Source organism: Chitinophaga ginsengisoli (assembly GCF_003014595.1).
GTDB classification, from domain to species: domain Bacteria; phylum Bacteroidota; class Bacteroidia; order Chitinophagales; family Chitinophagaceae; genus Chitinophaga; species Chitinophaga ginsengisoli.
Genome location: NZ_PYGK01000001.1, coordinates 115,344 through 230,686, shown reverse-complemented (window position 1 = coordinate 230,686; position 115,343 = coordinate 115,344). Strand labels below are relative to the sequence as shown.

Sequence of the window (115,343 nt, the reverse complement as noted above, 5' to 3'; positions counted from 1 at the left end):
TTTCCGCCTCCTTAAACTCCGTGAATGACTCAATCAGGTTAATACTAGCCATGTTTCGGTTATATTATTATATTTTAAAACACGATGCACACCTTCGTGTGCTTGATTTCATTTAAATTTATGTCAGTTGTTTTTTTCTCTTTTTTCTTCCCTACCAGCTCCTCAATCGTCACCTTCTCCTCTGTAATAGCCAACAGCGTACCTTCTTTTTCGGAATTATCCAATAAAGTAACAGCCACCTTGCGACCAATATTTTTAACGTATTGACGTTGAAGTTTCAGCGGTTCGTCCAATCCGGGAGAGGATACTTCCAGGGAAAAATCGTTGTCAGGGAACAAATTAGCACCTTCAAGCCGGGTGTACAGGTTCCGGTTAAATGCGACCAGTTTATCTACAGGTACGCCATTATCCCCGTCTACAAAGAGTTTTACATTATTTGTGGGCTTTATCCGCACATCTACTACGAAGTATTCCGGATAAGGTGCAAGCATTTCTGCTGCCATGTCACGGATGTTTGTTATCACTTGTTCATTTGCCATAAAAAAACGAGAAGGGGACCGCTCAGTCCCCTTCGTTAGTATCATTTTCCTATGCAAAATTAGGATTTTATTTTGATCCAAGAACATTTTCTTTAACTTGTATGAAATAATTTCATTAGAGAAAACGCCCTGTCCGCAAAGATTTCAAAAAATTATAATAACTGTACCCCTGATACGAAATATGCAGATTAAAGCATACATACAACGTGTTAATATAGAGTTGATCGTGTGGCCAACAGCTTTATTACTTTTATTTTTTATGGATCCCCATCAGGACAGTAAAGCAACTTTCTGCCTATTGAAAAGAATGGGAATACCCTGGTGTCCCGGATGTGGCCTGGGTCATTCCATTAGTTTTTTCTTACATGGAGAGTGGCGTGCCTCCCTGAAAAGTCATCCCCTGGGCCCATTTGCTATCTTAATATTACTGTATCGGACTTTTCAACTCGCCAGACTGCAATGGCAATCTTTCGCAGAACCTAAAAACCACTATACATGACAGATTTCGTAAGCTTACCCGGTATTGAACAGGAAGAGCTATTATGGCTACAGGAACTTACCCGCGACTACTCCATTGAAACCCGTCAGCGCTTCCTGGCTGTTTATGAAGGACGGAGAAAGGATCCCCAGCTTATTCTTATTCTTTGCCTCGTAGGACTAATCGGCCCGGCAGGTATTCACCGCTTCCTGATGAACCAGGTAGGTATGGGCGTTTTATATATTTTAACAGTTGGTTTGTGCTGGATCGGTACTATTGTTGATGCAGTCAATTATCGTAAATTGACCTGGGAGTACAACAAGAAGGCCGCTCTTCAGAGTGCCGCACTGTTAGGTCTATAATCAGGTTGATCTGCTTTCCTGGCTGTTAAAGAAAACTTAAAGGCCAATTTTTCTCTGCCCTGAAAGCAGATTAACTGCTACATTTGTTCCATGATACTGAAATACGCATTTTTAGCATTCGTGTTCTGGTTGCTGTACAAATTTGTATTTGACTTCATCGTGCCGGTATATCAGTCTACAAAACATGTACGCAGGCAGATGGGAGACATCCAGGAACATCTCCGTCGTCAATACCAGCAACAGGAACAGGCCCAGAGACAGGCTGCCCAGTCGCAGCAACCGCACACCGCTCCTAAAAAAGCGGAGAAGGGGGATTACCTGGATTTTGAGGAAATCAAATAGTCATCACTGTTATTTAAAAATATCTGCTATCGTCTTGGGCGGCAGGAGATGGATTGTTTGTAAGCCAACAGCTTGGGCACCTTCAATATTAGGAAGTGTGTCATCTATAAATAAGGTCTCGGCCGGATCCAGGCCATTCTCCTCCAACACAAATTGATATGTTTCCTTCTCAGGCTTACGTAACCCGATCAGGTGAGAATAATAAGCTTTATCAAAAAAGGATGCCAGCGAAGGAATACCCCTGCTGTCCTGTAATATCTTATTAAAGGCGGCCAGGTGGATGGCATTGGTATTACTCAACAGGTATAATCCGTAATGCTGCCTTAACTGCTGTAATATCTGCAACCTGCGTAGAGGAAAGTCCAACAGCATAGCATTCCACGCATCAATGATCTGCTGATGAGTAGTACCCGGTGCCGTATGTTGCTGCATCTCATTCAGGAACACTTCCGGTTCAACCTTGCCGGTTTCCAGGTCGTCAAACAGTGTGTTGAGCGTAAACTGGTTGTACAAACTTGTGAACTCTTTTACCCCAAGGTTCTCAAACGCCTTGTAAGTCAACTGGTAATCGAGATTAATAATAACTCCGCCCAGATCGAAGATGATGTGTTTAATACCTTTCATTGTATGAACTGCTGAATAAGAAAGTGCAAAGGTATATGGCAGGAATAAAAAAATCAGAAATGAATTGGATAATTGAATAAAAAATAATTAATTTTGCCCTCCCTGAAAAAGGGAACCCACGAGAAAGTTTCAAAATATTCGTTCTGCAAAGAACAGGTCCTATAGCTCAGTTGGTTAGAGCACCTGACTCATAATCAGGGGGTCCCAGGATCATGCCCTGGTGGGACCACGAAACAAAAAGGCTTTCAGCGTTTATTCGCTGGAAGCCTTTTTTCATTTCACAGGATTTGCAGAGCATGGGTTGCAAGGGGAATTAAAATCCCTGAGACAATCCGCAGTCACCCCCAATCTGTGAGATGTTCCGTAGATGCGTCGTGTATACGTCGTGTATGAAGCGTGTTTGGTACATCCATTCGCACGCTTCTTTATGGGTATGTATTCGGTGGAGATAGTGTACGGTCTATATCCTATAGGCTCATTACTATAGCATTATCGGCACTTCCTATAGCGATCGCTATAGAATAGTGCCTGTAATGTAGGACCAGAGAGCCTGTAGGTAGGAACCCGTAGTATAGTCGGAGCGAAACCGAAGTATAGCCATACCGGACTAAAAAGCCGTTGCGTTGCGTAAACCATTCGGAACTACTCCTGCCAGAAAACACAAGACAGCGCGCTATAAAATAAAAAAGTACCCCGCTTTTTAAACGAGGTACCTCTCCTATTCACAGTTCTCCGTATGCTGTTTATTTGCCGTATACCTGCTCCAGGAATGCTTCCACGCTTCCTCCTTTTCTGCCGGTCAGTTTTTCCAGATCAGTAGAGATGCTTGCGAACTCGCCTTCTTTGGTGGCTTCGCTAAATCCTGCAAATAATCCGATGTACTCTGCTGGTACACCTGCTTTTGTCAGTTCAGCAGTAAAAACTTCTGGTGTCGGTGATACATAAGAAACGTTCTTACCGGTAACAGCGGAAATTTTTGCCGCTATTTCCTCAAAAGATACCGCTGCCGGTCCGGTCAGTTCATAGCTGCGATTTTCATGCCCTTGGCCTGTCAGCACTGCCACGCCTGCTTCTGCCAGGTCGCTGCGCAGGATGAAGGCGGTTTTACCCTCCCCGGCCGGCTGGAAAATAACGCCGGTTTCCAGGACCCTGTCTCCTATGAATATCGGTATCATCTCGGTATAAATACCATGTTTAAGGATGGTGTATTTCAGCCCGGATGACTGCAGCAGCCTTTCCGTCAGCAGGTGGGTGGAGGCAACAAAGTAGATGGGAGATGTTTCAGTTTCGTTCTTACGCTGGAAACTGGTATACACCACATGGCCTACTTTCGCCTCTATAGCCGCACTTACCACATTTTCGTGTTGTTGACCGCGTTTGGCAGTATCGCTGCCGGATACGAAATACAGCTTGTCCACGTCTTTGAAGGCGTTTACGAGTGAAGTTTTATCATCATAGCTACCTATCGCTACTTCCACACCCAACTCCCTGAACGGAGCAGCTTTTGCTTCATCACGTACCAATACCTTTACATTGGAAGCTGGCACTTTGCTGAGCAATTTGTCTAATACGATACGGCCAAGAAGTCCGGTTACTCCTGTTACTAATATTTTTCCCATTTTCGTTAATTTTACTGTATTGGTTACTTAATTTCCTTTACTTACTTTTAGTAAGTCAAAAGTAAGGCGTCAGGAAATGCCTGACAAGAAGGCACCATTCAGTATGGTTGTTACTTGAGAGTAAGTATTGTTGATTATCAATGTATTAAAACAATGGATATTTTAAAAAAATATCGTGCCTCCGGAGGAGGCGCCTGTGCAGTGAGGAACGTATTGGACCGTTTGGGCGACAAATGGTCTATGCTGATCATTCTTGTCCTGGGGAAAGAAGGCACAATGCGCTTCAATCAACTGCATCATGGAATTGGGGACATCTCCCAGAAGATGCTGACCGTTACACTCAAGATCCTGGAGGCCGACGGATTGGTTACCCGTAAAGTATATGCGGAGATCCCTCCTAAAGTGGAATATAGCCTTACAGAACGGGGACACTCTCTGCTACCTCATTTGGAAGGGCTGGCTGAATGGGCAGAAACGCATATGCAGGGCATCTATACTTCCCGCGAAAAATATACTGCAGGTGTCTAGTCAGTGGTCGTACCCTGAATTAGTGATATCTTTGCAGATAGTTTTAACTGATTTTTAATGCAGCATAACAGCAGGTTTATTGCCATTGAAGGACTGGACGGGGCAGGCAAGTCTACCCAGATCGCTTTACTGACGGAATATTTTAATAAGCAGGGTATAGAAACAAGGTTCGTACACTTCCCTATTGTACAGGAAGGCGTGTTCGGAGAACTGGTCGCAAAATTCCTGCGGGGTGACTTCGGAGATGTAAAAAATGTACACCCGCAATTGGTGGCGCTGTTATTTGCCGAAGACAGAAGGGCATTTGCACACCATCTCAATGAATGGCTGGCCAGCGGATATGTGGTACTGGTAGACCGCTATGTGCTGTCCAATATTGCGTTCCAATGTGCAAAGCTGCATACAGAAAAAGAGAAAAAAGAGCTGCGTGAATGGATCAACATGTTTGAGTATGAATATAACCGTATTCCTCAGCCGGATCTTTCCGTTTATCTCGATGTACCGTTTTCTTTTACAGAGAAAGCATTGACAGAAAGACGTTCAGGAGAGGACAGGAAGTACCTGAATGGAAAAGACGATATCCATGAGAAGGACTTTTCCCTTCAGCTGGCGGTGAAGCAGGAGTACGAAGTATTAGCAGATACTGATCCTTCCGTCACAAAGATTATCTGTTATGACGGTGATGGGAAGATGAAGTCTGTTGAAGAGATCCACGCAGCCATTATACATAACATTACAAAATAATAAGGATCATGTCTATAACATCCAATGCAGACCTTTCAGGTATGCAGGCTGTGAGCGAGGCCGTTGGTATTGCATTAAGGAAAATGAGAGAATATGCCAGCCCGGGTATGTCAGCAAAAGAGCTGGATGAATACGGTGGCAGTTTACTGAATGAAATGGGTGCGAAGTCTGCACCGAAACTGACCTACGGGTTCCCTGGCTGGACCTGTATCAGCGTGAATAATGAAGTGGCGCATGGCATCCCTACGGGGAATAAAATACTGAAAGAGGGCGACCTGGTGAACATTGACGTTTCTGCAGAACTGAATGGCTACTGGGGTGATAACGGCGGATCATTTGTATTGGGAAATGATATTCACAATCATAACCCGCTGGTGAATGCTTCCAAGTTGATATTACAAAAAGCGATCAATGAGATCAGAGGTGGTGTGAAGATTGCGGATGTGGGACATCTCATTGAATCGACAGCAAAGAAAATGGGCTACCGGGTTATCAGGAACCTGGTGGGGCATGGTGTAGGTAGAAGCCTGCATGAAGAACCTAAAGAGATCCCCAACTATTATGACCGCACGAATAAGAACCGTTTCCGCAAGAATAGTGTGGTGGCCATTGAGACATTTATCTCTACAAGAGCTTCTTTCGCCTATGATATGGGCGATGGATGGACGCTGGTGACGAACGACGGCAGTTTTGTGGCACAACATGAACATACAATCATTGTAACTGATGGACAGCCGGTGATCCTGACCGCTTCCAACCAGATCTGGGACTAAGCGCATTATCAATAAAAAAAGAGAGGGCCTCGTTTTAAAACGAGGCCCTCTCTTTTTTTATTGGAAGGAACTGATCTTATGAACCGTAGCCTGTATTCTGAGGTCTCAGATTCGGGTTGTTACGCATTTCCTGGATTGGTAATGGGAACAGCAGGTGTTTTTCTGCCAGTGTCGCACCAGAGTTTTTGTTAACATGCCCTACAAAGTTATCGAAGCCGTTATTGCTTTCGTTGTATACTTTTCTCAGACGTACCATGTCGAACCAGGTGATACCTTCATAACAGAACTCATGCCAGCGCTCACGCCATACTGCTTCTTCGAAGGTGCCCTGTGCCAGTCCTGATAAAGGATCAAGGCCTGCTCTGCCGCGTACGCGGTTTAATGCGGTATAAGCGTCAGCATTAGGAGTACCATCCGCTCTGTTCTGTGCTTCTGCATAGATCAGCAATGTTTCAGCAAAGCGGATCTGAGGCATATTCAGGTTGCTTCTGCCGGTACCAGGGGCACCTGGTTTACCATGACCAGCTACGTCAAAGAATTTGAAGATGTAAGGTCTGTCTAACTGGAACGGGGCACCTTTGCCATCTACGTAATAAGAGGTAAAGAAGAACTGCTGTTCATCTGTGCGTTTATCCTTAGGTTCAAACTTCTTGTATGAATCGTAGAAGGAAGAGTTAGGGATAGAGCTACCTACACCACTACCGAAAGCCGAGATGTTCTTTAACAGGGAGTTGTTGGGAAGCATCAGTGACTGCATTGGATTACCCTCGATATCTGCCAGGTACTGTACTTCAAATAGGTGTTCTACCTTATTGTTGTTAGTTACATCACGCATCTGGCTGTAAGCGTCAAACAGATTGATCTGGCCTGTATTATTTTTGGCATAGTCAATTACCTCTTTTGCCTTATCAGCCGCCAGCCTGTAATATTCTGCACCTTTGTTCAGCGGATAGCCTGCCATGGTAAGATATACTTTTGCCAATTCTGTTTTGATGGCAGCGAGACCTACCCTGCCGGATGCATCCATCCATGGCAGACCAGCTTCTTCAGCCATTTTCAGATCCGCAATAATTTGGGCATATACGCTATCTGTACTTGTACGCGTAGGATAGAAATCAGGAGAAGTAGGTACCTGTGGTTTTGTTATTAAAGGAACATCACCCCAAAGCCTTACAATATAAAAGTAAGACCATGCCCGCATGAAAGCAGCTTCGCCCATCGTGGTTTTTCTCATTCCCTCATCCATATTGGGGATACCAGGAATCTTGTCGAGCGCCATGTTGGCCTGTGCAATAACTCTGTAGGCACCAGTCCAGAATTGTCTGACATGGAGATTATCTCCATCATATACAAGCCCCAACAGGTTGTTCAGGTCAGAGTTCTGAGCAGTTGATGTAGCCGCGGTACCTGTTGGCGCATCCAGCATCTGGAAGTTAGCAGAAAAGATACCTGCACCACTACCAATGAATCGGGCGCGTGCGTAAGCAGCATACACAGCTGCATCCGCATGTTCCGGTAAGGTATAATAGATGTCTGGCGACAGGTTGGAGGGATCCTGTTCTTCCAGGAATTTGTTACAACTGGTAGCAAATAAACTGCCACCGATCAATATGCTAAGTGCGGTTTTTTTTATGTAGTTCTTCATGAGCATCTCTTTTTCTGATAAATGTTAGATTGATTAGAAAGCAACGTTAGCGCCAAGTTGGAACGTAGTTGGTTTCGGATAATCAAAGAATGTTTGTCCCTGTGCAAATGGCTGTGAGTAAGTGCTTACCTCAGGATCGTTACCACTGAATTTAGTAGCGAGGAAGAAGTTCTGTACAGATGCATATACTCTCAGTTTGCTGAGATGCAGGCGTTTCAGTTTTTCAGTAGAGAAGTTATAGCCCAGTGCCAGGTTCTTACCACGGAGGAATGAGCCATCTTCTACCCAACGGGTGTCTACGTTAGTAACATAACCAGCACTTGGATTACGTGGAGCAGCAATGTCAGTATTCTGATGCTCTGGTGTCCAGTAATTCAATACAGATTTGAAGCTATTAGCCAGACCAGTACGGTCTTCGCCGGAGTGGTGTGTCATATTCAGTACGTCATTGCCATAAACGAACTGCAGTTCAACAGTCAGATCCAGATTTTTGTACTTGAAGGTATTGAAGAATCCACCCCATCCGTCAGGGTTACCATTACCGATGATCATACGGTCAGCATCGTTAATAGCGTGGTCGCCATTTACATCACGGTATTTGATATCGCCAGGCAGGATTGGTTTACCACCACGGTAGTCTTTAAACAGTGCAGCTTCTGCAGCATCTTTGGTTGACCAGGTGCCCTCACGTACCAGACCCCAGAAGGAACCTACAGGCTCGCCTACACGGATAATGTTTGTCTGGTTAGTGAAGTTAGGTCCACCTACACCAAATATGTCGGCAGGAGAAGCCAGCGCCAGTACTTTATTCTTGTTGAAGGAGATATTGAAAGTAGTAGACCAGGAGAAGTTTTTGGTTTCAATATTCACAGTATTCAGACCAATTTCCAAACCCTTGTTTTCCATCGCACCAACGTTTCTGCTGATTACCGTGTAACCACTGGTAGTAGGCACAGGAGCATCTAGCAGCATATCTGTGGTTTTCCTGTAGTAAAGGTCCGCTTCCAGGGAGATCCTGTTCTTTAACAGACCCAGTTCCACACCAAAATCGTACTGTGCAGTTTTTTCCCATTTCAGGTCCCTGTTAGGCAGCCTGTTAGTACCTACCCCCTGTACTTTCTGACCGTTCAGCGGGAACGCATAATCGTTGCTTGCGGTCAATGAATACAGGGAACTATAAGGCGCAATCTCAGAGTTACCAGTTAGACCGTAGCTGGTGCGCAGTTTCAATGTAGAGATGGTTGGATTGTCTTTCAGGAATGGTTCCTCAGATGCACGCCATGCCAACGCCGCGGAAGGGAAGAATGCATATTTGTTGTTAGGACCGAACTTGGAAGAACCATCCACACGACCTGTGAATGTAACCAGGTACTTATCTTTAAAGCCATAGTTCACACGGCCAAAGTAAGAGTTGAAGGCAAAACCGAGATTACGGGAGCCTGCGCCGGATGAAGGAATCAGACCAGCAGAACCGATGCTGTTGGTTTCAAGATAGTCGGTGGAAAAATTCTCACCACGTACATTGAAGCCAAAGAGGTTATCTTCCTGCCAACCCACACCCGCTAATGCGTTGATAGAGTGAACTTTGTTGAAGCGTTTGTTATAGGTTAGATAGTTTTCAAAAGACCAGTAAGTTTCCCTGTCGTTAGCCACGATCGCGATACCTTTCTGGGTGGCAGAGATATCTATCAGGGAACGCCCATTCCATTCATTCCTGCCACGGGTTACTACGTTAGCACCTACAACAGAGCGGAATTCCAGGCCTTTTGCCAGGGTAATAGTTGCATATGCGTTACCTAATACGTTCTGTGTCTGCAGGATATACTTACGGTCAGTCAGGATATGTACAGGATTAGCGCCGCCTTCAGCACCAGGATACAGCTTATTGTTGCTGAATGTGCCGTTTGGCATTTTAACCGGCAGGAAAGGCAGTGCTTCCGTGATCATACGAACAGAGTTCAGACCACCTGTACCGATATCTACCAGATTTTCGTTCTGGTTGGTGTATCCCAATGATCCACCTACTTTCAGCCATGTTTTCATCTGGCTGTCAAATGTGAAACGTGCAGAATATCTTTTCAGATAAGAATTCAACAGCAGACCTTCATCATCTCTGTAACCCAGAAACAGACCGAACTGGCTGTTTTCATCACCACCTGTAAAGCCTAACTGATGGCTGTGAGATACTTTGTGCTGTACGGATTCTTTAAACCAGTCTGTATCATATTTTGGATTGCCATTGGCATCAAACAAGTCAGGATTGGTCCTTTTTAACTTAGGATCTTTAGATACATAGGTTCCCTTAGCCCATTCAACCGGATCGTAGATCTCTGCATTTTTCCAAGCCAGGTCTTCTACCTGCATATATTCTTTTGCATTCAGCATGTGAACGCGTTTTGGACCGATGGTGTTGTAAGCCAGGCCTACATCGTAAGTAACGCGGCTACCGCTGGCATTACCTCTTTTAGTAGTCACCAGGATAACACCGTTCGCACCTCTCGCACCATAGATCGCTGTAGAGGATGCGTCTTTCAGTACCTCTACAGATGCTATTTCATTCGGGTTTAAGAAGTCGATTGCGTTACTGTTCTGTGTTTGCGCACCTACCGGAATTACCACTCCATCAATTACATAGAGCGGGTTGTTGGTAGTGTTGATAGAACTGAAACCACGGATACGCACATTGGTCTGACCACCCGGACGACCGGAGTTGGTGTTCACCTGTACACCCGGGATCCTGCCCGCCAGTGCCTGGTTTACAGAAGCTGCGGGCCTTTCTTCCAGTTGTGCGGTTTTTACAGAGGCTACAGCACCCGTCAGGTCAGAACGTCTTGTAGCACCATAACCTACTACTACTACGTCCTGTAGGGATTTTACGTCAGAGGACATGCTGACGTTAATGGTAGGAGCGCCATTAACCGCTTTTTCCTGGCTCAGGTAACCAACAAAAGAAAACACAAGGGTTCCACCAGCCGGCACATCAATGCTATAAGTACCATCTGGTTTAGTTTGTGTGCCGCTACTGGTACCTTTAATTTGTACAGATACCCCAGGGAGCGGGGAATTATCCCTGTTGTCAAGGACCCTACCGGTGATTTTCCGGCTTTGTGAGAATGCGTGCAGCGTCATCAGCAATGCTAATGTGCCTTGCACCGCGATCCTCATGAAACGTGTGAATTTAGACTTCATATTCTGGAGGTTTTAGATAATAGAGTTTTACGCCGCAATACATTCGATTGCAGCATGACAAGTACAGTGATTACTGTTACAGTTACATTTACATTACATCATTATTTTACGTGGCCTGTAATGAAAAAGAATAAAATAAATGCTGATAGTTATCCTATTCGGATAAGAAAAAGCTACAAGTAATAATTAATGATTAATGATTCGAATAACGCTACGGAATTTTAGTTCTGTTAATTTTAGTTCAATACTTCAGGTTTCTATAACGATTTCGGCTTTTTGAATAAATATGGTAACTCCGTGTTAAAAGTATAATATTTTTCAAGTAAAGTAAAACGTTTTTGCAAAAAAGTTTTGAACGGTGAAAAACTGCTATGGGAGAGGATAAGGGAGGAATTTCAGCAATTTGTATGTAAATCAGAAAAATGACATAAAATGACAAAACAGGAAAGTATTATTTTGACATACTTCCCTATTTTGTATGTTTTTTTGTGGCAAAATAGTATTCGTTATTGTTTAACTTCGAAAATATAAAACTGCGTTTCCTCTTTTCTATCAAAATTATTATCAACAACGAAAATGAGACTGCGGTGTCCGTTAGATAGAACAGGCCCGAAGGTCATTCCCTCTACATTATCAACAAACGTATCCAGTGTATCAAAGTTCAGGAGTAATGTCTTTTGTGCAGGCGTAAAACGAGTTGTTTCACGGAGTGAATTGACGGCCTTAATATCAGTAGCATGTTGAAGGTCTACCTTGAATACACGGATCGTATTGTTTTTTACCCCAGTTGAAAATGAACGTTCCATCACCAGTAGCTGCGTTTCAGAGAGTACCAGGATGTCAGAGATGCCGTTCACCCGAAAGGCTGAATCAGGGACTGAGGGGTGTGCAATAGGCGATAACTTATAAGCATACTGGGCTATAGGTTGGCGGGTATGCAGGTCATATTTGATAATGCGTATATAGGCGGTAGTATCTCTCAGGTCGGCACGTGGACCATCCTCGTACCGCGGCTCTTCCAGGCTCACAAACATATAACGGTCATCTGGAGTAAATCCAAGTCCCTCAAATACGCCATTGCGCCTTGGGCCATTTTCCGTGGCCCGCATGTGGAACTGCTCTGGCAGGGGATAGCTACCCAGATACCGCCCGCTGCTGTCTATATCATATATACCGGGATCATTGATAATATTACCTTGCCCCGAAATGATCCTCTCCCCTTCGCTGCTCCATACCAGGTGACCGGTATGCGGGTTATAACGCATTGCTTCCGGATCGGGCGCAAGGGTTTTCGCTGACGGATATACATTGCCATCAGGCATTCTTAAATAGGTAACATGAGTGAAACGAATGCTGTCCCTGTCGTAATTACTTTCCGGCACCTGAACGGTATAGAACCGGGCAGGCTGTTTTTCTGAACGATCATCGCAGATCAGGTAATATACCTTCCGGGCGCTGTCATAGTCTATACCCGAAAGCCCTCCTACTGTGGTGCCGTTGAATAGCATATTGTAGGGAAAGATGTATTTATGCAGTAATGTCAGTGAGTGAATAGGAAGTATTGTGGTGTCTTTAACGCTGGTTTTGGGAATGGTGGCACAAGCACTCAATAGTATAACCAGCAGCATATATTTTCTCATATAAATATTTCTCTTCACAAAAGTAGTGAATGAAAAATATCTCGGGGATTAAGTATAACTATGCTCATACAGTATATGAGAAAAGTAAGATGTGGGCACGTAGCAATGACATTATTGAAAGACCGGTTTGAGAAAAATAAGGTAATCAGATCGTAGCAGAATAGTTTATAGCTTCTGCTACGACTGATTACCTTTTTCACACAATGGAGCCTGGTTGCCTGGGCTTATACAGCCCGGCCGCGTATAATATTTACGAGAATAGCAATAACAGCTAATACCAACAGCACATGTATAAGACTGCCGGCGGAGTAAACAAACGCACCTAGTATCCATCCAATGATTAGGATCACTGCGATCAAATAAAGTAAGCCGCTCATGTCAATAAGATTTGGTTACAGTAATAAGTAGAAAATCTGTGCCAGATAGTGTTAATGGAAACAGACGCTGCTCTTCTTCAGTGTTTACAAGGCTTACAGCGTATTCTTCCCTTTTTTAAGCAGTAGATGCCGGCATTTTTAACAGACTGTTTTATGTGGAGTGGATTCCCCAGCAAGGGCAAAATGTCCGCCAAATAATGGGCTGAAATGGGCCACCACCCTTGGCTGACTACAAGCGCAGAAACTGGTAACATTTTTGAACCTCACACATACTAATCATCATTGCATTAATTTAAAATTGACTATCATGCAAATCAATGAAAAATTGCAGGAAGCCCTGAGTGATCTGGTTAGGATCAATCAAGATCGTGTGGAAGGATATAAAAAAGCGATAACATTAACAGACGATACCGACCTGAAGGCTTTGTTCCAGAGAATGGCAGATGAAAGCCACACATATATTGACCAGTTAAACAGCATATTGCTGGACGGAGGAGGAGATGTTGGAGGCTCTTCCGTATATGGAAAACTCTACAGAAAATGGATGGATGTAAAAGCCACCTTTTCAGGACGTGATCGTCAGTCATTATTGTCTTCCTGCGAGTATGCGGAAGACGCAGCACAAAGAGCATACGAAGATGTATTGCGCTCCAGTACTCCCATGCCCTACAGCGTAAGGGAACTGATCGCCAACCAAAAGAGCGCGCTCAGAGGATCGCATGAAACCGTGAGAACTTACAGGGATCTTGAAAAGATCCCTCATTAACCGCTACGTGTTCATTTTGATTGCCGCTGTTCTTTTTGTTCAAAATAGATGGTAACAATGGTTGTTCATTATGTACAGCTTACATTTGAAATAATGTAAGATTAAAGCGGCTACTTATCTCGATAAGTAACATTTTTCAGTAATGGATTTAGGTAAATTCACAGCCCCGTAGGATACGGGGCTGTTGTTTTTTATAATATGCTCCGGTCTTTTATCAATAGCCCTCATCCCAATCTTTCCATACAGGTTCATAACCCTGTGCCCGTAACATGCCACTGATGCTCGCCGGACTACGATCGTCCGATATCTCGAACTGTTCCAGAGAGGACAGATCTGTTGCATATCCGCCCGGATTGGTCTTTGAACCCGCACTAAGCGCCGTAATGCCCAGTTTGATCACATTATCCCTGAAACGGGGTGTTTCCCTGGTAGAAAGGCTTAATTCTATTTCCTGGTCCAGTAGGCGGTACGCGCAGATCAGCTGTACCAGCTCGCGGTCGTTCATTTCCACTTTGGGAGGCAAGCCGCCTGAACAGGGACGTAAACGAGGGAAAGATATACTGTATTTCGTCTGCCAGTAGGTTCTTTCCAGGTACCGCAGGTGGAGGGCCGTAAAAAAGCTGTCCGTACGCCAGTCTTCCAGCCCTATCAGTACGCCCAAACCTATTTTGTGGATACCAGCCCTACCCAGCCTGTCTGGTGTATCCAGGCGGTACTCAAAATTCGATTTACGGCCCTTGGGATGATGCAGTTTATAGTCCGCCTGATGATACGTTTCCTGGTAGACCAGTACCGCATGTAGCCCGTGAGGGATCAGTGCGGCGTAGTCTGCCTCGTCCATGGGTTGTACTTCCATGGAGATATTGGCAAAATGAGGCCGGATCACTTTCAGCGCTTCCTGGAAATAATCCACGCCCACCGTCTGATTAGCCTCCCCGGTGACCAGCAGTACATGTTCATACCCCATGGCCTTGATAACGGCCACTTCCCGGAGTATCTCTTCCTTGTTCAATGTCTTCCGGGCTATCTTGTTATCCAGGCTGAAACCACAGTAGGTACAGATATTCTGGCACTCATTGCTCAGATATAAGGGAATATACAACTGCATCGTATTGCCAAAGCGCTGTTGCGTAAGCCTGCGGCTCAGCTGGGCCATCTGTTCCAGGTAAGGAGCAGCAGCCGGTGAGATCAGTGCTTTAAAATCCTCCAGGGTGCGCCTGCTGCTATTGAGCGCAGCTTCCACGTCGCGGGCGGTCTTCGAATAAATGCCCGCCTTGACCTCATCCCAGTTATATTGATCGAAAATGTCTTTAAAACCTGACATGGTGTACTTGTTTAAACTTCATCAAGAAAGCCGATCAGGGGGCTGGAGGCTACTGCCTGCCGCTGTACGGAAGGTAAGCCTGCCTCATATGCCTGTCTGCCGGCTATTACAGCCTGTCTGAATGCCTGGGCCATCATTACCGGATCTTTTGCCACAGCGATGGCCGTATTTACCAATACGGCGTCTGCTCCTATTTCCATGGCTTTTGCCGCATCCGAAGGACTGCCGATACCTGCGTCCACTACTACCGGCACATTACTCTGCTCAATGATGATCTCGAGGAAATCTATCGTCTTTAAACCTTTGTTGCTGCCTATTGGAGCGCCTAATGGCATTACCGCGGCAGTACCTGCGTCCTCCAGTCTTTTGCACAGCACTGGGTCTGCATGCACATAAGGCAGTACAATAAAGCCCAGTTTTACCAGTTCTTCCGCTGCTTTCAGCGTCTCGATAGGATCGGGCAACAGGTAGCGTGGATCAGGATGTATTTCCAGTTTGAGCCAGTTTGTTTCAAGTGCCTCCCGCGCCAGCTGGGCCGCATATACGGCTTCTTTGGCGGTTCTTACACCCGAGGTGTTGGGTAGTAGTTTTAGCTGCGGATGATGTATGTGCTGCAACATATCATCCGATTCATTGTGGACATCTACCCTTTTCAGCGCCACTGTGACCAGTTCTGAACCGGAAGCCAGCAAGGCTTCCTCCATAACAGACAGTGAGGCGAATTTGCCTGTGCCGGTAAACAGGCGGGAAGAAAAAGAATGACCGGCTATTACGAGCGGCGTCATATTGTAAGAGATGATACAGTTTGAAATTTGTTTTCTGCATGTGTGATAAGGCCACTTACCGCAATACCATGAATGCCTGTTTGCATCAGAGCCGGCAGGTCTTCTGCCAGTATGCCGCCAATAGCGATAACGGGAATATGAATACCCATATTCCTGAGCGCCTGCATAATAGCAGCAATGCCTTCCAGCCCCAGAATGGGGCTGAGCTTCTCTTTGGTAGTAGTAAAGCGGTAAGGCCCCAGACCTACATAGTTGGCGCCATCCTTCACGTGAACAAGAATATCCTCCAATGTATTGGCAGTACCACCGATGATGAACTCATCTCCGGTGATGGCCCGGGCATTGGTTACCGTCATATCCTGTTTACCGACGTGTACACCATGGGCGCCGACAGTCTTGGCGATATGTGGATGGTCGTTAATGATCAGGGTAGCGTTGTACCGTGAGCAGATCGCCTTTGCCGCAAGTGCGCTGGCCAGGATCTTGTCTTCGGGTTCATGCTTGATACGAAGTTGTATCCATCTGCAACCGGCCTCACAGGCCGCCAGGATGTTATCCAGGTGAGTGGCAGTTGTTGTTTGTTGTGATATATAATGCAATGAGCTGATCATGTGATATGATATCCTAAAAGTGATGAATGACTGGCCAGGAACTTTTCTGTATAAAGTTTGGCCGTGATACAGGCGGTAGGCAAGGAACAACCCGTTGCCAGTTGTGCGGTAATGGCCGCGCTGAGCACACAGCCGGAGCCATGTTTTGGAAAGACAGTTATGCTGCTGGCCGGAATGTCAATCATATCGGTCCTGCCCATATACAGGGTGTCTACTCCCTGTCTGTCCTTCCGGTGTCCTCCCTTTAGCAGCACCGCACTATAGGCTGCCAGCGTGGTTGCGGCAACATGTCCGTCTTCCTTGCCGCTCAGCAGCAGCGCTTCATGATAGTTGGGCGTCAACAGGTAAACCTGCCTCAGGACTTCCCGCCATACTGATAGCTGCGTGGTATCGTGAAACGTAAATCCGGCGCTTGCTTTCAGCACAGGGTCCAGTATAAAACGTATATCCGGCTGTAGGGCCCTGATGGCCGTGATCACTTCCAGTATGGTATCTGCGTCCTGCATGATCCCGATCTTGCAGTACTCCACCGGAAATGTTTCCAGCAAGGGTATTGCCTGTGCAATGATCTGACCCGCAGACTGCCAGTCTACCGAGAGGAAGCGGGTGTCTGTCTGAACGGTGAGTGCTGTACAGACACCCAGGCCATAGGTGCCGAGTGTTTCAAACGTTTTAATATCTGCCAGCAGACCTGCTCCGGCGGATGGGTCCAGGCCGGCCAGGCTCAGGACATAAGGGCGTCTGGTCTCCATATATCCCTGATGCGGCGGAAGTTGCTGATAGCGGTAGCTGGTTCCTGCCAGATGGCGCCCAATAGGGCAATCCCGTCAAACTGCATGTCGCGGGCCTTTGCTGCTGTGGTATGATCGATTCCTCCCAACGCCAGTACCTGCCCGTTATAACCGTCTTTGGAAAGGCGGAAGCCTTCTCCGAATGCACTGGTATGCCCAGGTTTGGAGATGCTGTCAAACACGGGTGCCAGTAACAGCTGGTCCCAGTTATCACTGGCTATCTGCAAGGTTTCGGCGGCATGAATGCTGGTGCTGAGCCGCCATCCTTTCTGCCGGTAACCATTGATCTGATCTCCGTTAACAAGCCCCCTGCCGGCTTCACTGAAGTGTACGCCCTGCAGGCCGTACTTTTCACAAAGCGCAGGATGCCCGGTTATCATCAGTTTATGGTAACAGGACGGATCTGCGTCCAGCAACAGCTGTTCATAGTCTGCTTCCGGCCATCCTGGTTTGCGTACGAGAATGCTGTCTGCGCCTTCAGCGAGCAGTTGCTGCCAGTAGATGGTTTCTTCCGGCAGGAATGTACTGTGTGTGATGATCTGTATCATGCGTATCAGAAGTAAACTTCTCCTCCTTGTTCTTTAAATGCATGTGCCTGTTCCGCCATACCAGTCTCCAGTGCCAGTGTTTCATCTATCTGTTGGGTTGCCGCATAGTCCCGCACTTCCTGTGTGATCTTCATGGAGCAAAAATGAGGCCCGCACATAGAACAGAAATGTGCGACCTTGGCGCCTTCCGCAGGCAATGTCTCGTCATGATAGGAACGGGCTGTTTCCGGATCAAGAGACAGGTTGAACTGGTCTTCCCAACGGAACTCAAAACGGGCCTTGCTCAGGGCATTATCACGATGTTGTGCACCCGGATGACCTTTCGCGAGATCCGCAGCATGAGCGGCTATCTTATAAGTGATCACACCCTGTCTTACATCTTCCTTATCAGGTAATCCCAGGTGCTCTTTAGGCGTCACATAACACAGCATAGCGGTACCGAACCAGCCGATCATAGCAGCGCCGATAGCAGATGTGATATGATCATAACCAGGTGCAATATCCGTCGTTAATGGCCCGAGCGTATAGAAAGGTGCTTCTTTACAATGTTCCAGCTGCTTGTCCATATTGGCCTTGATCAGATGCATAGGCACGTGTCCCGGACCTTCTATCATGGTCTGCACATCATGTTTCCATGCATGATGGGTTAGTTCTCCCAGTGTTTCCAGTTCTGCAAACTGCGCGGCATCATTAGCATCAGCGATGCTGCCCGGACGAAGACCGTCTCCCAGTGAGAACGCAACGTCATATGCTTTCATGATCTCGCAGATCTCTTCAAAGTGTGTATACAGGAAGTTCTCTTTATGATGCGCCAGGCACCATTTGGCCATGATTGAACCTCCACGGGATACGATGCCGGTGGTACGTTTGGCCGTAAGCGGTACATAACGTAGCAGTACGCCGGCATGAATAGTGAAATAGTCCACACCCTGTTCTGCCTGTTCTATAAGCGTATCCCGGAAAATGTCCCAGGTCAGTTCTTCTGCCTTACCATTCACTTTTTCCAGCGCCTGGTAGATTGGAACAGTACCAATGGGAACAGGGGAATTACGGATGATCCATTCCCGGGTTTCATGAATGTTTTTACCGGTGCTGAGGTCCATAATGGTATCTGCTCCCCAGCGACATGCCCACACTGCTTTTTCCACTTCTTCCTCTATGCTGGAGCTAACGGCAGAGTTGCCGATATTGGCATTGATCTTCACCAGGAAGTTGCGGCCAATGATCATCGGCTCACTTTCCGGGTGGTTAATATTGTTGGGGATAATGGCACGTCCGGCTGCTACTTCCTGTCTTACAAATTCGGATGTAATGAATTTCAGGGGAATATTGGCGCCGAATGACTGGCCTTTATGCTGTTGCCAGAGATCGTTATTCTCCTGGAATAATTTGTCTACACATTGATTCTCGCGGGTGGCAATGTATTCCATCTCACGGGTAATGATACCTTTCTTTGCATAATACATCTGCGATACGTTATGTCCTGCCTTTGCTCTCATCGGAGAATGCTGGTAGGAGAAGCGGAGGCTATCAAGACGGTTATCCGCCATTCTTTCCCTGCCATAGGCAGAAGTAATGCCCGGCAGCTGTTCCACATCATTACGATCTTTGATCCAGCTTTCACGTAGCCTGGGGATGCCTTTGCGTACATCGATATCCACATTGGGGTCAGTGTACGGGCCGCTGGTATCGTAAACTACCACCGGGGAATTAGGTACTTCAGCTCCTTTGCTGCCATGAAGGCGTGTAGGAGTCAGCGTGATCTCTCGCATGGCAACGCCATCTACATAGATCTTTCTGGATGCCGGGAAGGGCGTACGGGAAATTGAATGCATAACTGATGATTAAATTAGGATGTAAGAATTGAGAAGATGACACACAGGGACACACCACGGCCTCACGGCTGTGCGCGTATCATGATTATTGTATACCGGTTATAAGCCCTTATCCGCCCTGCGTGGCGCGGATGATCGTGACCTTATCTGCTGTTTGCAGGATTTGTTCGGGCCAGGAGGTTTTCGGAATGACCTGGCTGTTAATGGCGATAGCGACGCCTTTTTCAGAAGAAAGTTGAATAAACTGTAAGAGGGCAGCAACAGTGGTTCCCGGCTGCACCGCATAAAGTTTATTGTTTACAAGCACTTCCATGTTTGCAAGGAATTAAGTGAACAATAAACTTTAAGGATGGAAAGATGAAGAAGAGTTCAGCTACTTTTCCCTACGGCAGTATGAGCTGCGTCAGGTACTGAGGGTTTCATCTCAGCTTCCCGGAAGTATTACTACCGGGAAACACCCCTAAAGTGGCTTAAAGGTAGTTAAATTTGTTAAACTACTATTGCTATCTTTGGAACTATGAAAAAATGTCTGGTCCTGTCAGTGATCTGTACTGTTATTACCGTAGCCTGTCAACAGCCGTCTCCGTCCTCGAAAACACATACGCCCGAAGACAGCAGCCTGATTGATGTGACGGATACAGTCACTCCTGAAACGATCACTGATTCCGTAACGCTGGTAAAAGCGGATACGATATCCTACACTGAAGACCAGCTGCTGGGCAAATGGCTGCAGCCTGTGCGGGGAATAGACAAGACTACACAGGGATTCCTGCTGAAGAAAAAAGGAACCATTACCTCGATCAATACATATTCAATGATATATGACAAGTGGAGTGTGTCGCATGATACGCTGTTGTTCTGGAGCCATGCAGAGGGCTCGCAGCAGAAAGATTCCGCCGCTGTCATAGATACTACGCTTATCAAGTCACTAACAGATACTTCGTTAGTATTATTCCCCATCAAAGCTGCAGAGGGATACCTCGAAGAATACAAAAAGGTCAAAAGTAAAAAGAGATAGTTCCGGCCCATAGTCTACAGGCAACAGACAATTGCGATATATTGCCTGCTGCCTGCATTGCAGACTATAGTTGTCATGAACTAACTAATGATACATTAACCACAAAGCTACTGCGCAGGCTACAACAGCCATGAAGATACCTGCTGTAGCTACCTGTGTGTCATCAATATTTTTGTGGGCTTTTAAAACAGAAAGTCCGCCCACTACAATTGCAGCAATACCAAATACCAATGAGGTACCTGGATTCCTTGACACGAAGGCATATACTGCAGCAAAGATGCCCGCAAACATCGAAACGAAGCAGGCAATTTTTGTGGGGGTGGACGTGGTGTGCTGTTGCATATAATTATGAATTAAAATGAAAATAAAAAGTTCATAACCTGTTTATTGCTTTCGTTCTTCCCAGGGTACTTTCAACAAGGTTCCTATTTGCTGATACTGGGATTCCTGGTATTCATCCAGTCCGTAGCGTAGCCGCGTTACATCATTTACCACCACAAATGTGCCGAACAGGCGGTCCCAGAACGAAAAGATATTTGCATAGTTGGAGTCAGTTTCCGGTTGATAATGGCTATGATGCACCTTATGCATGTCAGGCGACACAATGATCAAGCTAAGGGCATTATCCAGCCATTTAGGCAAGCGGATATTGGCGTGATTAAATTGCGACATAAAGGCCGAAATGGTCTGGTATAACATGACCATCCAGATAGGCACTCCCATGGAAATGATGGCCAGTAAAAGGGCTACCACGCGGAATACAGATTCTACCGGATGATGTCGGAGAGCGGTGGTCGTATCGACCGCGGTATCTATATGATGAATCTTGTGGAAATGCCACATCCAGGCAATTTTATGCTGGATAAGATGCACCAGGTAAGCGCCTATCAGGTCCATCATCATAATGGCCAGCAGGCAATGGAACCATACCGGTAATGCGAGAAGATACAGGAGGCCAAAATGTGCCTTTGCGGTCCATTCTGATGCCATCACGATCATGAATGCGAAGCCGAGATTAACAATGGCTGTTGTCAATGTGAAGAACAGATTGGTACCTGCATGCCGGTAGCGATTCACCTTGAGTGAAAGACGGGGTATGGCACCTTCTATCATCCACAGCAATAACAGTCCGCCTACAAGAAAGGCGGTTCGATACCAGGAAGGAATATTATTGAAAAATTCTTCCATATGGGAATTTAAATTTTACGGCATGAAGTACCATGCCCTGATTTTTTTCAACGTGAAATAGTGGTCATCAAACTGGGGTAATCAGTCGCTTACTGTCCTGTTTTAACGGTATTAATTTACGAACTTTTTAAATAATAATTCTTTTGAAAGTGGCCATGGGCAAAGAAAAAAGCAATCTCCTTGTGAGAGATTGCTTTACAAATAAACATAAGTTATTAGTTGTTGTAAAACCGATTAGTTATTCAACATGAGCGGCATTACTAACATCAGGAGGTCTTCGTTTTCTTCTTTTTCAGACGGCTTCAGAATACCTGCTTTTGTAGGAGTAGACAGCTCGATGGTGATCTCATCTCCTTCTGCGGCGTTCAGCATTTCAATGAGGAACTTCGCATTGAAAGCAATTTGCATATCATCGCCGGTGTACTGACAGCCCATACGTTCATTACCTTCAAAGGAGAAGTCCACGTCCTGTGCAGAAAGCTGGAGTTCGCTGCCGGTAATGCTCAGGGCTACCTGGTTGGTGCTCTTGTTGGCGAATACACTCACACGTTTCAGGGCGTTCTGGAAATCGCTTTTTGCCAGGGTAAGGCGGTAAGGATTATCTTTTGGGATCACCACTTTATAGTCAGGGAACCTTGCATCAATGAGGCGGCAAATCATCTGGGCGCCATCATGTGTTACGAAGAAATGGTTCTGGCTATAGGCGATCTTTATTTCGCTGTCGTTGTCAGGCAAGGCAGATTTCAGCAGGTTCAGCGGCTTTTTAGGCACGATGAAGGTTTCTGCTTTCGGGCATTCTACACCGGTCCTTACATACTTCACAAGACGGTGAGCGTCGGTAGCTACGAATGTGAGGCTGGAGGGGGTCAGTTCGAAGAACACACCTGTCATCGCCGGACGCAGGTCATCGTTGCTCACGGCAAACAGCGTTTTGTTGATGGCTGTTACCAGTGCGGTAGATGTCAGCGTGAAGGAAGTGGTATCATCTGCTGTAGGCTCTTTGGGGAAATTCTCAGGATTTTCGCCCATTACCTTATACTTACCGTTGTCGGAAGTGATCTCTACAGCATAAGAATTAAGATCTATATGAAAAGTCAGCGGCTGATCGGGCAGATTCTTGAGTGAATCCATCAGGATCTTCGCAGGTATACAGATACGGCCATTTTCTTTGGCTTCAACCTCCAGCTTTACCTTCATGACAGTCTCAAGGTCTGTAGCCACTACAGTCAACTCGTTCTTGTCGATCAGGAAAAGGAAATCTTCCAATATAGGCAACACCGTATTAGAGTTAATCACCCCGCTGATCTGCTGCAATTGTTTTAACAAAGTAGAGGAAGAAACGATAAACTTCATGTGATATATTGTTATTTACTTTTTGCTTTTTTATCAAAACCGGGTACTGTAAAGGATTCTGACGTTATTGTCCGCATTCCGGGTTTGTTAACCGCTCTAAAAATAAGGCTTTTTAAGAAAGCGGACAAAGATAGAAAGAATTGTCAAGTATCGTGCTATTTACAGATATTACCGGAAAATGCAATGTTAGACAAAGCGGTGATTATGTCTTGTTTTATTGAATTTAATTCAATGGATTGTTGTTTTATTATGATGTGGTGAAAAAATTTGCTGTTTCTTTTAAATGATGTTCATATCCTTTAGCTTTGCGGGCGCAAAAAAAATATTTTTAAAACTAAAAAAATCTTTGGGTTATGAAACTGTCTCATTTAGCCGAAACGTTGATCGGGTCTGAAATTATTAAGCTGGCCGGTGAGATAAAGGAGAAACAGGCCAAGGGTGAGAAGATCTACAATTTTACCATTGGGGATTTTGACCCTAAGGTATTCCCAATTCCGGCTGAATTTGAGGAAGAGATCATAAAGGCTTACAAGGAAGGGTTTACTAACTACCCTCCTGCTGACGGTATTCCCGAATTAAGGAAATCTGTGAGCGAATTTATCGCTGAGCACGAAAACCTGAATTACGATCCTGCCAAGGAAATTGTAATCTCCTGCGGTGGTCGTCCAATTATCTATGCAACTTTCAGAACTATTCTTGACAGGGGTGAAAAAGTAGTTTACGCTACCCCATCCTGGAACAATAACCACTATACCCACTTCCTGGAAGCAGAACACGTAGTACTGGAAACAAAACCAGAAAACGACTTCATGCCAACTGCTGCCGAACTGAAACCATTGCTGAAAGGAGCTACCCTCCTGGCACTGTGTTCTCCGCAGAACCCTACAGGTACCGCTTTCGGTAAGCAACAGCTGGAAGAGATCTGCGACCTGGTGATTGCTGAAAACAAGAGCCGTAGCGCTGACCAGAAACCGCTGTACATCCTGTTCGACCAGATGTACTGGGTACTGACCTTCGGCGAAACACACCACTACACACCTGTGTCTCTCCGTCCGGAACTGCGCGACTATACCGTTTTCATCGACGGTATGAGTAAGGCATTCGCTGCTACCGGTGTAAGGGTCGGTTGGGCTTTAGGACCTGCTCACGTAATCGGTAAAATGAAATCCATCCTTTCTCACGTAGGCGCCTGGAGCCCGATGGCAGAACAACATGCTGCTGCCCGCTATCTGCGTCGCAAGGATGAAGTGAATGTTTACCTGAAGAAATTCAAAGCAGAAGTAGAAGAACGCCTGCAGAAAATCTATGAAGGATTTGACGGCTTGAAAAAAGCGGGTCATCCTGTAGAGGCTATCGCACCACAGGCGGCAATCTATCTGACCCTGAAGATCGACCTGGCAGGTAAAAAGACTGCTGATGGCACCATACTGCAGGACCAGGCAGCTGTTACCTCTTACATCCTGAACGAGGCGAAACTGGGTCTGGTGCCTTTCTATGCTTTCGGTTCTTCTAAAAACTCTCCATGGTATCGCCTCAGCGTAGGTACCTGTAAGAAAGAAGAGATCCCGGCAATGATCGCCCAGCTGAAATCAGCGCTGGAAAAACTGCAATAATCAGATTATACTGGCAAGCTATAAGAAAAGAAGAAAGGCCGCCCCGTCTTGAACGGAGCGGCCTTCTTCATTGAATAGGTGTGTGTGGGGTTGTGGAAAGAAGGGATGTTAGTGTTTGTCGTGACCCCTGCCCTGTTTTCCGCGTCCATGCTTATCATTCTTCCACTGGCCGTGGCCGGGATGGTCCCTGTTCACAAAGTATTTCTGTTCCCTGCTGTCACGGATGGCTATCTGGTCGTGTTTGTTCCTGTAACCATAATACTCCTTACGATACTTGTCATGGTATAAATAAGGCCTGTTTACGCCATTAATCACGACTTTATGTGCATGGTATACATCGAAATGTTCGTACCTGGCGGGTAAGGTTACTGACCTGCGCCATTCATTGCCATTCCGGTAGATGTACACCCTGTCTGGTACATAATAGTATGTTTCGATATCAGGGAGATAATAGTAATCCACGTAATCGTACCCCACTGGTCCCCATACCGGTTGTTTGCCTATATTGATACTTACATTGATCTGCTGAGCCATGGTTGTCGCTGTAAAACCTGTTACAGCTAACAGAAGAAGCATTAACTTTTTCATAGCGTTTTGATTTTACCCATGTAAGGCAAAAGCAATGCCCTAAGTGTGCCAGCACCGTTTTTTTGAGATATAGGGTTAAAATTTGTCGGCTAAAATCATGAATGTTGAGACCAGCCGCTAACTAATCATTCTCCGAAAATGCCCTCGATTCTACTCCGACCAGTTAGTTGCGCTAAGCGCCATAATCCTCCCGCGACCTTTTAAATAACCCCGGAATGGCTTGAATGTTCACTTTTTCCCGGGGATTGTCTGTGGCGTTGCCAATGATCCCCCCTGGGTCTGTCTCCCAGAGTTAGTTGACTTTTGGGGATTGACCCTTTTTAACTTCGTCTTCATCAGGTACAAACAACGTTCGTTCTATGTCTATCTTACGTTCATGCTACGTTCAGGAACGTAAGTTTAACGTAAGATGAACATTGGAGGAACATTGTTTGTACGGTGTCAATACCTGCTCCAGTCGGAACTCAAAGCTGACTTTCTCATTTTAGAATGAAATGATAGATGTGTAATTAGTTAATTATCATGATTTAAAGAAAATGACTTTTTGACTTTTCAACCTTCTGACTTTTAGAGTCAAAAAGTTAATCTATTGTTAAATGGTCAACTTACTTCACTTTTATCTGAAATCTTCCTATTTTTGACCCGTAAACTAAAAAAGTCAAAAAGTTAATGCTTGCTGAGAACAAAGATGAAATGCGGGAGAAAATCCTGGAGGCGGCTTTGAAGCGGTTTATGCACTATGGTGCGTCCAAAACCACCATGAATGAGATAGCAGATGACCTGCGTTGCTCGAAGGCATCGTTGTACTATTACTTTTCCGATAAAAAGGCGTTGCATAATGCCGTATTGATGAAGATCGGGGAAACTTTCTTCGAGGAGCAGGAAATAGAAGCAGATAAGGATATTTCGTCTGAACAGATCTTTACCAATATTATCGCTATAAAAAAGCAGTTCGTTGAACGCTACAGTCGTCTGGAACTGTTTAAGATCCTTAATGATAAATCAGAAGAGATACAACAGATCATCCGGTCTGTTCATGAGCGGGAAGCAAAGATGCTCACCAAGATCATAGAAAAAGGCGTTGCCTCAGGAGAATTTGACGTCGATGATCCTGTAGCGATAGCACAATTATATAGGGATGCCATGGAAGGATTGCGGTTTGCCGGAATGAGCTGCCTTCCAGAAACGATCCCCGACTTAGATAAAGAAGCATTTGAAAAGATAGTAGCACAGCAGAAATTGTTGACGGAAATATTCGTCAGAGGAATCAAGAAACGATAAACAGGAATAATGCCAGTCAGAGCACGGATATTGGAAACAGCATCAAAGATGTTCAGGACGTACGGAATTAAGAGTGTAACAATGTTCGACATATCAAGGGAATGTGGAGTGTCAAAGAAAACGGTGTACGAACATTTCAAGGACAAGGAGGAACTGGTACAGGATGGGGTGCGCTTTTTGCTGAACAGGCATGAGCAGCATCTGGAAGATTTTCGTCAGCAATCTGCTAACGCTATTGAGGAGCTGCTGAAAGAGGTGGAGTACATAGAACAGATGGGAAATACAATCAATCCCGTGATGTTGTTTGAGATGGAGAAGTACCTCCCCGAAATCTGGAAGGACGTGGAAGTGTTCAAACAGGAGCGGCTGTTGCAAGCCATTACAGCCAATCTTGAACGAGGCATGCGGGAAGGCCTCTACCGCGAAGACCTTAAATTGAACATCATGGCACGTACGCGGCTACTACAGCTGGATATGGCTTTTGAGCCATCACAGTTTCCTGCTGCACAATTCAATATGCACGAGGTGATGAAAGAGATCACCATACACTTTATACTCGGAGTGACAACAATGAAAGGACGTAAGCTGGCCGCTGAATACCTACATATTAAAGAAGACTAATACTACCGCTTAAAACTATATCCGCCAACTAAAAAATCAAAGTAAAACATACGGATGAAAAGGATAATGTTAACGCTTATTCTCTTAATGGGAATAGGGGGATATACCTCCTATGCGCAATCGGAACTGTCGTTGCAGGAGTGCCTGAAGTATGCGCTCGCGAATAATCAGCAACTGGCACGTACCCGACTGGAAGAAGATATGGGCCGTTTTAAAACCAGTGAAGTAAGAGCCAGGGCTTTACCACAGGTAAATGGCCAGGGACAGTATACCAATAATATCAAAAAACAGGTACTAGCCGTTCCCGGTGAGATCACAGGGGGAGCACCCGGCACTACTACCCTGCTGCAAGCCGGTACCACACACAATGTTACCGCTTCCGGTACTATTACACAGGAGGTATACAACCAGTCCGTGTTTACCGGTCTGAAAGCGGCAAAAGCAGGTGAAGAGTACTATAAGATGCAGACAGTACAGAGTGAAGAGACAGTGATCTATAATGTAACACAGCTTTATTATAACACACTGGTGTCACGTGAGAAAATGGTAGTACTGGATGCCAATATCGAGAAGCTCACCAAACTGGTAGAGACCACTTCGTCTCAGGTGCAGAACGGACTGGCACGTAAGATAGACCTTGACCGTATGCGTGTGAACCTCACCAACTACAAAACGCAACGTACACAAGCGCAGAACCAGTTCCTGGTGCAGGCCAATCAGCTGAAGCAGCAAATGGGGATGTCTATGAGCACCACCCTGAACCTGCCTTCTGCCTCATTCAAGGAAATAGAAAGTAAAGCAACTGTAGCTGATTTTGGAGGGATGAATGTCGACAACAGGATCGAATACCGCCTGTTGCAAAAACAGGAAGAGCTGCAGCAGTTCCAGAAGAAAGCGTACCAGGCAGAGTATTATCCTTCCCTGGCATTGTCTGGCAACTACTCTTACAATGGCATCAGCAATAAGTTTGATATGCTGAAATCCAAGTCAAATGGTTCTACTGCCAGCTGGTATGATATGGCGGCTGTGAGCCTTACATTGAAGATCCCCATTTTTGATGGATGGGCGCGCCGCTCACGTGTAAGCCAGGCCAATGTGACGCTGAAACAGATAAGAAAAGATATGGAGGCTACTACCCTCTCACTGAATACGCAGTATGAAAACGCCAAACTGCAGGTACAGAATAACCTGGCCACTATTAAGGAACAAAAGGAGAACGTAGATCTGGCCAATGAGGTATACAACTCCACCCAGAATAACTATAACCTGGGCCTGGCCAACCTGACGGATCTGCTGGATGCTGAAACATCGCTCACTTCCGCGCAGAACAACTACAACGAAGCCTTACTACAATATAAACTGGCAGAACTGGATATCATCAAATCCAATGGTAATCTGAAAACCCTGCTGAACTAATTTAAACCGCTAAAACCGCATACCAAACTATATGAAAAAGATTCTTATCTGGGGCACAGTGACCATTGCAGCTGTTGTATTGATCATGTGGAAACTGGGCGCCAATAAAAAAGAAAATGAAGCCAAAACGGAATTTGTGAAGAAGAGCAATGCCGGTGATGTACCCGTACTGGTAGAAAAGGTGGCGAAATCAGATTTTTCACAGGGCTTCCAGTCCAACGGGAACTTTACCCCTGTACGTGAACTCACCTATCTGGCAGAAACTGCCGGCCGTATCACTAAACTGCAGGTAGATGAAGGCAGTGTGGTACGTGAGGGACAGATCATTGCACATGTAGATGGCGAAATAGTTGGTACAGACCTATCTGCCGCCAGAACCAACCTGGAACAGATGAGGGTAGATAAAGAAAGATATGAAGCTGCTTTTAAAACAGGTGGTGTAACTAAAAAACAGGTGGATGATGTAACTCTGCAATATGAGCTGCAAAAGACAAAAGTGGAAGCTGCCAGCCGTCGTGTAGGCGATACCTATATCAAAGCGCCTATCAGTGGTGTGATCAACAAAAAATATATCGAACAGGGTGCTTATCTCTCTGTAGGCAATAAAATGTTTGACATAGTAGATGTATCCCGCCTGAAACTGGCGGTATCTGTGCCGGAATTCCAGGTGGTAAACCTGAAAGAAGGCGATAAGGTGAAAGTAACATCCAACGTATTCCCTGAAATGAACTATGAAGGTCGTGTAACCTTCATCGCTGCAAAAGGTGATAATACGCTGAACTACCCTGTGGAAATGGAAGTGCTGAATAACACTGGCAAACAACTGAGAGCCGGTATGTATGGTACCGCTCATTTCGAAATGAAGGATGCATTGCCAACCATTCTGGTAGCACGTACCGCTTTTGTAGGTGGAGTGAACAGCAACCAGGTGTATGTGATGGAGAACAATACTGCTAAACTGCGTAAGGTAGTGGCTGGCCGTATTTATGGTGACAAAGTAGAGATCAGGGAAGGATTGAATGAAGGAGAAACTGTTATTACCAGCGGACAGATTAACCTGGTAGATGGTGTTAAGGTAACGGTGCAAAAATAATCAACTATGAAGATCACAGAAATATCCATAAAACGGCCCACAATAGTGGTGGTGATATTCACCATTCTTACATTGCTGGGTGTGATGAGCTACCAATCGCTCAACTATGAGCTGTTGCCAAAGTTCGAATCGCCGGTAGTGACCATTGCAACAGTATATCCGGGTGCATCCCCGAAAGAGGTGGAGAGCACCATTACAAAAAAGATAGAAGATGCGGTAGCATCAATGGAGAAGATCAAGAAGATCATGTCAAAATCTTCCGAGAGCTTGTCTACCGTTACCGTAGAACTGAATAACGACGCTAACGTTGATCTTGCCATGCAGGATGCGCAGCGTAAAGTGAATGCTATCCTGTCGGATCTGCCTTCAGATGCAAAGGCGCCATCACTCACAAAATTCTCCCTGTCTGATTTGCCAATTATGACCTTGTCTGCTACCGCCAATATGGACAGCAAGGAGTTCTATGACCTGGTGGATAAAAAGCTGCAGCCATTGTTGTCCCGTTTACCGGGCGTGGCGCAGATCTCCCTGATCGGTGGACAGGAACGTGAGATTCAGGTGAACATCGACCCCAACAAACTGGAAGCATATAAACTGTCTATTAACCAGGTAAGACAGACTGTTACCAACGCCAACCTGGACTTCCCTACCGGTAAAGTGAAAACAGCAGATCAACAGATACTGATCCGCCTGGCTGGTAAGTATAAAAATGTGGACCAGCTGCGTAACCTGGTGCTCACCACAACTGCAGACGGGACACAGATCCGCCTGAGCGATGTGGCCGATGTACAGGATGCGCAGAAAGACGTTGAGCGTATGGCCCGTGTGGATGGTACAAGCGCTATTGCTATGCAGGTGCAGAAACAGACAGACGCCAACGCCGTGACCGTGAGTGAGGAAATGAAAAAAGCGATTGTTCGTGTAGAAAAAGATTATGCTGCCAATAATCTGAAGATCTTCATCGCGAACGACTCCTCAGACTTTACGCTGGAATCTGCAGACTCTGTGATCCATGACCTGATCATTGCGGTAGCACTGGTGGCAGCAGTAATGCTCTTGTTCCTTCATAGTATCAGGAGTGCAATCTTCGTAATGATCTCTATTCCGGCGTCCCTGATAGCCACATTTATCGGTATGAAGCTATTCGGCTTCTCACTGAACCTGATGTCTCTGCTTGGTTTGTCCCTCGTGGTAGGTATCCTGGTGGATGATGCTATCGTGGTGCTTGAAAACATCTACCGACATATGGAGATGGGGAAGAACAGGGTGCGTGCAGCGTTTGATGGTGTGAAAGAGATCGGTTTTACTGTTACCTCTATCACCCTGGTAATTGTGGTGGTGTTCCTGCCAATCTCTTTAACGAATGAACTGGTATCAAAAATTCTGAGGGAGTTCTGTGTGGTGGTGATGATCTCCACGATGCTCAGTTTGTTGTCTTCCTTTATGATCGTACCGCTGCTATCCTCCCGTTTCGGAAAACTGGAGCATATCACCGACAAAAATATCTTCGGAAGATTCATTCTTTGGTTTGAGAGGCAGCTGCAGAAATTCACCGACTGGATGACAGGCATCCTGAAATGGGCACTGAGCCACAAGCTTATTACCCTGGTAGTGGCCATAGGTTTGCTGTTCCTGTCTTTTATGCTGCTGGGTAAAGGCTACATTGGTGGTGAGTTCATCCCGAGAGGTGACCGTGGCCAGTTCATCCTGGTATTGGAAATGCCGAAAGATGCCTCTGTGGAACAAACCAACCAGGCTACACGTAAAGCAGAACAATATCTTTCTAAGAAACCGGAAGTAACCCGTCTGATTACCACTGTTGGTCAGACCAGTGAAGACGGTATGGGTACATCTCAGTCTACCGCATATAAATCTGAGATCACGGTAATGCTGGTAGATCCTGAAAAACGAGCCGACGGTTCCGATATCTATGCTGCAAAAACGAAGGCAGAGATCAGGGATATACTGCCTGGTGTGAAAGTAAAAACCATGAACGTAAGTATCCTGGGTACGGCAGAGAATGCGCCTGTGGAACTGGTAGTGATGGGTACGGACCTGGACAGCGTAATGGCGTATGCAAAAGAAGCAAGGAACGTATTGGCGAAGATAGACGGTACGAGCGATGCAAAATTATCTGTAGAAGAAGGTAATCCTGAGATCAATGTGCAGGTAGACCGTGATAAAATGTCGGCACTGGGGCTGACATTGGAAAATGTAGGTGGTACTATGCAGACTGCGTTCAGTGGCACTGCTGACGACTCTAAAATCAAGTTCCGTCAGGGCGATTACGAATATGCCATCAACCTGCGTTTTGATGACTTTAACCGTAAGAGCCTGCAGGACGTATCTAATATACAGTTCCTCAACAATCAGGGGCAGCTGATCCGCCTGTCACAGTTTGCAACTGTAACGGAAGGTTCTGGTCCGAGCCGGCTGGAAAGAAGAGATAAGAACACATCTGTGTCTGTAAAATGTCTGGTAATAGGACGCCCAAGTGGTAGTGTGCAGACCGAATTTGCAGCAGCGATTGAGAAACTGCGCAAGCCTACCGGTATCTCTTATGTATGGGCAGGTGATGCGGAAAACCAGGGAGACTCATTTGGTGCACTGGGTGCAGCCTTGTTGATCTCGATCGTAATGGTGTACCTCATCATGGTGGCGCTGTACGATAACTATATTTATCCGTTTGTGGTTTTGTTCTCTATCCCATTGGCTATTATCGGTGCCCTGCTCGCGCTGGCACTTACCAACAACACCCTGAACATCTTCACCATTCTCGGTATCATCATGTTGATTGGTCTGGTGGCGAAAAACGCGATCATCCTGGTCGACTTTGCCAACCAGATGAAAGAGCAGGGACAGAGTACCAATGAGGCGTTGATACATGCAAACAATGCCCGTCTGCGTCCGATCCTGATGACGACCATCGCCATGGTGATCGGTATGTTACCTATCGCGCTGGCAACCGGTGGTGTGGCTTCGATCAAGAACGGTCTGGCCTGGGTGATTATCGGAGGTCTGATCAGCTCTATGTTCCTGACCCTGATCGTAGTACCGGTCGTGTACAGGATCGTGGATAGCATTATGAACCGTTTTGGATGGAACAAGCCTTCCGCAAAACGATTGATCCGCCAAAGATTGGTGGCTCCTTATGCGGCAGAAATTGAAGAAACATCATTGAATTAATCAATAAAGAACTTAGTTACTAATAGTGTAACAGTTGTAGGTTTAGGCAACGGGCCGGAGTAGTCTTACTCCGGCCTCTGTTTTTATTTTAGTTTTATTTCTTTGGCAGCTCTTTCTGCAGGGTTTCGATGGCGGCCTGCTGTGCGAGGTTCTCTTTCTTCAGCTCAATGATGTAAAGCGTCAGCTCTTCCAGCTTTTTCAATAATTGTTTATTGGTTTCAGCGAGATCGAGTCCATTGGCTTCAACTTCTTTTGCAGATGGAACTTCAGGTAAATGTTGATGTTCTTTTACAAACTTTTCGACATCCAGAATGGAGGGCAGTTTATAGTCAGCAGCAAATACATAGTCGGGCCAGTTGGCTGCTGCCGTAGTTACTTTTACTTTCTGGGCCAGGACAGTTCCTTTTACTGAAAGTTTTTCTGTAGGCGTACTGGTGCCAATGCCGACATTTCCCGTACTAACCTGGGCAACAAGGCCCCCACCTGCCAGTGAAGCATCACACTGGATTTTGAACAGGAACGGCACCTCGTATGCGGTGGCAGGTTCTGTTGTAACCGTCATAGATGGCGTCCATCCACCATCACCCTTTACGGTATAGTAACCGCTACCGATATAGGGAGAAACGTAAGCATATATGTCATATGCAGTGGCCGTAGCACCGGTATTGTTAGGTACGATTTTCATGCGGGTAAACAGATCTGGTGTGCCACCGTAACGGGTAGCATACGCTCCAAAGCCGTATCCGTTAGGTCCGACAGTTGCTCCATTGCTCGTTCTGATAAATAATTCAACGGAACCCATCTGGTTGTTATATCCATTATATCCTTGTCCCGCATATACGACTATTGTTGATGATACACCCCCCTGACTTGCGGTTAATGTACCCAGTTTTACCCAGGATGCAGTGGATATGTTCGCTCCCCATAAAGAGTATATTTTTTCAGGAGATTGTGCCTGGGCATAAACAATCAGAATGGTCAACACAAGGGTTAACAGCATTTTTTTCATGAGTAAGGGATTTTTAAGTTTTTTGTAGATCATTTCGGTGCAATGATAATGAAAAAAGCCGTCGCATAGGACGGCCGGTACGGGGGACAAATGATGGCGAGAAGTCAGATTGTTGCGTTCTTTCTTATCTGGTTAAAAGTGTACGTTGTTTTGATCTCACCATTTTCAAAAACTGTCAGCAGCTGGTCTTTCAGTTCCGGCGCCTCGTTTTGAGGAAGGGATCTATAAGTACCATTGTCCAGTACGAGTTTCTGTTTACCTGATTTGGACTTTTTGAAAGACACCCTGGTGTTACCATTGGCATCGAGCTCCAGAGGATTCTTCTGTACATTGATGGCTTTACCATTTACCTGTGCAAAGGAACATTTGAGGGCAAATTCCTGTGTGTCCCTGTTGACCCTTTGCAGTAAAGCGCCACCCATACCCAGTACCAGGTTTTCAGCACTGATGCCTGCCTGTTTTAATGCTTCAAAGATGGGAGGAATAGAAGAGTAACTGATGCCGTCGCCCTGTATTACTCTAACCTGTGGAGGCAGTACTTTATAACCTTTTTCATTCAGGGTATAACCGAAAGTTTCCATCAGGATCTCAAATATTTTGAGGAGTGTCTGTATCGCGTCACCGCTATCTGGGCGGATCACCAGTGTGCCCTGTCTGTTGAGGATCTGTTCTTTCAGTTCTGTGCCCCAGTATTCTTTACAGGCTCTGAAGATGTTGTAAGAGTCGGATACGCAGGCAATAGTACCTGTAGGGAATGTATTCAGGATGTGGCGGAAAATGTCTATCTCCCCTTCTTCACCCAGCATGGTCACGATAGAGTGTTCTGTAGCCGGAATAGACAATCCGGGAGCAACCGGCGCCTGGTAATATCTTTTGGCAAAAGTAGAACCGATCAGTGTATCACTACCTGAGAAATTGATCAGGTGAGCGCTGCCACCGATACCGGCGCTTTCTACGGAGCTAGCGCCACGGAAGCCGAAGTCGTTCAGTACAAAATCTATCCCTGCGAAAGCAACTTCGCTGGCTGTTTCTGTATAATACTTCTTCACTGTTTTTTTGATCTCCCTGGAAAGGGTGGCTACGGTACATGGGTACCACACCTGCATAAGTAAGGTTTCCAAAAAGTTGGTCAACCAATAGCATTCAGGATCTGTATTTTCAATGCTCATTAATACATTGCGCACGCCTGTTACAGTACCTTCTGGTACGGCTTTGATACGTACGGGGAGGCGTCCGCCATGTTTCTCAATAATATATTCGAAACGGCTGCGGTCAAATACGTCATTGCGGCCAAACACTTCCAGCAATGTTGCCTCCGCTTCGTCAATCTTTTCTTTGGTGATAACTGCGCCTTGCAGGTATTCCATCAGGAAGTACTGCAGACCATAGAAAACTGTTTCTTCGAATTTGCCTCCGCGGCTTTCAAAATAGGAGTAGATGTATTCTGTGCCTGGAATATAGAGTTTGTGGTGGGAGTATTTGTAGGCATCAGCTAATAGAATGAGGTTTTCCTTTGTCATGATTCTTCGTTTAGTCGTTAGTAGAATATTTTTCAGCTAATTTTTTCAGGAGTGGGATGTGTGTACTGACTATTTCGCCCTGCGCTATCAGTTCAGGGATCGCATTCACATTGATCCAGCGCATAGCGCTCAGGTCATCGTCGGCAGCAGGTTCACCAAACAAGAGGTCAGCACTGAACAGGGTGGTGATGATCTTGTCTACCTCGGAGCGATAGCGCCAGTCATCCATTTGCAGGGACATTTCATACTGCATAGGGCTTGTTTCTATCTGTCCGCATTCTTCCCGCAATTCTCTTGCGGCGGCAGCATCAAAGCTGACATCATCAGGATCGGCGAAGCCACCGGGCAGTCTCCAGGCATTTTCTGCCGGCTTGCGTCCCAGGAGCAGTTCCCGGCGGTTATTACGGAACAGTGCAATGTCCACTGTTGGGTATACCTTCGGATAAAGATTATAAGTGCTATAGATGATACCAGCCCGGAACTCTTCTGTATCAAATACCTTATCAGAAACAGCTTCTCTTTGTGCAGTAGCGTTAAAGTCCTGCACGGGCGGTAGTGCTACGGTAGGGAAACGGCCGGAATAGAAAGGGATAAAGCTGTCACGGCTGCCATACAGGATGAATGTTTCATTACCGAGATTGTTACCCAGTAGTTCATCCAGTTTACGGGACCATACTTTATCGGAAGCCTGGTCGCTGAGTGGGAGTACAATCACATCGGGGAAGAGCTGTTTCAGCATCCGCTCACGGGTGTAGTAATCCAGTGGGTTTTTACGGCCGCCTTTGATCGGGCTGACGCCAAGTATAATGATCAGGCGATTGTGTTTAGACCTTACTTCTTTGATCAGCTGTAAGTGCCCTTCGTGTAGGGAGGGTGTCTGGAACCTTGCGATGATTACCCCTGTCGGCTTTTGAGTTGTCATTGATAGTGAGCTTTTGTGTATCTTCTACACAAATATATATAGGTTTAAACATATAAACAAAATATTTTCCGTAATTATTACACAAATAATGTCATGATATACCGGAAGAAAGATGAATGAATTGATTCTGAATATATTATATACATTCCTGTTTACCTGCTTTCCTGGAAAAACGTTTCAATGAATCCCCCGTACAGACGAAAAATGAAGATACCATGTAAATGCAGTTCATCGGGAGCAAACATTGGCCGCTTTTATAAGGCGGAAGCGATGACAGGAGAATTGTTCGAGATCTTTGCTATTCTGGCGATCTTCATTTCCTGCCTGGGACTGTATGGCCTGGTGTCTTTTATGGCGGTAACATATCAATACCCGGCCCCGCCATCGGTGGGGCTTTTTTATGTGCAGTGTTGCAGCTTATCAGTCATCGGGTGGAAATACAAAGATCAGATCTCAAAAGAGATCCCTTCTTTTTTCAGCTGGAAATAGCGCTCCTCGTTAAAGCTATAGAGTTTAGCCGGTCTGCCGGCAGAAGGGTGTTTTTGTTTTTCATTGTGTCCCGCCAGAATACCCAGGTGATTGATCTTCTTCTGAAAGTTCCTGCGGTCAATGGGTCTGTCCAGGACTGTCTCATAGAGTTTCTCCAGGTCTGAGATTGGGAATTTCTGATCGAGCAGTTCAAACCCGATAGGTTCATACCTGATCTTGGCGCGTAAGCGCTTTATAGCAGTTTCCACGATAGCGGAATGATCAAATGCCAGGTCAGGCAGTTTTTTGATATCGAACCAGTTAGCGTCTTCAGCATCAGAACTGGCAGCCAGCTTGAAGTTAGTCGGGTTCACCAGGCCGAAATAAGCTATTGATATTATCCTGCCCCGGGGGTCACGTTCCGGCTGGCCAAAGGTGTAAAGTTGTTCCAGGTAGTTGATATGTACGCCTGCTTCAGTTTCCAGTTCGCGGGTCACGGCTTCTTCCAGTGTTTCACCGTCAATCACGAAACCTCCGGGTAATGCCCAGCGGTGCATGAAGGGGGGGATAGTTCGCTTAATGAGTAATACGGAAATGCTTTCTTTGGCGGTGTATCCGAAGACTACCGCGTCTACACAAAGTCTTATGTTTTGCTTAGGTTCCAAATCCAATTCTAAAGGTTATGGCCGGATATGGTAGATCCCGGCATATACTCACTATTTAATATACTGCTCCACCTGTGTAGTGTCTTTCTTCAGATTAATGAACAGGGGATTTTTCATCGGATCAAATGCAATGATCAGGTTGGCCTCCTGTGTGTTTGCAGGCGAAGGCAGTTCTATCACTACTTCCTGCCTGTTGTTCCGGCGAAATACAAGACTATCTTTGGTTGCCACGTGACGTACGAAGCCATGGCGCTCCAGGTAGCCTGTCAGTTCCTGTTTTCGTTGCAGTAGGGAGTCCACTTGCGGATCTCCGCTCACGGGTTTCACATTGCGTACCACATAACTCTTTTCTGTAATGATGTCATAATTGGAAGTATCCTCTCCCTCGTTACGTGCCTGATTACACGAAAAGCAAAAAAAGGTGGCGCTTAATATGAACAAAACCGGCTTCATACAACAATATTAAGGGCTGCAAGATATTATAAAACGGTCAGAATTGGACATCAAATACTTTTTCACTGTCTTCCCTCCTGACTTTCACCGTGGTTTTATCTCCTTTTTTGAAAGTTGAAAGCGCCTGCATATAGTCCTCCAGGTTCACGATGGTGTATGAGCCCAGTTCAACGATCACGTCATTAGCCAGGATGCCTGCTTTACTGGCCGGTTTGTTATCCGTTACACCGTCTACCCTCACCCCTGCTTTCTGCCAGGTATAATCAGGCATGATGCCCAGCGTTACCGTAAACCGGGGACTGCCCGTACTGGTGGTCTGTTTGTCGCGTGTGTGGGTGAAAACCAGTTTATCCATATTATTTGTCTTTTCCACCAGCGTATATACCAGCTTTATCACCGTCAATTCTCCCGGATAGTTGATTTTGGCAGCTTCGTCGGAAGGTTTGTGATAGTCGCTGTGCGTACCAGTGAAAAAGAACAGCACAGGCACATTTTTCAGATAGAAAGAGGTATGGTCTGAAGGCCCGATACCGGAGGAGTCATAGGTGGTATGAATATCCACCGGGATGGTTTGTTGCAGCAACGCTGGCCATACAGGTGAGGTGCCGATACCTCCTACCTGTAATCCCCTGGTTGGGTCCAGCCTTCCTACCATGTCCATATTGATCATATAGTTGAAGGAGCCGGGGGCCACAGAGCTATGTTCTGTAAAGTATTTGGAGCCGAACAGTCCCAGTTCTTCTCCAGAGAATGCGACAAACAGGTAGTTGTATTTCTGCAGGTGGGATGTTTTCAGCAGTCTGGCCAGTTCCAGGAGAGCGGCTGTTCCGCTGGCGTTGTCATCTGCGCCATGGTGGATGGTTTTGTCATTAGGTGCCAGTGAATTCTGGTCTTCCCCATGTCCCAGGTGGTCAAAATGTGCGCCTATCACAATAGTGCTGGCGGCTTTGTTATCTATATACCCCACCACGTTGGTACCCGTACGTCTGCCGGCGGTGAAGCTGACCTGCATGTTTATCCGGAGGTCTTCGGTTTCTGAGAGCAGCTTGCTGGTCTCACTGTTCACCCACATCACAGGAATGGTGAGCGGATCGACAGCGACGGAGAGCCATTTCTGGATTTCCTTTGGTGTCTCGTCACCATTGTAGAAGATCACGCCTGTAGCGCCGGCCTTGGCGGCCTCCCGGGCATTCTGACGGTATATTTCCAGGGGATCTGCATGTGGCTGCATTTCAAAGTCCTTTACGTTAAAGAGCCAGATATTCTCCGGTTCATTCACATCGCGCAGCACATCGCCTTTGGCGCTTTTCTGTGCGCTGAAAGGAAGGGGAATAAACTGTTCTCCCGGGGTGAGGGTGGTTTTATTGACAGTGAGGTGTGAGGCGGTAGCTATTAGTTTGCCTTCGCTTACAGGAAATGTTTGTAAGTAACCACTGTCTCCCTTGGGAGTAAGTCCTGCCAGTTTCATCTGGGTGGAAATATATTCCGCAGCCAGTTGTTCACCCGGAGTGCCTGTGCGACGGCCTTCGAGCTTGTCGCTGGCAAGGAAGGTAATATGGGCCTGAAGGTTACCCAGCGTCTTGCGATCGGCTTTTTTTTGGGCGTTCAGCTCATGAGTAAAGGGTAATAACAGCGCTAACAGCCATGTGGTATGCTTCACAGTTGTTGATTTTTAAAGAGTCTGTTGAAAGAGCCGGCAGACCAGGTCTTCGTTGCAAAGATACGTATCTAAGTGATTGATTAGCAGTGAATGTACTGATTGCTAATAACAGTTTCATGCTCAAAGTTCTTCATATACCGTTGCAGGTAAGGATGATTCGCTGGCGGTGCTCGTTGTTCCCAGAGGCAATTATTGAACCAAAATCACTATTTGGCCGCCGAATTTGGAAAATCAGCCTATTTTTGCCGGGCTTAAACAAAACTTAAACCTGAAATCATACCCAAAACAGAACTGATCATTAAATTTATGAAGAACACACCATTTACACACAAACACGTAGCGCTGGGCGCTAAGATGGCTGCTTTTGCAGGGTATAACATGCCGATTTCCTATACAGGTATTAACGATGAACACCTGGCTGTCAGGAATAATGCAGGGGTGTTTGATGTGAGCCATATGGGTGAATTCATTCTGAAGGGGGAAAATGCGCTGGACCTGATCCAGCGGGTTACCAGCAACGATGCATCCAAACTGACCGTGGGAAAGGCACAATACAGCTGTCTCCCTAACGATGAAGGTGGAATTGTAGACGATCTGCTGGTATACTGTATCGAAGAAAACAAGGTATATATGCTGGTGGTGAATGCCAGCAATATAGAGAAGGACTGGAACTGGATCAGCAAACACAATACTAAGGGGGTGGAAATGCACGACATTTCCGACAAGACCTGCCTGCTGGCTATTCAGGGACCTAATGCGGCCAGCATACTGCAGCCGCTGACCAGTATTGAACTGGTAAACCTGAAGTATTACACTTTCGCCAAGGGCGAATTTGCTGGTGTACCTAATGTACTGGTAAGCGCCACGGGGTATACCGGTGCTGGTGGTATTGAGATCTATTTTGAAGATAAAGATGGCGCAGCAGAAAAGATCTGGGATGCCATTTTCGAAGTAGGAGGCCCTAAAGGTCTGAAGCCGATTGGCCTGGGAGCACGTGATACCCTCCGCCTGGAAATGGGCTTCTGCCTCTACGGAAATGATATTGACGATACTACTTCCCCACTGGAAGCAGGTTTGGGCTGGATTACAAAATTTACTAAAGAATTCACTTCCCGCAGTAAATTTGAACAGCAGAAAGCGGCAGGCGTGACCAGTAAGCTGGTAGGTTTTGAAATGGTGGATAAGGGTATTCCCCGTCACGATTACGAGATCAAAGATGCCGCCGGTAAGGTGATAGGCAAAGTAACCTCTGGTACACAGTCGCCTTCCCTGCAGAAAGCAATTGGCCTGGGGTATGTAAACACTGCATTTGCGACCCAGGATTCAGAAATATTTATTGCAGTAAGGGACAAATTATTGAAAGCCAGAGTTGTAAAGGTGCCATTCTTAAGTTAAGTTAGCATATAATTGCAAAAACCATATCTATTCTATGCCTACAATTCATATCACAACCGTAATTCATGCTCCGCTGGAGCGGGTCTTTGACCTGAGCCGGAGCATTACGTTGCATAAGCGCAGTATGGCGCATATGCATGAGGAAGCGATCAGCGGCCGTACCAACGGACTGATAGATCTGGATGAAACGGTAACCTGGCGGGCCAAACACCTGGGTAAGGTGAGGCAGCTGACCACCCGCATTACAGAAATGCGTAAAACAGAGTATTTCTGCGATGAGATGGTGACAGGAGATTTTACCTATATGAAACATGAGCACCATTTTAAGGAAATAGGTAATGGTACTGTAGCAATTGATATCATGGAGTTTGGAACACCTTATGGCTGGCTGGGCAGATTGTTTGAGAAATTTTATCTGCACAAGTATATGACCAACCTGCTGACACTGAGAAACAAAGTGATTAAGGATTATGCGGAGACAGAGAAATGGAGAGTGATATTAGACTAATGATATAATCGGGATGAAGGACCAGGAATTGGGATTGACATGATATGACGATGTTCAGTTCCCGGACCTTCATCCTGTTTTTAAATATGGGCAATGGAACAGCAGAAACCGACTTTAGAAGTATGTTTATCACCGGCATTGTTACACTTGTATGATGTGAAGAACAGTATTGTGGTGATTATTGATGTGTTGAGGGCTACGTCTACGATTTGTACAGTATTATATAACGGCGCCTCCCGGGTGATACCCGTAGCTTCTGTACCTGAATGTGTCAGCATCGGCGAACAACTGGGGGACAGTGCCGTAACAGCCGGTGAAAGGGACGGACGGATTGCGGAAGGTTTGCTGCACGGGAACTCCCCGTTTGAATATCCCCGCGAATTTATACAGGACAAGACACTGGTACTAACCACTACAAATGGTACCAAACTGTTGCATATGGCCAAAGACGCCATCCAGATCATTACAGGCTCATTTCCAAACCTTTCTGCAGTGTGTGACTACCTGGTAGCACAGGGTAAACCGGTTATACTGGGATGTGCCGCCTGGAAAGACCGTGTTAATATGGAAGATACCCTGTTTGCAGGGGCTGTAGTAAGCAGGATCAGGGAGCATTTTACAGTAGACTGTGATTCTGCTATTGCTGCAGAGACATTGTACGAGGTATCAAAAGACAACATCCAAGAGATTATGAAGCAGGCGTCTCATTATAAACGCCTGGCGAAATATGGCCTGGAGAAAGATATTCAGTATTGTCTTACAGCAGATGGTGCCAACGTACTACCTGTTTATAGAAATGGAGAGCTAGTGGCTGCGGAATAACGGCAAGATAATTTCTTTTTATAAAGTGTTTGTTTCTGGAAGTGATACATTGTAGCACTAAGGCTCCTTATGCTCTAGCTTTTTAGGATTTTTCTGCGTACTTTTGTGAATTGCCTTTTCACCAGCTGCTAAATATTTTAGCTTTTAACCCGGTTGGTTTATAAAGCGGGCAATTTGAAACTATGTCGCTGCCCCAGCTACTGAAATATGTATATAATAACGGAACCGATGAGGTGATCCGTAGGGGGAAGCGCATCTTTGCGACCGGAGGTGTGGAGTTGTTAGAAGCTGATCCTATTCTCAAATCGGCCACTTTCAGGGTAAAGAGCGATACCCATGCAAATTATTATCGCGTTTCCATTAACAAATATCATGAGACAGGCATTATGTCTGTCCGTTGCCAGTGTCCCTACAACCTTGGCGATATCTGCCGGCATGAAGCTGCCGCTATGTTCCAGTTGCAGGAAATGCTGGATAAAAATCACTTTGAAAGCTATGATACCCAATATAACCAGCAGCATACGCTGGTAAAAATGAAGTTCATAGACCTGAAATCGCTCAAACTGCTCACTTCCAATGAGATATTTGCAGAAGCTGAGAAAATGGCAAAATCTGCAAAGAGCTTCAAGATCACTGCTGCGAAAGATGAAAAAGTAGAAGCGACCCTTAAATACGAAGGACAGGAATACCCATTGATCATTCAGCGGAACGAAGAGCGTTTCTTTGATACACATTGCACCTGCGATGAAACAGAACATGCTGTGTGTAAGCATAAGACCGCCCTGTTCCTGTACTTGCTGAATAGTCAGGGGCCCTATTATTTTGACACATTGCGTAACTGGGATAAGGAAAAGAACAAACTCCTCTCCTTATACGGTTATTCGCTCGATGATAACCTGGAAGGCAAGTTCACCTTCTCCTATATGGAGGGTAAGCCTTTCCTGCGGGTACTTGATCCAAGTATCAAAAGGGTTGACGGCGCTCTGGCCAGCAGGCAGCCTGCTCCTCCCCCGCCACCAGAGGTATCGGCAGCTATTACTCAGCGCATAGGTGTTGTGTTTAATGCCAATGAACCGCTATATCCATTCTTCCGGATAGACCTGGTAAGCGGTGATGTAAATGAGGAACAGGATGCTTTTGTCTCCCTGGTCAATAAACTGGATCTCTCCAAGTACGTAGACTTTTACCTTTATAAAGAAGCTGACCGTGATCTGATCACTCCTGTCCGCAAGGTGCAGGGCATGGAGGTCAGCAAATTTCTCAGCAAGAACTCTCCTTTTGCAGGCATCTGGGAAAACATTACCCATGATGATAATGAATCGGCCCTGCCTACAGAAACGAAGGAACTGATGCTGGAGTACCTGCATCCGAAACTGGCCAAGTTGTTCCCGCAGATAGCGGCACATGGCCTGTTGTTCCTGTTACCGAACCGGCAGCCATTCAAAACAAAGAACCTGCAGCCTGTTCACCTGGCCGGCGACAGGTTACAGCCTGTCTTCAAAACACACGCCGCTGCTGACGTTATCGAAGTAACCTGCCATGTTCTCATCGAAGGAGAAATGGTCAATGTATCTGATAATGAGTGGGACAGCTCTATACTGTTCCTGAAGAATAACGTGTTGTACCTGTTTGAAAATGCACAGGATGCACTGCATGTAGAATTATTCCGTGAGAATGGACGTATCCGTATTCCCGCTGACCAGTGGGGCACCTATTTGCAGGATTACCTGTTGCCATTGAGTAAGCAATACCAGATACAGTTTGATAACTCATTGCTGGCGGAAGTGGATGATATTCTGCCTGAATGCAGGGTGTTCCTGCGTGAAGTAGGTGAAACTTTCATTATTCAGCCAGGATTTGCTTATCACGGACAGGAAGTCGATTGGAATGATGACGGCAGAATAACGGTGCAGGAAGGGAATAAGGTACTGATCATCCACCGGAACAAAGAAGCAGAACAACAGTTTGTGGATAAACTGAGTACGCTGCATACCAATTTCTCCCAGCCTAATTCAAATAATTACTTCTTCCTGAAGGCCAAAGAGGCGCTGAAGAACAACTGGTTCTTCCTCTTCTTTGATACACTGAAGGAAATGAATGTACGGGTGTTCGGATTTGAGAACCTGAAGAACTTCAAGTTCAGCGCCCATAAGCCGGTTACCAATCTGCAGATCAGTTCTGGTATCGACTGGTTCGATGCACAGATCGAAGTGACCTATGGTGATCAGAAGGTGAGCATCAGGGATATTAAACAGGCGCTGGCAGGTAAACAGAACTATGTGCAACTGGCTGATGGCTCCCTGGGGTTGCTGCCTGAAGAATGGTTGAAAAAATACTCCCTGTTATTCAAGATCGGGGAGGAAAAAGATAAAGGCGCACTGAAGCTGAGTAAATACAATTTCAGTGTGATTGATGAACTGTTTGAGTTCATTGATGACGATGCGATATTACTGGAGCTGGAACAGAAGCGGCGTAAGCTGCTGCAGTTTGACGAGATTCGTAATATTGCCTTGCCGGGTAACCTGCGGGCAACGCTGCGTCCCTACCAGGAAAGCGGTTTCCAGTGGCTGAACTATCTGGATGAAGTGAAGTGGGGAGGTATCCTTGCAGATGATATGGGTCTTGGTAAGACGATCCAGGCACTGACATTTATCCAGCATTACAAGAATAAGAATGATGATAAATGCCTGGCGCTGGTGGTATGTCCTACTACACTGATCTATAACTGGGAAAATGAGATCAAGAAGTTCACGCCTACGATGACCTATCATATTCATCACGGCCCTACCCGTCTGAAAACTGTGGAAGAGCTGCTGAAGTTTGACATCCTGATCACTACCTACGGTACCCTGAGAAGTGATGTACAGACGCTGATGAAGATGGACCTGGACTATGTGGTACTGGATGAGTCCCAGGCAATCAAGAATCCGCAGAGTAAAGTGACCAAAGCGGCGCAGCTACTGAATACCAAAAACAAACTGGCATTGAGTGGTACGCCGATGCAGAATAATACATTTGACATTTATGCCCAGATGAACTTCCTGAATCCGGGTATGCTGGGAAGTGTGGATTTCTTCCGTAATGAATTTGCTACGCCGATAGATAAGTTCCAGGATGAGGAGCGAAAGGATCATCTGCGTAAGCTGATCTATCCGTTCATTCTGCGCCGTACCAAAGAGCAGGTTGCGAAAGAGCTGCCAGAGAAGATCGAAACGGTGATCTTCTGCGAGATGGATGCGGAGCAGCGGCATATCTATGATGCCTACCGGAACTCCTATCGTTCAAAAATATTGGGTGTAATCGAAGATCAGGGTATGGAACGCTCACAGCTGACCATCCTCCAGGGCCTGATGAAACTTCGCCAGATATGCGACTCTCCTGCTATCCTGAATGAGGCGGAACAGTATCCGAACCATTCCGTGAAACTGCATGAGCTGACCCGTGAAATGTCTGAGAACATCAGTAACCATAAGGTGCTGATCTTCTCCCAGTTCCTGGGTATGCTTGGGCTGATCAGGGAGAAGCTGCAGCACATGAAGATACCGTTCGAATACTTCGATGGTAGCACATCGGCATCAGAGCGTGAACGCGCAATACAGAACTTCCAGTCCAATGACGATTGCAGGGTATTCCTCATCTCTCTCAAAGCGGGTGGTGTGGGTCTTAACCTGACGGCGGCAGATTATGTGTATATCGTGGACCCATGGTGGAACCCGGCAGTGGAGCAACAGGCCATCGACCGTACTCACCGTATTGGTCAAACGAAGAATATCTTTGCTTACCGTATGATCTGTAAGGATACTGTGGAAGAGAAGATCCTGCAATTGCAGGAGCGTAAGAAATCGCTGGTGAAGGAGATCATTGCCGATGATTCCGGATTTGTGAAGAAGCTCACCAAAGAAGATGTGCTTTACCTGTTCAGTTAATACAAGCTTTATTGATAAAGAGAAGGACGTACCAATCAGCGGTACGTCCTTTTTATTTTAAGAGGATTATAGCAGCTGTGAAAAGAATTTAATGATCAGTATAGGCAATCCAAAGGCGACACCCATTCCGTAGACCAGGTCAAGCCATATCACTGAACCCATGGCCCCCGCATAGATCAAGCCTGTGATCGGAACAGTAATGATCTTCAACCATAGGGGGGTATCTTTCCCGTGCCAGATTGCATCCCACATCACTTTCGCATCTGTCGTACTTGGAAAGGCATGCATGGCGATGGAGAGTGCCAGGTATAATAACAGGAAATCAAAGGGTGAACCATCATTGAACATGAATACAGGTATGGCAGCCGGAAAGGCCAGTGCAAGCGCAAGTATATTGTTGACAATGAAAGGGCCTACGCTAATGAGTAGCTGGTGAATGGGTTTCTTTGCCGGTTCATGTTGTACATATCCTACGGGATCGGCCATCTGGAAGTATTTCACATCAAAGATCGCTACTCCGCAAAGGCGACAGAAGAGCTGATGGGCAAACTCGTGCACTATTACACCCGGAAAGGTGATAAGGGCCATATAAACGCCAGGTATCATCATCTTGTAAGTATTTTAATCCCTGTAGGGAGTTTTATCGGTAATATAATTCTGAAGATCTGACAGCCGGCTACTGTCTTTTTCCGGTAGCTGTTGAAGCCTCGTTAGCATCTGGTTGGATTGCTGTTGCTGATGATTAAAATGGTAAGCCAGGGAAAGCAGAGAAAGCACTTCCGGGGCATCCGGCGCCAGCCGGTATGCTTGTTGGGCGGCAATGAGCGCTTCTTTATCTTTTTTAAGCTTGAGCTGGAAGATCGTATAAGGAACAAGCGCACTTACTGATTCCTGGTTCTGTGCCAGCAGTTCCTCTGAAAGCGTCAATCCTTCTTTATATTTTTTCTGATCTTTCAGGGAGGCCAGTATCAGGTAATATGGCGGCCTGAATTGAGGCGCATCATGTATTGCTTTTTTGCAAAGGCTATCCACGCCACTATAATTATCATGACCAAGATAAATAGAAGCCAGTTCTACTACTGCAGCCAGGTCATAAGGCGCTTTCTGGAGATAGGCTTCCAGTATCGTGCGGCTGGCAGCAGTGTCATGCTCCAGGGCGCTTAGCTGGCTGATTATAGCACTATCCTGGATCTTATAATAGCGATTGTTATCTGTTACTACTGAAAGTTCATCCAGCAACTCGGGATCTTCGGTGTTAGCCTTGGTAGCTATTAACACAGACAGGAGGCTGTCAATCCGGGACAGGTCTTCATTGAAATAGGCAGCAGTGATGAGGTGTATGATAGAGCTGGTATGGCCCGGAAATCTTTGCAGAGTGCTTGTAAAAAGCTTGTTGGCGCTGACATATTTATGCTCTTTTGCAAATTGTACCCCCTTCATATAGCCGACTCCTGCCCTGAAATAAGTAGGTAAACGGAACAGGGCAAGCAATAATATAACGCTCACCCCTAATGCTCCCCAAATAACTTCTCTTTTAACTGGGTACCTGGATAATTCCCGCCGGCAGTCTTTGCAAAGCCGGACCTTATAACCACGTTCATATTTGGGATTGTGGCATTTAGCGCAGCCTGCTGCACGCAGGTTTATGCCATTACTAAATTCTTCCATAGGCTCTAACATATTATACAGTCGAAAGATATGTTTTTAGAACGGTATTAGGAAAGGGCAGCACAGAGATATAAATGGGACCTAATATTTTATAAATATTTTAACCCTTTGTTTTATTCCTATTCCATTAAATTTGCCTAATATTCTTTTTCAAGACTTTATACTTAAACATGAAGAAATTATTCTTTTCGCTGGGACTGATGGCCGCTTCTTTTGGCGTTTTTGCACAGGATGCCAAGAATGCAGTTGCTAATAAAGCTATGGGAGCAGCCTCACATTCCAAGGATTTCTTAGTGATTCAGTTGGGATATGTTGGATTGACTGGTACAGGAGCTGGAGCTATTAATACTGGTTTTAACCGCCAGCTCAATATTGCATTTATGTACGATATTCCTTTGCAGGCAACTAATTTCAGCCTTGCGGCGGGTTTAGGAATAGGGTCTGATCATTACCATCTGAGTAAAATGAGCCTGGACCTAAGAAATGCATCTACTGTTCCGGATTTCCAGAAAACGGATGCTTACAGCAAGTTCAAGCTGGCTGCTACTTACCTGGAATTACCATTGGAGCTGCGCTACCGTCAGGTGCCTGAAAATGCAAACAAAGGTTTTAAGGTAGGTGTGGGTCTGAAAATAGGTAACCTGCTGAATGCACATACCCGCTCAGTGGCTAATGTAAATGGCTCAAAACTGATTGAAAAAGAAGCCAGCAAACGCCTCTTCAATACATGGCGTTTTGCCGGTACTGCAAGAGTGGGTTATGGTAACTTCGCAGTATATGGCACTTATGCTTTGAATAGCATATTCAAGAGCAACGGTACTTATGATGTGAATCCTTACTCCTTCGGATTTATGCTCAGCGGCTTATAATCTGCGGATAAAAAATATTAAAAGCGAAAGGGCGTCTCGTTGAAGAGACGCCCTTTCGCTTTTATAGGTCTGTTATAGCTGTAGCGGCATACAGTGTTAATTACCTTTAAAAACAGGCTTCCGTTTTTCGAGGAAGGCTTGTATTCCCTCGGTATTGTCGGTAGTGTTCCCGGCAATTTCCTGGCAATAAACCTCATAGTCGAGCACTGCGTCCAGGTTTTCTGTCATACCTTTTGTCAGCATTTTTTTCAGCAGGGCAATTGCCTTGGTAGGTGCATCGGCGTAAAAAGAAGCTTCGGACCGTACAGTGGCTTCCAGTTCTTCCGGTTTCACCACCTTATAAACAAAACCGAGTTGCTGGGCTTCTGCTGCCGATAGTTTGGTAGCTTTGGTAGCCAGCTCAAAGGCCCTGTGATATCCTACAGTACGAGGCAGGAAATACGAGGATCCGGAGTCCAGTACCAGGGCTATATTAATGAATATCTCCACCATGGCGGCAGTTTCACTGGCTATAATCATATCGCAGGCCAGGGCGATGGAACAACCGGCTCCTGCCGCAATGCCGTTCAGTTGGCAGATAACGGGTTTGGGCATATTCCTGATAGCCCTGATGATAGGATTATAGCGTTTACGCAGCGATTCACCGAGATCGCGTTTCCCGCCATTCCCATTCAAAGCAGCTTTCAGATCCTGTCCGCTGCTGAAAGCTTTGTTACCGGCGCCGGTCAATACCACTACCCTGACGGAAGCATCTTTTTCTGCCTGTTTAAGGGCATCCTGTAATTCATAACTCAGTGGATCATCAAAAGCATTGTAAACATCAGGGCGATTGAGTGTGATAGTGGCAATGCCTTCACTGATATCTAATAAGAGAGAGGTGAACATAACGTTGGGGAATTTATAGTTGAATGTATTGATCCTGCATTAAGCACCGATACAGGTGCTTAATGCAGGACTATTTCTTATAGTGTTTCTTTCAGCCATTGGAAGAATTCACGTTGCCATACAAGGGCATTCTGCGCTTTCAACACCCAATGATTTTCTTCAGGGAAATACAGCAGTTTGCTTTTGATCCCTTTCAGTTGTGCGAGCTGGAAAGCCTGTAAGCCCTGTTCAATGCCTACACGGAAATCAATACCTCCCTGGATGATCAGGATAGGGGTATTCCATTTATTGGCGTATTCACTTGGATTGAATTCTTTGTGTGCCTTTGCATTAGCAGCATCCCAGTAAGCGCCGATATCCCAGTTGGCGAACCATAGTTCTTCGGTAGTACCATACCAGCTCTTCAGGTCAAAAAGACCATCATGTGCAATGAATGATTTGAAGCGGTTGTTGTGTACACCTGCCAGCATATATACGGAGTAACCACCGTAGCTGGCGCCTACTGCACCCAGGCGATTTTTGTCTACATAAGGTTCCTGGCTTACAGCATCAATAGCGCTGAGGTAATCGCGTATTGGCTGTCCTCCCCAGTCTTTACTGATAGACGCGTTCCATTCTACGCCATGTCCAGGCATACCGCGACGATTAGGCGCAACCACAATGTAACCTTGTGAAGCGATCAGCTGAAAGTTCCAGCGATAGGAATAGAACTGGGAAAGTGCTGCCTGCGGGCCTCCCTGGCAGTATAATAAGGTTGGATATTTTTTAGCAGGATCGAAATCTGGTGGGAATATAACCCAAGCCAGCATTTCTTTGTTGTCTGTAGTTTTGATCCAGCGTTTTTCCACTTTGCACATGCCGGTTTTGTCGTAGGTCTCTTTGTTTACCGTGGTGAGTGGCTGCACAGTACCTTTTGGCAGTTGCACGGTGAAGAGTTCTGCAGCATGGTTCATGTCAGTGCGGGATACTACAAGCGTATTCCCAACCTGTCCGATGATACCATTGATGTCAAAATCGCCTTCTGTTACCTGGCGTATATTCTTCGCGGTGGTAGCTGCGATATCTTTCTGAAAACTAATTTCCAGCAGCTGTTCAGTACCTTTTACGACCGCCAGGAAAAGCAGTTGTTTACCGTCTTTGTTCCAGTAGATGGAAGCAACAGTGCCATCCCAGTCTTTGGTAAGATTGGTACGTTTACCTGTAGCACGGTCCAGTATAATGATATCGTTTTTGTCAGCTTCAAAACCATCTTTCGCCATGCCCAGCCAGGCCAGGTATTTGCCATCAGGACTGAAAGAGGGCGCTACATCGTAGCCGGCAAGTCCTTCTGAAAGGTTTTTGGAAGCGTGTGTTTCCAGGTTGTATTCGTAGATGTCGGTGTTGGTGCTGACAGCATATTCCTTACCGAACTTCTTTTTAGTAACATAGATGATGCTCTTGCTATCAGGGCTCCAGATCATATCTTCCGTACCGCCGAAGGGCATCTGTGGACAGTCGTATAATTCCCCTTCCATAATATCTACAGGTGTACCTATCTGACCATTCTCATAGGTAGCATAAAATACATGCTGGAAGTTGCCGTCTTCCCAGGTATCCCAGTGGCGGTAATTGAGATTGTCGTATATCTGTACATTGGATTTAGGAAGGTCTGGATAATAATCGCTGCCAGCCACTTTTTTCAACTTCACTTCTTTGGAGAACAGGACATGTTTCCCGTCAGGGGAAACGCGGATATTCTGCAATCCACCATCAACATGGGTGATCTGGGTAGCACTGGTACCATCAGCATTGACTTCCCACAGCTGACCTTTATAGGAATACCTGATCTTTTGTCCGTCTACAGCACTGACATCTCCCTCTGCACCGGGTTCCGTGGTGATCTGCTTAGCAGCACCTCCTGCCAGGGGAATGGCGTAGAGGTTCTTTTCGCTTTTATTTTCTGCGATATTATATCGCGAAACGCCATAGATAACTGTTTTCCCGTCTGCTGTAATTGTTTCTCCGCTGACTCTGCCCAATTGCCAGAGCAGCTCAGGCGTCATTTTCTGCTGGGCCACTGCCATAGTTGATATTAAAAGTGATGTTAACAAAATTGATTTATGCATATTAGATTTTGTTTGGACGCTAAATGTAGGTAAAATAGTCAGTTGTAACGTAGGAGCCGGCGGATTACCAGCCATGCCCTGCTGTTTATGGGGCTATGGACTAATTCCATACCTTTGCAGTAAATTATTATAAACTTTGATTGAGAAGAAACAAGTTGTACAACAGGAAGAGAGAGCGGTTATCGTGGGATTGATTCATAAGGAGCAGTCGTCAGAGCGCCAGGTACAGGAATACCTGGATGAGCTGGTGTTCCTGGCGGAGACGGCTGGTGCTACTACTGTGAAGCGGTTTACCCAAAAATTATCCCACCCCGACAGGGCCACTTTTGTAGGAAAGGGCAAGCTGGAGGAGATTAAGGATTTTATTACAGGCAGAAATATCAATCTTGTCATATTTGACGATGAACTGACGGGCTCACAGATAGCCAACATAGAGAAGGTGTTGAATGTGAAGGTGATAGACCGTAGTGACCTGATCCTTGACATTTTCGCCCGCCGTGCCCGTACGGCTCAGGCAAAAGTGCAGGTGGAGCTGGCACAGTATCAGTACATCCTGCCCCGTCTGAAAGGGATGTGGAGTCACCTGGAAAGACAGGGAGGTGGTATCGGTAGCCGTGGTCCGGGTGAAACGGAAATTGAAACTGACCGTCGTATTATCAAGGATAAAATATCCCTGTTGAGGAAACGCCTGGCTGAGATTGACAAACAGTCGCTTACACAGCGTAAGGACCGCGGAGAATACATTCGTGTAGCCCTGGTAGGATATACGAACGTAGGCAAGAGCACCATCATGAACCTGCTGAGTAAGAGTGAAGTATTTGCTGAAAATAAGCTGTTCGCTACATTGGACACTACTACCCGTAAAGTAGTGTTTGACCAGACAGCTTTCCTGCTGAGCGATACGGTAGGGTTTATCCGCAAGTTGCCCCATCACCTGGTTGAGAGTTTCAAGTCCACGTTGGATGAGGTAAGGGAAAGTGATATCCTGCTGCACGTAGTAGACGTTTCCCATCCGCAGTATGAAGACCAGGTAGAAGTGGTAAACCGTACCCTGCAGGAACTGAAGGCATTCGACAAGCCCAGCATCATGATCTTTAACAAGATGGACCTGTATGAGCAGCAGACATTCGACAAATGGCTGGCTGATGATATCAAGCAGGACATCCTGAACCAGCTGAAAGAGAACTGGGAAACCAGGACTCAGGGTAACTGTGTGTTCATATCTGCTTTAGAGCGTAAGAATATTGATGAACTGCGCCAGACTATCATGGATAAAGTTATTACCCTGTACAGGGAGCGTTACCCATACAAGAGCGAGTATTTTTATTAGACATGGCAAAACAATACAACTGGCATCGTTTATCAGACCTGTATGCAAGGGAGGGTGAGATAGGTGTTTTGGAGGTTCAGGGCAAAAAGATCTGTTATACCCAATATGGGCAGCAGATCTATGCGTTTGCTTATAAATGTCCGCATGCTAGCGGTATCATGGCAGATGGTTTTATAGATGATGCCGGTAATGTTGTCTGTCCGCTGCACAGGTACCGGTTTAATATTAAGAATGGTTACAACAGCAGTGGTGAGGGCTTCTACCTGAAGACTTATCCGTTGGAACATCGCGAAGATGGTTTGTATATCGGATTTGAAAAATCCAGTTTGTTTGGTTGGTGACCCTGTTAATTTTCGATTAAACCCCCTCCCCGGTTTTGTGGAAATGGCTGTCATGCTGTAACTTTTGCGCATGTCACTATCTTCTGTCTCAGAGAAAAAAGTCAGCTTATGGATGATCGGTCTGCTGATATTTGTACATATCAGTGGTCTTCCGGTTACGATTATGGAGCCTGATGGCGCTTTATATGCTGGTATTGCCAAACATATGGTGCAGCACCACGATTACCTGAACCTGTTTGTAGATGGGCAGGATTGGCTGGATAAGCCTCATTTCCCTTTCTGGATGGCAGCACTCTCCTATCAGTTATTCGGGTTTACAACGTTTGCGTATAAGCTTCCCGCCTTCTTATTCCTGATGTTAGGAGTAGTGTATACCTACCGCTTCGCAAAGGACCTTTACGGAGAACAGGTAGCCCGCTGGTCAGTCTGCATCCTGCTGACGGCGGAGCATCTTGTTATATCCAGCACGGATGTTCGTGCGGAGCCCTACCTTACAGGGTTAATCATTGGAAGTGTATATCATCTGTATAAGCGACAATTGCTGCCAGGGGCATTACTGGCTGCCCTGGCTGTAATGACCAAGGGACCTTTCGCATTGGTGCCGATAGGGTTCGCGCTGATCGGGCAGTTCGTATTCACAAAACAATGGAAGGAATTGTTTCATGTACGCTGGCTGATTGTAGGCGTGCTGGTTTGTGTGTTTGTCACGCCAGAGCTATACGCATTATACCAGCAGTTTGATGCGCATCCGGAGAAAGTAGTTTTCGGACAAACAGGTGTATCAGGCATCCGCTTCTTTTTCTGGGATAGTCAGTTCGGGCGGTTTATGAACTCAGGGCCTATCAAGGGTAGTGGTGATCCGACATTTTTCCTGCATACCGTATTATGGGCTTTCCTGCCCTGGTCTATTTTCCTGTATGTGGCTGTGATCACCTTTATCAGGAAGGGACGCCAGGCCAGGGAATATTATTGCATCAGCGGGGCGCTTACTACTTTTCTGTTGTTCTCGTTGTCCAGGTTCCAGTTACCGCACTATCTGAATATTATTTTCCCTTTCTTTTCGATCCTGACAGCACAATATATCCTGTCGATTAAGAAAGAGAAAGCATTCCGTATTACACAGTATATCATCATCGGGATTATAGCTATCGCTATTCCTGGTTTATGGGCGCTTTACCGGCCTCAAATCAATTTTGTGGCTGTAGTGTTGATCGCGATCATAATAGGCGCTTTTATATGGTTGCCATTGAAAGGAATAGCGCGTGTGTTCTTTCGTACCTGCCTGGCGAGTGCAGCACTGAATCTTTTTCTAAACGGACTGTTCTATCCGGATGTACTGCGTTACCAGAGTGGAAGTGCTGTTGCCTTTTATGCGAATGAAAACCTCAAAGGAGGTGCTGTTGGGTTTTACAAGGCGCACTCTTATGCGTTGACATATTACCTGGATGCGCCTCAACTGTCGTATGACACTTTACCCCCGGGGCCGTCATTGATCTATACCACTCCACAGTGGAAGGATTCACTGGTTGCCAAGGGGCATCATTGCAAGGTATTGCATGCCTTCCCTCACTTCCCGGTGACGAAACTTGACGGGCAATTTGTAAATTTTTATACCCGGGATTCCGCTGTGGATAAGCGTTTGCTTGTGCTGGTGGATTCGTTTTGAAAAAATATTTGAAAAGAATTTTGCAGAAATGAAAAATTGTCTATTTTTGCAATCCCGAAACGGGAAACACACTCCTCCTTAGCTCAGTTGGTTAGAGCATCTGACTGTTAATCAGAGGGTCGCTGGTTCAAGTCCAGCAGGGGGAGCGGAAAAGAAAAGGCTTGCAGGAATGCAGGCCTTTTTTGTTTTAGTCCCAAATGATGGCCCTATGTTTAATCCTTCAAGAAGAAACAGAAATATTGGAACGGCGAAGCAAGGGCATGGCCAGCAGAATAAATTAAAAATACCACAAAGAACTTATGGATTAAGCCCTATTGAATCGCTTAGTCAATATCAAAGGCAAGACGTGGAGATCAATGGTTACAAGTTCATTTTTGTAGTAGAAAAAACGAGAGAAGGTTCATTGCATGCATGTTCTATTGATGATATTAAACAGGTCATCGAACACATTCCTATTATTGATTACGGTAGCCTTAGATTAATTGTATTACGCCAGCCCAAACGGAAGGAAGAGATATTATCACCTGTATGGGGGCGACTTATTTATTCCTTTGAATTTGAAAATGAATATTACCCTGCTATTATCCTTGAGGCAGGGGAATATCCGAGGAAAATGAAATGGGAGACCTCGCTTTCTATAGAAAGTCAGAAAGAGCTTGATAGGCTAAAAGAAGATGGACATAATTTCATTAACAAGGGCAAATATTTGATTGCGGATATCGAGCCGGAGAATGTACGGAATACCCAGTTATATAGGACTCTTCTGCATGAATTTGGGCATTACGTCCATTATATGACGATAGTTGAACGGCCGGGAAAGGAAGATGAAGATATTAAGTTTTGGGAGGAACGTTTTGAATATTATAACAACATACCACGAATCGAGAAAGAGAATTTCGCTCATCGGTATGCGAGTGATCTTAGACTCCGACTTAAGGAAAAGGGAATAATTCCATAAGCTAGTTATATCATCCCGTAAAAATCATTCAAAATTCCCTTCGTTAAATCTGTCAATTCTGGCAGTGTGCTAATCTTGAGGTCAACTATGTTTAGTCCCGCAATAGCAGCCGAATACCAGGCGGGATAAGTATCTGTATGTGGCGTTAAGGCCCAGATCAAAGGACTGTATGGACTTGTGCCCTCATCGGGAAGTTTATTTTGTAATTGCTCCCGGTAAGATGTACAATCTTGTAATGAAACATGATCTGATGTAAGTTGTTCTACAAGTTTAAGCACGCCTTTGCCAAGGTTATCCAAATCCTTCTCAACAAGTAAACAAAACTTATAAGCAATTATTCGCTGCTGCCTTTCACTGAGAGGCCGAACTTTAGTTTCAAAGATTTCCCAATATTGTTTTGATTCCTTTTGCTCCATTGAATGAGGATGACTTTATGGATTATTGATTACCACTTGTAACAGCAACAAGGAGTCGCGGAAAAGAAATGGATTGCAGTGACGTAGATTTTTTGTTTGCACATATTAAGCCTTAAAAGAAATGTCAGGAGAAACGTGCATCCCTTGTGAGTACACTTTCTTCTAAATCCAGGTCTTCCTTAAACAGCTCTTTCACTTTTTGAGTAATTTCTATCCGGTTTACGGTGGTGGGATTACGTCTTACCTTATTATAATGCTCTCTTGAAATCTTTTTTGCAAGTTGTCCAACAGTCTTTAGGTTAAACTCTTTGCCTAGCTTAGAATAGATTAGAATGCCTATAAAGGAAAGTACCATACATCCAAATCCGATTTGCTTGGAAAAGAACAGAGTAACGAAGGATGCCAGAAATGCTGATACAAGTAAAAGTAAGAGCCAACCTTTCATTTGAAGTATTTGGGTCTTAAACCCTAAAATGTGTTCAAATTTCTTTACCAGCTGACGCCGTTGTTGACGAGGGAACAATTCTTCCAGGCTCGTATCTGTTTTCAAAGCCTCCTTGTCGTAGTCTTGTGTATCGAGTATTGCTTTCCGGATTTTATAAAATGCCTGTTGTGTCGTACAGTCGTTTGTGTTGAATCCTTCAACCTTATTGGCAACCATGTCGCAAAGATCACCGAATGTCTGCACTTGTTTAAGTGCAGTATTGTCAAATTTAATATGGAAGGATACTTCCAATTTAGTCAGGAGATCGGCTATGTCCAGAGGGTCAATGTTTTCTAGTCCGATGTTCGCGTCTAAGAGATCGGTGTTTTTTAGCTCATCCATAGTTATAGGGGTATTGGTAGTAAATAACAACCTAAAAGTAAATAATTCGCATAAAATAACTTCCTATACGGAGATTCCCCGTAACTATTCAATCATTAGGGCATGCCTGTTATATCGCAACACTATACCCTACCTTCACCTTATCCATCACCACATGTGTATAAAAATGCTTCACATTCGAATTATCCATTAGCCATTTCTTAGAGAACTCCTCATAATGTTTCATATCCGTTGTATTCACAATAAGTACAAAATCATAGGCGCCGGTTACGTAATAACATTGCATTACCTCAGTACATTGTCGCATAGCGGTTTTGAATGCATCTATTGCCTTTGAATTCCCTTCCTGCAATATTACTTCCACTATACATGTAATAGAAATACCCGCAACAGCAGGTGAGATAATGGCAACATCAGCTTCTATGATCTTTTCATCGCGCAATCTTTTCAGCCTACGCTGGACAGCACTTGCGCTTAGATTCACGATATTGGCCAGTTCGTCGGCTGTTATTTTATTGTTGTGTTGCAGCTGTCGTAAAATCATTTTGTCGTAGTCATCCAGCACTTGCATTTTTTTCCTGTTTTTGGTCGATAATTAGTTAAAAAAAGCTCACGTTGGAGCTATTTGCAGAAAATCAGCAGGTAACCTCAAATACTTTTGCAAGTATAATTTAAAGTAAAGAACGGAAATATTTACACCAAAAGATACATCTCAAACAATGAATAGAATTTTCTCAGATAAAGAAATCATTGCTTTCCGAAAAGATACCGATGGATGCAGCCAGGTTATTCATCTTAACAATGCAGGCGCAGGGCTTATGCCCAATACTGTAACCCGGACAATTGTGGAACATATTAAGCTGGAATCTCAGATTGGTGGGTATGAGGCCTCGGCTTTACGCGCCAATGCAATCCAGCAGTTTTACGAGCAGGCCGCAATACTTATTAATTGTAAGCCATCAAACATTGCCTTTACCGCCAGTGCTACCGATTCATATACAAGGGCGCTATCATCCATTCCTTTTGCACAGGGCGATATTATCCTTACCGATAACGATGATTTTATTTCGAACCAGATACAGTTCCTGTCATGCAAAAAGCGATTTGGTATCGAAATCGTGAGAATAAAGAATGCGCCAGGTGGAGGCGTCGATCTGGATGATCTGGAAGAAAAGTTAATCAAGCTGCAACCCCGTTTACTGGCCATCACACATATTCCAACTAATTCAGGGCTTGTTCAGCCTGTTAAGCGGATTGCAGATGTTTATAAATCATACATCCGGCAACATGCAGGTAAAACATGGTATATCCTGGATGCTTGCCAGTCGATAGGACAAATGAAGATAGATGTACAGGAGCTGCAGTGTGATTTTCTCAGTGTAACCGGAAGGAAGTTTTTAAGAGGCCCACGGGGTACGGGTTTCTTATACATATCTGATAAGGCGCTTGAGCAAGGCCTTGAGCCGCTTTTCATTGACATGCGTGGGGCTGAATGGATTGAAAAGGACGAATACCAGCAACGATCCGACGCAATGCGTTATGAAGACTGGGAATTTGCCTATGCGCTGGTACTGGGTACGGCAAAGGCTATTGAATATTGTCTACAGATTGGTGAAGATAAAATATGGCAGGAGGTAAAAGGGCTGTCAGCTTATATGCGCAATCAGTTATCTGGTATTGATAAGATCAGGGTACTGGATAGCGGACCTGAAGTAGGCGGGTTAGTGACCTTTACCGTTGCTGGTTCGCAACCGAAAATAATTACCGGAGCACTGTCGCAGCGGAAAATAAACGTAGTACCTAGCTATCGCAATTTCGCGGTTATTGACTTTGACGAAAAACAAGCGCAGTGGGCCATTCGTGCATCGCCCCATTACTATAACACTATCAGTGAAATTGATCTGTTTTTAGATGCAATGCGGGAAATTGTTAACTCAAGTCTTAGATAGATAATTATTGGACTAGGGAATAAAAGAAAAAGGCGACCAGTCATGGTTGCCTTTTCCAGATAAAATATAACTCTGTATAATAGCTACTCCTCTGTCACAATAGCGCTCCATCCGCCTCCGGGTTGCATATGAACAGTCACCTCCTGCCCTTTTACCCATGCTGCATAGGCAATCCGATAATCTTCCGCAAACTTGTCAGCATTGATGCCATCAGAAAATATTTTTACTTTGTATTTCTTGCCCGCGTCCAGGAAGTCTAAATGCAGTGTCAGATCCCGAGGGCTCCAGTTTGTCATCGCACCTATAAACCACTGATTCCCTTTTTTCCTGGCGACAGCTACATACTCTTTTATTTTGCCCTGCAATGCTACTGTCGTATCCCACGTTGTAGGGAAAGCTGCGATATACCCGGTGCAGGCAGTATCACGCAGATAATTCGAAGGATTGTCTGCAAGCATTTGCCATGGACTTTCATAAACGGCATACATCGCAACCTGGTGCGCCCGCGTTCCCTGGCTCATCGGGGCGTCAAAATTAATATGAAAGTCCCTTTTGGTGGCATTACGCATTGCTCCCGGAGTAAAGTCCATGGCGCCCAACACCATCCTGGTAAATGGCAGGGTAACTTCATGTGGAGGCGTAGCCTCATCGTCACTCCATTTGTAGTTTTCCATACCCCTTACGCCTTCGTAAGACATGATATTGGGATACCGTCTGTTTAAACCGGTAGGCTTGTATGCGCCGTGCAGATCTACCATTAAATGATGGCTGGCTGCATTGGCAGACAAGCGTTCATAAAAATTAACCATATACTGGTCAGCGCGGGCCATGAAATCTACTTTAACACCTTTCACCCCCCACTGCGCATAGATTGACAGTACATTGTCCATGTCCTTATCCATAGGCTGCCAAAGCGTCCATAAGATAACGCCGACATTCTTCGCTTTACCATAAGCTACCAATTCGGGAACATTGATTGAATCTCTGGGGTGAATAACGTCCCAGGTGGATTTCGACCACCCTTCGTCCAGGATGATGTACTGTAGTCCGAATCGGGCTGCAAAGTCGATGTAATATTTGTAGGTCTGGTTGTTGATCCCTGAGCGGAAATCAACCCCGTAAATATTATTGTCATTCCACCAATCCCAGGACGCTTTCCCGGGAACTATCCAATCGGTACTTTTAAGCGTATTGGGAGATGCCAGTTGATAAACAAGGTTGTTTTCAAGCAGCTCCTTGTCCTCATTAGCTACCATGACCAAGCGCCATGGAAAAGACCGGGAGCCAGTAGTCCTGGCGATATAATCTGCATTCTCTTCTATTTTGGTACTTCTGTCCCTGACCAGGCTTTCTTTAAGGATCACTTTGGGAAAACCGCTGGTTATTTTATTGCTGTTGGTCCCAAAGAAGAACAGGTTGGAGTAATCCAGCAGATCGGCTTCAGTCAGCAGCATCCTGGTGCCCGCGGCAGAAGATACATAGAGTGGGAGGCCGCAGTGCTGCTCTTTTGAAAAGGAGGCAACAGTACTATCCTTGAATAACAACTCGAAATGTGAAAGAAACTGTTTGTTCTCCTCAATTCCCCACAATACCCGGTTATTGTCTGGAAATACATAATCGACAATTTCGTTTTCTACATTTACAGAATCTTTGAAATGGGTTACCCATCTGTAAGCAACGCCGTTATCATAAGCTCTGAAAATAATAGTATTGCCGCTCCTGAAATTTATTCGCAGTTCGTTATAGGCATCCCTGATTGCCTTCTGTCTTACAGCAACAACGGGGTATATCATCTCGTTTTTTGCAACCCTGTCTACAGATTTTACCTGTTCATTGAAACCTATATAAGGCTTATGTGCAATGTCGAGACCTGCTACCGCATGGCTTATCAGCGTCTCATGGCCTTTAATGAGTCTCCATGACAGGCTATCTTTTGTGTTAACTTCGATAGTCAAATTATTGCCCGGCGATTTAAGAAAAATGGGTGCCTGTGGGAATGCGTTAACAGAAAATAAACAGCATACCCATGCGAACAGTGCCTTTACAGGTTTATGTTGAATCATTGTGATAAAGATTATTATTGCTACTGCCTTTAGTATAAAAGTAGCATCCATTTATACGATTGTTTATGCGCATATTAACCGATGAAAAGCAGAAATTAACTCACTAATAATGTTAGTTATAAAAGAGTCAATATTCGATTATGTTTAGTTAAATAAAATGAAAAGTTAACTACTGATAGAAACTACCTTACATTAACTGAAACCATACTAATCTTTAACCCAACTCAAAATGACTAAATTGATCCTATGCCTGGCTGTAGCTGCCAGTACAAGTTTTTGTTCCTGTAATAAAAAAGAGAGTTTAGGAGCACCTGCTAAAGCACTTGTGGCCAGATCTGCTTCATTTGCCGTTGCCAAGAAGGTGTACATTCCGAATGTTATCTGGAACATTCCGAATAACAATGACTACAATAATGACGCTAGCCTTTACAGCAATATGCGAAGGGGCGAATCGGATGATTTTGTAGCATTCTGGGCGAAGGATTTTGGTGCTACTCCGGCCACCAATACTGATCCTAATAAACGGTTTGACATTCCCCGGATCCTTCAGGAGTGCGGCAGATTCTTCCAGTATTACCGGGACTCATTAAAGTTTGTTCAAAGTGGAAGGTCCGTGTCAGACACACTGAAAGCACTCATATACGTCACCAACTCTACTGATGGTACAGCTTATGGCGGTGGCGCTGAGAATAAGGTGGGTATACTCTGGGTGACTCCTCCCCGTATTAATACAGAACCTTTCGGCGCTGTAGCGCATGAGCTGGGGCATGTTTTCCAGTACTATGTACATGCCGATGGTGCCTGGGGCTATACTTCTTCTCCGCAAGGAAGTAATGGTCAAACCATATTTGAGATGACTTCCCAATATATGCTCTGGCAGGTATATCCTACCTGGATGACTTTTGAGAATTACCACCTGCAGTCATTTATGCAGTATACCAATTATGCTTTCCTGCATGAGATCAACCAGTATCACTCCCCTTATGTATTGGAGTATTGGTCTAACAAGCGTGGAAAAGATTTCGTTGGAAAGCTGTGGAGAGGGGCGCTCCGTGGGGAAGATCCGGTTATGACGTATAAGAGGATTACCCAGGTAGATCAAAAAACATTTAATGATGAGATGTTCGATGCTTACAGGAGGTTCGTAACCTGGGATATGCCAAGAATAGAGGCTGTGGCAAAACAGTATGCCAATAAACATATCTCTAAGGTGAATGCAGTTGCGGATGGATGGTATAGGATCAGTCCTGATGTATGTCCGCAGAACTATGGCTACAATGCTATCAGACTGGATGTGCCAACAGCCGGTACCAATGTCAGGCTACAGTTCAAAGGCATTGCCGGTCAGTCGGGATTCCGAAGTATCAAAGTCGACAAGGCTGGCTGGAGATACGGCTTCCTGGCTGTGAAGACAGATGGTTCCCGTGTGTATGGCGATACTTATAGCAGCTCCACCGGAGATGTAACCTTTGCTGTACCTGTCAACACGGCTTATCTGTGGCTGGTAGTGAGCGGTGCACCGACTGAACACTGGGAACACTTAAATGATAATAACGACAGCAACGATGAACAGTGGCCGTATGAGATTAAGCTGGAGGGTACAACAATTAATAAGTCCTTTATAAAATAATCAAATTTTTAAAAAGGAAGAGGCTTGCAGCAATGCAAGCCTCTTCCTTTTTGCTACTACTATCTTACTCCGCACTCACCTTAGCATATGTTGCAGGATACAATTTCCTGAACATCGCATAAGTCACTGTCACCATCACAAACGCTATCACCGCATCAATTGCAGCTGATGGTTCAAGCACACTTAACTTAGAGAAGAATGCAAAAATGATATCGAAGAATATTCCTGCAAATACCCACTCTTTTAACCTAAGCAACCTGTTTGGTGTTAACAGAACAATAATGCCTGAAAGCTTAGCTACGCCGAGAATATAAATGAAGTGCGGAGGATAGCCCAACTGTACTGTTATATCCCATACGATGGGGTTTTTTGTTAATTCAAAGAAGCCGCTTGCACCAAACCATAATGAAAGAAATACCGCGCCTATCCAATAAATTGTTTTTGTTGTTTTTGTGTTCATGATCTTTGGTTTTAAGTTGTTTTGTGATACAAAGATGTTTCAAAACCAATGGGGGCGGGAGTGGTTTCTCCGGAAGTAGACAAAATTGGGGGCCAACCAGCCAATTGCAGTCGCCACTCTTTTGACGCCGTCTTAATCTAGATTAAGATTTCGGTTTTCACGGCTGTTTTATTTGGAATGATCGTTCCTAATAGGATACCTTTGTATCGGAATGAGCATTCCAAATAACTGTCACACAAACTATTTAAATCATGAAAAAGTTACAAAATAAGACAGCCCTCGTTACGGGCGGAAATAGCGGAATCGGGTTTGCCACTGCAAAAGAATTCATCCAACAGGGCGCTAAAGTGATCATCACAGGCCGCAATGCTACTGCCCTGGAAGAGGCGAAACAGTCACTGGGAGAGAATGCATTTACATTACTTTCCGATGCTTCGAATATGGAAGACGTGTTTCAATTACAGCAGCAGGTAAAAGCTATTTTCCCAAGCCTGGACATACTGTTTATCAATGCAGGCGTTGCTAAGTTGGCACCTTTTGAAACCATGACCGAAGCGCAATACGACGAGACATTTAATATCAATGTAAAGAGCGCATACTTCACTATTCAGCAGTTGCTGCCATTGTTTAATGATGGCGGTTCCATTGTTCTCAATACCTCTATCAACAGCCATATAGGCATGGCCAACACTACGTTGTATGCAGCCAGTAAGGGCGCATTGATAACCATGGCCCGTACATTGTCTACGGAGCTATTGTCACGCAGGATAAGGGTGAATGCCATTAGCCCTGGTCCTGTAAAAACTCCTCTTTATGATAAATTTGGTTTTGATAAAGAACAGGCAGAGGCTGTTCAGGCAAGCATCGTAGGACAGGTTCCGATGGGTAGGTTTGGTACTCCTGAAGAAATTGCCCGCATAGTGACCTTCTTTGCTTCCGAAGACAGCAGCTTTGTAATAGGCGCAGAACTGATCGCTGATGGAGGCATGATCACATTATAATTAGTTGTTTAAGGCGCCATATGGAGAATGCGGGTTTCAGATCGGCATTCTCCATATGGCATTACTGTTGACTCTACCTGGATACGGTAAGCCATAAAAGTCATATTGAAAATATGCTTTGTAGAAATTATGGTAACTTTGGAACGATTATTCCAAATGATAGACGATGCCAAAAACAAAACAATTTGATGAAGCGGAAGTGCTGAAAAAGGCTGAGGAAGTGTTTAATGAGAAAGGATATAATGGCACTTCTATGGATGACCTGGTTCGTGCAACGGGATTAAGTCGCAGTAGTATTTACGATACATTCGGCGATAAGCACGGTTTATTTCTAAAAGCTCTTGGCAATTACCAGGATGGACAGAACCGGGCGATGCAGACCCTACAAGCTAAAACCGACAGTGCTAAAAAAAAGATCCGTAGCATATTTGATTACATGATAAACGATATTGTAACAGATAAGGCACGGAAAGGCTGTATGATGGTAAATGCCAATATGGAACTGAACTGCGTGGATAAGGATGTAGCACAAATGGCGTTGACCACTATGGAGGAAATGGAACAGCAGTTCACTATATGGATAAAAGAGGGGCAGGCCGCTGGTGAAATCTCGAAGAAATTTCCCGCCAAAACTTTAGCCAGGAACCTGTATAATAATCTGATGGGGCTTCGGGTGACCGGACGTAACCGTCCTGATTATGACACCCTCCGCGATATAACAAAAGTCACCTTGTCCTTGCTCGATCAATAATATCTTTTCTGAGGTATTTTCTGTATCAGCATATCACTCCGTTTCAGGTAAGTTGCATACAACCAGCATATGACCAGGATATTCCTCCGTTCTTCCTCCGTTTTTAACGGAGGAATATCCTGGTCATATGCTGGTTGTATGCTAGTTTAATACAGTGATGCATAATATAAAGAAACCGCCCCATGTATTAATGAGGCGGTTTCTTTATATTATGCTAGTTCTCAACAATATTTTTCACAGTAACACTTACCCCACTTCCAAAAAGAAATTTCTTGCCCGACAAATATTCCGGCTTTTCCTGTCCGGTCTGTCGTCTCAGCGAAGTTATCTACTACCAGAATCGTTTCCGTCAACTGGGTAACTTAACAGGTCCTATTCTTCGGGGGACCGTTGTTTTCAATCAGGTCGGGCGGTCAAAAAAGAAGGAGCACACCAGCCACAGCGCCGTTGTGCTCCTATCTGTTACACAGCTAAAACTCTCTCCTGTCGTTTCTTAAAATCTGTAAAATTATATCCTGTCTCTTTCTTAAATAACTTGCTGAAATAACAGATGTCTGTGAAACCCAGGTCCCACGCGACCTCTTTCATGCTGCTATCTGAATAAGCAGCATATCTCTTGGCTTCCAGTATGACGCGTTGCCGGATATGGTGACCAGCGGTATACCCAGTGGTCTTCTTTATAGCTTCATTCAGGTAACTGGGAGTAACGCACATAATATCTGCAAATTCAGAGACCTTCTTATATGCTTTGAAGTGCTGGTCGATTAATTGAATAAAGCGCTTTGCCTGCCTGATGTTATGCGTTTTCTGATTGTTGGCAGGCACGGTGCGCGACTGCCTGGACATGTGGATAAACAGGATGTTCAGGTACCGGCTTAATATATCTGAGCTGTAGATCTGCTTTTGTGAATATTCCTGGATCAGCTTGTCCATGATCGCCTTCATCTCATGACGGATCTCTTCGCTGTAACTGACATTTGCTGACTGGATCAATACCAGCAGTAGATCCGCATGATACACGGAGTTATACTCCTGCAGAAAAAGCTCATTGAAACGGATGATATATCCCTGCGCATTGCTATCTGCAGTAAACTGATGTCGTTGATGAGGCATGATACCAAATACCTGGTCACCTTTGGGAGAATAAGTTTGCATATCGACCTTCAGGGCACATTTGCCGGAAACTGCCCAGATGATCTCAATGAGGTCATGTGCATGCGGAGCAGGGTTGTTGAATTGGTGATTGTCTGCAACCTGGTCGAAAGTATAGATCTCAAAAAATGGTTTGGTGGTATTCATGACATCAATATTTTAAGCGTTAAGGAGGATAGTTTACTACTGAACAATTCCACCGGCGCCCAAGGCTCGTCCTGATAATGCTCCTGGGCTACGTTGAATATAGGTTGTAGCATAACTGGTGGATGTAGATTTTTCAGATTGATCTGTTATCGTTGCTTGCTGTTATAAAACTACCTTAATTGAAAGGCGACAAAAAGTACCGTTCGCCAAACGGGCAAAAACTGTCGCTAATGAGGGGATACTTCAGCAAAAAAAAAAGAGCAGTCAGTAACTGCTCTTTTTAAATGACCGGGTTAACATTATACCTGTGAGAAAAAGTCTTCCGCCTCCCGGAGGGCATTATCTGTAAATGATTTCAGCATATCAATATGTATGAGTAAGGGAGGAGCGATCGCCGTAGCTGATTCCAGTTCGTCCAGCGTGGGAAATAAGCGCTCCATCAATCCCATAATTGAAATAGTGGTTTTCATATTATGGGCCGTACTTCTCAATGTTTTAATGTCGTTGTTATAAAAAGCCGATTCGAGTAATGACATCTCCTCGGGCATCGCTTCAATGAACTGCCTGGTCACTTTTTTCTCATACACTTTATTGCCCCGGCTGATCTCCTTCATATAATCCAGGTTAATGTACTGGTACTCCGGTGTGGCTGCCTTTGCCTGCACATACTGTCGTTCCCTGATAGCAGAAATAGAGGCAAACCGGCTGATCAGCTGATATAATTCCCTTTCATTGATCGGCTTTGAAATGTATTCATTCATGCCATTACTAAGGCACTTTTCCCGCTCTCCTGCAAGGGCATGTGCTGTCATCGCTACTATAGGAACGTCCAGCTGTAATTCTCTCCTGATCAGACGGGTGGCGGTATATCCGTCCATTTCCGGCATCTGAATATCCATCAGAATGAGGTCATACCGGTCTTTTTTCAGATAATCGATAGCCTCTGTTCCGTTACTTGCCATCTCAAAAGAGAGGTCCCATTCCATCAGGAGATGTCGCATCAGGCTTCGGTTCATATCATTGTCATCTACGACTAATATTTTTACGGAACGGTTTGCTGTAATTTTAAACTGGCTGATGTCTACCGTCTCCGGTACGGGTACCTGTTTGGATGCAATGGTGTAAGGAATGAAGAATCTGAAAGTAGTGCCTTTCCCCGGTTGACTTTCAACGCTGATATCTCCGCCCTGCAGCATCACAAGGTCTTTCACAATGGAGAGTCCCAGCCCGGTGCCACCGTATTTACGAGTGATAGAATCTTCCGCCTGGTGAAAGCGGTCAAAGATGGAAGACAGCTTGGATGCTTCAATACCGATTCCTGTATCTGTAATGGTGAATTCCAGCTGTATCGTATTGTTGTCGCTTTGTTTATTATCTACAGAAATGATGATTCCTCCTTTCTCCGTAAACTTGAGCGCATTCCCTATCAGGTTCACAAGTATCTGCGTAAGACGGGTGGCATCCCCTATCAGGGTGTCTGGCACCGCCGGCGATATTTCTCCCTGTAAGACCAGTTTCTTTTCTTTGACCTTCTCACTGAACAGCGTCTGAATGGAATGGAGTAATCCTCTTACACTGAAAGGATTGGCCTCAATCCTCACCATACCGGCCTCGATCTTGGAAAGGTCAAGAATGTCATTGATGATAGTAAGCAGGTTCTCCCCTGCTTTCTGTATGGAATTGACGAACTCTGTAGAGGGTTCGTCCAGCTTTCTGACCTTCAGCAGATTGGTGAATCCCAGTATTGCGTTTAAGGGTGTCCTGATCTCATGACTCATATTGGTCATGAAATTCTCTTTGATCATGGCTATTTCCCGCACTTTCTTTTCGGACCTGTCCAGCTCCCGGATCAGTTGTTGCTGCCGACGTATCCTGGTCATAACGAACCACAATACCCCTCCTGCTGTCAGTAATATCAGGCAGATGAGGATGATACCCCAGTTTCTGGCCTTCCGGCTGTTCTCATTGATATTATCGCTGAGGGCTGTCATCACCGATTGGCGACTGTCATAGATCTTACGGGTGATGGTACTGATCTCATTTGAGATCTCCCGGGCGCGTGGATTCGCGATCAGGCTGGTGTCATCCATTTTTCCTGTCCGGAAGAACTCATGCATCAGCTGGTTCTTATTCTGCAGCTTTTGCCCGGCCAGGTACTGCAGTCTTTCGATATATATGACCGCACTATCGTTTGTATTGATTTGTTTCAGTGTATCGACGAAGGCTTGCACCTCGGCAATTTTGGCGTCCACCCCTTCTATGTGTGAGGTGTCGTCGGTGGCAATGGCGGCACGGATGCGGCTTTCTACCCAGATGATATCCCGCTCCAGCTCACGTAGCTTATTGCCGGTCTGTAGCTCCTTGAGTAGCTTTTGGTTGCCCTTGATCAATTGGTCAATGTTCCTGGAGGAATTGTATTGCACAAACGCCAGCACGAGGGTACCGGCAAGAAAGGCGATCAGGATCAGATATGTTAAGCGATTGTTATTCATTATCAATTAATGAAGGTCATTTGCTGCCGTCACATCCGTTGACCGCTTTCGCCAGACGGGCAAAAACGATAGCCGGGAGTCCCTTTAAAGGAGGAAGATCAGAGTACGTTCATCCGTTTGTTGAGTATTTTGCGGTAAGCATCTGCAACCGGAAGTGATTTATCCCCTATTAGTACAGCCCCGTCCTGCAGGGTGTCTATTTTGTCAATCGCTACCATATAAGACCGGTGTATCCTCAGAAAGCGGGCGGCAGGCAGACGTTCTTCGAGTACCCGCAGGGATACGTGAATGGCGAAAAACTTCTTTGCGGTAAATATCTTTACATAATCGCCCATCGCCTCGGCATAAAGGATCTCTTCCAGCTTCAGCCTTCTTACAATATTGGAGTCGCGGATAAATATGAATTCGTCATTTTCCCAGCGCATTTCCTCTTTACTACTGTCGATGATCTGGCGCACCTTTTCTATAGCCTGGATAAATCTGCCAGGAGTAATAGGCTTTACGAGATAATCTGCTACATTCAGCTCAAAGGCCTCTACAGCGTATTCTTTCTTGGAGGTGGTAAAAATGATGACAGGCTTTTTATTGCCGAGGTTCTTTATTAACTCAAGTCCGGACATGCCGGGCATTTCAATGTCCAGTAACAGAAGGTCTACAGGGTTATCCTGCAGATAATTATAAGCTTCAAGCGCATTTCCGCATTCACAGGCAACAACAACGCCTTTGATCTGGCTGGCCAACTCCTGGAGTGTACTACGTGCAATGGCATTGTCGTCAATAATAAGTGTGATCATATAGGTTGATATGCAAATTTTTGTGGTGGTATAAAGATCCTTAATTCTGTGCCAATTATTAATTCATTGATTATTAATTGGATGTGATATTTTGAATGAAATGGTTTAACGATATTTCGTTATTTCACCAACTAATAGCCTTTCTGCTGTTTGCAACCAGTTTAACTTTTACTTTCCTTTAGTAAGCAGAATTCTTCGGTAAGGGGTAAAAAAGACACGCTTAAATGTGTTACAATATAAGCTAAAGAAGGCATTCCTTTTTAAGGATATTGGTCGTCGGCAGGAAGAATCATCCACATTGTTCATTGCATTGAACAATGACTTCTAATCATCCCTTTCAAGCTCAGGCAAAGCCTTTACTCCTGCTACGATCGTCTCGCCAACATTATCAACAAGACATGCACCCCGGCACATTCTTGTTGCGACCATCACAGTTTCTTGAAAACCGGAGATGAGTGCTGTGTTGGTAATATTGTTGTCTCTTGTCAGTTCAATGGCCCGCAGGCTGTTTACATAAACCATACAATTAGATATTTTTAATGAACTATTTTATTTGCACAGGATGTACTTGCAAATGCGTGTGGCTTTGCCCTGAAGGTGAAGCCCATACCCATGATGTACCCCATTGCTTCTTTCAATGCATCATTACTCCTGAAGTTGGGATTGGTGTTGATGTCTGCATGCACTTCCATATCTACATTGTACCTGGTAAAGATGTTGCACAGTGAGTAGGCCACTTCAATACTCCTGCCCACTTCTTTAAGCATCCGTTCTTTGATACTCATTTTGCGTAGTGTGCTGTCAGCGTGTATGTACATGAAACCGCCCTTACCCTTCCGGATAAAAACAATCACGGTTGCGAATTCGGTTACCCTGCCCTTTACCTGGCTATCGGTACCGATACACACCTTCAGTTCATTACCTGCTTCTCTTTCTGCAGACAGCATGTTGCTGATTTCATCAGCTATTGGCATGTTGATCTTTTCACCATTTAACCGTCTCCATTTGTTGATCTGTTGCATTGCTATGTCATATTTATACTGATACCATTTATTTAAAATAGTTTGTGATGCCAGGGGGAATCGAACCCTCCAACTCCTGGTTTAACCCGGGCGTTTTACCATTGAACTAAAGCATCTTGTTTCCAGGCTCAGATTCGAACTGAGAACATCACAGTCAAAGTGTGATATGTTAACCATTACACTACCTGGAAAATTGTTGACCTGACCGGATTTGAACCGGTAACCTGCTGCGTATAAGGCAGTTGCTCTCACCATTGAGCTACAGGTCAGGGTTGGGTAACAAACAATAAAAAACCCGGTCGCGATAAACGACCGGGTTTATATGTAACTGATATGAGCGTACGCTACATCAGACTATAATTAGGTCGTTGAAAAACAGGGGGCAGCTCATTACCTGTATACATCCACGCATAGCTATGGCTGGTGCCTGATAATAATCCGGCACTGAGCTGTTTAAATCGTATGGGTGATTTTAGTATTTGCATCGTGTGATTTAAGGTAAAAGAAAAGCCCCGCAATTGCTTGCGGGGCCTGTGTTATATTGAATCAGTTATTATCAACTATTCTGTAGCATAACATGCCCCGCAAGTATCATAGCCCTCTGTCAGGCAAATGAAACTTTGTGGTTTTGAATGTAGCTGTATGCGTAACATGATATTGTTTGTATTTTTGTTTTGCGATGCAAAGATGAAACTATTTTTCCGATAATAACAAATCTGAAATAGTTTTTTTTATGAATTTTGTGTTACGTTGAATTATAACCCTATATACCATGAAGAATATTATCACTGAGAAATTGCTAACTCTAGAGGAGGAAAAGAATGTAAAGATACTCTATGCCTGTGAGTCCGGAAGCCGTTCCTGGGGCTTCGCATCGCCAGATAGTGATTATGATGTACGATTTATTTACGCGCAACCTGCCGATAATTATCTCAGTATTGAAGAGAGAAAAGACGTGATAGAATTGCCTGTAAACGAGGTGCTGGATATAAGTGGATGGGATATACGAAAAGTATTACAACTCTTCCTGAAATCAAATCCGCCTTTATACGAATGGCTGCAATCACCAATTGTATATAAAGAGCAGGGTAATTTCAAAAGTGAATTGTTGCAGCTGGCCGGGAAATATTTTTCCGGGCGTGCCGGTTGTCATCATTATATTTCCATGGCAAGGAATACCTTTGAACATGATTTGCAGGGAGAACAGGTGAGGATCAAAAAGTACTTCTATGCATTACGGCCTATATTAGCTGCCTTGTGGATCATTAAGAAGAAGGCTGTGCCACCTATTACATTTGATGAGTTGAGAACGCTGATTGAAGATAAGGAGTGGCATGCAGCTACGGATGATCTGCTGGAACGGAAAAAAGTATCTGATGAGAAAACGACCATCACACCGGTACCACTGCTGCAGGATTGGATTGAAAAGACGATCACTTACTGTAAGGAACAGGCATCACTCCTGCCGGCAGTACAACATAACACCACTGAACTGAATATCCTGTTCAGAAAATATATTAATGCCCAATGACTTTAGAAGAATTGCAATCCAGCACCCGACACCTGCTGCTGAAATGTATCAGCGGCAGCAGGGCGCAACACTTACACTCTCCTGCTTCTGATACAGATATTAAGGGGATCTTTGTGTTGCCGCCAAGGGAATTGTATGGATTGACCTATACCCCGCAGATTGCCAACAGTACGAATGATGAGGTCTATTTTGAAATAGGCAGATTTATAGATCTGTTGAGTAAGAATAATCCTAACATTATCGAACTCCTGAGCACTCCGGCCGATTGTGTATTGTTCCGCCATCCCCTAATGGAGCAGATCAAACCGGAAGACTTCCTGTCGAAATTATGTAAAGATACTTTCGCCGGTTACGCGGCTTCCCAGATAAAGAAAGCAAAAGGTCTGAATAAGAAAATACATCGTCCGGTAGATGAAAAGCGTAAATCTGTACTGGATTTCTGTTATATCATTGCCGGTAATGGCAGTGTTCCCCTTCAGCAATGGCTGGATAGCCAGGGCTATTCTCAGAAAGATTGCGGCCTGACGCAGGTACCTCATTTCAGGGATGTTTATTTGTTATTCCATCAACACCAGATAACAGATAATAGCTTCCTCAAAGGCATTGCATCCGGCGAAGCCGCCAACGATGTACAGCTAAGTTCAATTCCTACAGGTATTTCTCATCTCGCTGTTATGAATTTCAATAAGGATGGTTATTCTGTCTATTGCCGGGAATATCTTGAATACTGGGAATGGGTGGAAAAGCGTAACGATACCAGGTATCAGAACACTATGACCCATGGTAAGAACTACGATGCCAAGAATATGATGCATACTTTCCGCCTGTTAAGTATGGCAGAAGAAATAGCAGTGGAACGGAAAGTGATTGTACAAAGAAAGGATAGGGAGTTTCTGTTGAGGATCAAAAGCGGCGAGTTTGAATACGATGACCTTCTGAAAATGGTAGATGAAAAGCTGGAGAAAATGGATGATCTGTACGAACGTTCTGGCCTGCCGGAAACACCGGATGTCAATAAAGCGGAAGCTATTCTTGTAAACATACGGGAGCAGTTTTATAAACAGGATAGATGAGAGAGTGATGTTATTTTAGCAGTGAGGTAGTGCAGGTGTGGTGTTGTAGGGGAAAGATAGTGCTTTCTTAGTACTATACTGGGCTTTATGGTGCCTCTGGTATGGATTTAATGTGGACTTGAGGTGGACTTGATATTAAACAGGGTAGGTTAAAATTGTATGGGAAATGAGAGTGTCTGTAACTGATACGTTTATTTTCGTATGATTACCGGAAACACCCAATATTAATAGGGCAGAAACTATTCTCTTAAATATAAGAGAACGATTCTACAAATAGCATATATGAGCGGAAGTATGTACCAGCAGGAAATAGCTGCGAATGGATTTACAGTAATAGAGAATGTTTTTACTGACAGGGAAGTAGACTCACTGATTGCACTCATTCAGCAGGCAGACAGTTCTAAAGCAACCTTCCGAAAGACGAAAGATCTGTTTGCTATCAGGCAATTTCTAAGGGAATTACCTGATGCGGTTCCCGCTATCATTACACCTACGTTGATGGCAAAGCTCAATGAGCTTTTCGGTGAGGGCTACCAGGTGGTAAAATCCATCTATTTTGATAAGCCCGGTGATTCCAACTGGTTTGTATCCTATCACCAAGACCTTACCATCTCTGTAAAGGATAAAGCCGATGTTCCCGGATTTGGCCCCTGGACGGTAAAGCAACAGCAATATGCTGTACAGCCACCATTAAGAATATTAGAAAATAATTTCACCGTCCGCATCCACCTCGATGATACCGATGAGCATAACGGCGCTTTAAGAGTTATCCCTGGTTCTCATCGCAAGGGCATTTATCGTCCTGAGACAATTGATTGGTCTAAGGAAACGGAGGTATCATGTAATGTGAGTAAAGGGGGGATAATGATTATGCGCCCGCTATTGTTGCACGCATCCAGCAGAACAACCAACAATCATAAGCGGCGGGTGATTCACATAGAATTCAGTAACCAGGAATTGCCCGCATCATTGCAGTGGTCGGAATTATTGCATAATTAGTCCTTACTGAGGTTAGGCTGAGCTGGTGGGAAAGAGAAATGATTAGATATTTCTGATGCAACGAGCAGCCAGGGGGGGCTGCTAAAACTAGTAATTAATTACGCTCCAGGAACAATGCCTTTTCCTGGATCCTTATTTGCTTACGGAACGAAGATCTGTAAGCACCCGCTTCAATATCTCCCTTAATAGTCACCAGGTAGCGTTTTGTGTGTGTATGACTGGTATTGAAAGTGAAGGTAATATGTTGATCCTCGGTCAATGGCTGCAGCATTTTGGCCTTGCAGGGGAGTTCCTCGTAAGAGTGCGCGGCACATTGCCGTACATCATTCCTGACAGCGACAGGCATGAGCGGAGTGGCATTGGCAGGAGAAAGATTTATCTCAAGATTATGAAGGTAAACAGTATCCCTGATGTCTTCAAAGTTAAGTACCACATTAAGCTCGTTATCGCCCTTGATAAGAAACTCCGGTACTGCAGAAAGGTAAGGGGTAATTGATGTATAGGCTGCTGTACGATCATACAGCACGATAGTATCCAATTTGTAAGCAAATAGGAAATAACTGCATATGGCAGTGGCAATTACAATAAAGATGGTGATGCTGTATTTGAGCATGCGTTAAAAATAGCGCTGATCAGGAGATAATAGCATCCCTGAAAACAGGGGTTTTATAAATGAAGAAGGGATGACCTTTTATCATCCCTTCTTGGCTGGTACGAATATCTGCTTCAGCTGTCCGACGATGTCTCCACCACCGCTTAGCGTAATGTTGCTGATCTTGTCTGCTATCTTCTCTACATATTCCATCTCCTTCAGCTTGAACAGCATTTCATTTTCTTCCATCAACTTGGCTGTATTCAACAGGCTACGGGTACTTGCCGTTTCTTCTCTTCGCATGATGCTGTTGGCCTGTGCCTTCTTTTCAGCGATCAGCACCTGGTTCATGATCTCCTTCACATCGCCTGGCAATATGATGTCGCGGATACCGCAGTCCAGCAACTGCACCCCAAGGTGAAGTGCCTTTTCTGTCACTGTATTCATGACCAGTGGAGAGATCTCATCTCTTTTGTCCAGCAGTTCATCCAGTGTATACACTGCTACCTGTTCTCTCAGGGCCAGCTGTAGTAATACGTACAGTTGCTTATCATATTCCTTATTTTCCACCAGCTTGTAGATATCCGCTACATTGTAACGTACGGTGAAGTTGATACGGATGTTTGCCTTATCCTTTGTCAGGATCTCCTGTCCGTTGATCTCCATCTGGAGCTGCCGGATATCTGTTTTGTACACTGTCAGTGCAATAGGGTTCTTCCAGAAATAATGTATACCTGGTTCAAGCGCCTTGTTGAACTTTCCGTCTACATACAACAGTCCCTTTTCATAAGATTCCACGGTGTAGAACCTCACATAAGTCTGTAATTCTGGTCTTACCAGGATGGCACGTTCCACCTGCTCGGTGATCTCATACTTTGAAAGGTCTATATGAGTAACGCTGTACTCAACGATACCCTTCCAGTATGCATGCTTTCCCGGAGTCAATACAGACTTGAACAATCCGTTTTCATACAGCAGGGCAATTTCCTGCTGCTTTACAGTGATCACTTCCAGGGCTTCAGCGAGGTCTGTATGCTGTAATAGAATATTGAGATCAACAGCAGGTTGGAATGGCTTGGTCATATCATAAAGCATCACCTGTTCGGCAGACTTTACCCAGTGAGATCCTTCTTCCAGTGTCTTGATGTAGCGGTTGTTTCTGAACACCAGGGCCTTGTTATATGCTGCTACTTTTGTACGTGTTATCATAAATCTATCGTTTCGGTTTAGGGATTAGTAATTGTAATTATATATATAGACTCCCGGGGGAGTTATGTATCTGTAGGGTAGCTACCATTTCTGTGACCTGCGGAAGCGGGCTTGAGTTGTTGTCGGTGAAACATGTTCCCGGCCATAGTGTCCGGTGGGCTACGCAGGGTATAGGGATAAACCAGGCACCCGGCCAGAGAGCAGTTGCACGTTCAACAGCGGTATCTGCCTTTTTCAAGGCGGTTGCAGATGGAATGGAAAGCCTTTTGCTTTCCCACCGGGCTGCTACCCTGTTTTAGTTAGAGGCAATTGTTAAAGCAGTTTTGCCATCTGCTGGAGGGTTGGATTTTCAGTCCATGTTTGAACCTTGTAAGGGTTCTAAGCCTATTGCTCTACCACCTGAGCTATCCTTTTTTAGAGGAGTGGGAATCGAACCCACGACCCATAGATCCAAGTAGTAACAAACACTTGCAGCAGCAGCATATTGCCAGCGATTCGTGGCAATACTACGGGGCCATTCAGAAACCCTCATCCGGTCCGCCGCAGCCTTTTGTGACTGTGCCATCAACGATGACAAAACAAAGGTGAAAGTCATGTGCGCACTTTTTTTGCGCATTAGAATATTTTTTTTACTTTTTGAAAAAATATCCTGATGCCCGTTAATAAGAATGCCCTTATCCGTTACAGAACTATCGACTCATGTCTCCGGAACCGTTTACGGAAATGGACATTACAGGATCTTATTAACGCAGTGGGGGATGCTTTGTATGAATATGAGGGAGTTGAAAAGGGAATCAGCCGGCGGGCCATCCAGATGGACCTGCAGGCTATGCGGAGTGACAAACTGGGATATAGTGCGCCGATCATTGTCGTAGACAAGAAGTATTATACATATGAAGATCCGGACTATAGTATCACCCAAATTCCTTTGAATGATGTTGACCTGAGTCGTATGAATGAGGCAGTAGAAGTGCTTAAGCAATTCAAAGGCTTCTCTCATTTCAGTAGTCTGAATGAGGTAGTGCAGAAACTGGAAGATCATGTGTATGCCGCCTCCCACAATACACGGTCAGTGATTGACTTTGAAAAGAACGAACGGCTGAAAGGGCTTGAATACCTGGAGCTGTTGTACCAGTCTGTGATACAAAGAAAAGTGGTGAAGATTAGCTATCAGTCTTTCCGTGCAAAGAGTAGCAACTCTTTTGAATACCACGTCTGGTGGCTGAAGGAATTTAAGAACAGGTGGTTTGCAGTGGGGGTAAAGGGAAAGGGAATGGTAGTCACTCACCTGGCACTGGACAGGATCCAGGAACTGGAACTTTTAGACACAGCTTTATATATTGATAATGATGATCTGGATCCCGGCGCGTATTATCAGGATGTGGTAGGCGTAACTGTTTCTACCAATCTGCGGGCCCAGAATGTAAAAATACTTGTCAGTCATGAACATGCGCCATACATTCTTACAAAACCAATGCATCACTCCCAGGAACTGATAGAGACCAGGGAAGATGGCATTATTATTAACCTGAAGGTTCAACTGAATTTTGAGCTGGAAAGGGAGATCCTCGGATATGGAGATGGAATGATCGTTCTGTCGCCGGTAAACCTGGCTGGCAAAATGCAAAAGAAGATGCAACAAGGGGTGATCAACTACAGCGACCCGCTACTATTCCACAAAACTGAAAAATGAAATCGAAGCTTATTTGTTTGTTATTGTTAGTTGCATGTAAAATGTCATTCGCCGGTCCCGTCGGGGATAGTTTATTGGATAAGCTGAATCTGACAATAGAAAATGCACATATATATGACGCGGACAAACTGAAACAGATCAACAATCTGAGGCAGACATTTGCTGCAGCAAGGCATTTGCCTTTGCAGCAGCAGTTTGACATCTGTCAGCAGTTATATGAACAGTTCAAGGTTTTTAAATATGATTCAGCTTTCGCTTATGCCCGTAAGCTGCAGGAGCTGGCCCGCGAGATGAATGACTCGCAGCGGATCAATTATGCCGGTGTTAAGCTGGGGTTTGTGTTGCTTTCTTCCGGTATGTTCCGTGAGGCGGGTGATTACCTGCTGACCGTCAACGTCAATGTGCTGCCAGATAGTGCCAGAGCGGAATACTACTCATTAAAGGGACGTTATTACTATGACATGTCCGACTATAGCAGCGATGGTTACTTCGCACCAGCCTATACCCGCCAGGGAAATATCTATATTGACTCTGCACTGATGTTATATAAACCGCATTCATTCAATTATGACTATAGTTATGGTTTAATGTATCAGAAGAAGCAGATGATGGACAGTGCGAAATACTATTATACCCTGACTGTCGCCCACCAGGACATCACCATGCACCAGCAGGCAATAGCAACTTCCTCACTGGGGAACATCTATATACGGATAGGTAAGCAGGATAGTGCTATCATTATGATGACAAAAGCTGCCATGGCTGACATCATGTCCTGTACCAAGGAGACAACCGCCATGTTTATCCTGGCGGAGCTGCTGTTCAAAGAACGGGATGTTAAACATGCTTCCCGATATATAGAATATGCGGTGGCAGATGCTTCCTTTTATGGCGCCCGTTTGCGAAAGGTACAGGTCAGTGCCATCCTGCCTATCATTGAAGTGGAAAAGATCAATACCGTAGAAGCGCAGAAAAAGCTGTTATTTGTTTATTCAGCCATCGCTACCCTCTTGTTGCTGGCACTGATATGGCTTTCTATGATCATTTTCCGGCAGTATAAGAAATTACAGGCGGCTCAGCAGGTGATTACTTCTGCCCATGCACTACAGCAGGAGATCAACTATAAACTGATGGAGGCCAATAAGATCAAAGAGGAATATATAGGATATTGTTTTCAGATAAACTCATCCTATCTGGATAAGATCAAGAAGTTCAAAAAGCTGGCCGACCAGAAATTAACGGATAATAAATATGCAGAAGTCAGGTACCTCGTTAATAATATTGACCTTAAGGAAGAGAGAGATGAACTGTTCAGAAATTTTGATCGCATCTTCCTGAAAATATTTCCCAACTTTGTAACAGTTTTTAACTCGTTTTTTAAAGAAGAAGACCGGATCAGGTTAAAAGACAACGAACTATTGAACACAGACCTCCGGATTTTCGCGCTGATAAGGATAGGTATCAGTGACAATGTAAAAATTGCCCAGATCCTCGAATATTCAGTGAATACTATTTACACTTATAAAACCAAGATCAAGAACAAAGCAATTATTCCCAAAGAAGAGTTTGAAGAGCGGCTTATGGACATCAAAGCGCTTTAAAACAGGTCTTTAAACGATAAGAAAGCCCGGTTATTATCGTTATATATCAATAATGATAATATATTAATAATGAATTGTTAATCAATAAATTGTCGCTTATGAAAACACCTTTTGACCCAATATTTTCTATATAACGATCATATAAATTGTTAACCTGTGTCAGGCAGGTTTACTTTGGCTTATCGACCGCATCTGTGAAACTATCCGTTGCAGGGAGAACCAGTGAGACCACGTTACGATAATGTCAAAATCCAGTTATGAAACAAACATTCACGGCCTTAATCAAGCTTTAGTCAGGACTTATTGCAGATGACATTAATCACGTTGTGAAGACAATCGGTGCAGGGTTAAGTATTCCACGTTTGGCGAGCTGCCAGGCTTGCCAGACCCATTCATTCAGGCATCAATATTCCACAAACCAATAAAAACTGATCTATGACCAATCTTCTATTTCGCAAGGTGCGTCTGTTATGCTCGTTATTACTGCTTATAGCAGGGCTAGCCAGCGCGCAGACCAAGCCCGTGACCGGTAAGATCACGGACGAAAATGGTAACCCTGTTCCCGGCGCTACTGTGCAGGTAAAAGGTACCAGCACTGGTACGGCCACAACTGCAGATGGCACATTCAAATTAAATGTACCCGCCAGCGCTACCACACTGGTGGTTTCTTTTGTTGGCTATGTGCAACAGCAAATTGCCATTGCAGGCAAGTCAGATTTTTCTATTTCACTGGTGCCCACCAGTACTACCCTGACAGACGTGGTAGTAGTGGGTTATGGTACTACCCGGAAGAAAGACCTGACCGGTTCCGTAGTATCCATCAAATCAGCCGATTTTAACAAAGGTATCGTAACCGCTCCCGATCAGTTGATCCAGGGTAAGGTGGCCGGTCTGATGGTGGTTGCCAACAGTGGTGCACCAGGTGGCGCTACAACGGTAAGGATCAGGGGTAACTCTTCCGTAAGAACGGGCAACCAACCACTGTATGTAGTGGATGGGATGCCATTGGATGGTCGTACCGCCAAGCCTTCCGTAAGCGCTAATGGTTTGGGCCAGACTCCGGATGCCAACCCGCTGAACTTTATCAATTCCTTCGACATCCTCTCTATGGATGTATTGAAAGACGCGTCTGCTACTGCTATTTATGGTGCAAGAGGCGCCAATGGCGTAGTGATCATCACCACCAAAAAAGGTGCAGTGGGAACACCGCGTCTGGATGTAAGCTACTCTGCCGGTATGAGTAAGATCCTGAAAAAGCTGGATGTACTCGATGCTGCTGGTTACAGAAGCGCACTCAAACAATATAATCTGGCAGGCGGCGACGAAGGTTCCAGCGTAGACGCAATGCAAAGTATTCTTCGTACAGGCGTTACTCACAATGTGAACGTGGGTATCAGCGGAGGCAGTGAAACAGGCGTTTACAGGGCCTCTTTCGGTATGCTGGATCAACAGGGTATCGTTAAGAAAACCGGCTTGAAGAAATATACTGCCAACCTGAATGGTCAATATAAACTGCTGGACAATAAAAGACTGGGTGTAGACTACTATATCCAGGCAGCACATACTACTGAGCAGATTGCCCCTATTACCAGCAATGCTGGTTTTACTGGTAGCCTGATCGGGCAGGCCTTACAATGGAACCCTACATTGGCACTGCGTAAGCCTGATGGTTCATTTAATTTGTTAGGTGTTGGTTCCGCTATCAATCCGGAAGCCATGTCAGCTGCTTATGACGATAAAGTGAACATTAACAGTATCCTGGCAAGTGTGTCTCCTTCTTACAAATTTACCGATGAGTTGGAGTATCGTTTTACCTACAGCATCAATCACCAGGTAGGCGAAAGGGAAACACAGATCGCTTCTTTTATTAATATAGACCAGGTATTTGGTAACGGTCAGGCCTATTACGGCAACAATACATTGACCTCCCAACTGATGACACATACCCTGAACTTTAATAAGCAGATCACTCCTGCCCTCTTCCTGGGCGCCGTGATCGGATATGAGCGTCAGAAATTTGATTACAAAGGCAGATCTGTGGGTGGTCTTGGATTTACTACGGATGAGCTGAAATATACAGACATCCTCCAGAACCCTACACAGACCAATACATTCCTGAGCTCCTTCCGCAATCCAAAATCTGAGCTACAGTCCTATTTCGGTAGGGCTAACCTGAACTTCCTGGATAAATACCTGTTGACCGCTACCCTGAGGGCAGATGGTTCAAGCAAGTTCGGTTCTAACAACAAATACGGTTATTTCCCTTCATTTGCTGCCAAATGGAACCTGAGTAACGAGGCTTTCCTGAAGGATAATAAAACCATCAACCAGTTGGCATTACGTGTGGGCTGGGGTATCACCGGTAACCAGGAATTCCCTGCAGGTGCTGCTCAGGAACAATACACGCTCAATTCAAATGGAGGCGCCAGTCTTAGCAATGTGGCCAACCCTAACCTGAAATGGGAAAGCTCCAAACAGCTGAACGCCGGTATTGACTATACTTTCTTTGGTGGCAGATTATATGGTAGTATAGATTACTTCCATAAGAATACCTCCGACCTGCTGTTCAACTTCCCTGCTATCCAGCCAGCTCCGGCTTCCAATTACTGGATCAACCTGCCGGCTAACGTGATCAATAAAGGGGTGGAAATAGTATTACGCGGAGATGTTGTATCTACGAAGGACTTTACATGGAACCTCGGGGTGAACGCTACTTTCCTGAAGAACAGACTGGAAAACTACGACGGTCCTCCGGTGCTGACGGGTTCTATCAGCGGACAGGGTGTGTCTGACGCATATGCGCAGCGCCTCACCAACAATCAGCCTTTGAACTCTTTCTACCTGAGAAAATTTGAAGGTTTTGATGACAATGGCCAGGGTAAATACACCAATGGTGGTAACAGCCTGTTCTACCTGGGAGATCCTAATCCTAAAACAATGTTGGGTATTATCACTGCTGTAAACTATAAACACTGGGCACTGAATATCAGTATGCACGGCGCGTATGGTTTCGACCTGTATAATAATACGGCCAATACTGTATTACCTATCAACAACCTGGGCTCCAGGAATATCGCTGCTGACCTGGTGGGTACAAAGGAAAGTCTTTCCAACCCTATCACAGTATCCAGCCGTTACCTGGAAAAAGGCAATTTCATGAAGATGGATAATGCCACTATCAGTTATAGTATCGGGAATATCGGAAAGGTGATCAAGAATGCATCTGTATACATCACCGGACAAAACCTCTTCATCATTACGAAGTACACCGGTTTTGATCCTGAAGTAAATACAGATAAGAGTATCAATGGTGTTACCTCTCTGGGTATCGAGTATTCACCTTATCCGACAGCCAGGAACTTTCTGGCAGGCATCAATTTCTCGTTATAATTCACTGATCTAAAAAACTACTACTATGCGATTGAATAAAGCATTCATCATATTATCACTTGTGTTCGGATGTGGAATGTCATCCTGCTCTCTCGATGAAGAGCTGGGGTCCACACTGACACGTGAGCAGGCAGATTCATTGATCAAGGTTCCTGCACTATTGATCTCAGCATATAATGGTCTGCAATTGCCTTATCAGGACCAATCCAACTTTTGGGCATTACAGGAAATGACGGCGGATGAAGCCGTGGCCCCTACCCGTGGTGGTGACTGGGATGATAACGGCGTATGGCGTGCACTCAAACTGCACAACTGGACACCAGACCATACGTATATCAGCAATACGTTTTCCAATATTCTGCAGCTGCAGTTCCTGGCATCCAACGTACTGAGTTTTAATCCTACTGCACAACAGGCAGGAGAGGCCCGTTTTCTGCGCGCTTTTGCGATGTTCTCCGTCCTGGATGGCTGGGGACAGGTACCATTCCGCAATCCCGGCGATACACTGTTGAATGCACCGCGGGTGATGCAGCCGGCAGAAGCTACAGCGTATCTCATTAGTGAACTGACAGATGTCATTAACACACTGGATGCAAACGTGCCTGCTTATACGGCTAATAAGAATGCCGCGAGAGCGCTGTTGATGAAAGTTTATCTCAACAAAGGCGCCTGGGCCAACAGAGCAGCGCCTACATTTGATGCAGCAGATATGCAGAAGGTGATTGAGCTGGCAGATGCTATTACTGCAAGTGGTAAATATAGCCTGACCAATTACTTCGACAACTTCGCCTATAATAATGATGCTATCTCCAAAGAAAACATCTTTACCCAGCGGAATGGTCCAGGCTTCAGTACTGTAAGAAGTGGGAACGCAGTGTTTTGTCACTGGGCGCCTACCCTGCACTACAACCAGGATCCCAGCGGCTGGAATGGATATGCTACCATCTCAGATTTCTACGACAAGTTTGAAGCAACCGATGTACGCCGTGGAGGATCTTATCCGGGTGTGACAGAAAAAAGCGGACTGAAAGTAGGCTTCCTGGTTGGACAGCAATATAACGCTGCAGGTACAGCGCTGAAAGACAGGAAGGGCAATCTCTTGTCCTTCACAAGAGAGCTGAAACTACAGGAAACAGATCCGAATACACTGGAGGTAACAGGTATCAGGGTAGTAAAATATCCGCCTGATATGACATCCAATGAAACCAAGAGCAGTAATAATGCTAATAACGACTATGTATTCCTGCGTTATGCAGATGTGCTGCTGATGAAAGCGGAAGCACTGTTGCGTACCAATAATGCAGCTGCAGCACTGACTATTGTTAACGAGATCAGAGTTAACCGCCAGGCCAGTGTCTGGGCTACCCTGGATCTTAACAAACTGCTTGATGAGAGAGGTCGTGAACTCTATTGGGAAGGATGGCGCAGACAGGACCTGATCCGCTTTGGTAAGTTCCTGGATGTATGGCAGCTGAAACCTTCCGATAATCCGAAGAATTTGTTATTCCCAATACCCACCAGTGATCTTGCTGTTAATAAGAACCTCAAACAAAACGACGGTTATTAATATTCTTTCAGAAGAGACTGCATTATGCAGTCTCTTCTGATCATTTTACCTGTTTATTTAGAAGATGATCGCCTGCTGATCTTACGCGGGTTATCATACAGGAAGTGATTTGTTCCTGAGATGCAGCGTATGAACAGAATGCCCTTTTAACACAAGATACCTATGCATTGAAATTTACATCTTACACTGATGCAATGTAGCCGGAGCTACTATTGTGATCGGCCTGCTACACAAGGGGGATATGCCCTAACTGCTATAGAGATGGCGGAGGCATAAAGATAGTGCAGAGTGGAATTGTGGTGGAATTTTGATGCAGCTTATTGCCCGGTTGGGGGTATAGATTGGTTACCTCCACCGGGAATAGGCATGTGTACTATCGTCGATGATCCTATGCTTTTAGTAATGTTATCTGTTGACTCTTTTTGAATATCTCCATTATTGCTACGCTAATTATCATTACTTCCGCACTACAAATTTTTTCCTTCATAGCCTGATTTCTAGAAAAAGTGAATAAAATGAATGCTATTAGTTTAATGAATGTAATGATACAAGGTTAATTGGGAAAGCCGGTTTACTTTTGTTCTGTTGTCGCTAACGCCAATAGCATTTTAATAAAACAACTTTAAGTTAACCATATACCTATACGAAAATGATACAACGAAATTACTTGATCGGGAATGCAAAATATTATTCAGTAGATATGTTATTAAGGGGGATAAAACACAGTATCATGCAAACAGTGATTAGTGTCCTGCAAGATGGACGCGCAGCTCTATTGCCTTGTTTTCCGGCTATTTAGTAATTAGGGTTTAACAAACGAACATAAGCACCGGGCATTAGTCTTGATGCCTGGGATTTCTTTAGCTATTAAATGTATTCAGTAAGCAACTTACTGTTAGGGCAGTTTATTGCACTGGTTTAAATAATAGGGGTTATGTTATATGTGCTGTAACGCAATAACAAACAATACATCTTAACCCGGGAACCACTCTTGGTTCCTGGCTCTAAAATGTTCAGTTGATACATGATGTGGTTGTGTTGAGAATATGTGTATTGAATAATTATAGGATGATTGAGTGATGTGATAGAGGGATGGATATGATGTTAGTGGTAGCGTAGTGTGTCGAGCGGGATAACGATGGTGCTGATCTGTGATGTTAGCCGGACATAAGGGGGTAGCTGCAATTGCATGTGTAGGCGGGTATTGTGGAGTGTAGATGGAATATAGTGGGGACGTTGGAAAGGACCATGTGCCAGTAACTAAAATTATTATTATGAAAATAGTATGAGATTATTAAAGGAACATGTTGGCACAAACGCGGCGCTGATGTAATCTGGAACTGGTCTGATGAAAGGCGCCGCATCTATTTACTTAGTTCATTAGGGGTTTTCAATTTGATTAACCGGGAGCCAATCCTGGCTCCCGGAACTCTTATTGTATCTAATATGTGTCTGATACTGTATCCAGAAGATATTCTAAACTGGGAATATTGTCTTCAATAGCATAATAGATGATAGTCTGAACCGGGTGCCATTCCTGGTACCTGGCAATATTTTCATAGGTGTTCATTTTATCGTTTCGTATGATACCGGGTATCATTTCTGATACCTGAAATTTCTTAAAATATTTATTCGTGACATGGGGTTATCTTAAAATAAACCGGGGATCAATCGTGATCCCCGGGTATATTTTTGATAGTAATCAGCATATAGTTTTAGCAAACAGCATATTGTTGCGGTCACTATACACTTGCCTTTTTGAGTGTATCCAATACAGTTGTATTTACACTTCCGAACAATGACACACCAGCGGCACCGTTTTGTAATGCGAGACGGATACCTTTTTCAAGATCATCCATTTTACCCTTGAAGTCTGGCAGATACAATCCTGCATACAGCGGGAATTTTCCATGAAGACCATTTACACCTTCTGCTACTGCTTCACCTATCCAGTTTACATCTTCCTTATAAAAGCCATGATAGATCATCGGATTAACTGAGTCCAGCGGCCAGTTTGTCCAATCCTGTCTTACAATGCGTTTCGCAATATCAGGTGTTGGGAACACCGCAGCTGTGATAGGCTTTTTATGTTGTTTGGCCACCTGCGCGAGGTTGGTAACTACATTCGTGATACGCTCGTACCTGAATCTTCTCCAGGAAGGGATCTGGTCCGGATGCTCCATATCCAGGGGGTCTACTCCTTTCTTCTCTTTATATTTCTCTCTGCAGGTTTCGCAATAGCAGAAATCATACTGAGGTAATTCACTGGATTGATCTATGCCGTAATTACTCCACAGGTTGACAGGCAGCACAACATCGCAATAGCGTACATAATCCAGGTGAAGACCGTCTACATAGTCTTTGGAGAGTACGGCTTCGGCCTGTTCTTTCAGGTAGTTGACAACTTCCGGTTTACTGGGGCATAACCAGCGGTAGTACGCCACATAAGGAGGATGTGTTGCGCAGGATTCACCTTTTCTGTTTTTTGCATACCACTCAGGATGGGCGGCCAGCAGTTCTTTCTCACCACGATTCATTGTCCAGATCCATCTGTGCGCCATGATGCCATTCTCTTTCGCCGCTCTGAAATGCTTCTCACTGTCTGCTTCAAAGAAGATATCACCAATGCCTGCTTTTTTGTAAGCAGCATAACGTTGCTGTAATTCGGCAACGGTATCTTTTTCATCAGGATTTATCCAGACACGGTGTCTGGCTGTTTTTTTAGCCGGCTGGGATAATGTTTTTGCGGAAGCAGATAAAGCCGGAATAGTTGGTTGCATGACCGCCAGGCTACCAAGACCGACTGATTTCAGGAAGTTGCGTTTATTCATTTGACGAGTTTTGAGAGATTTTCCCTTCTTGATTAATAGAACAACGTTCTTTTGAGTTTTTATTCAGCAGGGTGGCTGTGAATTGATCTGTAATACCTTCCATCTGTAGTGTGTAAGTCGCTCCCTGCTCATTGATAGTGGTTGCAGATATACCAAGTGCACCGAGGGTAGACGCATAGCGGCCATTCTTCCTGCGGTATTGCAGTTGCCTGGCGTATACATCCCAGAGGTATTCCTTTGCAGCCTCAATAGCAGGCAGTGGTAAGCTAACCGGAGCGCTGCCTGCCGGTTTTGCAACGAAAGAGAGGTAACCCCATTTTTCGGGTGCATGCATATTAATGATGCCCTGCGGAGACCATACCCAGTTATGCTCAGGTAATGATCTGCCGGTTTTAGGGTCCTTACGCTTGATATACTGTCCGTTCACAATATCGGTATCCCATTCAACACGGGAAAAATTAATTCTCCAGCGGGCGCCGTCTTTAGGAGGCAACCCCTGGTTGAAGAATGCAAATGCGCTGAAGGGAATGGCCATTTCCACCGTCCATTTTTTATCCTTGTCCTGGGGATTATTTAACGTCCCGTCTATCTGCACCGCTGTCTGCATGCCCCTGGTATCCCAGGTCATCAGGGCATCTCCTCCCACCCGGTATGCTTTCGACATAAAGAGATCCATAATGGTATTATGGGCATTGATCTCTATCTCAAAATACTTTTCGCCGTCTCCGTCCGGGTCTACGAATACTTCAAAATCGTTATCCTGGAAGATGATCGTATCGTGCTGGTGCAAGGTGGCCCATATATGTGGGTCTTCCAGTTCTGCAAGGATATAGAGGTGCTGATTATCCCACAGCATTTTCAGACGTGTCCGCATAGCAGGTGCGGGTTGTTTATCGCCTTCAATATCTGTAAAGTCTTCACTCCATACCGCTTTTGACCATGCGTTTTCATCTGCTATCCCATCTATTTTAATGGGACTTTCGGTCTGGTAAGAGTGATACTGCCTGGGAGGCACATAGGCCGGCTTTTGTTGTGCGTAAGATGGAAGGTACAGGCATACCATTCCCAATCCTGTAATCACATGACGAATAAGTTGAGACATGCGCTAAATATAAGAAAGATGAGCGCGTTATTTATGTTTTTTCAATGAATGGTTTAATTAAGTGGTTAAAATGCAAAACAGGGCGTAATATTAAATTATGCCCTGTTTGAAAAGCTATTAAAATGTGCCTGGCCGCATCTCGCGAGTCCGCACCTGTAACCGTTGACGGCAGATGAGGGGCTTACTTGTTAGCAGCCATCAGTCGGGTAATCTCTGCTCTCTGATAATCAGGACAACCTCCATGATACGAGGCGACTACAGCACCAAGTGCGCATGAAAAAGAAAGTGTATCAAAAGGATCATATTTTTTTATAGTGCTATACAGAAAGCCTGCAAGGAATGCGTCTCCGCTGCCGATTGTATCGGCAACCTTCACCCGGTAGCCGGGGTGCTGATAGAATTTTCCTCCTTTTAATAAGGCGGCACCCTTTTCCCCTAACGTAATGATAATGGTAGGAATAGCATACTGAGTGCTCAGGGCTTTGGCCTGTGCTTCTATATTATCCGGCCACTGGTGCCAGCCGCCGATAATGGCGAGTTCTGTCTCATTCAGCTTTAATATGTGACAATGATGTAATAGCTCTACCAGCAATTCCTGTTCGAAATGAGGAGGACGCAGGTTAATATCCAGCACAAAAGTGCGGTTCCCTTTCAATAAGGATAGTAATGTTTGTCGGCTATCTATATTTCTGCTGGCCAGGCTACCGAAAACAAGGAAAGTACCTCCTGGTTGCTGTGCCAGTTCCCGCAGGGCAGGAGTAAAAGAAATATAATCCCAGGCCACAGGTTGCACGATCTCATATTTCATCTCCAATGGATTTTCCGCTGAAGGACGAGCATATACTTTTCCCGTTTCATGAACAGGATCAGTCTGAATATAGTCGGTTGTTAGCTGATATTGCTTCATGATTTCCAGTAATGTCTGGCCGGGTTCATCATCCCCAATGCTGGATATCATGGCCACAGGTATGGATAGTTTCTGAAGGTGATAGGCCACATTCATCGGTGCTCCTCCGGGTAAGGCCTTATCCGGCAAAATATCCCAGAGCACCTCTCCAAAACAGGCTACTTGATATTGCGTCATAATTAAATGTATTTGTGCTCAGTAATTATATTTTGGTTACATAATAATACTCTTTTCCTGCGCAATCGCTTATTAAACTGGCAGATCAGCCCTATAACAGAAGCGGGAGCTGGTATCCCCCCTGCTCTGACAGAGAATAAGTTAAAAACCAGAGCGCTGGAAAGCGCTCCGGGGTAAACATCTATTTTATCAACCTTGGTGTGTATTAGAAGAAAGTACAAACCCCCGTCCGGGGCATTATAAAGAATTACAATGCTTTAGCTTAAATACAAGCAAATGGCTGTACCTCGCCGGCTATGACAGTGTCAAAGCTGTGCGACGAACAGGAAATAAAATGGAAAATTAGTCCGGATTGGACGGAACGATTGAATCCGGTTTCGTTTTCAGATAATGGATATGGATAGATATAGTGATAGGTTCAGACCAGAAAATAGGTATAGATATAGAGACAGGTATAATTGAAACAATAGATATAAAGACAGGCTTGGATAGATCCTGGCAATGGATGCAGGCAAATGGCTTGATAAACAGCAGTTTCTTAAAGTATGGTACATAACAATGTATTGGTTCGAGATAATGAATGAATGGTTTGGTTAATGAAAGTCAGCTTACTTAGGAATAGATCTGGCATAAATAATTGATTGAATTGGGACACAAATTTTTTTTAACGGCTCAAAAGTAAAATGAAAATCTTGGAATCAAGGAGTCCATTATGTTCATTTTGAAACTGTTAGTTCGTTCTGTTCACTCAGTTCAGAAGCAGTCTCTCAATTTTGAAGAGTAATAAAAAACTTTAATGTGTTCTGGCGTAATCCATGCTAAAATTAACCTAGCAAGGCCTGATACCTTAAAAATGGCTTAAAAAGGTATTAAACTTACCAAGAATTTAAACAGTCGTTTGATTAAATTAAATGTTTGTTTAACTTTGTGCCATAATTCGAGTTACACATGGAATACAATCAAAAGCAATTATCAATCCTGGAGGCTGCCGAGAAGTTATTCGCTTCCCACGGTTTTCATGCCACTTCGGTGAGGGATATTGCTCATGAGGCTGATGTGAACATCGCAATGATATCTTACTACTTTGGCTCAAAGGAGAAATTAATTGAAGCCATCTTCCTGAAAAGGATCATCGCCTGGAAAATTACACTGACTGCAACGCTTAGTGATACCACACGTTCATATGTTGAAAGATTTGATGCATTGGTGGAAACATATGTTACCCGTGTAATGAGCAATCCCTGCTTCAATCTGATGATGATAAGGGCGCAGATCCAGGAAGATATAGCAGTGAACGAACTTATTCACGAAAATAAAAAGGAAGTACACGATGTGATCAAATCCTTCATTAATGAAGGACAGGAAAGTGGGGTATTTAAAAACGATGTGGATATCATGATGATGGTAGTTACCCTTGTTGGTACGACTAATCATATTATGTCTACCCGCCACCATTTCCAACGCATGAGCAATCTGGAGCATCTTACAGACACAGAACTACAGGAATATCTAATCCGTCATACAAGCAATCATTTGAAAAATTTGTTTAAAGCCATTCTAATCCATGAAGCTTAGTAGCACATACAGGCGACTATGGTCTCTGACAGTTTGCGCTCTACTGCTGACTTTACCTTACCTCAGCAGCCAGGCGCAGGACAAGAAGAACCTGTCTTTGAAAGAAGCCATAACGCTTAGTATACAAAACAGTAAGGAACTCAGACTCAGCAAAACCAAAATTGATGCAGCACTGGCATCAGTCAAGACCTCACGGGATGCGCAGTTACCAAACGTAAGCGTTTCTGCTTCTTACCTCCGCATCAACGAGCCTAACGTAGATCTCAAATTGAAACTGGGAGGTGGCGATAGTTCAGGTGGTGGATCATCTCCTAAAGTGAATTCAGTAGCTTATGCAATGGCTTCTGTTTCCATGCCGCTCTTTTCAGGATTTATCGTGCAGAGCCAGAAAGAATCAGCAAAATATCTTGCGGAAGCCGCAAAGCTGGATGCTGATAAAGATCGCGAGGCTGTGATTCAGAACACGATCAATGCCTATAGCAACCTCTATAAGGCGCAACAGGCAGTGACACTCGTACAGGAAAACCTTAAACAACAGCAGCAGCGGGTAACAGATTTTACCAATCTTGAAAAGAACGGTATTGTGGCCCGTAACGACTTATTAAAAGTGCAGCTGCAACAGTCCAATGTAGAGGTATCACTGCTGGAAGCAGAAAGCAATCTGAAACTGGCCAATATTGCTATGAACCTGTTGCTGGGTTTACCAGAAACAACAGTACTGGCTGCCGACACTACCACTTTTGAACAGATACCAGCCGGCTCCAAAGCTGTTGCTGAATGGGAACAGATAGCCCTGCAGAACCGTAAGGATGCTGCTGCGCTCTCTGCCCGTGAAAGAGCTGCCAATGCAGGTATCAAAGCCGCTAAAGGTGAATATTATCCTTCCGTGGCACTAACCGGTGGATACGTTGCGCTGACAGTACCTAATGCCCTGACCGTAACTAATGCGCTGAATGCGGGTATTGGTGTTAAATACTCCCCTTCTTCCCTCTGGAAAGCAGGATCAAAAGTAACTGAAGCCAAAGTAAGATTGCAGGAAGTGCAGGTAAATGAGGAATTGCTGGCAGATAATATCCACCTTTCCATCAATAAGGCCTTCCAGGATTATTTAGTGAATCAGAAGAAGATTGAAGCCTACATGAGGGCAATTGACCAGGCAAGTGAGAATTATAAGATCGTAAAAAATAAACAGGAGAATAACCTGGCTACAACTACAGATCTGCTGGAAGCTGACGTAGCAAATGTACAGGCAAAACTGAACTACGCTTTCGCCAAAGCTGACGCAATAGTTGCCTACACAAAACTACTTGAAACCGCAGGTGTTTTAAATGAAGCAGGTGCAGAGGCCGGGAAATAATCAATCAGGATTTTAATAAAAGTATTAATCATATATATACTATATGGAAACGCAAACAGCTACAACTAACAATAAAAGCTCCCAGAATGCTCATGAGGCTCCTAAAAAGAGGAACTATCGTTTCATCATCGTTTTAGCAGTCCTTGTTATTGGTGGTGGTGCATTCGGTATCTCTAAATATATACATGCGCAACATCATGAAGAGACCGATAACGCACAGGTGGAAGCAAACGTAAGCCCGGTAATTCCAAGAGTAACCGGCTATGTGAAAGAGGTTCGTGTAAAAGATAACCAACGTGTAAAGAAAGGAGATACCCTGGTTATTCTCGATGACAGGGATCTGGTGATAAAAGTATCCCAGGCGGAAGCTGCGCTGGCAGCAGCTGAAGCAAATGTACAAGTGGCAGTAGCTACTACTACAGCTGCCCGCTCAAACGTTTCATCTTCCCAGGCTAATATATCTGCGGTAGATGCACAGATCGAAGCAGCTAAAGTAAATGTATGGCGCGCTAATCAGGATTACGAGCGTTACAGCAACCTTATTAAGGATCACTCTATTACCCAGCAGCAATATGAGCAGGCCCTGGCTGCAAAACAAACTGCAGATCGCCAGCTGAATGTACTGGAAGAACAGAAAAAAGTAGCTGCCCGTCAGACAAGCGCAGTATCTACACAAAGTGATGCTACTGCTGAACAGATCAATGCGGCCAAAGCTGTGATCAAGGAACGTCAGGCGGAAGTAGATAACGCAAAACTGGTGGCGAGCTATGCGATCATCACTGCTCCTGAAGATGGAGAAGTATCAAAGATATATGTACAGCCAGGACAACTGGTGCAGGCAGGTCAGTCACTCTTCAGCGTGGTATTATCTAACGACGTATGGATAGTGGCCAATTTTAAGGAAACACAGCTCGACAAAATGAAACTGGGTCAGAAAGTAAGTGTGCATGTAGATGCGTTCCCAGGCAAATCTATCGAGGGTAAAGTAACATCCTTCTCCCCTGCTACAGGTGCACGTTTTGCCTTACTGCCTCCTGATAATGCTTCAGGTAACTTCGTAAAAGTGGTACAACGTCTGCCAGTGAAGATCGAATTCAACGATCCGAACCAAACTGAAGTAAAACAACTCCGTCCAGGTATGAACGTAGTTGTGGATGTACACCTTGACTAATTTTCAGTCACGAATGGCCCCGCTTGAGTGGTGCGGGTGAAAAACAAAATGGAATTATTCTTAGTCTGGTCTTAAATACAACAGCATATTTCGTGTCACCAGGCGGGGACATTCGGTAACTGATCTTTATACAACTAATTGACAAACGCGATGCAACAAGAATCATTGGTAGAATATGGGGCCCGGCGGGTGATCATCACAATTACTGCCATCTTTTGCGCCTTGCTGGAGATCGTGGATACCACCATTGTGAACGTGGCATTGAATGACATGCGCGGAAATATGGGTGCCACGCTGAGTGAGATAGGTTGGGTGATCACTGCTTACGCGATCGGTAACGTAATTATCGTACCGATGACGACCTGGTTATCACAACAGTTCGGACGTCGTAACTACTTCGCAGTTTCCATCATCATCTTTACTATATCCTCCTTCCTTTGCGGAAATGCCACTTCCTTATGGGAACTCGTATTATTCCGCTTTATACAGGGCTTGGGCGGTGGAGCGCTGCTGGTAACTTCACAAACCATTATTACTGAAAGCTATCCGCCGGAAAAAAGAGGAATGGCACAGGCAATCTATGGTTTGGGTGTGATCATCGGCCCTACACTGGGTCCTCCCTTAGGTGGTTATATAGTAGACCATTATGCCTGGCCTTACATTTTTTATATAAACATTCCTATTGGTGTAATAGCAAGCCTCCTTACACTTCAATTTGTAAGAAGCCCTAAATATGGTGAGAAGAAATCAGCGAGTGAAGTCGACTGGTTAGGAATTGGCCTTCTGGCTCTAGGGGTGGGATCATTGCAGTACGTCTTAGAACGTGGGCAGGAAGATGACTGGTTTAATGACTCGACGATATTGATATTAGGTATTGCAGCAGTACTGGGCTTCTTCTTCTTTATCTGGAGAGAACTATCATATAAGAGTCCGATAGTGGAATTAAGAGTGCTCGGGAATGGGAATCTTCGGGTAGGTACTTTGCTCTCCTTCCTGATGGGCTTCGGGTTATACGGATCTACATTTATTATTCCTCTCTACACCCAGAGTACACTCGGCTGGACGGCTACACAATCAGGTATGTTGATGATACCGGCAGCCCTGACCACGGCATTTATGATGCCTTTTATAGGTAAAATGCTGGAAAAAGGAATACCTCAGCAGTACCTGGTAGCAATCGGCATGTTCCTGTTCTTTGTCTTCTGTTTTTGGGGATATAAGATCATTTCACCGGATACAGGATCAGAGGCCTTCTTCTGGATGCTCATTGTAAGAGGTGTCGGCATGGGTATGTTGTTCATTCCTATTACAACACTTTCATTGTCTACACTGAAAGGTCAGCAGATAGGACAAGGCGCTGCCTTCACAGGTATGATGCGTCAGTTGGGAGGTTCCTTTGGAGTGGCGTTGATCACCACATTTGTTTCCCGCCGCAATGAACTGCATCGTGTGGACCTGGTGAGCAAACTGGATACTAACAATCCAGCGGTAATGAACAGGGTATCCGGGATGACAGCCAGCTTTGCCGCAAAAGGAATGGATACCAGAAAAGCCCTAGGAAGTGCCTATCAGTCACTGGAATATAGCGTAATGAAGCAGTCTGTTGTAATGTCATACATGGACGTATTCCTGTACCTGGGTTTAATGTTCCTGATCTGTGTGCCATTTGTGTTGATGGTGAAAGGCAGCAAGAAAACGAAACTGGATCCAAGTGCTATGCACTAAAAGATATTAAAGATATGTTACTAACAGTGTAACAGTTGTAGGTTTAGGTAATGAGCCGGAATAATCTTATTCCGGCTTTTGTTTTGTTGTAACCCGGGGTCGCACCCCGCGCTACAAACAAGGGAACTCCTGACGTGGTCCTATTATGGTTTGTTTAATGGCGTTTGTTCCGTGGTAGAGATAGGGTGAGGTTTCGGTGGAGGTTCAGTACACCCTCCTACCTATAGGCTCTCTAGTCCTACATTACAGGCACTATTCTATAGCGATCGCTATAGGAAGTGCCTATAATGCTATAGTAGAGCGGCTATAGGATATAGCCTTCACCGAACCTTAAGCGAATATATACCCCTGGGAAACTTTTTGAAAGGCAAGTACCCGAATCCCCGGTAGGCAAACCTGGAGCAAGTGAGAAACAGAACAAAACCCCGGGCCTGGAAAGGGCAAGGGTGCTATATTCCCTCAAATTAATCCATACCGGTACAAAGTCATGGAATAGATGACCGGTAAGCACTTATAATCAAATGGAAAACTGGAAAATTGTCTGATGATCGTTTTGGTAGTTATTCACAATATATGGTAGTTAATTTCTATGCCTGTGGCAGGTTTAAGCAGTGGTGTAATGATAAAGCATGATAAAATTATGATAAAAAAGTTTATAAATGATACGCTTATGTAAGAATTATCAGTATGATACGTTCCGTTTCAATACGGAATATTGTTGATATCAGCGAGATGGAGTTATTCACATTTTCATTATTTCCCGTAAATGTGGAAAAATATCTACGAGAAAAATCATGCTGATAGTACCTTTGTGCCTTGGACACGATGGCATTTTGTTTGCCCCCTGAACAGTAGGACTTAACCAACAGAAAAAACGGACAAAAAGATCAATTAATTCGAGAAGAATAACGGATCCCAAAACGTACCCTTTATGAAGAGAATTGCATTCGCTTTTGCGCTATTAGGAACAGTGCTGGCTGTTTTAGCCCAGTACGCTATTATTAACGACTGGACTTTGTTCCGGTTATTTCACACGCTCGGCTTTATCGGATATATTCTGATCATCAGTGCCGCAGCTTCCCTCTCTTTGTTATTCATTCATCAGCTATCAAGAGATGAGAAAATGCGTATCCGGAATAAGAGCTTTGAGTAATATCTTTACGTACTAACTAGTGAATTATGGAAGGTCTGGATGAACCATTTATGCTGAAATTTGAGTACAAGGAGAAACCCCATATCCTGGAGGTACGCCCATGGATACAGCAGTATAAGATCAGCTACAAAGTGACTGTTGAAGAATGCGAGATCACCTTCGAAGAAGACGAGGAAGGACAGCTGAGAGCCATTGGCGATAAGCATGTACATGCGGGACATACCGTTGACCCACAGCTGTTGCAGGACATTGCCCGCCGGATACAGGAAACTGTAAACGGTCAATAAGCGTTAATCCTGATTAGCCTCATCGATAAGGGATTGCTCATCCCATCCCTGCGCTGAAGGATTCCATTTGGTTACCCTTTCATTAGCCATCAGTTTTTCAATTTCTTCAATACGTTCCTTGACAGTATTGATGTAGAGCTTTTTGTCATTTCTGATGGCAGACAGGCCTTTGAGTGCTTTCTCATCCTGTTTCCTGAAAGTGCTGATATTACGATGTGCATGATAGGCTCTTATGCCCAGCATCTGCAGGGCATCTGCTCCCATGCGCAGTGAAGTGTCCAGCGTTTCACGATAGATGTGTAATACACCCAGGTCCATCAGCTCGTAGGTATCAGGAATATGCTCCGCTTTTACCAGCATTTGCAGGTGAGGGAAGTGTTTACGTACAATCTTTACCACATCCAGGGTCTGCTCCACTGTATCCATGGCAACGATAATGATCTTAGCGTCTGCAGCACCCGCGGCTTCGAGCAGATCACGACGGGAAGCATCTCCGTAATATACCTTTACCCCCAGGTTATGGAGTGCATCTACCCGGTCTGAATCCAGATCGAGGATGGTTGCCTTTATACCATTCACACGGAGGAAACGCCCCACAATGTTTCCAAAGCGTCCAAATCCTGCAATGATGACAGGGTGTTTCTCCTGTATTTCGTCTGCTTCACGTGTATTGGTCTCAGTGTTAGGCTGACTGAGCCTTGGCTGAATAATACGCTCGTATATCAGTAACAACAAAGGTGTCAGCGCCATACTAAGTGCTACGACAGCAGTCATGATGCTGACCATCCGGGTAGGAAGTATATTATTTTGCTGGGTAAAGGCCAGTAGTACGAATGCAAATTCTCCTACCTGGGACAGCGCCATACTAAAGAGGAGGTTTTGTTCTATACTGATACGGAATACCCTGCCGAGCACCAGTAATATGATCGCTTTCAGTACCATCAGCGACACCACCAGCCCCAGTATCACCCATGGCATGGACAGTACCAGCTTGAAGTCGATCGACGCTCCTACCGCCATAAAGAATAAACCTAATAACAGGCCTTTAAAGGGTTCTATATCACTCTCCAATTCATGTTTGTATTCGCTGTTGGCTAGTACCACTCCCCCAAGGAAAGCGCCTAACGCCGGACTTAATCCCACAAGGCTCATAAGCACAGAGATGGCTACTACAAGCAACAGGGCGAAAGCAGTAAATAATTCCCTTACACGTGTTTTAGCCACCATCCTTAGTAAAGGACGAACTAAATATTGTCCCGCTATAATGATCACTATCACGGCACCCAATACTACCAGCGTTTGCATCCAGGGGGGTAGATTATCTCTGAGTGTAGGCGTATGGTCTGAGGTACTGTTGGCATTAGGACCTGCCAGTAAAGGGAAGATCGCCAGCATCGGAATGACAGCAATATCCTGGAAAAGCAGTACTGAGAACGCGCTCTGTCCTGCCGTTGATGATAACTGCCCTTTCTCTTTCAGACTTTGCAACACAATTGCTGTAGATGACAGGGACAATGTCATACCCAGGGCCAGCGACGCATTTAGGGGCTGGCCAAGTAAGAGGGCCAGTCCGGCAATGGCGGCCGCTGTGATCAGCACCTGCAATCCCCCAAGTCCCAGGATAGGCGCCCGCATATTCCACAATAATGCTGGTTCCAGTTCAATACCGATCAGGAACAACATCATCACCACGCCAAATTCCGCAAAGTGCATAATATCCTGTCCCTCATGTCCTATAAATCCAAAGAGAGAGGGGCCTATTACTATACCTGCCAACAGGTACCCCAGTACTGAACCTAAGCCGAGTTTTTTGGCTACCGGGATGAAGATCACCGCAGCAGCCAGATATATCATTGCTATGAAGAAGTAAGAATGTTCCATGTTATTGAATTTTTGGTTGTCCGTCCCTTAGCCTTTCCAGCATTTGTTTATAAGAAACGGCCTGCTCCAGGATACCGGTATAGGACAGCCGGTGTGTGCCGTAAACAACAAACGGATCGATATACTGCATGTTACATAGTATCGCTGTTTGTTTGAATGGCAGAAGGAATTCATTGATGGTAAAGTGATGCCATCCCTCTTTACTGTATGATGTTTCCTGAGCGCCGGCTGAAATGACATTGCCGGCTATTTTACCCCGTAACGCAGTCCCTGTGCGGCCATAGGCCCAGCCATGTTCCAGAACGAGGTCCTGCCATTGTTTGATGATAGCGGGAGCGCTGTACCAGTATAAAGGGTGCTGAAATAATATGATGTCGTGCTGCAGGAGTAAGGATTGCTCATGTCTCACATCAATATTCATATCAGGGTACACCTCGTAAAGGTCATGCAGGGTCACACCTTGCATGCCGCGTATGGCAGCCACTAATTGTGAATGCACCCTGGATTTTTCAAATGCAGGATGCGCAAATAAGATCAGAATTTTGGCCATAAACCGGATTAAATTTCAAGCATGATCCGACGGATGAAGATCATGAATACTCCTGCAATAATAATCTATATTGATTAAGTATACCTGATTTGGAAACAAAGCCTACCAGCCGGCCCTCATCAGTGACCGGAAGGTTCCAGGTATGTACTTCGTCAAATTTATTAATTACATCTGCTACATTATCCCGGATATCAATGACCGCGAGAGGAGCTTTCATTAATTGTCTGATGCTCATGGTATCGTACAGAGAGGGTGTGAACATGATCTGCCGTATATCGTCCAGCGTGATAACGCCATCCAGCCGTCCGTCGGGTCCTACCACGCCAATTATATTACGATGGCCCTCTTTCACCAGTTCGATCAGTTGTCTGAGTGTTTCACCGGAAGATATCCGCTGGATGTCTTTTTCTACCAGCTCCTCCAGTTTGAGGACTGAGAGGATATTTTTATCATGCGCCCTGGTGAAGATCTTTCCTTTATCCGCCAGGTGTTTTAACTCAGGAGAAATAGGCGAGAACCATTTCGCCAGCAGGAATGAAGTGGTGGATACGATCATCAGCGGGATAAAAAGATCATACCCGGAACTAGCTTCCGCGATGAGGAAAATAGCGGTCAGCGGTGCATACATCACTCCACTCATAACACCGGCCATTCCTACAATTACCAGGTTGGTGAAGGGAACATCATGGAATCCCAGGTGCGTGCACAACAGGGCAAAGAAGTATCCCAGGAAACCACCTGCAAAAAGAGAAGGGGCAAAGTTACCACCATTACCACCACTATGAATGGTGAAGGCGGTCGCAAATACTTTCAGTAAACAGATGCAACCGGTGAATAACAGCAGTATCCAGTTTTGCGTAGGAATATATCTGAAAAAGCTATTCTGAATGATTTCGTCGGAATGTCCTCCTGCCAGCAATTTTACGCTGGTATATCCTTCTCCGAATAATGGAGGCATCAGCACACATAGAGCAGATACGATCAGCCCTCCTAAAATGGCTTTCTGCAAAACAGACCACTGCAGACCTTTAATAAAATGTTCAACACGCTGCGATATAACAATGAAGTAACGGGCGTATAATGCAGATAACAATCCCAAACCAATGTAGAAGGGAACATTGTGATAATTGAATGGCTGCCTGGTTTCAAAATGGAATAATACTTCCTCCTGCAGAATGACCTTTGATAATAAACTACCACATACTGCGGCTAGTATCAGTGGAATGAAGTCTGAGAAAACAACTCCTGTCAACAGGATCTCGAAGGCGAACATCACCCCGGCAATAGGAGCATTGAAAGCTGCGGCAATACCGGAAGTAGCGCCGGCTGCCAATAGCAACGTTCTTTCCTTGTATCCCAGGTGGTAGTTGCGTGCGTAGTTACTACCGATAGCTGCGCCTGTCACCGCAATAGGGCTTTCCAATCCGGCGGAGCCTCCCAGTCCTACGGTGATAGCGCTCTGCATGATCTGAGAGTACATCTTTACCGGCGGAATAAGACTGGAATTCTGTGCAATTTCATGGAGAATAAGACCAATACCTTTTCTGGACTGGCCTTTGAAACCCCAGATCACCAGCATAGTGGTCAGCACAATGCCCAGGAAGGGAAAGACGGCATAAAAAATAATCTGTGTACTGAAATATACTTTATGGGTAATAAAATAGTGTATATAGTGTACAAGCACTTTAAGCACTACTCCTGCCATTCCGGCTCCAAGCCCAACCAGGATACCTGATAATATAAGGAACTGACTTCTGCTTAATACCTTGTGCAGCCAGTGAATAATAATCTCGTAGCTTCGGACCTTTCCTAAACTATATCGTTCAAAGTCACGCTTAAACTTGAAGAAAGAATGATACTTCCTAATCGTTTTGAATTGGCTCATTACTAATATTTTCTTTCAATCATAATTCAATCAACGCATAAACCTTATCGTTCATATACTTGCCGCCTGGATGACGGGCAGTATAATCAAGGTTTATCCAGTATTCGCCTTTCATTTCGTGGTAGTGGATCTCCTTCACGGGAGGTTGCGGAAACAAAGTGACAATCGCCTGTTTGATAATCTCAAAATCCTCTTTGCTGCCGCAATAGAGCTCGGGATAGGCATGTCCCTGTATGAGTACAATGCGGCAACGCGCACCGATAGATTGCAGGCAGGAAGCCATCAGGATAGAATGGTCATCACAATCTCCTCCCAGGCCATTCTGGATGGTTTCCATAGGAGTCGCAAAATATTCGTCACGATGTGTATCCGGTACGTATTTGAAATGCCTGTTTATATAATGGAACAACGCAAGATAACGGGACACTTTCCCGTATTTTGGAAAATACTCATCAAAATCTTCCACAGAGTGTGCTACGGAAAAATTGCGAACAATGGAATCTTTATAATTGACCTTATCCTGTATGCCTCTTACTGTTTTATCACGATAAGTTTCCACACGCCTGGGGTAAAGGCTGAGGATGTCGAATTGCTTGTTGTTCTTGGCGCCCCAGTTACCCTGTACCATTCCTTTATAATCATTCAGTACATTAACAAAGGAATAATTATCCGTGAAATAATTAACAGACAATATGCTGCACACAAGCACAAAGGCCGGAATGATCAGTGGCTTAAAGATCCAGAGCAACAGACGGGTGAACAGGAAGGCGATCAACACAGCAACAAACATATCCATGTGCCAGCCTTGTACCACTAATGGAGGAATATACCGGTTGAGGTAAGGTGCTAATGGTACAATGGTCAACAGGCTCAGGAGATTGAGCAGAAATTGTTGGAATGTAGTGTATTTACTTTCATCAATGGCCATTATGGTATGCAATAACGCAAAATTATGCCAGATGAATTGCAAAAAAATGTGATCTGCTGTAAAAAGCACTTCTTTTTATGGCGGAATTCCTTTATATTATATTGATTTGTAGTTAGCTGGTTTGGGTTACAGTAGCCAGTACCTTATCGAAATGTTTGAAGGAGGTACTTTTATTGATCAGTGTCATTTGTTGTTGGGTCTGATTATATTGTTTGTCAAAGCGGACCTGCGCGTACATTTTATTAAGCAGTTTAAATCCGGTCAGCAGTAATAATTTGAAATCCATTTTCTGGGAAATCTCAATGGCTGCTTCAGCGGTACGGATGGCCCTGTTTAATTCCTTTTCCTTATAATATACTTCTGCCAGGATCATCTTCTGCAATACTTCAATATGCCGTCCGCTGGTGAAGTCAAACGGATATGTCTTTATCAGCTTGTCCGTATGCTGACATATTTTATTTGCCAGGGCCAGGTTATCAAGGTGGAGGTGAGCCAGCGCCTGCCAGCACAACAGTGATACGCGCAGGGGATTGGTGCGTTGATGTACCAGTGCGGGGAAGCAATCAAATATCCGCTTTGTATAATTGAATATATGTGTATTGTCATTCAGTAGGGCGAAAGCCATACCGGTCATCCGGAATACCATCTCCTGCGCAACGGTGGGTGCATGCCTCGTACTGCCGGTTAAATAACGAGAATAGTTATAGATCTTGTCTTTTATATTTTCATTGATGATCCCAAATTTCAGATACTCATATATAAAGAGGTAGAGATCATAGGGAGATACCCACACCTCGTCATCGATCGTTTCCGGGGAAATGAGTTTCTTGATATTGCTCAGCTCCTGTTCACATTGTTCCGCATCCAGTTGTAATAATGACATTGTGAAAAGGATGCTGCGGATCTTCAGTTTATCATCAGGCATTTCTGACAGATCGAGCAGTGCGTTGAGCACCTTCTTTTTCCCGAAGTGCAGGAAATTATCGTTAATGAAACGACTTAGCGGATTTCTACGGAAATATCCCTGGGGGAATACCGTATTCAGTACGGTCTGCTTTTCACCTTCATGTTGATAATGCAACGCGAGATATTCCAGCAGGTAAGATTTTTCCATTGTGCTCAAAGGCAGGTAGAAGATCTTATGGATCACTTCCGGCTGATCGTTGTTGATAGCATAACGCAGCAGCCATTTAAATATGCCTACGCGGTAGGAAGATGACGGCAGCTGTTTGGCGATCTTTTGCAGCATATGTTCATCAATCAGGTCGCCGGCCTGTTTGATATAATGCATGGCTGAAAAGTATTCGAGTAGGAACTGGTGCGCAAAGCGCACTTTAACGAGAAACATGACCTCCTGGCTAAGGTTCTCCTCCACGAGTATATTATCTGCCAGTAGTTCTTTGTATGCCGGGAAAAGGTCTGCATTTTTATTCAGCAGCAGGTTCTTGTCGGTATGCTGTCCTGCTTTGCCAAGATCGAGCAGCCATAGCATTTTTTCGATGATCCTGACCTTAAAGGTATTGGTCGGTGTGTTGAACACCTTGGTCTGTACAAACTTGGAGATCATCTCAAAAAGACTGAGATGTTCACTGACAAAGTGCTGTTCCGGACCGGTATTCAGTTGACAGAATAACTGCAGATAATAAGGGAATCGTAATTTCTGCAGGAAACCTTCGCTGAAAGTGCGTACAGTGGCAGGGTCAATACGATGATTATATAATACCGACTTCACCTCCTGTTCTGTGAGAGAAGGGAGGTTGATACTGGTTTCTTCGTCCATTTCCGGTCCCAGATACCAGTATCTCCTGAAGGCCGGATACTGAAGTGAATGCTGGAAGATATCAGACCAGGTGCTGCTGCGAATGGAAAGGATCACTTTTACCCAGGGGAACAGGTCGTTCGAGTACACGAATTCTTCCAGTTTGGTGTATAGCAACTTCAGTTTGTCGCCCGCAATGGTGATCTCGTCAAACCCGTCTATTATTAATATCAGCCTTCCCCGTAGCTTATCAAAATGGGAAGCGAAGTACTCCCTGAAGTTTTCTCCCGCACCGAGATTCAGCTGATTATCCAGCCAGGTAGCCAGGGAGAAACCCCGTAACAGGAGGCTACCCGCCGCATGCGCATGAATAAACCAGCAGATATCTTTTTTAAACTTGGCGTCCTTGCTAAACCAGAAATGTTCTGCCATATGCACGAGAGTGACCGATTTGCCCCAGCCTGAAGGTGCTATCAGCGCAGTTGCGGCGTAGTCGCTTTCCAGGAAACGTTCGATATGTGCAAAGCAGGAAGGGCGGGGAACAGTCAGGGCAAAGGGAATGCCTGACCTGTTCTTTAACGTAAGTATGGTATAATGTGAGATGGTAACGGCCTTGTTTTTTAACTCCAGCCACTTGCTGTCGTTCAGTTCATTACCGTCGGTCTGAACATAATGCTGGGCCTGAAAATCATCCCAGTCCTTGTAATTGCAGTACTGCGCCAACGTGTTGAGCGTATAGCGCGAGAAACTATGTTTGGTGGTAGCAAAACCAAATACTCTTTTGAGAGTTGTTTCACTGACCGCCTTTGTGGTTTCATCCCTTATTAAATCAGAAAGACGCTTGCAATCACTGGGTGTGATGGTATCTGCGCCAAACTTACGGGATACTTCATTCTGTAATGTTATGATAAAGTCATAGGAGAGATCTATCATACGGGGACAAGGAAAATGGATTTTGAGTAAATGGATTTGGTTATTCTGAGGTAAACTTACGTATCCATTTTCGATTCAGATTTGTTTATCTAGAAATGGCTGAAATGAACAAAATAGATTAGAATGAACAAGATGTACTATCTGCTGATTATTAACGTAAATGCATGATGCCTATCGGTAATGACCTGATTAGCTGCTTTCAGTTGAAACTATCAAATAAGAAAATTAGTTTATTTAATTAACGTTGTGAACTAATACATGCCAGTTCAAATGGTGAGCACTCCTAATAAAAAATCATAAGTACTCCATAATATTTTTTGAAAACGGTCGTTTCTAAAAAAAACCCGGTTGTACCCTCATTCGCAGAAGAACCTGTATATAATACTATTTCTCCGACTTTACAGGCTGTGAATGAAATGAACACTTGATTTACATGGAATGAACGAAATGAACAGCCTCTTCTATACTGAATAAAAAGACCTTCTTTTAAACCATCCTATCAGCCTATTTTCGCCCCGTTGTTTTCAAATTTTCAATATTCCTCAACATAAGGACCCCTTGGGTGTATTCAGCTTATTTTAAGCTGGTAACGCCCCATCCTTATCCCTGAGCTTCATAGCCCTGCCCCTGAGTTAAGATTGAAGGAGAACTGTGTACATGTTTTTTACACCAGAAAAACACACTACCCCGAACCAATTGAATACTAAATATTATGTATTTTAATGCTACCCTGAAAAGCCCCATGAGAGCTTTTATGCTTATTTTTATTTATCTCGTCTGGCTGGTGGGGTTACCCCTGGGTAAAACTTCCGCAAAGGAACTACCCGTAACCAATACTGCATTGACCAGCAATGCGGCAAGCTGGTTGGATAATTATCTTTCCCATCACCCTCATTCCCCCTTATTGAGCAGCGCCTGGCGCTCCGGCGGCAGGTATTTTGCCGAAGGGCCCCTGTGGAGCCATGCCGGCAGCCAGTCATTCGTTACATTCGGAGTGGCCTGTGGCTTGTGCCGCGTGGACGATGGCGCCAATGCTATTGATGGGAATCTGAATACCGCGGCCACTCTCGTGCTGCCGGTCGGCGCCGTGGGCGGTGTCGGACTTAAACTTAAATTTTCAGGTAGCTATCAGGCGGGAGACCGGGTGGCGCTCGACCTTGAAATTCCCGATCAGATTTATTCAAAGCAGCTTCTTTCGGCGCTGTCTGTGAATACTTTTAATGGAGGAGTATCCAATAATGACCAGATCTCACTGGATAGCGCAACAGTCAGAATAAGCGTATTGGGCGTTGGTTTGGGAAGCACCCCAAAGTTCCGGGTTATCGTTCCCATTACACATAATTTTGATGAGGTGCAGATCAGCCTTTCGGCTTTGATCGCCGAGTTTGGGTCTTTACGTGTTTATGAGGCAACGGCTTTCATTCCTGTAACAGTGAATCCCTCAGCTCCCACTGTCACTTCCGGAGGTACTGTTACTTTCTCGTCTTCCATCAGGATCCCGGGGGCTACCTTCAACTGGTATGCCGCTCCTGAAGGAGGATCGCCTGTATTCAACAGCGGCGGTTTTACAACACCTGCTTTAAAACGTACCACTACGTATTATGTAGCGGCCACCAATCCGGCCGACGGACTTGTAAGTCCCGTTCGTACACCTGTTACTGTTAAAGTCAGTGGCGGCATTGGACCCATATGGACATTTGCGGATCAGGAAGAAAGCCCCGTGACAGCTGGTATTGCCTGCGCATTATGTGCTGTGAATAACCCTGCCAGGGCAGTTGACGGGGATACTACTACTGCTTCAACACTCTCACTACCTGTTGGCGCGCTGACGGCTGTAGGGCAGTTACTGAAGTTTCCTGGCGACTATAAAGCCGGAGATCAGATCGTATTGGATCTGCAGATCCCCGGTCAGTTGGTTTCTGCAGCTGCATTGGCTGCCATTCAGGTACAGACCTTTAATAATGACATTGCCAATAATGATATTACAAACCTGGGAGCAGGCAGTATTCGTGTGGACGCGTTGGGACTGGGTGCAGGCGGAACGCATAAGTTCCGTGTAACAGTTCCTGTAACCAAGGACTTTGATGCAGCCCAGATAAGTCTGTCCTCTGCATTTGCTGCTTTCGGTTCGCTCAATATATATGAAGCAGCAGCTACTATTCCTGTTACCGTTACTCCTGCTGCACCACTGATTACAGCAGGTAGTAGTGTAACGCTGACTGCCAGCACCGATGCACGCGTGGCGACTCCTGTTTACAGATGGTATACAACACCAACAGGTGGAACGCCTGTCGCTATCGGCGGTAGCTTCCCTACGCCTTTGCTGAGCCGTACTACCACTTATTATGCTGAAGCATATAGTCCGGCAGATAACCTGAGCAGTTACGCACGCACGCCGGTTACGGTAAGGGTAGCTGGTGGTCCAGGCACTATCTGGAGCTATGGGCAGGAACAGCAAGGTCCTATTACCAGCGGCATTGCCTGTGCGGCATGTTCAGTAACGACTCCCGATCTGGCTGTAGATGGAGATACAACTACTTCTTCGATACTGACAGTTCCATTGGGCGTATCTGGTTCCGTAGGTCAATTGGTAAAACTACCCGGCGTATATCAGCCTGGGGACAGCATCGTATTATTCCTGGAATCTCCTACAGAGGACCTTGCAGGATTAGTGCTGCCAAGGGTGAGAGTAACGACTTATAATAACAGCATCGCAGGTCCGGCAGTATCCAACAATGATGGCATAAACCTCGATGCATCAGTTGTAAAACTACAACTGTTGGGAGTAGGGTTGAATAGTGCCCGGAAGTTCCGTGCGAGCATTCCCGCTACTAAAACCTTCGATGGCGTACAGGTTGATTTCGGAGGGCTGGTAGGTGTATCCGGCTCATTGAAACTGTATGAAGTAGCAGCGATGATACCTGTAACGGTATTGCCGCAGCCGGCTAAAACCGCCTATAATACTTCCATTACTTTAACCCCTTCCATCCGTATTGCAAATCCGGTGTTCCACTGGTATACTACTCCGCAGGGAGGAACGCCTGTTTTCACCGGTTCCGGCGCTTTTAAGACCCCTTCTCTTATCCGTAATACAACCTACTATGTAGCCGCAGAAGATCCTGCCGGTACAACAAGCCTGGTAAGGACGGCAGTACCTGTGACCATTGGTGGCGGCACTGGTCCGCTATGGACATATGGCACCGGCCAGCAGGCCCCTATTATGTCCGGTGTGGCCTGTGCGTTGTGTAATGCACAGAATCCGGCGCTGGCAGCAGATGGAGACTCTACTACCGCCTCCCATTTATCATTGCCTTTAGGTATTGCCACTACGTTGGGACAGAAGATCACTTTCCCGGGTACATACCACAGTGGTGACAGTATTATTCTGATACTGGGTTCAGAAGCTGATATCCTGGCAGATGCATCATTGCTGGGAAGTATCGGCGTAACAACTTCCCTGAATAATGTAAGCAACAATGATAAGCAGCTATTGACCAGTGGCTTGCTGGGTTATAATGTGCTCCAGGGAGCAAATGGCATCAAAAGGTTCCGGGTAGCTATACCTGTATCACATACCTTCGATGCCGCACAAATAGATCTCGGCAGCCTCCTCGGCGCCAATAATTCTTTATATATCTATGAGGCTATAGCAATGACGCCGGTGACGGTTGCCCCGAGCCCTGCGATTATTACTGCAGGACAAACAGCTACGCTCAATGCTACATTGCCTGCTATTCCCGGTGTTATCTTCAATTGGTATGAGACGCCGGAAGGCGGGTCGCCAATATACACCGGCAGCAGTTTTAAAACACCTCCGTTATTCCAGCATAAAACTTACTATGTGGAAGCCATATCTCCTGGCGATGGTCTGGTCAGCATCAGGAGAACAGCGGTAGACGTGAATGTGAACAGTACCAGTGGAAATGGACAGTTAAGCTGTAGTGGTTCTCAGACACAGAGTTCTGGTACGGGAGGGATCGCCTGTTTACTATGTACCGTTGATAATCCTGGGTTGGCAGTAGATACAGACCCCGCTACCGCATCTGCCATGCGCCTCGGAGTAGGAGTTGGAGGATATGTTTACCAGGACCTGGTATTCCCGATTGCGGGTAAAGCTGGAGACACTATACGTCTGGGGCTTGGCACTACTACAGGATTGCTTGATCTGGCCCTGCTTACGAATATCGGTGTAGGTCTTGGAAATGGGGCAAGACCTACGGACGCTGAAATGGGAAGTCTTCAGAGCGATCTGCTGGCAGTTCGTTTGCTGAACGGTGTGCAGCAAAATGCTTACACTTTCGTCGCCAATAAAACTTTTGATAGGGTTGAGATTCGCCTGAATGCATTGGTAGGCGCAATTACTGTACTGAACGTATATTATGCGCAGGTAGTAACACCTGTTGCACAGGTGGCTGCAGGGAACATATTCACCTGTAGCGGAAGCCCCGCTGTGCTGAGTGCCATTGGGCCTGCCGGTTATACCTTACGCTGGTACACTTCATATACTGGTGGCGCTCCGGTGGGTTATGGCGCGTCATTTACTACCCCGGCTATTACAAAAGACACTACCTATTTCGTACAAGCTGTTGGCGCTGACAGTTGCGGCAGTGAAAGACGTACACCTGTGCAGGTAAAAACAGGCCTGCCAGGAGTAGTGGTGACGCCTTCTTCTACTTCTGTAGCGGACGGTACTACACCTACATTTAGCGTCGTTGCCCCTAATCCGGGTTTCATTTATAACTGGTATAATGTGCCAACAGGCGGTACTCCCGTATTTGTTGGTACACAGTTTACCACACCTCCGGTAACTGCGAATGCGACCTACTATGCAGAAGCGGTATTGCAGGGCAATGCCAGCTGTAAAAGCTTGCGTACGCCTGTAGCTGTTATACTGAATGGCGACGGCGGACCAACAAATCCTGGTGATATCGACTGTGGTGGTGCTACCAGCCAGCTGGTCACTACAAGTGGTCTTTGTGTAGGTTGTTTTGTGGAAAAGCAGGATTCTGCGGTTGATAACAGTACGAAGACAGCATCATTGATGCATCTCGTGCTGGGAGTAGGCGGGAACATACAGCAATCACTCATCTTCCCCACTCCGGGTACATCTGCCGACAGCATTCGTATTAAACTGGGCTTTGTTACCGGTATAGCAGACCTGGGCCTGTTATCCGGTATTCAGATCTCTTCATCCAATAAAACCACTGCCAATAATGATGTGGTTACCCTGAGCCCGGGACTGTTGAATCTTCAGTTGTTGAATGGCAACAGGGAACTGGTTTACTCCTTTGCACCTGGAGCCGCCTTTGACAGGGTGAATATTAAACTAATGGGTCAGGTAACGGCACTCACCGATCTGAAGATCTATTCCGCCCAGGTTTATAGAGGCATCCCTACAGTAGAAAAAGATACCGTTTACATATGCCAGGGTAGTACAGCTATCCTCCGCGCTACAGGACCTGGCACTTCTTTCCGTTGGTATAATCAGCCTGTTGGAGGTACTGTACTGGCTACAGGCGCCACTTATCAGGTAAGTGATGTGACCAATGCTATCTACTATGTAGAATCGGTTTCTTCATCTGGTTGTGTGAATCCGGTAAGGAAAGCAGTATATGTGATCGTTGGTTTGCCACAACCATTGGTAACACCGGCAGTAAGCAAAATCAATGCTGGTCAGACAGCTACATTCACTGTTAATAATCCTAATCCGGCATATCAGTATAATTGGTACAATGCACCTTCGGGTGGTACATTGTTAAAGGGCAATGCCACAAGCTTTACAACACCTGCATTGTCTGCTGATGCAGTCTATTATGTAGAAGTAAAAGACCCTGCAAATAGCTGTACCAGCCCAACGCGTGCTGTAGTACGGGCAGAGATCAACGTGCCGAACGAACCGACGCCATGTAGTTATGCTACACAACAGGTAAGTCCTGTTATTGCTGGTGTCTGCCTGTTATGTTCTGTTGCTGATCCGGCACAGGCAGTAGACCAGAATGCAAATTCTGCATCTACGATCACTTCTACCCTAAGTGCAGTAGGATATGTGGGGCAGTTGTTACAATTTGGCAACACTTACCCTGCAGGAGACAGTATTACGCTGGATCTGGAAATTCCGGGACAGGTAGCAGATGTTGCATTGTTGGGCGGTGTGAAACTGGAGTCCTACAATGGAAATACAGCTAATGGAGATGCTATATTCCTGAATAATTCAACAGTACATGTGATGCTGTTGAACACTGGTAATAAGTTCCGGGTAACGTTACCGGTTAATAAAGCCTTCAATGGTGTATTAGTAAGTATTAACGGCGTTGTGGCCGCGCTCACCCGCGTCAAAGTATACTTTGCTGCTGTCGTGACAAAAAGACCACAGGTGGCTACGCCAACAATAGATATATGCAGTGGCGGTACCGCTACCCTAACGGCAACATCTTCTAATGGAGCAAATCTGGCCTGGTATGCCACCGCTGTTGGTGGCACGCAACTGTCCGGAAATGGTACTTATATCACGCCGGCACTCACAGCTTCTGCTACTTATTATGTGGAAGCCAGCCGCTTTGGTTGTGCTAATCCTGTGAGGATACCAGTGAGGGTGAATGTAGGAACAGCACCCGCTGCGCCTACCGCTGCCGGAAGAAGTATCTGCACGGGTAATCCAGCTGCGTTGCTGGCAACTGCGCCGGCAGGAGCTACGTTCCGCTGGTATTCCGCCGCTACAGGTGGTACACTGCTGGCATCCACAGCCAACTATACGACAAACGTCCTGACTGCAGATACTGCTTTCTATGTGGAAGCAGATAATAATGGTTGTAAGAGTACAACCAGAACAAGAGTGCCGGTAACAGTGAGTCCGGCTCCAACCAATCTCACCGTAACGCCGCCGTCTACGGCCATTATCCGTGGCCAGGGCGCCATCTTTACGGCAAATGCTACAGGTACAAATGTGATCTATAAATGGTACAGCATGGCAGGCGACTCTATCTTCACCGGAGCCGTGTTCAATACTGGTCCTTTGTCGGCCACTACTACCTACTCCGTAGAAGCAGTAAATGCCGCCGGTTGTAAAAATGGTCCGAGAGTATCCGTAACGGCTACCGTGGTGCCAGGTAGTAACGACATCCCTTGTGATGCCGCCACCAGCCAGGAAAATCTTGCTAATGGTATTTGTGTGGGTTGTTATGTTGAAAACCCGAATCTGGCAGTTGATAACAGTACACTGTCTAAATCCACACTGCATGTGGTCCTTGGATTGTTGAACGGTTATGTACAGCAATCACTGATCTTCCCGCAGATCAGCGAGCCAGGTGATAGCACTGTAATATCATTCTCTTTCGATAACACATTGGCGGATGTTGGTCTGTTGTCAGCCATTGAAATAGGATCGTACAATGGAGCTGTTTCCAATAATGACTTCATTGCCCTGAATAACCCGGCGATAAAACTGACCTTACTGGGAGGTAATACACAGGCGCTGGCAGGCTTTAAGCCGAAAGCGCTGTTTGACAGGCTTGTGATACGTCTGAGATCCGGTGCTGCTGCTGCATTGAGTGCGGTGAACGTACATTTCGCAAGCCGCGTTGTTGGGCTGCCGAAAGTGAAAGGGGATACAGTGTGTACGGGTAACCGTGCAACGCTGATAGCAAATGGTCCGGCAAATGTATCCTTCCGCTGGTATACAACAGCAACAGGTGGTACCGCTATTTCTACCGGTACAAGTTATCAGACGCCTGTACTGACAGCCAATACCACTTACTATGTAGAAGCTGTTAAGACAAGCCTGAACTGTCCTAACCAGCAGCGTGTAGCGGTAACAGCAATTGTAGATCCTGTACCAGGTGTAGCAGTATTGGATACAACCGCGCTGGCTATCTGCAGCGGCAGTACTGCCACCTTTAATGTGAAACCGGTGCCTGGTGTGATCTACCGCTGGTACACTGCTCCGGCAGGCGGCACATTACTGTTCACAGGTACTTCTTACACAACACCTGGTCTGACTGCTACCACAGCCTATTATATTGAAGCTTCCAATGCCACGGGTTGTACCAATACCACCCGTAAGATGGTAACCGCCAATGTCGTTGGCCGACCAGATGCGCCGGTAGTAACTACCGGTAATGTGACTATCTGTGCAAACAACAGCGCAGAACTGACAGCTACGTCTGCTACTACGGGCGCCGCATTCCGCTGGTATACAACAGCGACAGGCGGTACGCCGGTATTTACAGGGGCTTCCTTCCAGACACCGGTACTGACAGCAACCACCACTTATTATGTGGAAGCAGCTGCAGGCGCCTGTGCCAGTGCATCAAGGACCGCAGCGGTTGTTACCGTCAATCCGGTACCTGCTGCACCAACTGTAACAACGGTACCAGTGGATGGAGAAGTCGTGTCTGGCCAGTCGGCAACCTTGACTGCAAGCTCCGCAACGCCAGGTGTGGTGTATAACTGGTATACAGTTGCTACCGGCGGTAGCCCTGTGTTTACCGGAGCAGTGTTTACGACTCCTGCTCTGACCAGTGGCATCACCTACTATGTAGAAGCGGTGGCAGGCGCGGGTAGTTGTCCAGGTGAACGCACTGCGGTTCCATTAACAGTAACTGTAGTACCGAATACTGCCTGTGATTTTGCAAATGCACAAATAAACAGCACCACAGCTGTCTGTGCACTATGCTCAGTTGTAGATGCACAGAATACGACAGATGCTGATGTCAATAACTATTCAATACTCTCAGTACCACTGGCTGCGGGTGGTGGCAGTGTGCAGCAAAGCCTCATCTTCCCGGCAGTAGCAGCAGCAGGCGATAGCGTGCGTATTGTGATGGAACTGCCAGCACAGCTAATAGATGTAAGTTTATTGAGCGCTCTGGAGATATCCAGCTTTAACGGAGCGACTCCAAATAACGATGCCCTCTTGTTGAATAATGATAACGTGAGCATCAGGATACTGAACGGCAGTAGCAAATTCACCGTTGCCTTTGCACCTGGTGCGGCCTACGACCGTGTACAGGTACGCCTGAGAGGAGGTGTGATAGCAGCACTGGTGAAAGCATATATCTATTATGCAACAAGGCAGGTGTCAGCCCCGGTAGTAGCTACCCGCAATGTGACTATTTGTAGTGGCAATACGGCTACGCTGACGGCAACATCCAGCCCGGTAGCCAAACTGGAATGGTATGATGCTCCTGTCGGCGGACAGAAAGTGTTTGAAGGTGCCTCCTTCATCACACCAGCGTTGACAGCTACGAAAACATATTATGTACAGAGTGTGCGCACCAGCAATGATTGCGCTAATTCAAACAGGGTATCTGTAACAGTAAGTGTGGTACCAGGACTGGTGGCACCGACTGTAAATAGTGCTGCTATCTGTGTAGGTCAGCAGGCTACCCTGACGGCAAATGTTACAGGTCAGAATATCCAGACCCGCTGGTATAGCGCACCTATAGGTGGTACACTGTTGTTCACAGGTACTACTTATGTCACCAATGCACTGAATGCAGATACTGCATTCTATGTAGAGACAGGTAATGGGGCCTGTACTCTGACGGCAAGGGTGAAAGCAACTGTAACAGTAGGTGGTGGCGCACCGGCGCCAGTGCTGGAAGATCAGAACGTTGACATTTGTGCGGGTGGTACGGCTACCTTCAAGGTAACATCTGCAACTGCAGGTATTACTTACAGATGGTATTCAGCATTGACAGGTGGTACACTGGTAAATACAGGTGATTCATACACGACTCCTGTACTTTCAGCCACTACTGTTTACTATGTAGAGGCCAGCAGTAATGGTTCAGCATGTGGCCAGTCCAGTGCAAGGGTGGCAGCTACAGCTACTGTAGCCGCAAGGCCAGCAGTTCCAACACTCGTAAGTGATAATGTGGAAATATGCGCTGGTCAGAACGCCCTGCTGTTTATACAGAATCCACAGAATAGTATAAGCTACCAGTTCTATACTGCACCAACAGGTGGTATACTGGCATCCACAGGTCCGGTATTTGTCGTGACGGGCCTTACCGGCGATGCAACGTTCTATGTGCAGGCGGTGAACAACAATGGTTGTGTGAATGCGGGCGACCGTGTACCTGTTGCGATCAAAGTATTACCGGCTCCGGCAACACCAGTGGTAACAACGCCAGCAGTCAGTGTATGCCCGGGATCGACGGTGACCCTGGCCGTACAGAATCCGAATGCAGCACTCAGCTATAAATGGTACACCACTGCAACAGGTGGTACACCGCTGGACTCAGGCAGCAGCTTTACAACACCTGCTATTAATACAGCTACCAACTACTATGTAGAAGCTGGTAATGGTACCTGCAGCAGTCCTGCAAGAGCGCGGGTGACTGTAAGCCTTTCTACAGCACCTCCGGTTCCTGTAGTTGAATCCAATAATGTAAGCACCTGTACAGGTACCGCAACACTTCGCGTCACTTCCGACACAACCGGTGTGACCTATAACTGGTATACTGTTGCTACTGGCGGCACACCGGTAGCCAGTGGACCGGAGTTCACGACTCCTGTTCTTAACAATACCACTACTTACTATGTAGAAGCAGTAAGCACTAATAACCAGTGTACCGGTACAAGTGCCAGAGCGTCAGCTACCGTAACGGTAGGGGTAGCTCCGGATGTACCAGTACTGACTTTCACTAATCCAATAATAATATGTGCCGGTGATGATGTGACTCTGTTTGTAAAGAATCCTAATCCGGCATACACT

The 115,343-nt window shown here is 45.3% G+C and carries 91 protein-coding genes, 3 tRNA genes and 1 riboswitch (2 of these 95 cut by a window edge); of the genes, 44 read left to right on the top strand and 50 right to left on the bottom strand.

Features of this window, described 5'->3' with window-relative positions; genetic code table 11:
* Positions 1 to 52 carry the 5' portion of a transcription termination factor NusA gene (gene nusA, locus CLV42_RS00960; RefSeq protein WP_106600032.1) on the bottom strand. 1,196 nt of this gene lie to the left of the window's left edge, so 52 of the gene's 1,248 nt are visible here — the first part of the coding sequence; its start codon is at positions 50 to 52; its stop codon lies off the left edge, out of view.
* A gap of 22 nt (positions 53 to 74) precedes the next feature.
* Positions 75 to 503, bottom strand: a complete 429-nt coding sequence (locus CLV42_RS00955) for a ribosome maturation factor RimP (RefSeq protein WP_245901394.1) — start codon at positions 501 to 503, stop codon at positions 75 to 77.
* A gap of 217 nt (positions 504 to 720) precedes the next feature.
* On the opposite strand from CLV42_RS00955, the gene CLV42_RS34525 reads away from it, so the two are divergent.
* The 3 genes from CLV42_RS34525 (at position 721) to CLV42_RS00940 (ending at position 1,721) form a co-directional block, all read left to right on the top strand.
* On the top strand, positions 721 to 1,038 hold the full coding sequence (locus CLV42_RS34525; RefSeq protein ID WP_106600030.1) for a DUF2752 domain-containing protein: 318 nt from the start codon (positions 721 to 723) through the stop codon (positions 1,036 to 1,038).
* A complete protein-coding gene (locus CLV42_RS00945; RefSeq protein ID WP_106600029.1) occupies positions 1,035 to 1,379 on the top strand; it encodes a TM2 domain-containing protein in 345 nt (114 codons plus the stop codon). Before CLV42_RS34525 ends, CLV42_RS00945 begins: the two co-directional genes overlap by 4 nt.
* A 90-nt stretch (positions 1,380 to 1,469) precedes the next feature.
* On the top strand, positions 1,470 to 1,721 hold the full coding sequence (locus CLV42_RS00940) for a hypothetical protein (RefSeq protein ID WP_106600028.1): 252 nt from the start codon (positions 1,470 to 1,472) through the stop codon (positions 1,719 to 1,721).
* A gap of 9 nt (positions 1,722 to 1,730) precedes the next feature.
* Here the strand turns inward: CLV42_RS00940 and CLV42_RS00935 are convergent, their stop codons facing one another.
* On the bottom strand, positions 1,731 to 2,345 hold the full coding sequence (locus CLV42_RS00935; protein WP_106600027.1) for an HAD family hydrolase: 615 nt from the start codon (positions 2,343 to 2,345) through the stop codon (positions 1,731 to 1,733).
* A gap of 155 nt (positions 2,346 to 2,500) precedes the next feature.
* On the opposite strand from CLV42_RS00935, the gene CLV42_RS00930 reads away from it, so the two are divergent.
* Positions 2,501 to 2,574 (top strand) — tRNA-Ile (locus CLV42_RS00930).
* Between the two features lie 514 nt (positions 2,575 to 3,088).
* Here CLV42_RS00930 and CLV42_RS00925 read toward each other — a convergent pair.
* A complete protein-coding gene (locus CLV42_RS00925) occupies positions 3,089 to 3,964 on the bottom strand; it encodes an SDR family oxidoreductase (RefSeq protein WP_106600026.1) in 876 nt (291 codons plus the stop codon).
* A gap of 153 nt (positions 3,965 to 4,117) precedes the next feature.
* On the opposite strand from CLV42_RS00925, the gene CLV42_RS00920 reads away from it, so the two are divergent.
* Genes CLV42_RS00920 through map form a run of 3 tightly spaced genes read left to right on the top strand, consistent with a single transcriptional unit; the run spans position 4,118 to position 6,009 of the window.
* Complete coding sequence (locus CLV42_RS00920; RefSeq protein WP_106600025.1) at positions 4,118 to 4,492, top strand: winged helix-turn-helix transcriptional regulator; 375 nt, start codon at positions 4,118 to 4,120, stop codon at positions 4,490 to 4,492.
* Positions 4,493 to 4,549: 57 nt separating this feature from the next.
* Positions 4,550 to 5,236, top strand: coding sequence for a dTMP kinase (tmk, locus tag CLV42_RS00915; protein ID WP_106600024.1), 687 nt, complete (start codon positions 4,550 to 4,552; stop codon positions 5,234 to 5,236).
* 8 nt (positions 5,237 to 5,244) lie between these two features.
* Positions 5,245 to 6,009 (top strand): type I methionyl aminopeptidase, encoded by a 765-nt coding sequence (gene map, locus CLV42_RS00910; RefSeq protein WP_106600023.1) that lies wholly within the window; start codon positions 5,245 to 5,247, stop codon positions 6,007 to 6,009.
* A 76-nt stretch (positions 6,010 to 6,085) separates the two neighbouring features.
* On the opposite strand, the gene CLV42_RS00905 is transcribed toward map, so the two are convergent.
* The 4 genes from CLV42_RS00905 to CLV42_RS00890 all read right to left on the bottom strand — a co-directional run bounded on the left by CLV42_RS00905 (position 6,086) and on the right by CLV42_RS00890 (position 12,860).
* Complete coding sequence (locus CLV42_RS00905; protein WP_106600022.1) at positions 6,086 to 7,654, bottom strand: RagB/SusD family nutrient uptake outer membrane protein; 1,569 nt, start codon at positions 7,652 to 7,654, stop codon at positions 6,086 to 6,088.
* A gap of 33 nt (positions 7,655 to 7,687) precedes the next feature.
* Complete coding sequence (locus CLV42_RS00900; protein WP_106600021.1) at positions 7,688 to 10,843, bottom strand: SusC/RagA family TonB-linked outer membrane protein; 3,156 nt, start codon at positions 10,841 to 10,843, stop codon at positions 7,688 to 7,690.
* Between the two features lie 506 nt (positions 10,844 to 11,349).
* Positions 11,350 to 12,483, bottom strand: a complete 1,134-nt coding sequence (locus CLV42_RS00895; RefSeq protein WP_106600020.1) for an esterase-like activity of phytase family protein — start codon at positions 12,481 to 12,483, stop codon at positions 11,350 to 11,352.
* Between the two features lie 224 nt (positions 12,484 to 12,707).
* Positions 12,708 to 12,860: a lmo0937 family membrane protein gene (locus CLV42_RS00890; protein ID WP_106600019.1), complete on the bottom strand. Its 153-nt coding sequence runs from the start codon at positions 12,858 to 12,860 to the stop codon at positions 12,708 to 12,710.
* Between the two features lie 307 nt (positions 12,861 to 13,167).
* On the opposite strand from CLV42_RS00890, the gene CLV42_RS00885 reads away from it, so the two are divergent.
* Complete coding sequence (locus CLV42_RS00885; RefSeq protein WP_106600018.1) at positions 13,168 to 13,626, top strand: PA2169 family four-helix-bundle protein; 459 nt, start codon at positions 13,168 to 13,170, stop codon at positions 13,624 to 13,626.
* Between the two features lie 214 nt (positions 13,627 to 13,840).
* Here CLV42_RS00885 and thiH read toward each other — a convergent pair whose 3' ends face one another.
* The 7 genes from thiH to thiS all read right to left on the bottom strand — a co-directional run bounded on the left by thiH (position 13,841) and on the right by thiS (position 19,833).
* On the bottom strand, positions 13,841 to 14,950 hold the full coding sequence (gene thiH / locus CLV42_RS00880; RefSeq protein WP_106600017.1) for a 2-iminoacetate synthase ThiH: 1,110 nt from the start codon (positions 14,948 to 14,950) through the stop codon (positions 13,841 to 13,843).
* Positions 14,951 to 14,961: 11 nt separating this feature from the next.
* Entirely contained in the window at positions 14,962 to 15,735 is a 774-nt protein-coding gene (locus CLV42_RS00875) for a thiazole synthase (RefSeq protein ID WP_106600016.1), read from the bottom strand.
* A complete protein-coding gene (locus tag CLV42_RS00870) occupies positions 15,732 to 16,346 on the bottom strand; it encodes a thiamine phosphate synthase (RefSeq protein WP_106600015.1) in 615 nt (204 codons plus the stop codon). Before CLV42_RS00870 ends, CLV42_RS00875 begins: the two co-directional genes overlap by 4 nt.
* Positions 16,343 to 17,098, bottom strand: a complete 756-nt coding sequence (locus CLV42_RS00865; RefSeq protein WP_106600014.1) for a hydroxymethylpyrimidine/phosphomethylpyrimidine kinase — start codon at positions 17,096 to 17,098, stop codon at positions 16,343 to 16,345. The genes CLV42_RS00870 and CLV42_RS00865 overlap by 4 nt, the downstream gene beginning before the upstream one ends.
* A complete protein-coding gene (locus CLV42_RS00860; RefSeq protein WP_106600013.1) occupies positions 17,071 to 17,685 on the bottom strand; it encodes a thiamine phosphate synthase in 615 nt (204 codons plus the stop codon). Before CLV42_RS00860 ends, CLV42_RS00865 begins: the two co-directional genes overlap by 28 nt.
* Before the next feature lie 5 nt (positions 17,686 to 17,690).
* Positions 17,691 to 19,520, bottom strand: a complete 1,830-nt coding sequence (thiC, locus tag CLV42_RS00855) for a phosphomethylpyrimidine synthase ThiC (RefSeq protein ID WP_106600012.1) — start codon at positions 19,518 to 19,520, stop codon at positions 17,691 to 17,693.
* Positions 19,521 to 19,629: 109 nt separating this feature from the next.
* On the bottom strand, positions 19,630 to 19,833 hold the full coding sequence (gene thiS / locus CLV42_RS00850; RefSeq protein ID WP_089829296.1) for a sulfur carrier protein ThiS: 204 nt from the start codon (positions 19,831 to 19,833) through the stop codon (positions 19,630 to 19,632).
* Positions 19,834 to 19,883: 50 nt separating this feature from the next.
* Positions 19,884 to 19,992, bottom strand: a riboswitch (TPP riboswitch).
* A 45-nt stretch (positions 19,993 to 20,037) separates the two neighbouring features.
* Here thiS and CLV42_RS00845 point away from each other — a divergent pair.
* The gene (locus tag CLV42_RS00845; protein ID WP_106600011.1) at positions 20,038 to 20,538 is read left to right on the top strand and encodes a lipocalin family protein; all 501 of its coding nucleotides are present in this window, start codon (positions 20,038 to 20,040) and stop codon (positions 20,536 to 20,538) included.
* Positions 20,539 to 20,622: 84 nt separating this feature from the next.
* Here the strand turns inward: CLV42_RS00845 and CLV42_RS00840 are convergent, their stop codons facing one another.
* From CLV42_RS00840 to dnaN, 3 genes are all read right to left on the bottom strand, one after another.
* Positions 20,623 to 20,880: a hypothetical protein gene (locus CLV42_RS00840; protein WP_146154290.1), complete on the bottom strand. Its 258-nt coding sequence runs from the start codon at positions 20,878 to 20,880 to the stop codon at positions 20,623 to 20,625.
* Between the two features lie 42 nt (positions 20,881 to 20,922).
* Positions 20,923 to 21,726, bottom strand: coding sequence for a sterol desaturase family protein (locus CLV42_RS00835; protein ID WP_106600009.1), 804 nt, complete (start codon positions 21,724 to 21,726; stop codon positions 20,923 to 20,925).
* A 234-nt stretch (positions 21,727 to 21,960) separates the two neighbouring features.
* On the bottom strand, positions 21,961 to 23,079 hold the full coding sequence (gene dnaN / locus CLV42_RS00830; RefSeq protein ID WP_106600008.1) for a DNA polymerase III subunit beta: 1,119 nt from the start codon (positions 23,077 to 23,079) through the stop codon (positions 21,961 to 21,963).
* Between the two features lie 353 nt (positions 23,080 to 23,432).
* Between dnaN and CLV42_RS00825 the strand changes: the two genes are divergently transcribed.
* Entirely contained in the window at positions 23,433 to 24,692 is a 1,260-nt protein-coding gene (locus CLV42_RS00825) for a pyridoxal phosphate-dependent aminotransferase (RefSeq protein ID WP_106600007.1), read from the top strand.
* 108 nt (positions 24,693 to 24,800) lie between these two features.
* Here CLV42_RS00825 and CLV42_RS00820 read toward each other — a convergent pair whose 3' ends face one another.
* Complete coding sequence (locus CLV42_RS00820; RefSeq protein WP_106600006.1) at positions 24,801 to 25,280, bottom strand: hypothetical protein; 480 nt, start codon at positions 25,278 to 25,280, stop codon at positions 24,801 to 24,803.
* Positions 25,281 to 25,949: 669 nt separating this feature from the next.
* Here CLV42_RS00820 and CLV42_RS00815 point away from each other — a divergent pair.
* The 5 genes from CLV42_RS00815 to CLV42_RS00795 are packed head-to-tail and all read left to right on the top strand — an operon-like array spanning position 25,950 to position 32,877.
* Positions 25,950 to 26,561 (top strand): TetR/AcrR family transcriptional regulator, encoded by a 612-nt coding sequence (locus tag CLV42_RS00815; protein WP_106600005.1) that lies wholly within the window; start codon positions 25,950 to 25,952, stop codon positions 26,559 to 26,561.
* A gap of 9 nt (positions 26,562 to 26,570) precedes the next feature.
* Positions 26,571 to 27,182: a TetR/AcrR family transcriptional regulator gene (locus CLV42_RS00810; protein WP_106600004.1), complete on the top strand. Its 612-nt coding sequence runs from the start codon at positions 26,571 to 26,573 to the stop codon at positions 27,180 to 27,182.
* A 54-nt stretch (positions 27,183 to 27,236) separates the two neighbouring features.
* Complete coding sequence (locus CLV42_RS00805) at positions 27,237 to 28,598, top strand: TolC family protein (RefSeq protein WP_106600003.1); 1,362 nt, start codon at positions 27,237 to 27,239, stop codon at positions 28,596 to 28,598.
* 31 nt (positions 28,599 to 28,629) lie between these two features.
* Positions 28,630 to 29,691, top strand: coding sequence for an efflux RND transporter periplasmic adaptor subunit (locus CLV42_RS00800; protein WP_106600002.1), 1,062 nt, complete (start codon positions 28,630 to 28,632; stop codon positions 29,689 to 29,691).
* Between the two features lie 6 nt (positions 29,692 to 29,697).
* Positions 29,698 to 32,877 carry an efflux RND transporter permease subunit gene (locus CLV42_RS00795; protein ID WP_106600001.1) on the top strand — a complete coding sequence of 1,060 codons (3,180 nt, stop codon included), beginning with the start codon at positions 29,698 to 29,700 and terminating at the stop codon, positions 32,875 to 32,877.
* 94 nt (positions 32,878 to 32,971) lie between these two features.
* Here CLV42_RS00795 and CLV42_RS00790 read toward each other — a convergent pair whose 3' ends face one another.
* The 3 genes from CLV42_RS00790 to CLV42_RS00780 all read right to left on the bottom strand — a co-directional run bounded on the left by CLV42_RS00790 (position 32,972) and on the right by CLV42_RS00780 (position 36,328).
* The gene (locus CLV42_RS00790) at positions 32,972 to 33,886 is read right to left on the bottom strand and encodes a tail fiber protein (RefSeq protein WP_106600000.1); all 915 of its coding nucleotides are present in this window, start codon (positions 33,884 to 33,886) and stop codon (positions 32,972 to 32,974) included.
* A 104-nt stretch (positions 33,887 to 33,990) separates the two neighbouring features.
* Positions 33,991 to 35,406, bottom strand: a complete 1,416-nt coding sequence (locus tag CLV42_RS00785; protein WP_106599999.1) for a nicotinate phosphoribosyltransferase — start codon at positions 35,404 to 35,406, stop codon at positions 33,991 to 33,993.
* Positions 35,407 to 35,416: 10 nt separating this feature from the next.
* Positions 35,417 to 36,328, bottom strand: coding sequence for an NUDIX domain-containing protein (locus CLV42_RS00780; protein WP_106599998.1), 912 nt, complete (start codon positions 36,326 to 36,328; stop codon positions 35,417 to 35,419).
* Between the two features lie 204 nt (positions 36,329 to 36,532).
* Here CLV42_RS00780 and CLV42_RS33650 point away from each other — a divergent pair, with 204 nt between their 5' ends.
* Positions 36,533 to 36,817, top strand: coding sequence for a hypothetical protein (locus tag CLV42_RS33650; RefSeq protein ID WP_146154289.1), 285 nt, complete (start codon positions 36,533 to 36,535; stop codon positions 36,815 to 36,817).
* Here the strand turns inward: CLV42_RS33650 and CLV42_RS00775 are convergent.
* Genes CLV42_RS00775 through CLV42_RS00765 form a run of 3 tightly spaced genes read right to left on the bottom strand, consistent with a single transcriptional unit; the run spans position 36,775 to position 39,574 of the window.
* Positions 36,775 to 37,461 (bottom strand): NUDIX hydrolase, encoded by a 687-nt coding sequence (locus tag CLV42_RS00775; protein ID WP_106600689.1) that lies wholly within the window; start codon positions 37,459 to 37,461, stop codon positions 36,775 to 36,777. The genes CLV42_RS33650 and CLV42_RS00775 overlap by 43 nt on opposite strands.
* A 51-nt stretch (positions 37,462 to 37,512) precedes the next feature.
* Positions 37,513 to 37,914, bottom strand: coding sequence for a hypothetical protein (locus tag CLV42_RS00770; protein WP_106599997.1), 402 nt, complete (start codon positions 37,912 to 37,914; stop codon positions 37,513 to 37,515).
* Positions 37,915 to 37,951: 37 nt separating this feature from the next.
* On the bottom strand, positions 37,952 to 39,574 hold the full coding sequence (locus tag CLV42_RS00765; protein ID WP_106599996.1) for a M20/M25/M40 family metallo-hydrolase: 1,623 nt from the start codon (positions 39,572 to 39,574) through the stop codon (positions 37,952 to 37,954).
* 306 nt (positions 39,575 to 39,880) lie between these two features.
* Here CLV42_RS00765 and gcvT point away from each other — a divergent pair, with 306 nt between their 5' ends.
* The 4 genes from gcvT (at position 39,881) to CLV42_RS00745 (ending at position 46,225) form a co-directional block, all read left to right on the top strand.
* Positions 39,881 to 40,969 (top strand): glycine cleavage system aminomethyltransferase GcvT, encoded by a 1,089-nt coding sequence (gene gcvT, locus CLV42_RS00760; RefSeq protein WP_106599995.1) that lies wholly within the window; start codon positions 39,881 to 39,883, stop codon positions 40,967 to 40,969.
* Between the two features lie 34 nt (positions 40,970 to 41,003).
* The gene (locus CLV42_RS00755) at positions 41,004 to 41,477 is read left to right on the top strand and encodes an SRPBCC family protein (protein ID WP_106599994.1); all 474 of its coding nucleotides are present in this window, start codon (positions 41,004 to 41,006) and stop codon (positions 41,475 to 41,477) included.
* 93 nt (positions 41,478 to 41,570) lie between these two features.
* Positions 41,571 to 42,299: a 2-phosphosulfolactate phosphatase gene (locus tag CLV42_RS00750; protein ID WP_106599993.1), complete on the top strand. Its 729-nt coding sequence runs from the start codon at positions 41,571 to 41,573 to the stop codon at positions 42,297 to 42,299.
* 182 nt (positions 42,300 to 42,481) lie between these two features.
* Positions 42,482 to 46,225, top strand: coding sequence for a DEAD/DEAH box helicase (locus tag CLV42_RS00745; RefSeq protein ID WP_106599992.1), 3,744 nt, complete (start codon positions 42,482 to 42,484; stop codon positions 46,223 to 46,225).
* A gap of 66 nt (positions 46,226 to 46,291) precedes the next feature.
* Here the strand turns inward: CLV42_RS00745 and CLV42_RS00740 are convergent, their stop codons facing one another.
* Both CLV42_RS00740 and CLV42_RS00735 read right to left on the bottom strand, forming a co-directional pair.
* Positions 46,292 to 46,834, bottom strand: coding sequence for a metalloprotease family protein (locus tag CLV42_RS00740; protein WP_106599991.1), 543 nt, complete (start codon positions 46,832 to 46,834; stop codon positions 46,292 to 46,294).
* 12 nt (positions 46,835 to 46,846) lie between these two features.
* Positions 46,847 to 47,893: a tetratricopeptide repeat protein gene (locus tag CLV42_RS00735; RefSeq protein WP_146154288.1), complete on the bottom strand. Its 1,047-nt coding sequence runs from the start codon at positions 47,891 to 47,893 to the stop codon at positions 46,847 to 46,849.
* Positions 47,894 to 48,063: 170 nt separating this feature from the next.
* On the opposite strand from CLV42_RS00735, the gene CLV42_RS00730 reads away from it, so the two are divergent.
* Entirely contained in the window at positions 48,064 to 48,762 is a 699-nt protein-coding gene (locus CLV42_RS00730) for an outer membrane beta-barrel protein (protein WP_106599989.1), read from the top strand.
* A gap of 96 nt (positions 48,763 to 48,858) precedes the next feature.
* Here the strand turns inward: CLV42_RS00730 and CLV42_RS00725 are convergent, their stop codons facing one another.
* Both CLV42_RS00725 and CLV42_RS00720 read right to left on the bottom strand, forming a co-directional pair.
* On the bottom strand, positions 48,859 to 49,647 hold the full coding sequence (locus CLV42_RS00725) for an enoyl-CoA hydratase-related protein (protein WP_106599988.1): 789 nt from the start codon (positions 49,645 to 49,647) through the stop codon (positions 48,859 to 48,861).
* A 77-nt stretch (positions 49,648 to 49,724) separates the two neighbouring features.
* Positions 49,725 to 51,710: a S9 family peptidase gene (locus CLV42_RS00720; RefSeq protein ID WP_245901390.1), complete on the bottom strand. Its 1,986-nt coding sequence runs from the start codon at positions 51,708 to 51,710 to the stop codon at positions 49,725 to 49,727.
* A gap of 178 nt (positions 51,711 to 51,888) precedes the next feature.
* Here CLV42_RS00720 and hflX point away from each other — a divergent pair, with 178 nt between their 5' ends.
* The 5 genes from hflX (at position 51,889) to CLV42_RS00695 (ending at position 56,047) form a co-directional block, all read left to right on the top strand.
* Positions 51,889 to 53,082 carry a GTPase HflX gene (gene hflX, locus CLV42_RS00715; protein WP_106599987.1) on the top strand — a complete coding sequence of 398 codons (1,194 nt, stop codon included), beginning with the start codon at positions 51,889 to 51,891 and terminating at the stop codon, positions 53,080 to 53,082.
* A gap of 2 nt (positions 53,083 to 53,084) precedes the next feature.
* The gene (locus CLV42_RS00710; protein WP_106599986.1) at positions 53,085 to 53,423 is read left to right on the top strand and encodes a Rieske (2Fe-2S) protein; all 339 of its coding nucleotides are present in this window, start codon (positions 53,085 to 53,087) and stop codon (positions 53,421 to 53,423) included.
* A 70-nt stretch (positions 53,424 to 53,493) separates the two neighbouring features.
* Positions 53,494 to 55,089 (top strand): ArnT family glycosyltransferase, encoded by a 1,596-nt coding sequence (locus CLV42_RS00705; protein ID WP_245901389.1) that lies wholly within the window; start codon positions 53,494 to 53,496, stop codon positions 55,087 to 55,089.
* 72 nt (positions 55,090 to 55,161) lie between these two features.
* Positions 55,162 to 55,235 (top strand) — tRNA-Asn (locus CLV42_RS00700).
* Between the two features lie 23 nt (positions 55,236 to 55,258).
* Entirely contained in the window at positions 55,259 to 56,047 is a 789-nt protein-coding gene (locus CLV42_RS00695; protein WP_106599984.1) for a hypothetical protein, read from the top strand.
* A gap of 5 nt (positions 56,048 to 56,052) precedes the next feature.
* Here CLV42_RS00695 and CLV42_RS00690 read toward each other — a convergent pair whose 3' ends face one another.
* From CLV42_RS00690 to CLV42_RS00680, 3 genes are all read right to left on the bottom strand, one after another.
* Positions 56,053 to 56,463, bottom strand: coding sequence for a hypothetical protein (locus tag CLV42_RS00690; RefSeq protein ID WP_106599983.1), 411 nt, complete (start codon positions 56,461 to 56,463; stop codon positions 56,053 to 56,055).
* 124 nt (positions 56,464 to 56,587) lie between these two features.
* The gene (locus CLV42_RS00685; protein ID WP_106599982.1) at positions 56,588 to 57,289 is read right to left on the bottom strand and encodes an acyl carrier protein; all 702 of its coding nucleotides are present in this window, start codon (positions 57,287 to 57,289) and stop codon (positions 56,588 to 56,590) included.
* A gap of 109 nt (positions 57,290 to 57,398) precedes the next feature.
* Positions 57,399 to 57,860, bottom strand: coding sequence for an Lrp/AsnC family transcriptional regulator (locus CLV42_RS00680; protein WP_106599981.1), 462 nt, complete (start codon positions 57,858 to 57,860; stop codon positions 57,399 to 57,401).
* A gap of 148 nt (positions 57,861 to 58,008) precedes the next feature.
* Between CLV42_RS00680 and CLV42_RS00675 the strand changes: the two genes are divergently transcribed.
* Positions 58,009 to 59,238: an aminotransferase class V-fold PLP-dependent enzyme gene (locus CLV42_RS00675; RefSeq protein ID WP_106599980.1), complete on the top strand. Its 1,230-nt coding sequence runs from the start codon at positions 58,009 to 58,011 to the stop codon at positions 59,236 to 59,238.
* An 83-nt stretch (positions 59,239 to 59,321) separates the two neighbouring features.
* Here CLV42_RS00675 and CLV42_RS00670 read toward each other — a convergent pair whose 3' ends face one another.
* The gene (locus CLV42_RS00670) at positions 59,322 to 61,301 is read right to left on the bottom strand and encodes a glycoside hydrolase family 97 protein (RefSeq protein WP_262509977.1); all 1,980 of its coding nucleotides are present in this window, start codon (positions 61,299 to 61,301) and stop codon (positions 59,322 to 59,324) included.
* A gap of 229 nt (positions 61,302 to 61,530) precedes the next feature.
* Here CLV42_RS00670 and CLV42_RS00665 point away from each other — a divergent pair, with 229 nt between their 5' ends.
* A complete protein-coding gene (locus CLV42_RS00665) occupies positions 61,531 to 62,931 on the top strand; it encodes a DUF6055 domain-containing protein (protein WP_106599978.1) in 1,401 nt (466 codons plus the stop codon).
* 64 nt (positions 62,932 to 62,995) lie between these two features.
* Here the strand turns inward: CLV42_RS00665 and CLV42_RS00660 are convergent, their stop codons facing one another.
* Positions 62,996 to 63,391: a DoxX family protein gene (locus tag CLV42_RS00660; protein ID WP_106599977.1), complete on the bottom strand. Its 396-nt coding sequence runs from the start codon at positions 63,389 to 63,391 to the stop codon at positions 62,996 to 62,998.
* 251 nt (positions 63,392 to 63,642) lie between these two features.
* Between CLV42_RS00660 and CLV42_RS00655 the strand changes: the two genes are divergently transcribed.
* Both CLV42_RS00655 and CLV42_RS00650 read left to right on the top strand, forming a co-directional pair.
* Positions 63,643 to 64,392, top strand: coding sequence for an SDR family oxidoreductase (locus CLV42_RS00655; RefSeq protein ID WP_106599976.1), 750 nt, complete (start codon positions 63,643 to 63,645; stop codon positions 64,390 to 64,392).
* 166 nt (positions 64,393 to 64,558) lie between these two features.
* On the top strand, positions 64,559 to 65,143 hold the full coding sequence (locus CLV42_RS00650; RefSeq protein ID WP_106599975.1) for a TetR/AcrR family transcriptional regulator: 585 nt from the start codon (positions 64,559 to 64,561) through the stop codon (positions 65,141 to 65,143).
* Positions 65,144 to 65,605: 462 nt separating this feature from the next.
* Here the strand turns inward: CLV42_RS00650 and CLV42_RS00645 are convergent, their stop codons facing one another.
* From CLV42_RS00645 to CLV42_RS00615, 6 genes are all read right to left on the bottom strand, one after another.
* Positions 65,606 to 66,442 (bottom strand): helix-turn-helix domain-containing protein, encoded by an 837-nt coding sequence (locus CLV42_RS00645; RefSeq protein WP_106599974.1) that lies wholly within the window; start codon positions 66,440 to 66,442, stop codon positions 65,606 to 65,608.
* A gap of 299 nt (positions 66,443 to 66,741) precedes the next feature.
* A complete protein-coding gene (locus CLV42_RS00640; RefSeq protein ID WP_106599973.1) occupies positions 66,742 to 68,934 on the bottom strand; it encodes an ATP-binding protein in 2,193 nt (730 codons plus the stop codon).
* 98 nt (positions 68,935 to 69,032) lie between these two features.
* Complete coding sequence (locus tag CLV42_RS00635; RefSeq protein ID WP_106599972.1) at positions 69,033 to 69,728, bottom strand: LytR/AlgR family response regulator transcription factor; 696 nt, start codon at positions 69,726 to 69,728, stop codon at positions 69,033 to 69,035.
* Positions 69,729 to 70,052: 324 nt separating this feature from the next.
* The gene (locus CLV42_RS00630; protein ID WP_106599971.1) at positions 70,053 to 70,250 is read right to left on the bottom strand and encodes a hypothetical protein; all 198 of its coding nucleotides are present in this window, start codon (positions 70,248 to 70,250) and stop codon (positions 70,053 to 70,055) included.
* A gap of 14 nt (positions 70,251 to 70,264) precedes the next feature.
* Entirely contained in the window at positions 70,265 to 70,750 is a 486-nt protein-coding gene (locus CLV42_RS00625) for a ribonuclease H-like YkuK family protein (RefSeq protein ID WP_106599970.1), read from the bottom strand.
* Between the two features lie 196 nt (positions 70,751 to 70,946).
* Positions 70,947 to 71,019 (bottom strand) — tRNA-Ile (locus CLV42_RS00615).
* Positions 71,020 to 71,522: 503 nt separating this feature from the next.
* Here CLV42_RS00615 and CLV42_RS00610 point away from each other — a divergent pair.
* The 3 genes from CLV42_RS00610 to CLV42_RS00600 all read left to right on the top strand — a co-directional run bounded on the left by CLV42_RS00610 (position 71,523) and on the right by CLV42_RS00600 (position 74,353).
* Positions 71,523 to 72,281 carry a nucleotidyltransferase domain-containing protein gene (locus CLV42_RS00610; protein ID WP_106599969.1) on the top strand — a complete coding sequence of 253 codons (759 nt, stop codon included), beginning with the start codon at positions 71,523 to 71,525 and terminating at the stop codon, positions 72,279 to 72,281.
* On the top strand, positions 72,278 to 73,354 hold the full coding sequence (locus CLV42_RS00605) for a DNA polymerase beta superfamily protein (protein WP_106599968.1): 1,077 nt from the start codon (positions 72,278 to 72,280) through the stop codon (positions 73,352 to 73,354). Before CLV42_RS00610 ends, CLV42_RS00605 begins: the two co-directional genes overlap by 4 nt.
* A 282-nt stretch (positions 73,355 to 73,636) precedes the next feature.
* The gene (locus tag CLV42_RS00600; protein ID WP_106599967.1) at positions 73,637 to 74,353 is read left to right on the top strand and encodes a phytanoyl-CoA dioxygenase family protein; all 717 of its coding nucleotides are present in this window, start codon (positions 73,637 to 73,639) and stop codon (positions 74,351 to 74,353) included.
* 94 nt (positions 74,354 to 74,447) lie between these two features.
* Here CLV42_RS00600 and CLV42_RS00595 read toward each other — a convergent pair whose 3' ends face one another.
* Together CLV42_RS00595 and CLV42_RS00590 are read right to left on the bottom strand one after the other, a co-directional pair.
* Positions 74,448 to 74,966 carry a hypothetical protein gene (locus tag CLV42_RS00595; protein WP_106599966.1) on the bottom strand — a complete coding sequence of 173 codons (519 nt, stop codon included), beginning with the start codon at positions 74,964 to 74,966 and terminating at the stop codon, positions 74,448 to 74,450.
* 81 nt (positions 74,967 to 75,047) lie between these two features.
* Positions 75,048 to 76,154 (bottom strand): slipin family protein, encoded by a 1,107-nt coding sequence (locus CLV42_RS00590; protein WP_106599965.1) that lies wholly within the window; start codon positions 76,152 to 76,154, stop codon positions 75,048 to 75,050.
* A gap of 652 nt (positions 76,155 to 76,806) precedes the next feature.
* Between CLV42_RS00590 and CLV42_RS00580 the strand changes: the two genes are divergently transcribed.
* From CLV42_RS00580 to CLV42_RS00565, 4 genes are all read left to right on the top strand, one after another.
* A complete protein-coding gene (locus tag CLV42_RS00580; RefSeq protein WP_106599963.1) occupies positions 76,807 to 77,847 on the top strand; it encodes a helix-turn-helix transcriptional regulator in 1,041 nt (346 codons plus the stop codon).
* Positions 77,844 to 79,448 carry a DUF6377 domain-containing protein gene (locus tag CLV42_RS00575; protein WP_106599962.1) on the top strand — a complete coding sequence of 535 codons (1,605 nt, stop codon included), beginning with the start codon at positions 77,844 to 77,846 and terminating at the stop codon, positions 79,446 to 79,448. The genes CLV42_RS00580 and CLV42_RS00575 overlap by 4 nt, the downstream gene beginning before the upstream one ends.
* 435 nt (positions 79,449 to 79,883) lie before the next feature.
* Positions 79,884 to 82,838 carry a SusC/RagA family TonB-linked outer membrane protein gene (locus tag CLV42_RS00570; protein ID WP_106599961.1) on the top strand — a complete coding sequence of 985 codons (2,955 nt, stop codon included), beginning with the start codon at positions 79,884 to 79,886 and terminating at the stop codon, positions 82,836 to 82,838.
* A gap of 25 nt (positions 82,839 to 82,863) precedes the next feature.
* Positions 82,864 to 84,405, top strand: coding sequence for a RagB/SusD family nutrient uptake outer membrane protein (locus tag CLV42_RS00565; protein WP_106599960.1), 1,542 nt, complete (start codon positions 82,864 to 82,866; stop codon positions 84,403 to 84,405).
* Positions 84,406 to 86,147: 1,742 nt separating this feature from the next.
* Here CLV42_RS00565 and CLV42_RS00560 read toward each other — a convergent pair.
* The 3 genes from CLV42_RS00560 to CLV42_RS00550 all read right to left on the bottom strand — a co-directional run bounded on the left by CLV42_RS00560 (position 86,148) and on the right by CLV42_RS00550 (position 89,422).
* Positions 86,148 to 87,236 carry a family 10 glycosylhydrolase gene (locus CLV42_RS00560; protein ID WP_106599959.1) on the bottom strand — a complete coding sequence of 363 codons (1,089 nt, stop codon included), beginning with the start codon at positions 87,234 to 87,236 and terminating at the stop codon, positions 86,148 to 86,150.
* Positions 87,229 to 88,338: a carbohydrate-binding family 9-like protein gene (locus tag CLV42_RS00555; RefSeq protein WP_106599958.1), complete on the bottom strand. Its 1,110-nt coding sequence runs from the start codon at positions 88,336 to 88,338 to the stop codon at positions 87,229 to 87,231. Before CLV42_RS00555 ends, CLV42_RS00560 begins: the two co-directional genes overlap by 8 nt.
* Before the next feature lie 181 nt (positions 88,339 to 88,519).
* The gene (locus tag CLV42_RS00550; RefSeq protein ID WP_106599957.1) at positions 88,520 to 89,422 is read right to left on the bottom strand and encodes a carbohydrate kinase family protein; all 903 of its coding nucleotides are present in this window, start codon (positions 89,420 to 89,422) and stop codon (positions 88,520 to 88,522) included.
* Positions 89,423 to 90,370: 948 nt separating this feature from the next.
* On the opposite strand from CLV42_RS00550, the gene CLV42_RS00545 reads away from it, so the two are divergent.
* From CLV42_RS00545 to CLV42_RS00520, 6 genes are all read left to right on the top strand, one after another.
* Positions 90,371 to 90,997: a TetR/AcrR family transcriptional regulator gene (locus CLV42_RS00545; protein WP_106599956.1), complete on the top strand. Its 627-nt coding sequence runs from the start codon at positions 90,371 to 90,373 to the stop codon at positions 90,995 to 90,997.
* A complete protein-coding gene (locus CLV42_RS00540; RefSeq protein ID WP_106599955.1) occupies positions 90,987 to 92,354 on the top strand; it encodes a TolC family protein in 1,368 nt (455 codons plus the stop codon). The genes CLV42_RS00545 and CLV42_RS00540 overlap by 11 nt, the downstream gene beginning before the upstream one ends.
* Positions 92,355 to 92,397: 43 nt before the next feature.
* Positions 92,398 to 93,525, top strand: coding sequence for an HlyD family secretion protein (locus CLV42_RS00535; protein WP_106599954.1), 1,128 nt, complete (start codon positions 92,398 to 92,400; stop codon positions 93,523 to 93,525).
* A gap of 150 nt (positions 93,526 to 93,675) precedes the next feature.
* Positions 93,676 to 95,250, top strand: coding sequence for a DHA2 family efflux MFS transporter permease subunit (locus tag CLV42_RS00530; protein WP_106599953.1), 1,575 nt, complete (start codon positions 93,676 to 93,678; stop codon positions 95,248 to 95,250).
* Between the two features lie 931 nt (positions 95,251 to 96,181).
* Positions 96,182 to 96,403, top strand: coding sequence for a hypothetical protein (locus tag CLV42_RS00525; RefSeq protein WP_106599952.1), 222 nt, complete (start codon positions 96,182 to 96,184; stop codon positions 96,401 to 96,403).
* Between the two features lie 26 nt (positions 96,404 to 96,429).
* Positions 96,430 to 96,690: a hypothetical protein gene (locus CLV42_RS00520; protein ID WP_106599951.1), complete on the top strand. Its 261-nt coding sequence runs from the start codon at positions 96,430 to 96,432 to the stop codon at positions 96,688 to 96,690.
* Between the two features lie 3 nt (positions 96,691 to 96,693).
* On the opposite strand, the gene CLV42_RS00515 is transcribed toward CLV42_RS00520, so the two are convergent.
* The 5 genes from CLV42_RS00515 to CLV42_RS00495 form a co-directional block, all read right to left on the bottom strand.
* Positions 96,694 to 98,571, bottom strand: a complete 1,878-nt coding sequence (locus CLV42_RS00515) for a monovalent cation:proton antiporter-2 (CPA2) family protein (protein ID WP_106599950.1) — start codon at positions 98,569 to 98,571, stop codon at positions 96,694 to 96,696.
* A 1-nt stretch (position 98,572) separates the two neighbouring features.
* Positions 98,573 to 99,121, bottom strand: coding sequence for an NAD(P)H-dependent oxidoreductase (locus tag CLV42_RS00510; RefSeq protein WP_106599949.1), 549 nt, complete (start codon positions 99,119 to 99,121; stop codon positions 98,573 to 98,575).
* Positions 99,122 to 99,161: 40 nt separating this feature from the next.
* Positions 99,162 to 101,006, bottom strand: a complete 1,845-nt coding sequence (locus CLV42_RS00505; RefSeq protein ID WP_106599948.1) for a chloride channel protein — start codon at positions 101,004 to 101,006, stop codon at positions 99,162 to 99,164.
* 19 nt (positions 101,007 to 101,025) lie between these two features.
* Positions 101,026 to 101,934, bottom strand: a complete 909-nt coding sequence (locus tag CLV42_RS00500) for a transglutaminase-like domain-containing protein (RefSeq protein WP_106599947.1) — start codon at positions 101,932 to 101,934, stop codon at positions 101,026 to 101,028.
* A gap of 112 nt (positions 101,935 to 102,046) precedes the next feature.
* Entirely contained in the window at positions 102,047 to 104,626 is a 2,580-nt protein-coding gene (locus CLV42_RS00495; protein ID WP_106599946.1) for an NACHT domain-containing protein, read from the bottom strand.
* A 754-nt stretch (positions 104,627 to 105,380) separates the two neighbouring features.
* Between CLV42_RS00495 and CLV42_RS00490 the strand changes: the two genes are divergently transcribed.
* Positions 105,381 to 115,343 carry the 5' portion of a gliding motility-associated C-terminal domain-containing protein gene (locus CLV42_RS00490; protein WP_146154286.1) on the top strand. Its footprint extends 2,256 nt past the window's final position, so the window shows 9,963 of its 12,219 coding nt (coding positions 1-9,963); its start codon is at positions 105,381 to 105,383; its stop codon lies off the right edge, out of view.

Bases quoted from the DNA above. Each gene is read 5' to 3' on its own strand.
- CLV42_RS00655 (WP_106599976.1), top strand. From the start codon at position 63,643: ATGAAAAAGTTACAAAATAAGACAGCCCTCGTTACGGGCGGAAATAGC.
- CLV42_RS00505 (WP_106599948.1), bottom strand. From the start codon at position 101,006: ATGAGCCAATTCAAAACGATTAGGAAGTATCATTCTTTCTTCAAGTTT.
- CLV42_RS00650 (WP_106599975.1), top strand. From the start codon at position 64,559: ATGCCAAAAACAAAACAATTTGATGAAGCGGAAGTGCTGAAAAAGGCT.
- CLV42_RS00640 (WP_106599973.1), bottom strand. From the start codon at position 68,934: ATGAATAACAATCGCTTAACATATCTGATCCTGATCGCCTTTCTTGCC.
- CLV42_RS00690 (WP_106599983.1), bottom strand. From the start codon at position 56,463: ATGGAGCAAAAGGAATCAAAACAATATTGGGAAATCTTTGAAACTAAA.
- thiC (WP_106600012.1), bottom strand. From the start codon at position 19,520: ATGCATTCAATTTCCCGTACGCCCTTCCCGGCATCCAGAAAGATCTAT.
- CLV42_RS00815 (WP_106600005.1), top strand. From the start codon at position 25,950: ATGCTTGCTGAGAACAAAGATGAAATGCGGGAGAAAATCCTGGAGGCG.
- CLV42_RS00625 (WP_106599970.1), bottom strand. From the start codon at position 70,750: ATGCAACAGATCAACAAATGGAGACGGTTAAATGGTGAAAAGATCAAC.
- CLV42_RS00635 (WP_106599972.1), bottom strand. From the start codon at position 69,728: ATGATCACACTTATTATTGACGACAATGCCATTGCACGTAGTACACTC.
- CLV42_RS00825 (WP_106600007.1), top strand. From the start codon at position 23,433: ATGAAACTGTCTCATTTAGCCGAAACGTTGATCGGGTCTGAAATTATT.
- CLV42_RS00530 (WP_106599953.1), top strand. From the start codon at position 93,676: ATGCAACAAGAATCATTGGTAGAATATGGGGCCCGGCGGGTGATCATC.
- CLV42_RS00890 (WP_106600019.1), bottom strand. From the start codon at position 12,860: ATGAGCGGCTTACTTTATTTGATCGCAGTGATCCTAATCATTGGATGG.
- CLV42_RS00520 (WP_106599951.1), top strand. From the start codon at position 96,430: ATGGAAGGTCTGGATGAACCATTTATGCTGAAATTTGAGTACAAGGAG.
- CLV42_RS00730 (WP_106599989.1), top strand. From the start codon at position 48,064: ATGAAGAAATTATTCTTTTCGCTGGGACTGATGGCCGCTTCTTTTGGC.
- CLV42_RS00800 (WP_106600002.1), top strand. From the start codon at position 28,630: ATGAAAAAGATTCTTATCTGGGGCACAGTGACCATTGCAGCTGTTGTA.
- CLV42_RS00750 (WP_106599993.1), top strand. From the start codon at position 41,571: ATGGAACAGCAGAAACCGACTTTAGAAGTATGTTTATCACCGGCATTG.
- CLV42_RS00870 (WP_106600015.1), bottom strand. From the start codon at position 16,346: ATGATCAGCTCATTGCATTATATATCACAACAAACAACAACTGCCACT.
- CLV42_RS00955 (WP_245901394.1), bottom strand. From the start codon at position 503: ATGGCAGCAGAAATGCTTGCACCTTATCCGGAATACTTCGTAGTAGAT.
- CLV42_RS34525 (WP_106600030.1), top strand. From the start codon at position 721: ATGCAGATTAAAGCATACATACAACGTGTTAATATAGAGTTGATCGTG.
- CLV42_RS00790 (WP_106600000.1), bottom strand. From the start codon at position 33,886: ATGAAAAAAATGCTGTTAACCCTTGTGTTGACCATTCTGATTGTTTAT.
- CLV42_RS00795 (WP_106600001.1), top strand. From the start codon at position 29,698: ATGAAGATCACAGAAATATCCATAAAACGGCCCACAATAGTGGTGGTG.
- CLV42_RS00725 (WP_106599988.1), bottom strand. From the start codon at position 49,647: ATGTTCACCTCTCTCTTATTAGATATCAGTGAAGGCATTGCCACTATC.
- CLV42_RS00575 (WP_106599962.1), top strand. From the start codon at position 77,844: ATGAAATCGAAGCTTATTTGTTTGTTATTGTTAGTTGCATGTAAAATG.
- tmk (WP_106600024.1), top strand. From the start codon at position 4,550: ATGCAGCATAACAGCAGGTTTATTGCCATTGAAGGACTGGACGGGGCA.
- CLV42_RS00500 (WP_106599947.1), bottom strand. From the start codon at position 101,934: ATGGCCATTGATGAAAGTAAATACACTACATTCCAACAATTTCTGCTC.
- CLV42_RS00570 (WP_106599961.1), top strand. From the start codon at position 79,884: ATGACCAATCTTCTATTTCGCAAGGTGCGTCTGTTATGCTCGTTATTA.
- CLV42_RS00755 (WP_106599994.1), top strand. From the start codon at position 41,004: ATGCCTACAATTCATATCACAACCGTAATTCATGCTCCGCTGGAGCGG.
- CLV42_RS00605 (WP_106599968.1), top strand. From the start codon at position 72,278: ATGACTTTAGAAGAATTGCAATCCAGCACCCGACACCTGCTGCTGAAA.
- CLV42_RS00840 (WP_146154290.1), bottom strand. From the start codon at position 20,880: ATGCAACAGCACACCACGTCCACCCCCACAAAAATTGCCTGCTTCGTT.
- CLV42_RS00525 (WP_106599952.1), top strand. From the start codon at position 96,182: ATGAAGAGAATTGCATTCGCTTTTGCGCTATTAGGAACAGTGCTGGCT.
- CLV42_RS00610 (WP_106599969.1), top strand. From the start codon at position 71,523: ATGAAGAATATTATCACTGAGAAATTGCTAACTCTAGAGGAGGAAAAG.
- CLV42_RS00810 (WP_106600004.1), top strand. From the start codon at position 26,571: ATGCCAGTCAGAGCACGGATATTGGAAACAGCATCAAAGATGTTCAGG.
- CLV42_RS00895 (WP_106600020.1), bottom strand. From the start codon at position 12,483: ATGAGAAAATATATGCTGCTGGTTATACTATTGAGTGCTTGTGCCACC.
- CLV42_RS00745 (WP_106599992.1), top strand. From the start codon at position 42,482: ATGTCGCTGCCCCAGCTACTGAAATATGTATATAATAACGGAACCGAT.
- map (WP_106600023.1), top strand. From the start codon at position 5,245: ATGTCTATAACATCCAATGCAGACCTTTCAGGTATGCAGGCTGTGAGC.
- CLV42_RS00920 (WP_106600025.1), top strand. From the start codon at position 4,118: ATGGATATTTTAAAAAAATATCGTGCCTCCGGAGGAGGCGCCTGTGCA.
- CLV42_RS00660 (WP_106599977.1), bottom strand. From the start codon at position 63,391: ATGAACACAAAAACAACAAAAACAATTTATTGGATAGGCGCGGTATTT.
- CLV42_RS00535 (WP_106599954.1), top strand. From the start codon at position 92,398: ATGGAAACGCAAACAGCTACAACTAACAATAAAAGCTCCCAGAATGCT.
- CLV42_RS00510 (WP_106599949.1), bottom strand. From the start codon at position 99,121: ATGGCCAAAATTCTGATCTTATTTGCGCATCCTGCATTTGAAAAATCC.
- CLV42_RS00645 (WP_106599974.1), bottom strand. From the start codon at position 66,442: ATGAATACCACCAAACCATTTTTTGAGATCTATACTTTCGACCAGGTT.
- CLV42_RS00675 (WP_106599980.1), top strand. From the start codon at position 58,009: ATGAATAGAATTTTCTCAGATAAAGAAATCATTGCTTTCCGAAAAGAT.
- CLV42_RS00845 (WP_106600011.1), top strand. From the start codon at position 20,038: ATGAAAAAATGTCTGGTCCTGTCAGTGATCTGTACTGTTATTACCGTA.
- CLV42_RS00595 (WP_106599966.1), bottom strand. From the start codon at position 74,966: ATGCTCAAATACAGCATCACCATCTTTATTGTAATTGCCACTGCCATA.
- CLV42_RS00630 (WP_106599971.1), bottom strand. From the start codon at position 70,250: ATGGTTTATGTAAACAGCCTGCGGGCCATTGAACTGACAAGAGACAAC.
- CLV42_RS00925 (WP_106600026.1), bottom strand. From the start codon at position 3,964: ATGGGAAAAATATTAGTAACAGGAGTAACCGGACTTCTTGGCCGTATC.
- CLV42_RS00565 (WP_106599960.1), top strand. From the start codon at position 82,864: ATGCGATTGAATAAAGCATTCATCATATTATCACTTGTGTTCGGATGT.
- gcvT (WP_106599995.1), top strand. From the start codon at position 39,881: ATGAAGAACACACCATTTACACACAAACACGTAGCGCTGGGCGCTAAG.
- CLV42_RS00555 (WP_106599958.1), bottom strand. From the start codon at position 88,338: ATGTCTCAACTTATTCGTCATGTGATTACAGGATTGGGAATGGTATGC.
- CLV42_RS00780 (WP_106599998.1), bottom strand. From the start codon at position 36,328: ATGACAACTCAAAAGCCGACAGGGGTAATCATCGCAAGGTTCCAGACA.
- CLV42_RS00705 (WP_245901389.1), top strand. From the start codon at position 53,494: ATGTCACTATCTTCTGTCTCAGAGAAAAAAGTCAGCTTATGGATGATC.
- CLV42_RS00685 (WP_106599982.1), bottom strand. From the start codon at position 57,289: ATGGATGAGCTAAAAAACACCGATCTCTTAGACGCGAACATCGGACTA.
- CLV42_RS00550 (WP_106599957.1), bottom strand. From the start codon at position 89,422: ATGACGCAATATCAAGTAGCCTGTTTTGGAGAGGTGCTCTGGGATATT.
- thiS (WP_089829296.1), bottom strand. From the start codon at position 19,833: ATGGAAGTGCTTGTAAACAATAAACTTTATGCGGTGCAGCCGGGAACC.
- CLV42_RS00820 (WP_106600006.1), bottom strand. From the start codon at position 25,280: ATGAAAAAGTTAATGCTTCTTCTGTTAGCTGTAACAGGTTTTACAGCG.
- CLV42_RS00905 (WP_106600022.1), bottom strand. From the start codon at position 7,654: ATGAAGAACTACATAAAAAAAACCGCACTTAGCATATTGATCGGTGGC.
- CLV42_RS00875 (WP_106600016.1), bottom strand. From the start codon at position 15,735: ATGACGCCGCTCGTAATAGCCGGTCATTCTTTTTCTTCCCGCCTGTTT.
- CLV42_RS00665 (WP_106599978.1), top strand. From the start codon at position 61,531: ATGACTAAATTGATCCTATGCCTGGCTGTAGCTGCCAGTACAAGTTTT.
- CLV42_RS00770 (WP_106599997.1), bottom strand. From the start codon at position 37,914: ATGAAGCCGGTTTTGTTCATATTAAGCGCCACCTTTTTTTGCTTTTCG.
- CLV42_RS00560 (WP_106599959.1), bottom strand. From the start codon at position 87,236: ATGAATAAACGCAACTTCCTGAAATCAGTCGGTCTTGGTAGCCTGGCG.
- CLV42_RS00940 (WP_106600028.1), top strand. From the start codon at position 1,470: ATGATACTGAAATACGCATTTTTAGCATTCGTGTTCTGGTTGCTGTAC.
- CLV42_RS00865 (WP_106600014.1), bottom strand. From the start codon at position 17,098: ATGGAGACCAGACGCCCTTATGTCCTGAGCCTGGCCGGCCTGGACCCA.
- CLV42_RS00860 (WP_106600013.1), bottom strand. From the start codon at position 17,685: ATGATACAGATCATCACACACAGTACATTCCTGCCGGAAGAAACCATC.
- CLV42_RS00695 (WP_106599984.1), top strand. From the start codon at position 55,259: ATGCAGGCCTTTTTTGTTTTAGTCCCAAATGATGGCCCTATGTTTAAT.
- CLV42_RS00680 (WP_106599981.1), bottom strand. From the start codon at position 57,860: ATGCAAGTGCTGGATGACTACGACAAAATGATTTTACGACAGCTGCAA.
- CLV42_RS00835 (WP_106600009.1), bottom strand. From the start codon at position 21,726: ATGGAAGAATTTTTCAATAATATTCCTTCCTGGTATCGAACCGCCTTT.
- CLV42_RS00545 (WP_106599956.1), top strand. From the start codon at position 90,371: ATGGAATACAATCAAAAGCAATTATCAATCCTGGAGGCTGCCGAGAAG.
- CLV42_RS00735 (WP_146154288.1), bottom strand. From the start codon at position 47,893: ATGGAAGAATTTAGTAATGGCATAAACCTGCGTGCAGCAGGCTGCGCT.
- CLV42_RS00580 (WP_106599963.1), top strand. From the start codon at position 76,807: ATGCCCGTTAATAAGAATGCCCTTATCCGTTACAGAACTATCGACTCA.
- dnaN (WP_106600008.1), bottom strand. From the start codon at position 23,079: ATGAAGTTTATCGTTTCTTCCTCTACTTTGTTAAAACAATTGCAGCAG.
- CLV42_RS00710 (WP_106599986.1), top strand. From the start codon at position 53,085: ATGGCAAAACAATACAACTGGCATCGTTTATCAGACCTGTATGCAAGG.
- CLV42_RS00885 (WP_106600018.1), top strand. From the start codon at position 13,168: ATGCAAATCAATGAAAAATTGCAGGAAGCCCTGAGTGATCTGGTTAGG.
- CLV42_RS00740 (WP_106599991.1), bottom strand. From the start codon at position 46,834: ATGATGATACCTGGCGTTTATATGGCCCTTATCACCTTTCCGGGTGTA.
- CLV42_RS00945 (WP_106600029.1), top strand. From the start codon at position 1,035: ATGACAGATTTCGTAAGCTTACCCGGTATTGAACAGGAAGAGCTATTA.
- CLV42_RS00670 (WP_262509977.1), bottom strand. From the start codon at position 61,301: ATGATTCAACATAAACCTGTAAAGGCACTGTTCGCATGGGTATGCTGT.
- CLV42_RS00590 (WP_106599965.1), bottom strand. From the start codon at position 76,154: ATGATAACACGTACAAAAGTAGCAGCATATAACAAGGCCCTGGTGTTC.
- CLV42_RS00515 (WP_106599950.1), bottom strand. From the start codon at position 98,571: ATGGAACATTCTTACTTCTTCATAGCAATGATATATCTGGCTGCTGCG.
- CLV42_RS00900 (WP_106600021.1), bottom strand. From the start codon at position 10,843: ATGAAGTCTAAATTCACACGTTTCATGAGGATCGCGGTGCAAGGCACA.
- CLV42_RS00600 (WP_106599967.1), top strand. From the start codon at position 73,637: ATGAGCGGAAGTATGTACCAGCAGGAAATAGCTGCGAATGGATTTACA.
- CLV42_RS00785 (WP_106599999.1), bottom strand. From the start codon at position 35,406: ATGACAAAGGAAAACCTCATTCTATTAGCTGATGCCTACAAATACTCC.
- CLV42_RS00805 (WP_106600003.1), top strand. From the start codon at position 27,237: ATGAAAAGGATAATGTTAACGCTTATTCTCTTAATGGGAATAGGGGGA.
- CLV42_RS00495 (WP_106599946.1), bottom strand. From the start codon at position 104,626: ATGATAGATCTCTCCTATGACTTTATCATAACATTACAGAATGAAGTA.
- CLV42_RS33650 (WP_146154289.1), top strand. From the start codon at position 36,533: ATGAAGATACCATGTAAATGCAGTTCATCGGGAGCAAACATTGGCCGC.
- CLV42_RS00540 (WP_106599955.1), top strand. From the start codon at position 90,987: ATGAAGCTTAGTAGCACATACAGGCGACTATGGTCTCTGACAGTTTGC.
- CLV42_RS00720 (WP_245901390.1), bottom strand. From the start codon at position 51,710: ATGGCAGTGGCCCAGCAGAAAATGACGCCTGAGCTGCTCTGGCAATTG.
- thiH (WP_106600017.1), bottom strand. From the start codon at position 14,950: ATGTCAGGTTTTAAAGACATTTTCGATCAATATAACTGGGATGAGGTC.
- CLV42_RS00935 (WP_106600027.1), bottom strand. From the start codon at position 2,345: ATGAAAGGTATTAAACACATCATCTTCGATCTGGGCGGAGTTATTATT.